107 protein-coding genes and 9 tRNA genes (1 of these 116 running past the window's edge) are annotated in these 115,343 nt (G+C 35.8%); 48 read left to right on the top strand and 68 right to left on the bottom strand.

What is annotated here, in order from left to right; translation table 11 throughout:
• From PFY10_17500 to PFY10_17480, 5 genes are all read right to left on the bottom strand, one after another.
• Positions 1-696: the 5' end (the start) of a glutamate synthase-related protein gene (locus PFY10_17500; GenBank protein WBV56000.1), read on the bottom strand. 822 nt of this gene lie to the left of the window's left edge; the window shows 696 of its 1,518 coding nt (coding positions 1-696); it begins with the start codon at positions 694-696; its stop codon lies beyond the left edge, outside the window.
• A gap of 287 nt (positions 697-983) precedes the next feature.
• Complete coding sequence (gene mtaB, locus PFY10_17495; protein WBV55999.1) at positions 984-2,330, bottom strand: tRNA (N(6)-L-threonylcarbamoyladenosine(37)-C(2))-methylthiotransferase MtaB; 1,347 nt, start codon at positions 2,328-2,330, stop codon at positions 984-986.
• Positions 2,331-2,398: 68 nt separating this feature from the next.
• Positions 2,399-2,989 (bottom strand): DUF1572 domain-containing protein, encoded by a 591-nt coding sequence (locus PFY10_17490; protein WBV55998.1) that lies wholly within the window; start codon positions 2,987-2,989, stop codon positions 2,399-2,401.
• Positions 2,990-3,059: 70 nt separating this feature from the next.
• A complete protein-coding gene (locus PFY10_17485; GenBank protein WBV55997.1) occupies positions 3,060-5,159 on the bottom strand; it encodes a gliding motility-associated C-terminal domain-containing protein in 2,100 nt (699 codons plus the stop codon).
• A 162-nt stretch (positions 5,160-5,321) separates the two neighbouring features.
• Complete coding sequence (locus PFY10_17480; GenBank protein ID WBV55996.1) at positions 5,322-6,119, bottom strand: hypothetical protein; 798 nt, start codon at positions 6,117-6,119, stop codon at positions 5,322-5,324.
• Between the two features lie 200 nt (positions 6,120-6,319).
• Here PFY10_17480 and glgP point away from each other — a divergent pair, with 200 nt between their 5' ends.
• Complete coding sequence (gene glgP / locus PFY10_17475) at positions 6,320-7,978, top strand: alpha-glucan family phosphorylase (protein WBV55995.1); 1,659 nt, start codon at positions 6,320-6,322, stop codon at positions 7,976-7,978.
• Between the two features lie 109 nt (positions 7,979-8,087).
• Here glgP and PFY10_17470 read toward each other — a convergent pair whose 3' ends face one another.
• Positions 8,088-8,273 (bottom strand): DUF6496 domain-containing protein, encoded by a 186-nt coding sequence (locus PFY10_17470; protein WBV55994.1) that lies wholly within the window; start codon positions 8,271-8,273, stop codon positions 8,088-8,090.
• Positions 8,274-8,285: 12 nt separating this feature from the next.
• The gene (locus PFY10_17465) at positions 8,286-8,759 is read right to left on the bottom strand and encodes a hypothetical protein (protein ID WBV55993.1); all 474 of its coding nucleotides are present in this window, start codon (positions 8,757-8,759) and stop codon (positions 8,286-8,288) included.
• A gap of 120 nt (positions 8,760-8,879) precedes the next feature.
• Between PFY10_17465 and PFY10_17460 the strand changes: the two genes are divergently transcribed.
• From PFY10_17460 to recG, 6 genes are all read left to right on the top strand, one after another.
• Positions 8,880-11,009: a S9 family peptidase gene (locus tag PFY10_17460; protein ID WBV55992.1), complete on the top strand. Its 2,130-nt coding sequence runs from the start codon at positions 8,880-8,882 to the stop codon at positions 11,007-11,009.
• A gap of 146 nt (positions 11,010-11,155) precedes the next feature.
• Positions 11,156-12,811 (top strand): peptide MFS transporter, encoded by a 1,656-nt coding sequence (locus PFY10_17455; protein ID WBV55991.1) that lies wholly within the window; start codon positions 11,156-11,158, stop codon positions 12,809-12,811.
• A 133-nt stretch (positions 12,812-12,944) separates the two neighbouring features.
• Entirely contained in the window at positions 12,945-14,699 is a 1,755-nt protein-coding gene (locus tag PFY10_17450) for a peptide MFS transporter (GenBank protein WBV55990.1), read from the top strand.
• Between the two features lie 104 nt (positions 14,700-14,803).
• Complete coding sequence (locus PFY10_17445) at positions 14,804-16,276, top strand: peptide MFS transporter (protein WBV55989.1); 1,473 nt, start codon at positions 14,804-14,806, stop codon at positions 16,274-16,276.
• A gap of 45 nt (positions 16,277-16,321) precedes the next feature.
• Positions 16,322-16,855 (top strand): thioredoxin family protein, encoded by a 534-nt coding sequence (locus PFY10_17440; GenBank protein ID WBV55988.1) that lies wholly within the window; start codon positions 16,322-16,324, stop codon positions 16,853-16,855.
• A gap of 125 nt (positions 16,856-16,980) precedes the next feature.
• Positions 16,981-19,065, top strand: coding sequence for an ATP-dependent DNA helicase RecG (gene recG, locus PFY10_17435; GenBank protein ID WBV55987.1), 2,085 nt, complete (start codon positions 16,981-16,983; stop codon positions 19,063-19,065).
• 593 nt (positions 19,066-19,658) lie between these two features.
• Here recG and PFY10_17430 read toward each other — a convergent pair.
• From PFY10_17430 to dapA, 4 genes are all read right to left on the bottom strand, one after another.
• On the bottom strand, positions 19,659-20,105 hold the full coding sequence (locus tag PFY10_17430; GenBank protein ID WBV55986.1) for a response regulator: 447 nt from the start codon (positions 20,103-20,105) through the stop codon (positions 19,659-19,661).
• Positions 20,098-20,679 (bottom strand): helix-turn-helix transcriptional regulator, encoded by a 582-nt coding sequence (locus PFY10_17425; GenBank protein WBV55985.1) that lies wholly within the window; start codon positions 20,677-20,679, stop codon positions 20,098-20,100. The genes PFY10_17430 and PFY10_17425 overlap by 8 nt, the downstream gene beginning before the upstream one ends.
• Before the next feature lie 291 nt (positions 20,680-20,970).
• On the bottom strand, positions 20,971-21,477 hold the full coding sequence (locus PFY10_17420; protein ID WBV55984.1) for a GNAT family N-acetyltransferase: 507 nt from the start codon (positions 21,475-21,477) through the stop codon (positions 20,971-20,973).
• 106 nt (positions 21,478-21,583) lie between these two features.
• Positions 21,584-22,456: a 4-hydroxy-tetrahydrodipicolinate synthase gene (gene dapA / locus PFY10_17415; protein ID WBV55983.1), complete on the bottom strand. Its 873-nt coding sequence runs from the start codon at positions 22,454-22,456 to the stop codon at positions 21,584-21,586.
• Positions 22,457-22,563: 107 nt separating this feature from the next.
• Here dapA and PFY10_17410 point away from each other — a divergent pair, with 107 nt between their 5' ends.
• From PFY10_17410 to recO, 4 genes are read left to right on the top strand one after another with little or no spacing between them, the layout of a single operon-like run.
• Positions 22,564-23,319, top strand: coding sequence for a 5'-nucleotidase (locus PFY10_17410; GenBank protein ID WBV55982.1), 756 nt, complete (start codon positions 22,564-22,566; stop codon positions 23,317-23,319).
• The gene (locus tag PFY10_17405; GenBank protein ID WBV55981.1) at positions 23,319-24,269 is read left to right on the top strand and encodes a metallophosphatase; all 951 of its coding nucleotides are present in this window, start codon (positions 23,319-23,321) and stop codon (positions 24,267-24,269) included. The genes PFY10_17410 and PFY10_17405 overlap by 1 nt, the downstream gene beginning before the upstream one ends.
• Before the next feature lies 1 nt (position 24,270).
• On the top strand, positions 24,271-26,538 hold the full coding sequence (locus tag PFY10_17400; protein ID WBV55980.1) for a hypothetical protein: 2,268 nt from the start codon (positions 24,271-24,273) through the stop codon (positions 26,536-26,538).
• Positions 26,538-27,224 (top strand): DNA repair protein RecO, encoded by a 687-nt coding sequence (gene recO, locus PFY10_17395; GenBank protein WBV55979.1) that lies wholly within the window; start codon positions 26,538-26,540, stop codon positions 27,222-27,224. The genes PFY10_17400 and recO overlap by 1 nt, the downstream gene beginning before the upstream one ends.
• Before the next feature lie 136 nt (positions 27,225-27,360).
• Here the strand turns inward: recO and PFY10_17390 are convergent, their stop codons facing one another.
• The 4 genes from PFY10_17390 to PFY10_17375 all read right to left on the bottom strand — a co-directional run bounded on the left by PFY10_17390 (position 27,361) and on the right by PFY10_17375 (position 32,027).
• The gene (locus PFY10_17390) at positions 27,361-30,015 is read right to left on the bottom strand and encodes a glucosidase (protein WBV55978.1); all 2,655 of its coding nucleotides are present in this window, start codon (positions 30,013-30,015) and stop codon (positions 27,361-27,363) included.
• 36 nt (positions 30,016-30,051) lie between these two features.
• The gene (locus PFY10_17385; GenBank protein WBV55977.1) at positions 30,052-30,861 is read right to left on the bottom strand and encodes an SDR family oxidoreductase; all 810 of its coding nucleotides are present in this window, start codon (positions 30,859-30,861) and stop codon (positions 30,052-30,054) included.
• A 73-nt stretch (positions 30,862-30,934) separates the two neighbouring features.
• On the bottom strand, positions 30,935-31,408 hold the full coding sequence (locus tag PFY10_17380) for a GNAT family N-acetyltransferase (protein WBV55976.1): 474 nt from the start codon (positions 31,406-31,408) through the stop codon (positions 30,935-30,937).
• Between the two features lies 1 nt (position 31,409).
• A complete protein-coding gene (locus PFY10_17375) occupies positions 31,410-32,027 on the bottom strand; it encodes a DUF1684 domain-containing protein (protein ID WBV55975.1) in 618 nt (205 codons plus the stop codon).
• Positions 32,028-32,133: 106 nt separating this feature from the next.
• On the opposite strand from PFY10_17375, the gene PFY10_17370 reads away from it, so the two are divergent.
• Positions 32,134-33,714 carry a GMC family oxidoreductase N-terminal domain-containing protein gene (locus PFY10_17370; protein ID WBV55974.1) on the top strand — a complete coding sequence of 527 codons (1,581 nt, stop codon included), beginning with the start codon at positions 32,134-32,136 and terminating at the stop codon, positions 33,712-33,714.
• Here PFY10_17370 and PFY10_17365 read toward each other — a convergent pair.
• The 6 genes from PFY10_17365 to PFY10_17340 all read right to left on the bottom strand — a co-directional run bounded on the left by PFY10_17365 (position 33,711) and on the right by PFY10_17340 (position 40,388).
• Positions 33,711-34,577: an AadS family aminoglycoside 6-adenylyltransferase gene (locus PFY10_17365; GenBank protein WBV55973.1), complete on the bottom strand. Its 867-nt coding sequence runs from the start codon at positions 34,575-34,577 to the stop codon at positions 33,711-33,713. The two genes, PFY10_17370 and PFY10_17365, sit on opposite strands and share 4 nt — an antisense overlap.
• Positions 34,578-35,012 carry a hypothetical protein gene (locus PFY10_17360; GenBank protein ID WBV55972.1) on the bottom strand — a complete coding sequence of 145 codons (435 nt, stop codon included), beginning with the start codon at positions 35,010-35,012 and terminating at the stop codon, positions 34,578-34,580.
• Between the two features lie 286 nt (positions 35,013-35,298).
• Positions 35,299-36,804, bottom strand: coding sequence for a malate dehydrogenase (quinone) (mqo, locus tag PFY10_17355; protein WBV55971.1), 1,506 nt, complete (start codon positions 36,802-36,804; stop codon positions 35,299-35,301).
• Between the two features lie 192 nt (positions 36,805-36,996).
• Positions 36,997-38,085 carry an NAD(P)-binding domain-containing protein gene (locus tag PFY10_17350; protein ID WBV55970.1) on the bottom strand — a complete coding sequence of 363 codons (1,089 nt, stop codon included), beginning with the start codon at positions 38,083-38,085 and terminating at the stop codon, positions 36,997-36,999.
• A 9-nt stretch (positions 38,086-38,094) separates the two neighbouring features.
• A complete protein-coding gene (locus PFY10_17345) occupies positions 38,095-39,117 on the bottom strand; it encodes an LLM class flavin-dependent oxidoreductase (GenBank protein WBV55969.1) in 1,023 nt (340 codons plus the stop codon).
• A gap of 230 nt (positions 39,118-39,347) precedes the next feature.
• Positions 39,348-40,388, bottom strand: coding sequence for an NAD(P)-binding domain-containing protein (locus PFY10_17340; GenBank protein ID WBV55968.1), 1,041 nt, complete (start codon positions 40,386-40,388; stop codon positions 39,348-39,350).
• Positions 40,389-40,609: 221 nt separating this feature from the next.
• On the opposite strand from PFY10_17340, the gene PFY10_17335 reads away from it, so the two are divergent.
• Complete coding sequence (locus PFY10_17335) at positions 40,610-41,644, top strand: peptidoglycan DD-metalloendopeptidase family protein (GenBank protein ID WBV55967.1); 1,035 nt, start codon at positions 40,610-40,612, stop codon at positions 41,642-41,644.
• 250 nt (positions 41,645-41,894) lie between these two features.
• Here PFY10_17335 and PFY10_17330 read toward each other — a convergent pair whose 3' ends face one another.
• The 5 genes from PFY10_17330 to PFY10_17310 all read right to left on the bottom strand — a co-directional run bounded on the left by PFY10_17330 (position 41,895) and on the right by PFY10_17310 (position 45,823).
• Positions 41,895-43,070: an MBL fold metallo-hydrolase gene (locus PFY10_17330; protein ID WBV55966.1), complete on the bottom strand. Its 1,176-nt coding sequence runs from the start codon at positions 43,068-43,070 to the stop codon at positions 41,895-41,897.
• Between the two features lie 15 nt (positions 43,071-43,085).
• On the bottom strand, positions 43,086-43,739 hold the full coding sequence (locus PFY10_17325; GenBank protein ID WBV55965.1) for an NAD(P)H-binding protein: 654 nt from the start codon (positions 43,737-43,739) through the stop codon (positions 43,086-43,088).
• A 58-nt stretch (positions 43,740-43,797) separates the two neighbouring features.
• Positions 43,798-44,208 carry an Rrf2 family transcriptional regulator gene (locus PFY10_17320; GenBank protein ID WBV55964.1) on the bottom strand — a complete coding sequence of 137 codons (411 nt, stop codon included), beginning with the start codon at positions 44,206-44,208 and terminating at the stop codon, positions 43,798-43,800.
• A 66-nt stretch (positions 44,209-44,274) separates the two neighbouring features.
• Positions 44,275-45,225 (bottom strand): hypothetical protein, encoded by a 951-nt coding sequence (locus tag PFY10_17315; GenBank protein WBV55963.1) that lies wholly within the window; start codon positions 45,223-45,225, stop codon positions 44,275-44,277.
• 163 nt (positions 45,226-45,388) lie between these two features.
• The gene (locus PFY10_17310) at positions 45,389-45,823 is read right to left on the bottom strand and encodes an FKBP-type peptidyl-prolyl cis-trans isomerase (GenBank protein ID WBV55962.1); all 435 of its coding nucleotides are present in this window, start codon (positions 45,821-45,823) and stop codon (positions 45,389-45,391) included.
• A gap of 131 nt (positions 45,824-45,954) precedes the next feature.
• Between PFY10_17310 and PFY10_17305 the strand changes: the two genes are divergently transcribed.
• The gene (locus PFY10_17305) at positions 45,955-46,950 is read left to right on the top strand and encodes a catalase (GenBank protein WBV55961.1); all 996 of its coding nucleotides are present in this window, start codon (positions 45,955-45,957) and stop codon (positions 46,948-46,950) included.
• A 76-nt stretch (positions 46,951-47,026) separates the two neighbouring features.
• On the opposite strand, the gene PFY10_17300 is transcribed toward PFY10_17305, so the two are convergent.
• The 8 genes from PFY10_17300 to PFY10_17265 all read right to left on the bottom strand — a co-directional run bounded on the left by PFY10_17300 (position 47,027) and on the right by PFY10_17265 (position 55,023).
• A complete protein-coding gene (locus PFY10_17300; GenBank protein WBV58959.1) occupies positions 47,027-47,992 on the bottom strand; it encodes a TerC/Alx family metal homeostasis membrane protein in 966 nt (321 codons plus the stop codon).
• 266 nt (positions 47,993-48,258) lie between these two features.
• Positions 48,259-48,870 carry a TerD family protein gene (locus PFY10_17295; protein WBV55960.1) on the bottom strand — a complete coding sequence of 204 codons (612 nt, stop codon included), beginning with the start codon at positions 48,868-48,870 and terminating at the stop codon, positions 48,259-48,261.
• Positions 48,871-49,094: 224 nt separating this feature from the next.
• Positions 49,095-50,039 (bottom strand): hypothetical protein, encoded by a 945-nt coding sequence (locus PFY10_17290; GenBank protein WBV55959.1) that lies wholly within the window; start codon positions 50,037-50,039, stop codon positions 49,095-49,097.
• A 15-nt stretch (positions 50,040-50,054) separates the two neighbouring features.
• Positions 50,055-51,215, bottom strand: coding sequence for a toxic anion resistance protein (locus tag PFY10_17285; GenBank protein WBV55958.1), 1,161 nt, complete (start codon positions 51,213-51,215; stop codon positions 50,055-50,057).
• 6 nt (positions 51,216-51,221) lie between these two features.
• Positions 51,222-51,776 (bottom strand): TerD family protein, encoded by a 555-nt coding sequence (locus PFY10_17280; GenBank protein ID WBV55957.1) that lies wholly within the window; start codon positions 51,774-51,776, stop codon positions 51,222-51,224.
• Complete coding sequence (locus PFY10_17275; protein ID WBV55956.1) at positions 51,766-52,590, bottom strand: hypothetical protein; 825 nt, start codon at positions 52,588-52,590, stop codon at positions 51,766-51,768. The genes PFY10_17280 and PFY10_17275 overlap by 11 nt, the downstream gene beginning before the upstream one ends.
• A 5-nt stretch (positions 52,591-52,595) precedes the next feature.
• Positions 52,596-53,270, bottom strand: a complete 675-nt coding sequence (locus PFY10_17270) for an HAD family hydrolase (GenBank protein WBV55955.1) — start codon at positions 53,268-53,270, stop codon at positions 52,596-52,598.
• A gap of 214 nt (positions 53,271-53,484) precedes the next feature.
• Positions 53,485-55,023 (bottom strand): SulP family inorganic anion transporter, encoded by a 1,539-nt coding sequence (locus tag PFY10_17265; protein ID WBV55954.1) that lies wholly within the window; start codon positions 55,021-55,023, stop codon positions 53,485-53,487.
• A 676-nt stretch (positions 55,024-55,699) separates the two neighbouring features.
• On the opposite strand from PFY10_17265, the gene PFY10_17260 reads away from it, so the two are divergent.
• The 4 genes from PFY10_17260 to PFY10_17245 all read left to right on the top strand — a co-directional run bounded on the left by PFY10_17260 (position 55,700) and on the right by PFY10_17245 (position 58,044).
• Entirely contained in the window at positions 55,700-56,128 is a 429-nt protein-coding gene (locus PFY10_17260) for a helix-turn-helix domain-containing protein (GenBank protein ID WBV55953.1), read from the top strand.
• 6 nt (positions 56,129-56,134) lie between these two features.
• A complete protein-coding gene (locus PFY10_17255) occupies positions 56,135-56,461 on the top strand; it encodes a helix-turn-helix domain-containing protein (GenBank protein WBV55952.1) in 327 nt (108 codons plus the stop codon).
• Between the two features lie 154 nt (positions 56,462-56,615).
• Positions 56,616-57,500, top strand: coding sequence for a helix-turn-helix domain-containing protein (locus tag PFY10_17250; protein ID WBV55951.1), 885 nt, complete (start codon positions 56,616-56,618; stop codon positions 57,498-57,500).
• Between the two features lie 85 nt (positions 57,501-57,585).
• Complete coding sequence (locus PFY10_17245; protein ID WBV55950.1) at positions 57,586-58,044, top strand: VOC family protein; 459 nt, start codon at positions 57,586-57,588, stop codon at positions 58,042-58,044.
• Between the two features lie 75 nt (positions 58,045-58,119).
• On the opposite strand, the gene PFY10_17240 is transcribed toward PFY10_17245, so the two are convergent.
• The 3 genes from PFY10_17240 to PFY10_17230 form a co-directional block, all read right to left on the bottom strand.
• On the bottom strand, positions 58,120-58,962 hold the full coding sequence (locus tag PFY10_17240; GenBank protein ID WBV55949.1) for an alpha/beta hydrolase: 843 nt from the start codon (positions 58,960-58,962) through the stop codon (positions 58,120-58,122).
• A 101-nt stretch (positions 58,963-59,063) separates the two neighbouring features.
• Entirely contained in the window at positions 59,064-60,164 is a 1,101-nt protein-coding gene (locus PFY10_17235) for a slipin family protein (protein WBV55948.1), read from the bottom strand.
• 402 nt (positions 60,165-60,566) lie between these two features.
• A tRNA-OTHER gene (locus PFY10_17230) sits at positions 60,567-60,631 on the bottom strand.
• Between the two features lie 442 nt (positions 60,632-61,073).
• Between PFY10_17230 and PFY10_17225 the strand changes: the two genes are divergently transcribed.
• Genes PFY10_17225 through PFY10_17210 form a run of 4 tightly spaced genes read left to right on the top strand, consistent with a single transcriptional unit; the run spans position 61,074 to position 63,207 of the window.
• Positions 61,074-61,499: a MarR family transcriptional regulator gene (locus PFY10_17225; protein ID WBV55947.1), complete on the top strand. Its 426-nt coding sequence runs from the start codon at positions 61,074-61,076 to the stop codon at positions 61,497-61,499.
• A gap of 20 nt (positions 61,500-61,519) precedes the next feature.
• Positions 61,520-61,864: a GIY-YIG nuclease family protein gene (locus PFY10_17220; GenBank protein ID WBV55946.1), complete on the top strand. Its 345-nt coding sequence runs from the start codon at positions 61,520-61,522 to the stop codon at positions 61,862-61,864.
• Positions 61,865-61,874: 10 nt separating this feature from the next.
• Entirely contained in the window at positions 61,875-62,333 is a 459-nt protein-coding gene (locus tag PFY10_17215; protein WBV55945.1) for a DUF1330 domain-containing protein, read from the top strand.
• Positions 62,314-63,207, top strand: coding sequence for an alpha/beta hydrolase (locus tag PFY10_17210; protein ID WBV55944.1), 894 nt, complete (start codon positions 62,314-62,316; stop codon positions 63,205-63,207). The genes PFY10_17215 and PFY10_17210 overlap by 20 nt, the downstream gene beginning before the upstream one ends.
• A 33-nt stretch (positions 63,208-63,240) precedes the next feature.
• Here the strand turns inward: PFY10_17210 and PFY10_17205 are convergent, their stop codons facing one another.
• The 16 genes from PFY10_17205 to PFY10_17130 form a co-directional block, all read right to left on the bottom strand.
• Complete coding sequence (locus PFY10_17205) at positions 63,241-63,792, bottom strand: exonuclease domain-containing protein (GenBank protein WBV55943.1); 552 nt, start codon at positions 63,790-63,792, stop codon at positions 63,241-63,243.
• Between the two features lie 86 nt (positions 63,793-63,878).
• Positions 63,879-64,253, bottom strand: coding sequence for a hypothetical protein (locus PFY10_17200; protein ID WBV55942.1), 375 nt, complete (start codon positions 64,251-64,253; stop codon positions 63,879-63,881).
• A gap of 20 nt (positions 64,254-64,273) precedes the next feature.
• A complete protein-coding gene (locus PFY10_17195) occupies positions 64,274-64,759 on the bottom strand; it encodes a hypothetical protein (GenBank protein ID WBV55941.1) in 486 nt (161 codons plus the stop codon).
• A gap of 71 nt (positions 64,760-64,830) precedes the next feature.
• Positions 64,831-64,902, bottom strand: a tRNA-Gln gene (locus PFY10_17190).
• A gap of 153 nt (positions 64,903-65,055) precedes the next feature.
• Positions 65,056-65,129: transfer RNA gene (locus PFY10_17185), tRNA-Leu, on the bottom strand.
• Between the two features lie 371 nt (positions 65,130-65,500).
• Positions 65,501-65,587 (bottom strand) — tRNA-Tyr (locus PFY10_17180).
• Positions 65,588-65,764: 177 nt separating this feature from the next.
• Positions 65,765-65,846 (bottom strand) — tRNA-Cys (locus PFY10_17175).
• 79 nt (positions 65,847-65,925) lie between these two features.
• Positions 65,926-65,997, bottom strand: a tRNA-Pro gene (locus tag PFY10_17170).
• Positions 65,998-66,064: 67 nt separating this feature from the next.
• Positions 66,065-66,136: transfer RNA gene (locus PFY10_17165), tRNA-Asp, on the bottom strand.
• Between the two features lie 176 nt (positions 66,137-66,312).
• Positions 66,313-66,385, bottom strand: a tRNA-His gene (locus PFY10_17160).
• 826 nt (positions 66,386-67,211) lie between these two features.
• Complete coding sequence (locus PFY10_17155; protein ID WBV55940.1) at positions 67,212-68,231, bottom strand: hypothetical protein; 1,020 nt, start codon at positions 68,229-68,231, stop codon at positions 67,212-67,214.
• Positions 68,224-69,885: an APC family permease gene (locus tag PFY10_17150; protein WBV55939.1), complete on the bottom strand. Its 1,662-nt coding sequence runs from the start codon at positions 69,883-69,885 to the stop codon at positions 68,224-68,226. The genes PFY10_17155 and PFY10_17150 overlap by 8 nt, the downstream gene beginning before the upstream one ends.
• Complete coding sequence (locus PFY10_17145; protein ID WBV55938.1) at positions 69,875-72,259, bottom strand: hypothetical protein; 2,385 nt, start codon at positions 72,257-72,259, stop codon at positions 69,875-69,877. Before PFY10_17145 ends, PFY10_17150 begins: the two co-directional genes overlap by 11 nt.
• Entirely contained in the window at positions 72,250-72,993 is a 744-nt protein-coding gene (locus PFY10_17140; GenBank protein ID WBV55937.1) for a hypothetical protein, read from the bottom strand. Before PFY10_17140 ends, PFY10_17145 begins: the two co-directional genes overlap by 10 nt.
• Positions 72,966-74,099 (bottom strand): AAA family ATPase, encoded by a 1,134-nt coding sequence (locus PFY10_17135; protein ID WBV55936.1) that lies wholly within the window; start codon positions 74,097-74,099, stop codon positions 72,966-72,968. The genes PFY10_17140 and PFY10_17135 overlap by 28 nt, the downstream gene beginning before the upstream one ends.
• On the bottom strand, positions 74,096-74,749 hold the full coding sequence (locus PFY10_17130) for a hypothetical protein (GenBank protein ID WBV55935.1): 654 nt from the start codon (positions 74,747-74,749) through the stop codon (positions 74,096-74,098). Before PFY10_17130 ends, PFY10_17135 begins: the two co-directional genes overlap by 4 nt.
• Before the next feature lie 313 nt (positions 74,750-75,062).
• Between PFY10_17130 and deoD the strand changes: the two genes are divergently transcribed.
• A complete protein-coding gene (gene deoD, locus PFY10_17125) occupies positions 75,063-75,773 on the top strand; it encodes a purine-nucleoside phosphorylase (GenBank protein WBV55934.1) in 711 nt (236 codons plus the stop codon).
• A gap of 98 nt (positions 75,774-75,871) precedes the next feature.
• Here the strand turns inward: deoD and PFY10_17120 are convergent, their stop codons facing one another.
• From PFY10_17120 to PFY10_17095, 6 genes are all read right to left on the bottom strand, one after another.
• The gene (locus PFY10_17120) at positions 75,872-76,660 is read right to left on the bottom strand and encodes a TatD family hydrolase (GenBank protein ID WBV55933.1); all 789 of its coding nucleotides are present in this window, start codon (positions 76,658-76,660) and stop codon (positions 75,872-75,874) included.
• Positions 76,657-76,980, bottom strand: a complete 324-nt coding sequence (locus PFY10_17115) for a hypothetical protein (protein ID WBV55932.1) — start codon at positions 76,978-76,980, stop codon at positions 76,657-76,659. Before PFY10_17115 ends, PFY10_17120 begins: the two co-directional genes overlap by 4 nt.
• A 57-nt stretch (positions 76,981-77,037) precedes the next feature.
• Positions 77,038-77,688, bottom strand: coding sequence for a hypothetical protein (locus tag PFY10_17110; protein ID WBV55931.1), 651 nt, complete (start codon positions 77,686-77,688; stop codon positions 77,038-77,040).
• Positions 77,689-77,851: 163 nt separating this feature from the next.
• The gene (locus PFY10_17105) at positions 77,852-78,274 is read right to left on the bottom strand and encodes an ester cyclase (GenBank protein ID WBV55930.1); all 423 of its coding nucleotides are present in this window, start codon (positions 78,272-78,274) and stop codon (positions 77,852-77,854) included.
• A 48-nt stretch (positions 78,275-78,322) separates the two neighbouring features.
• Complete coding sequence (locus PFY10_17100) at positions 78,323-78,973, bottom strand: HD domain-containing protein (protein ID WBV55929.1); 651 nt, start codon at positions 78,971-78,973, stop codon at positions 78,323-78,325.
• Positions 78,974-79,042: 69 nt separating this feature from the next.
• Positions 79,043-79,948, bottom strand: a complete 906-nt coding sequence (locus PFY10_17095; protein WBV55928.1) for an AraC family transcriptional regulator — start codon at positions 79,946-79,948, stop codon at positions 79,043-79,045.
• Between the two features lie 132 nt (positions 79,949-80,080).
• Here PFY10_17095 and PFY10_17090 point away from each other — a divergent pair, with 132 nt between their 5' ends.
• Complete coding sequence (locus PFY10_17090) at positions 80,081-80,566, top strand: DUF4822 domain-containing protein (GenBank protein ID WBV55927.1); 486 nt, start codon at positions 80,081-80,083, stop codon at positions 80,564-80,566.
• A 197-nt stretch (positions 80,567-80,763) separates the two neighbouring features.
• The gene (locus tag PFY10_17085) at positions 80,764-82,944 is read left to right on the top strand and encodes an outer membrane beta-barrel protein (protein ID WBV55926.1); all 2,181 of its coding nucleotides are present in this window, start codon (positions 80,764-80,766) and stop codon (positions 82,942-82,944) included.
• An 89-nt stretch (positions 82,945-83,033) separates the two neighbouring features.
• Here the strand turns inward: PFY10_17085 and map are convergent, their stop codons facing one another.
• The 8 genes from map to mce all read right to left on the bottom strand — a co-directional run bounded on the left by map (position 83,034) and on the right by mce (position 92,001).
• Positions 83,034-83,798, bottom strand: a complete 765-nt coding sequence (gene map, locus PFY10_17080; GenBank protein ID WBV55925.1) for a type I methionyl aminopeptidase — start codon at positions 83,796-83,798, stop codon at positions 83,034-83,036.
• 460 nt (positions 83,799-84,258) lie between these two features.
• On the bottom strand, positions 84,259-85,239 hold the full coding sequence (locus tag PFY10_17075) for a hypothetical protein (GenBank protein ID WBV55924.1): 981 nt from the start codon (positions 85,237-85,239) through the stop codon (positions 84,259-84,261).
• Between the two features lie 265 nt (positions 85,240-85,504).
• Positions 85,505-85,885, bottom strand: a complete 381-nt coding sequence (locus PFY10_17070; protein WBV55923.1) for a hypothetical protein — start codon at positions 85,883-85,885, stop codon at positions 85,505-85,507.
• 38 nt (positions 85,886-85,923) lie between these two features.
• Positions 85,924-86,274 (bottom strand): hypothetical protein, encoded by a 351-nt coding sequence (locus PFY10_17065; GenBank protein ID WBV55922.1) that lies wholly within the window; start codon positions 86,272-86,274, stop codon positions 85,924-85,926.
• 61 nt (positions 86,275-86,335) lie between these two features.
• On the bottom strand, positions 86,336-90,622 hold the full coding sequence (locus tag PFY10_17060; GenBank protein ID WBV55921.1) for a hypothetical protein: 4,287 nt from the start codon (positions 90,620-90,622) through the stop codon (positions 86,336-86,338).
• On the bottom strand, positions 90,609-91,160 hold the full coding sequence (locus tag PFY10_17055) for a hypothetical protein (GenBank protein WBV55920.1): 552 nt from the start codon (positions 91,158-91,160) through the stop codon (positions 90,609-90,611). The genes PFY10_17060 and PFY10_17055 overlap by 14 nt, the downstream gene beginning before the upstream one ends.
• Positions 91,161-91,466: 306 nt before the next feature.
• Positions 91,467-91,540 (bottom strand) — tRNA-Ile (locus PFY10_17050).
• A 62-nt stretch (positions 91,541-91,602) separates the two neighbouring features.
• Positions 91,603-92,001: a methylmalonyl-CoA epimerase gene (gene mce / locus PFY10_17045; protein ID WBV55919.1), complete on the bottom strand. Its 399-nt coding sequence runs from the start codon at positions 91,999-92,001 to the stop codon at positions 91,603-91,605.
• Between the two features lie 91 nt (positions 92,002-92,092).
• On the opposite strand from mce, the gene rbfA reads away from it, so the two are divergent.
• The 7 genes from rbfA to PFY10_17010 all read left to right on the top strand — a co-directional run bounded on the left by rbfA (position 92,093) and on the right by PFY10_17010 (position 99,964).
• Positions 92,093-92,452, top strand: coding sequence for a 30S ribosome-binding factor RbfA (gene rbfA / locus PFY10_17040; GenBank protein WBV55918.1), 360 nt, complete (start codon positions 92,093-92,095; stop codon positions 92,450-92,452).
• Positions 92,453-92,455: 3 nt separating this feature from the next.
• A complete protein-coding gene (locus PFY10_17035) occupies positions 92,456-93,661 on the top strand; it encodes an ABC transporter permease (protein WBV55917.1) in 1,206 nt (401 codons plus the stop codon).
• A 49-nt stretch (positions 93,662-93,710) separates the two neighbouring features.
• Entirely contained in the window at positions 93,711-95,498 is a 1,788-nt protein-coding gene (locus PFY10_17030; GenBank protein WBV55916.1) for an endonuclease, read from the top strand.
• 61 nt (positions 95,499-95,559) lie between these two features.
• Positions 95,560-96,297, top strand: coding sequence for a shikimate dehydrogenase (locus PFY10_17025; GenBank protein ID WBV55915.1), 738 nt, complete (start codon positions 95,560-95,562; stop codon positions 96,295-96,297).
• Between the two features lie 75 nt (positions 96,298-96,372).
• Entirely contained in the window at positions 96,373-98,175 is a 1,803-nt protein-coding gene (locus tag PFY10_17020) for a DUF349 domain-containing protein (protein WBV55914.1), read from the top strand.
• A gap of 60 nt (positions 98,176-98,235) precedes the next feature.
• Positions 98,236-99,264 carry a bifunctional diaminohydroxyphosphoribosylaminopyrimidine deaminase/5-amino-6-(5-phosphoribosylamino)uracil reductase RibD gene (ribD, locus tag PFY10_17015; GenBank protein ID WBV55913.1) on the top strand — a complete coding sequence of 343 codons (1,029 nt, stop codon included), beginning with the start codon at positions 98,236-98,238 and terminating at the stop codon, positions 99,262-99,264.
• A gap of 97 nt (positions 99,265-99,361) precedes the next feature.
• Positions 99,362-99,964, top strand: a complete 603-nt coding sequence (locus PFY10_17010) for a YigZ family protein (GenBank protein ID WBV58958.1) — start codon at positions 99,362-99,364, stop codon at positions 99,962-99,964.
• Here PFY10_17010 and PFY10_17005 read toward each other — a convergent pair.
• A complete protein-coding gene (locus tag PFY10_17005) occupies positions 99,961-100,671 on the bottom strand; it encodes a zinc metallopeptidase (GenBank protein WBV55912.1) in 711 nt (236 codons plus the stop codon). The genes PFY10_17010 and PFY10_17005 overlap by 4 nt on opposite strands.
• Before the next feature lie 107 nt (positions 100,672-100,778).
• Here PFY10_17005 and PFY10_17000 point away from each other — a divergent pair, with 107 nt between their 5' ends.
• The 16 genes from PFY10_17000 (at position 100,779) to PFY10_16925 (ending at position 115,235) form a co-directional block, all read left to right on the top strand.
• Positions 100,779-101,909, top strand: coding sequence for a GNAT family N-acetyltransferase (locus tag PFY10_17000; GenBank protein WBV55911.1), 1,131 nt, complete (start codon positions 100,779-100,781; stop codon positions 101,907-101,909).
• A gap of 184 nt (positions 101,910-102,093) precedes the next feature.
• Complete coding sequence (locus tag PFY10_16995; GenBank protein ID WBV55910.1) at positions 102,094-102,270, top strand: hypothetical protein; 177 nt, start codon at positions 102,094-102,096, stop codon at positions 102,268-102,270.
• 121 nt (positions 102,271-102,391) lie between these two features.
• Positions 102,392-102,763 (top strand): NADH-quinone oxidoreductase subunit A, encoded by a 372-nt coding sequence (locus tag PFY10_16990; protein ID WBV55909.1) that lies wholly within the window; start codon positions 102,392-102,394, stop codon positions 102,761-102,763.
• Positions 102,764-102,857: 94 nt separating this feature from the next.
• Entirely contained in the window at positions 102,858-103,418 is a 561-nt protein-coding gene (locus PFY10_16985) for an NADH-quinone oxidoreductase subunit B (GenBank protein ID WBV55908.1), read from the top strand.
• 6 nt (positions 103,419-103,424) lie between these two features.
• A complete protein-coding gene (locus tag PFY10_16980) occupies positions 103,425-103,919 on the top strand; it encodes an NADH-quinone oxidoreductase subunit C (GenBank protein WBV55907.1) in 495 nt (164 codons plus the stop codon).
• Between the two features lie 71 nt (positions 103,920-103,990).
• Positions 103,991-105,214 carry an NADH dehydrogenase (quinone) subunit D gene (nuoD, locus tag PFY10_16975; GenBank protein WBV55906.1) on the top strand — a complete coding sequence of 408 codons (1,224 nt, stop codon included), beginning with the start codon at positions 103,991-103,993 and terminating at the stop codon, positions 105,212-105,214.
• A gap of 123 nt (positions 105,215-105,337) precedes the next feature.
• Positions 105,338-105,847, top strand: coding sequence for an NAD(P)H-dependent oxidoreductase subunit E (locus tag PFY10_16970; protein WBV55905.1), 510 nt, complete (start codon positions 105,338-105,340; stop codon positions 105,845-105,847).
• A gap of 12 nt (positions 105,848-105,859) precedes the next feature.
• The gene (gene nuoF, locus PFY10_16965) at positions 105,860-107,218 is read left to right on the top strand and encodes an NADH-quinone oxidoreductase subunit NuoF (protein ID WBV55904.1); all 1,359 of its coding nucleotides are present in this window, start codon (positions 105,860-105,862) and stop codon (positions 107,216-107,218) included.
• On the top strand, positions 107,219-108,100 hold the full coding sequence (locus PFY10_16960) for a hypothetical protein (GenBank protein WBV55903.1): 882 nt from the start codon (positions 107,219-107,221) through the stop codon (positions 108,098-108,100).
• Positions 108,101-108,141: 41 nt separating this feature from the next.
• Positions 108,142-109,140 carry a 2Fe-2S iron-sulfur cluster-binding protein gene (locus PFY10_16955; protein ID WBV55902.1) on the top strand — a complete coding sequence of 333 codons (999 nt, stop codon included), beginning with the start codon at positions 108,142-108,144 and terminating at the stop codon, positions 109,138-109,140.
• A 93-nt stretch (positions 109,141-109,233) separates the two neighbouring features.
• Positions 109,234-110,295 carry an NADH-quinone oxidoreductase subunit NuoH gene (gene nuoH, locus PFY10_16950; GenBank protein ID WBV55901.1) on the top strand — a complete coding sequence of 354 codons (1,062 nt, stop codon included), beginning with the start codon at positions 109,234-109,236 and terminating at the stop codon, positions 110,293-110,295.
• Between the two features lie 138 nt (positions 110,296-110,433).
• The gene (locus tag PFY10_16945; protein ID WBV55900.1) at positions 110,434-110,991 is read left to right on the top strand and encodes an NADH-quinone oxidoreductase subunit I; all 558 of its coding nucleotides are present in this window, start codon (positions 110,434-110,436) and stop codon (positions 110,989-110,991) included.
• A complete protein-coding gene (locus PFY10_16940) occupies positions 110,991-111,488 on the top strand; it encodes an NADH-quinone oxidoreductase subunit J (GenBank protein ID WBV55899.1) in 498 nt (165 codons plus the stop codon). The genes PFY10_16945 and PFY10_16940 overlap by 1 nt, the downstream gene beginning before the upstream one ends.
• 4 nt (positions 111,489-111,492) lie before the next feature.
• Positions 111,493-111,822 carry an NADH-quinone oxidoreductase subunit NuoK gene (nuoK, locus tag PFY10_16935; GenBank protein WBV55898.1) on the top strand — a complete coding sequence of 110 codons (330 nt, stop codon included), beginning with the start codon at positions 111,493-111,495 and terminating at the stop codon, positions 111,820-111,822.
• A 3-nt stretch (positions 111,823-111,825) separates the two neighbouring features.
• Positions 111,826-113,739, top strand: a complete 1,914-nt coding sequence (gene nuoL, locus PFY10_16930; GenBank protein WBV55897.1) for an NADH-quinone oxidoreductase subunit L — start codon at positions 111,826-111,828, stop codon at positions 113,737-113,739.
• A 2-nt stretch (positions 113,740-113,741) separates the two neighbouring features.
• The gene (locus tag PFY10_16925) at positions 113,742-115,235 is read left to right on the top strand and encodes an NADH-quinone oxidoreductase subunit M (protein WBV55896.1); all 1,494 of its coding nucleotides are present in this window, start codon (positions 113,742-113,744) and stop codon (positions 115,233-115,235) included.
• Positions 115,236-115,343: the final 108 nt, after the last annotated feature.

Raw genomic sequence — 115,343 nt, 5'->3', positions numbered from 1 at the left:
TTTCACATTAGGCAATGTAGAATACTTTATAAAGAGATCCGGATTAAACTTTCCTTCTTCATCCCGGCATCCAAAATATCCTGTCCCTATTTGCCAGCATAAATCACCTCCTTCCAGGTGATGTGGGGAAATACCTCCTTCCCCTGTATTATGATAAAAATTACCTTTTTTCGCACCCCTGTTCAGTGAAATCTGTGCCCTGTCACTTAATGCTCCAAAACTCATCGCTGAAATATTAAATAACGACGCATGGTAAGGTTGTGTACACTGTTCCCCTCCTACCCATACTCTTGGTAATTCTTCGGATGGCGATTTAGCATATATAGAATGCTTAATCCCTTCATATTTTCTGTGATTAACCTCCAGTTGTGTTCCGAATGCCACGGTGTCGCTAAGGTTTTTTGCACGCCGGTAAACAGCTGAACGCTGATTTCTGGGAAAAGGCTTCCCATCTGTTTCCCTCTCAATAAAATATTGTTGCATCTCAGGAGAAATGCTTTCAAAAAAGTATCTGAAATATCCTAAAACAGGAAAGTTTCTTAAAATTGCATGCTTTGATTGTGTAACATTATAAACTCCAACAGCATAAATAATAGTAAGTAAAATAGGAATCCACCAATCCGCTTTTATCAAGAAAGCGATAGCCCAGGCTACAACTAAAATTATAGCGCCCCAAAGCAAAAATTTATCTCTCATATCGTTTTTGAATTTTATCAAAGTTAAAAAAATACAGAATACTTTCCCGCATTCAGCTCCATTAAAAACGGTTCAATTTATTGTATTTTTTGTTTTTTTCAGTTTTCAACAGAAGCATGAAATTTATATCTTAAGACAAATCAGCAAAATCGTGCCGTCCTATGCACTTTCGGAATCTATAAGGTAAGAAAATCTCTCTGAATTTGGGTAATGGCAATTTGCTTTCTATTTTCATCAATAATGATGAAAAGTCTGTAATAATATGAATAAGAAAGGAGATAAAAAGGCTATACCTTTTCTAAAAAGCTCTCAAAAGAATTAAGTACTGAAACCGTACCGTCAGCTTCTATTTTTTCAAGTTTTAAAAATTCAATCTGGTTAATCGATGCCTGGTCAAAATCTTTTTGGACTCTTACGTAGTTTTCAGTGAAACCATACATCTTGCCATCTTTATTTTCATGCTCCCAAAGGACCGGAAGTGTTTTTCCTAGCTGAGTTTGATAAAATGACATTTTTTTCTTTTCCGAAAGGATCCGCAACATTTTGTTGCGTTTTTTTCTTTCAGGGATGGGAACAACCCCTTCCATATCTGCTGCTTCGGTATTTTCTCTTTCAGAATAAGTGAAAACATGAAGATAACTGATGGGAAGATCATTAAGGAAGTTATAGGTTTCCATGAACTTTTCTTCAGTTTCTCCAGGAAATCCAACAATCACATCAACACCAATAGCCGCATGAGGCATAACTTCACGAATTTTATTCACCCTATCCCGGTAAAGCTTTGTTAAATAACGTCGCTTCATTTTTTTCAACAGATCATCGCATCCGGATTGTAAAGGAATATGAAAATGAGGAACAAAGCTCCTGCTTCTGGAAACCAGTTCAATGCTCTCATCCTTCAGAAGATTAGGTTCAATAGACGAAATACGTATTCTCTCGATCCCATCTACCTGATCAAGCTCAGAAATCAGATCCAGAAAAGTATGCTCATGTCTTTTATTCCCGAATTCACCTTTTCCATAATCTCCAATATTCACTCCGGTAAGGACAATTTCTTTGATATCTTTTGCTGCAATTTCTTTAGCATTATTAAGAACACTATCGATCGTATCTGATCTTGAAATCCCTCTTGCTAAAGGAATGGTACAATAGGTACATTTATAATCGCAACCGTCCTGAACTTTCAAAAAGGCTCTTGTTCTGTCACCGATTGAGTAGCTTCCTATAAAAAAGTCGGTTTCTTCAATCTCACAGGAATGAACAATTCCCTCACTTTCAGATTTTTCTAAATCGTCAAGATAACTCAGGATATTGAACTTTTCTTTGGCTCCTAATACCAAATCAACTCCATTAATCTGTGAAATTTCTTCAGGCTTGAGCTGAGCATAGCAACCAACAATAACAACCAGTCCTTCTGGATTCGCTTTCATTGCTCTTTTTACATGAAGTTTACACTCACGATCTGCATTTTCAGTAACGGAACAGGTATTGATCACATAAACATCAGCCTTATCATCAAAACCTACCTTATCATATCCGGCATCTGTTAATTGACGAGCAATAGTAGATGTTTCCGCAAAATTTAATTTGCAGCCTAGGGTATGAAATGCGGCGGTTTTATGAAAATTTGACATTTTTATCAGTCCTGAATTTTATGAGTGCAAAGATAGTAATTTAAATAAAGACTCTAAATTGATTCGGTCTATTGTTTGTAATCGTCTCTGACTTCCGGATTATTTTCAAAACAAACAGGTGAGGAATTACCTTTAAATTCAGTATCATTCCATTTATTTTTCATTTCCATGTTGAACTCCTGAGATTTATTTCTTGGAATCGAAAGCGTTTTCCAATCATCATTTTTTATCATTTTAGCAATATAAACGATCTGCCCGATATGATAGGGATAATGGGCCAGCTGACGAAAAACAGCATCTAAAACCGTGTGCCCTTCTCCTCTAATATAAATCGTAGCATACAGGTTTTCATCAGTGATCTGATCTAATGCATTCAATAAACAACTCCAGCCTTTTTCCCAGAAATTGATAACCTCCTCCTTTGTTTTGAATGTATTGACAAATTCTTCATCGCGGTTTCTATATTCCTTTTCCCCATCTTCTGTTAAAAAATTCGTCCATCGTGAAATCATATTTCCTGCAACATGCTTTACAATTACTGCAATAGAATTGCTCTCGTTATTAAACTGCCAGAATAGCTGCTCTTCTGACAGTTGTTCAAAAACCCTGTCTCCAAGAGATTTATAATAACTGAATCGTTTGATAAATAATTCTTTCATTCATTAAATTTAAAAATATTGAAAGAAAAAACCATCTTTTTAGGATGGTTTTTTTTATGATTATCAAATATTAATCCCTGTTTTTCACCAGTATCCAGCTTGAGAATTTAACCGGTGTATTTTTCTTATCATTTTCGTTCCAGGTCACAGAGTACCAATACGTTCCTGTCGGAACCTTTTTACTGCCATTAGTAGTACCATCCCATTTATATCCATTTGTTTTGTCGGCCTGGTGAACCTTATTACCATACCTGTCGAAGATACTCAATATTAAATTTTGTTTGTTAGCCAGCGCTGAATAATCAATTACATCATTAATTCCATCATTATTCGGTGTAATTACATTGATCAGGTTCGGTACCAACACTGTAATATCAATTGGATCACAGTCATAAGAATCCTTTACATAAACCTGGCTATCTCCTCTCGGTACATTGCTAAATACATTAGAAGTCTGCCAGTTGATATTATCTAATGAATATTGATAAGGAGGTGTTCCTCCGTTAACCGCAACTGTAATAGTGTTAGTCGAAATATCAATATTGGATATTACAGGCTGCTCACTTGCATACACTTTTACCTCCTGAGTTGTGATGCATTCTCCAGTTTTTAGTTTTACCCAATAAGTCCCTACGCTTACATTTGTGATCGCCTGGGTTGTAGCTCCTGTACTCCAGAGGTATGAATCGAAACCGGGACCGGCATCCAATGTCGTAGTATCCTCCATACAGATGGTTTTATCAGTAAGGACTGCCGATTTTACCGGCGGCAGCACAGCTAGAGTAACTTTCGCGACGGCAAAACAATTATTTGAATTGAATACTTTTATGTATGCCACACCATTAGAAGCGATGTACGCAGACGGTGTTGCGATTTCATTTGTTCCATTCACCGCGTCAGTAAGTGAAGGATAATATTTCTTGGTTACGGGTGCCTGTGTAGTAACCGATGCGGCGGTAAGATTAAAAGACGCTGTAGAGGAGGCACCTTCAATGAAACATGATCTCAAAATAGCATCATTTACAACCACCACAGGATAAAACTTAAGATAAATCATTCCTGTTCCAATACATCCCAGCTGGGAAATTATTTTTACATATACTGTTGCTTCGGCAGATACATATGCAGAAGGATTCAGAATTTCATTAGTACCTGCATTAAGATCGTTTAAAGACGGATAATATTTTTTAACTGCTGTAGGATCACCAAAAACAGCAGCGGTTGTAAGATCAAATGTTGCCGTACCCGCATTATTATTGTTACAGGCAAATAAAGAAACGTTATTCCCTGTTATATTTCCCAGCTTAAATTTAAAGGCACCCACCTGCCTGCATGAATTGATTGGATTGTTGGGATTTGCAGGATCCTGATAATGTATACTGAAATAATAAGTTGTTGTTGTATTAACGGTAATAGGAGTTAAAATCGGGCTTGCACCGGAAAGGGCATCATTTTGTGAAGTATGGTACGTTATCTGGAAATTAGGGTTCGCATTAAGAATGCCTGCCGTCAAAGTACTGAAATCAAAAACAGCCGGACTATTACATATAATAACTTCGCGTGGGTCAGCAGGATTAGCCGCAGGAACCCCCGGTGGGACAAATGGATGTGGCTGTATCGCAGGATCAGTGAAAGGAGACGCCAAAGCAGCAGTACCTCCCCATGTCAAAGAAAACGGAGCCATTGTAGTACTGGCAGCACCCACCCAGTTATCTATATATAAATAATAAGTCTGACCTGGCAAAACATCTAAATATTTACAATAAGGAGTCAGTGATCCTCCGGGAGCGTCTACAATCGTACTTGTCATATTTAATCCTGTAGACGGACCTACACCAATCACAGTTGCAGCATTACAGCGTATAGGAGATCCTAAACTTCCGCAAGCTACATTAGGACCATAAATAGCCCAATCATAATCCGCATCCGGATCATTGGGCACCAAATCAAAAGTAAGCGTTCCGCCAGTGGCAATAGTAAGTTTATACCAAATTGAATTGTGCTCGCCTGTTATTAAGCACCCTCCTAAATTTTCATTTACAGCTCCAATTCCTGTGGGAGAATATGTAATGCTTGAATTTCCACAAACCGATAATGCAGATGAACAATCTGCCTGGGAAAAGAGGATTTGTGAGATCAATAAAAAAATAATAAGTAAATTTTTCCTCATGAATACATGCTTTTGTTAGAAATTAATCAATAATTAAATCAATACACAACACATATATCAAATATACTTATTATTTCATTAAAATTCATAAAATAGCAAAAATCATTAACAATACATATTAAAAATATGTAATTATTAAACAAAAACACATCTATTAAAGAATTATTTTATACTTGTCAAATTCCCACATAAATTCTCAAGATGGAAAATTTTGTGAAAAGGACTTTTGACTTCATTCAGATGTTCTTTATCCTGAATAAAGGTATATCGCGATGCAATAGAATTCATATCTGAAACGATCACAAGCCAGCATTCGTCTACTGAAGTGTCGTAATAAGGAAATTTTTCATTCTTTTTCTCAATCAGTTCAAGTATTTTATCCGAGCATAATTCATCAAATAAATTCATACTGTATTCATGTGTAATAAATACATTTCTACGATGAAAAGACTTCCTGATTTTTTTAACGCAGCCTACCGGTTTGTTTTTCTTTATGCTCTTACAGATGGCAAGAATACTTTCCTGCTGTTCCTCGGGATTATCAAACCTGAAATCCGAATGAAATTCTAAAAAATAAACACCACGATATTTCGTAGTGTCTTCTTGTTCTAATAATATTTCAGCCTGACGGAAAATCTTGTTAAGATTACTTTCTATCTTCTTCATTTCCAAATGATTGATAACCTCAGTGAGTTCTATTCCAATTTTTTTATCATTTAAATTAGCGATAAAGTCGGGACTTTCACAGGTAAGGTTTTCAAATTTAACATCAGGAAAATGATGCATAAAAGAATTTAACAGTAAAATTTCTGATTTTTTCTTATACTTTTCGCGGTCATGAAGCTGAGATTCGTCTATTTTACGATGATACTTTTCTATCGGCTTTTTTTTCAAATGTCGATTCAGGTAATATAAGCTTAGATTCTTGATTAAATCTTCATCGGAAAACACCTTTTTCATGACTGCCTTTTTATTAATGGTTAATAAAACATGGAACCTAAAGTTTCATCTGAGAAGTTTTTGATTATCAAAAAATTACACTTAAAGGTAAGCAAAAAAACTATTCAACAGATATTTTTAAAAATAAATTGTCAAATAATTAATGTATAGTTTACTTTCATATTCAATACCTTTGGCTTTTAAATACAAAATTGTGATACATGGATTTTAAAAACTTTAAAATACCTTTTAATACCAATCCCCAATATTCAAAAAAAGTTGCCTATTTTTCAATGGAATTTGCCATTGAACAGGTTTTAAAAATATATTCCGGAGGACTTGGCTTTTTAGCCGGTTCACACATGAGAAGCGCCTATAATTTAAAGCAGGATTTTATAGGAATAGGAATACTCTGGAAATTCGGATACTATGATCAGGCAAGAAACCACGATCAGACACTACAGCCGGTATGGACAAAAAAAATGTATAGTTTTTTGGAAGATACCGGAATAAAATTCCAAATTGAAATCCACAGCGCTCCTGTTTGGGTGAAAGTATGGTATCTGGATCCTGAAATTTTCCATACCGCCCCTATGTTTTTTCTATCAACAGATGTACCGGAAAATGACCACGTTTCAAAAACAATCTGTCATAAACTATATGATGCCAATGAATCGACAAAGCTGGCTCAATATATTTTATTGGGAAAAGGAGGTGCCCAATTACTGGACGAAATGAATCTGGAAAGAGATATTTATCATCTGAATGAAGCACATGCCCTACCCGCTGCATTTTATTTATTAAGAAAATACAATGGAGATTTAAGCAAAGTAAAAGAGAAACTTGTTTTCACAACGCACACTCCTGAAGAAGCGGGAAATGAAAAACATAATCTGAAATTATGTTATGACATGTCTTATTTTTCAGGCTTTAGTATGGAAGAAGCCAAAAGCATAGAAGGAGTAGATGATGAACGTTTCAATCATTCTCTTTGTGCATTAAAAATGGCTAAAGTTGCCAATGGTGTTTCACAACTTCACGGTGTGGTTTCCAGAGCAATGTGGAGTAAATATCCCGGAATTTGCGAAATCAAATCAATCACCAATGCACAGGAATTTAAATACTGGGCAGATAAGCGCCTCTACAACTCCAAAGATGAAAGAGACGATCAGGCATTTGATTACCGTAAAAAATATTTAAAAAAGAGACTCTTTAAAATCGTTGCCGATCAAACAGGAAATCTTTTCAATCCAAACATTTTTACTATAGTCTGGGCAAGGAGATTTGCCGGTTATAAACGTGCTGATCTGCTTTTGCACGATAAGGACAGATTTTACAAGTTATTGAATAATCCTGAACATCCTGTTCAGATAATTTGGGCAGGGAAACCCTATCCAATGGATTATTCTGCCATTTCTACATTCAATACACTGGTAGAAGAAAGTAAAAATCATAAAAACATGGCTGTCCTTACAGGTTATGAACTTTCTTTAAGCAAATCACTAAAACAGGGTTCGGACCTATGGCTGAATAATCCCAGGGTTCCAAGAGAAGCTTCAGGAACTTCCGGAATGACTGCTGCTATGAATGGTTCTGTAAATCTTTCGACAGATGACGGCTGGATTCCTGAATTTGCAAGACACGGACAAAACTCTTTTGTCGTTCAAAAAGCAGATTACCTGAATATGAGCATTTATGAACAGGATAATTATGATTTAAACCAGTTATATGAAATCCTGGAAAACCAGATCCTTCCAACCTACTACGACAATGCAGATAGCTGGAGGAAAATACAGTACAATGCCATGGATGATGTTAAGCATCAGTTTAACAGCGATAGAATGGCTGATGAATACTATAGCATGCTGTATAATTATTAGGGTGAAATTGCTGAATTGAGAAATTTAAAAAATTGAGAACCTTATAATTTTTAGGTCAATATTATAAATAAAAGCTGCCGGAGAATTCTCCGGCAGCTTTTATTTTAAGTTAGTCTTTTTTCTTTTTAGGGACTTTCAAGCCTTTCTCTCTTGCCTCAGAAATTCCGATTGCAACAGCTTGTTTCTTACTTGTCACTTTTTTTCCAGAAGAAGATTTTAATTTACCCTCTTTGAATTCGTGCATTACTTTTCCTACTTTTTCCTGAGCTTTATCTGAATATTTTGTCTTGCTCATGATGCTATTTTTTTAAGATTTTGGCAGGGATACCCCTATTTCATAAACTTCAGCGTGTTTCAAATATTTTGAACGCTCTCTTGAAGTAACCGATTCCAAACGATCATTTTTGATCACAATAATCGGATCTTCTGCATTTTCAATTTCAAAATTGGCTAAATATCTTTCGTCAGGAGCATCCTGACGCATCTTAGCTTTTATTTTCTGCAGATCGTCTGCGTATTTTCTGAATCCCGGATCTGAGGAATGGATAAATTTATATTCATCACCTGCATATACATAATAATGTAATTTTTTTTCAATAAGCCCTGCTTCATCTGAAATCTGCGGATTATCATTTCCATCTTTAAAGCTTACTTCCACTAAAGTTCCGCCCTTTTTCTGTGCACATGCTTCAGCATCTTTAAAGCTCGAAAAACCCGTATACACTATTTGATCATTCAAAACGTAACGATTTAATTTCTGATTGAATGCATTCGTTTCCATAATTATTATTTTAGCTTGATTTGTAATAATACATTCAATTTTTTTGCCAAAGCCTTATATTAAAAAGCTTTTTTGTGCGTTTGATAAAATTATTATCTTTGAATCTGTTTAAAATTAGAAATGAAAAAAATCCTATTAAGTCTTGGTGTTGCCATAGCTCTTCAAAATCTATCTGCACAAGAAATCACATTAGATAAAATATATTCAGGATATTACCGTGGGAAAGGCATTGCCGGAATTACTTCCATGAAAAACGGAGAAAACTACTTGGTTATTGAGCAAGGCGGTATCGCAAAATATTCTTATAAAAATTCTCAAAAAGAAGGTAATATAGTAGACGGGCAGTTTGAAAGCTATGAGTTTTCCGATGATGAATCCAAAATTCTTTTGCTTAAAGAAAGACAGCCTATTTATAGACATTCGTTTTTAGGGAAATTTGAAGTTAAAGACCTTAAATCAGGGAAAATCATTTCTGTTAATGAAGGGAAACCCGTTCAGGAGCCCAGGTTTTCACCGGATGCATCTAAACTGGCATTTATTGCAGACAATAACCTGTTTTTTCAGGATCTGAATTCCGGAAAAATCACTCAGATAACGACGGACGGAAAGAAAAACTCAATTATCAATGGACTTGCTGACTGGGTATATGAAGAAGAATTCGGACATGCAAGACAGTATGAATGGACCAAAAATTCGGATGCCATTGTTTTCATAAAATCAGATGAAAGCCAGGTTCCGGAAATTTATATTCCTATTTATGGTAAAACTCTTTATCCGACAGAAATGCGTTATAAATATCCAAAAGCCGGAGAAAAGAATTCTGTTGTATCAGCTCAATTATACCGTCTTGATTCAGGAAAAACAATGCCCCTAAATCTTGGATCCTTCAAGAATTATTATATCCCCAATGTATTTCAGACAGCAAAACCTGACGAAATGGTTTTGATTACTTCAGAAAGAATACAAAACGCTTCTGATGTTTTAAAAGTTAATACAAAAACCGGTGCTGTTCAAAAATTATTTACAGAAACAGATGATAAGTGGATTGATACGGACAGTCCAACATTGGAATTCCTGGAGGATGATTCTTTCCTTTGGGGATCAGAAAGAGACGGGCACCGTCACCTATATTGGTATGACAAAGATGGTAAACTGAAGAAGCAGGTTACAAAAGGAAACTGGGAGGTAACTGATTATTATGGCTACAATCCAAAATCTAAAGAAATCTATGTTCAGACCACTGAAAAAGGAAGTATTAACAAGGTAGTATCCAAAATCAATATTGAGAATGGGAAATCACAGCTGATCTCCAATACAGAAGGAAATAACTCTGCTAATTTCAGCAAAAACTATAATTATTTCATTGAAACCTCCTCCTCTGTTTCAAAGCCTTATACTTTTGTACTTAAGGACGGTAATGGTAAAACAGTAAAAGAACTTCAGAACAATAACGACCAGCTTCAAAAATTACAAGCAGATAATTTTGCCGTGAAGGAATTCATTACCATTCCAAATAATGCAGGTGATCAGATGAATGCATGGATCATAAAACCTAAAAACTTTGATCCGAATAAAAAATATCCTTTATTTATGTTCCAATACTCCGGGCCCGGTTCTCAGCAGGTTTCTAATTCTTGGGATCAAGGAAATACCTTGTGGTTCAATCATTTGGTTCAGAAAGGATATATTGTAGCGTGTGTAGACGGACGTGGTACTGGTTACAAGGGAGCTCAATATAAAAAGGTAACATATATGAACCTCGGAAAATATGAAATTGAAGACCAGATTACCGCTGCGAAATGGTTTGGAAATCAATCTTATATTGATAAAAGCAGAATCGGAATGTTCGGATGGAGCTTTGGTGGATATATGACAAGTTTAGCTATGACAAAAGGAGCCGACGTCTTCAAAGCAGGAATTGCTGTTGCTCCGGTTACCAACTGGAGGTATTATGATTCTGTTTATACGGAAAGATTCATGAGAACTCCACAGGAAAATGCTGACGGTTATGATAAAAATTCTCCAACAGAATACTCTAAACTGCTCAAAGGTAAATTTCTACTAATCCATGGTACTGCCGATGATAATGTACATTTTCAGAATTCTATGGAATTCTCGGAGGCCTTGATCCAAAACAAAAAGCAATTTGATTTCATGGCATATCCTGATAAAAACCACGGAATTAGTGGCGGACAAACAAGACCTCAGCTCTATCAAAAAATGACGGATTTCATCCTTAATAATTTATAATCCATCGTTAAAAATATTTATTAAACCTTCTGATTTACGTTAGAAGGTTTTTTAATATTCATTTCATTTATCGTTTTTCTAAAGAGTAATTTATTTTATCAATTAAAATTAAAAACTTATTTTTGGGAAATTTGAAATTTGTATAGATGAAGACTAAACATCCTAAAGGCCTGCCTTTTCTATTTTTTACCGAAATGTGGGAAAGGTTCGGGTACTACTTGATTCTCGGAATTTTTGTTTTGTATGTTATTGAACCTACCGGTTTAAAAGGAGGTCTGGGATTACCGGACAAAACCGCTGACGATATTTTCGGGACCTATATTGCACTTACCTATCTAACCCCGTTTATTGGAGGTTTCTTGGCAGACAGGGTTTTGGGATATATCAAATCTATTTATCTGGGAGGAATTCTGATGGCTGCTGGATATATAGGAATGGGTGTTTTCAAGGATCTCCCTTTATTCTACACTTCTCTGGCACTTATTATCATAGGAAACGGTTTTTTTAAACCAACCATTTCTACCCTTCTCGGAAATCTGTATTCTGAAGAACCTTATAAAGCCAATAAGGACTCTGGTTACAATATTTTCTATATGGGGATCAACATAGGAGCATTTATCTGCAATATTATTGCTGCTTTCATGCGTAACAAATTTGGTTGGGGTGAAGCTTTCATTACGGCCGGAGTAGGAATGCTTATCGGTATGGTTATTTTTACCATTGGGAGGAAGCACTATATCCACGCAGCTCAGATGAAACCTGTTCAGGAAGGAGATACTAAGCTTTCGGAAATCTTAATTAAGGTTTTTTTACCGGCTATTATTGCCGGAGCCATCGGATGGTTTATTCCGGGTAATATATTTGGAAGCGATAGCACCGATGCATTTATTTTTGCATGTATTCCTGTCATCTATTTTTATGGATCACTTTATTTTAAAGCAAAACCGGAAGAAAAAACGGCTATCGGAGCATTATTATCTGTTTTTATGATCAGTATGTTTTTCTGGGCAGTTTTTAAACAGAACGGAACCGCTTTAACAAGATGGGCGAATTATTATACCGATCGAAGTGTTCCCGCAGCCATAGAAAAACCTTTAGAGAATATCTATATGGTAGATGGTAAAAGTTATGAGGACAAAGAAGTTCCTGTTTATGACAATCAATTCCAGTCACAGAAAGATAAAGACGGAAATACAATTAAAGTGCAGGGGAAAGATGTTTATTTTAAAAATATATCTTCTGAACAACGTGCAGAATTAGAGAAAAATCCAAATAATAAGGTTTATTTATACAACACTGAATTATTTCAATCCATAAACCCTTTCTGGGTTATTGCTTTAACCCCTCTGATCGTAGGCTTTTGGGCAATATTACGAAGAAAAGGAAAAGAGCCGCTTACTCCTACAAAAATTGTTTTAGGCTTATTCATCTCCGCATTATCCTGCCTGGTAATGGTATTGGCAGTAATGGCCGGAGATAACGGAGCTGTAAAAGTTTCTCCATGGTGGCTTGTTGCCGGTTATGGAGTGATTACAGTAGGAGAACTCTGCCTTTCCCCAATGGGACTTTCTTTTGTTTCAAAGCTTTCTCCTGCAAGAATTACAGCATTGATGATGGGTGGTTTTTTCCTTGCCAACTCAGTAGGAAATAAGTTATCAGGAATATTGGCAAGTACGTGGTACAGCTATGATAACAAGATGAATTATTTCCTGGTTAACTTTGCTTTATTGATTTTTGCTACGCTTTTAGGGCTTTCAATGCTTAAAAGATTAAACAGGATCATGAAAGAAAAAGGGCATTAATTAACCCTTTTTAATAAATAATAAAAGCTGTAGAATTGATCTACAGCTTTTTTATTTAAATATAAAATTAAAATCTTGCCAAAAACTCAAAAAAAACTATATTTGCTAGTCTTAACAAAAATTAACAATAAGAATGGATAATATTGAAGCATTAAGTCCGAAACCGGATGAACTTGTAGAGAATAAGAGCTCCAGACATCCCAAAGGATTATGGGTTCTTTTCGGAACAGAAATGTGGGAGCGTTTCAACTTTTATGGGATGAGAGCACTTTTAACGCTCTTTATGGTAAACTCCCTATTGATAAAAGAAGCTGATGCAGCGATCATTTACGGTGGATTTTTAGCTTTGTGTTATTTAACACCTCTTTTAGGAGGATTTATTGCTGATAAATATATTGGTAACAGATACGCCATTATTATTGGTGGATCCTTAATGGCCATTGGTCAGTTTTTACTGTTCATAAGTGCCTCCACTTTTTCTGCTGATATCGGAAGTGCCAAGCTTATCATGTGGCTTGCCTTGTTCATTATCATTTTTGGTAACGGTTTCTTTAAACCGAATATCTCCTCAATGGTTGGAAGCCTTTATCCCAAGCAGGAAAAATCAAAGCTGGACTCTGCCTTTACTATTTTCTACATGGGAATCAATATCGGAGCATTCCTTGGGCAATTTATCTGTCCATACGTTGGGGATGTTAAAGATGCAGCAACAGGGGTAAGAGATATTTTCGCCTTCAAATGGGGATTCCTTGCAGCTTCTATTGCCATGATTATCGGAACTGTAACATTCTTCATCCTTAAAAACAAATATGTGGTGACTCCGGAAGGAAGACCTATCGGAGGATTACCAAAACATAATACAAGTGCAGATTTTGAAGAAGGGGAAACCCAAACGGCTAAATTCTCAGGTCCGTCATTAGGAATAACGGGGCTTATATTTGTCGTTTTATTTTTTGCTTTCAGATATCTTCTTGTAGGAGAATTTGGATTCAATTCAGTAGAGATGGGACAACTTATCAAAGGAATTATCTATCCTTTCATCTATGCGGCAGGTATCGCTTTAGCATTCCTGATTATGACTTCTGCTGAAAATAAAGTGGAAAGACAGAGAATCTGGGTAATTTATATCGTATCATTTTTTATTATTTTCTTCTGGGCCGCTTTTGAGCAGGCAGGTTCTTCCCTGACGTTCATTGCGGATAACCAGACAGACAGGAATATTTTAGGCTGGAATATGCCTCCTTCCATGGTTCAGATCTTCAACGGGATCTTTGTTGTTATACTTGCCGTTCCGTTCAGTTTGATCTGGGACAAATTAAGAGCCAAAGGAAAAGAACCTGTATCTCCGTTCAAGCAAGCTATGGGATTGGCATTAATTGCGCTTTCTTATTTCATTATTGCCCACAATGTAAAAGATCTTGGAAGCTCAGGTTTGTTAGCAATCAAATGGTTGATGCTATTGTATTTCATCCAGACATGCGGTGAGCTTTGCCTTTCTCCTATTGGTTTATCACTAGTAGGTAAGTTAGCTCCAAAAAGATTCGCTTCATTACTATACGGGGTTTTCTTTATCTCCAATGCAGCAGGTTATGCTTTAGCAGGTTCGTTAGGAGCTCTTATTCCTGCAACAGGTGATAAATTTAAAAAAGCGGAGGAAATCGGAGTAAACCTTCAGGATGTTTTAGATAAAAAAGTAACTTTAACAGCTGATCAAATAGCTGCTTTTGATAAAGCCCAGCTCCCATTACACAATCCTACATTTGCCGGATTTGAAATTCACAACCTGTTTCAATTCTTCATGGTATTCGTAGTACTTTGCGGTATTGCTGCGGTAATTTTAGGTTTAATTTCACCTATTTTAAAGAAAATGATGCACGGTGTAAAGTAGTTGCATTAATAAAATACTATAAAACCTCTGCTTTGTCAGAGGTTTTTTTATAAATTAGCACGCCGTTTCAAAATGAAACCGCTTTTCGTTTATTTTCATTTACTATGTATACATTAGAAGAAATACAAGATTTTAAAGGCAAGTATCCTAAACAGCTTTGGACGCTATTCACAGTAGAAATGTGGGAGCGTTTTTGTTTTTACGGGATGCGCGGAGTTCTTACCATTTTTATGGTGGACCAATTGGGCTTATTGGAAGATAAAGCCAATTTACAATATGGAGCAATACAGGCCTTCATTTATGCATTCACCTTTATCGGGGGAATTTTTGCAGACAAGATCCTGGGATTTAAAAGATCATTGGTTTTTGGCGGACTTATCATGTCCATTGGTAATCTTATTATTGCCTTTTCGCCCCATGATTTCTTTTATTTCGGAATTACCTGTTCAATCATTGGTACCGGTTTTTTCAAACCTAATATTTCTTCGATGGTAGGAGAACTTTACAAGGAGGATGACCCAAGAAGGGATGCAGGATATGGATTATTTTATGCAGGTATTAATATTGGTGGGTTACTTGGGGGTGGCTTATGTGTTTATCTGGGGAAATATTATTCATGGTCATGGTGTTTCCTTGCAGCTGCCGTTGTAATGATTTTAGGCTTGATTACATTTTTTGCGACAAAGAAAACCTTAGGCCCTATCGGAGATTCTCCATTACAGGCTCTTCCACAATCCAAAAGAACGACTCGTGAAGTGTTGGTTTATATCGGAGCGTTGCTAAGTATGCCGCTTATTTTTATCATGGTCAAGAATACTGATTATACCGATTATTTTATGTACCTGATAGGAATTGTTGCGGTCGGATATTTTATCATAGAAACATTAAAACAAACCACACCTTATCAGAAAAAGCTTGTTGCCGCATTCATATTCATCTTCATGTACTTTGTCTTCAACTCTATTTATGAGCAAAGCGGAGGTTCTTTATCTTTATTTGCAAAAGATAATCTTGTACATAAGCTTTTAGGCTTTGGTATGGATCCTAATGTTATTAATAATAGTGCCAATTCATTTTTCATTATCATTTTCAGTCCATTGATCGGGCTGGCATGGATTGGTTTAAATAAAAGAAAATTAGAGCCTAATACCATCAACAAATTCGGGATTGGATTTTTATTCCTTGCAGCCGGATTCTTTTTATTTTATAGTTTAAGATATTTTGCGGGTGCTGATGGAAAATCTTCACTTAATCTGTTTACCTTTACCTGGCTGGTCATTACTTTCGGAGAATTATGTTTGGGGCCGATCGGAATGTCTATTATCACAAAACTATCACCAAAGAAAATGTTCGGAATGATGATGGGATTGTGGTTTCTGGCAAGTGCATTCGGACAGTTTGCAGCCGGTAAAATCGGAGCAAGTTTTTCGGAGGCCAATACCGGCAATACCAACATGAGTAAACTTATTGCTTATACCGACGGATATAAAACTCTGGGAATCTATGCATTGATAGCTGGTGTGGTATTAATTTTGATGTCCAAGCTTGTGAGAAAATTAATGCAAGACGTAAAATAAAATATAAGCTTATTATGCTTAATTTTATTAATAATTTAAAATTATATGAAAAAAATTCTAAGCATAATAAGTTTGTTTTTGTTTACCCTGAGCTTCGCACAAGTCAAATGGATGACTATTGAAGAAGCCCTGAAGGCTCAGAAACAAAATCCTAAAAAAATTCTTATTGATTTTTATGCCGACTGGTGTGGTCCATGCAAAATTATGGACAAAAAGACATTTGGTCATCCAGTAATTGAGCAGATCCTGAATGAAAACTATTATCCGGTGAAGTTCAATGCAGAAGAGAAAAAAGATATTGAAATTTTCGGGAGAACATTTTCCAATCACACCGTTGAACATAAAAAAGGAAAAAATTCACTCCATGAATTCACACAATATATGAACGTTGCGGCAGTTCCCAGCACTGTTTTTCTGGATGAGAAAGGAGGACCCATCACTATTCTTCAGGGTGAACTTTCAGCTATAGAGCTTGAGCCTTACCTGGAATTTATTTCAAAGGATATGTATAAAAAAATCAAAACTCGGGAACAGTGGGAAGATTACCAGAAAAAGTTTAAATCCAAAATAAAAAACTAGTTTGGGATTTCCAAATTAATAATTAAGGCTTCCAATTTTTTGGAAGTTTTTTTTATTTTACCGAAATTCGGACTTTTATTTTTTCATTTACTATCGCGGATCAGAAACCTGTATCCAAGCTAAAATTGAATCTAGAAACCTCTATAGAATACGTTAAAGGAATCGGTCCTGAAAAAGCTAAACTCATTAAAAGTGTGTTGGGAATTTCTACTGTGGAAGATTTGCTTAACTTCTATCCTATCCGGTATCTGGATAAAAATAAAGTGTATAAAATTTCTCATCTTCAGGAAAACAATCTGGAGATTCAGCTAAAAGGAAAAATTACCCATGTTCAGGAAATTCAAACCGGAAAAACCAAAAGGCTCTCCGCCAAATTCAATGATGAAACCGGAACAATGGATCTTGTATGGTTCCAATATTCAAAATGGCTGAAAGAGCAGCTTCCCATCAACAGGGAAGTTTATATTTTCGGAAAGATCAATCTTTTTAACAGTCAGTTTTCAATGCCACATCCGGAAATTGAAATTGAAGAAAAAAGAGAAAATGATAATCGCCTGAGACCAATTTATCCAAGCTCTGAAAAGCTGACAAAACGTGGTTTAAACCAAAAATATTTTCAAACAATTCTCAGAAATATCTGCAAAGAGATCCCCAATCTTATTGAGGAAAACCTACCGGATTACCTGATAAAATCCTTTAAATTCTTATCAAGGCAACATACTTTTTTAAATATCCATTTTCCACAGAGTATGGAATATTTTGAAAAGGCCGATCAGCGGTTGAAATTTGAAGAATCATTTTTCTTTCAGCTAGGCTATGTTTTAAAGAAAATTCATCATAAAAGCCAGGCGTTCGGCAATCCATTTCCTATTGTGGGAGACTACTTTACCGGTTTTTATGAAAACCATCTTCCTTTTGAGCTTACCAATGCCCAAAAACGTGTTTTAAAAGAAATACGCTTAGATATGAAGAAACCGATACAGATGAACAGGCTTCTTCAGGGAGATGTAGGCTCAGGAAAAACGATGGTTGCTTTGCTTACTATGCTTATTGCAATGGATAACGGCTTTCAAAGTTGTATGATGGCACCTACTGAAATCCTTGCCCAACAGCATTATAACGGAATAAAAGAATTGCTGGAAAAAACAGATATTAATGTCCGGCTTTTAACCGGTTCCACAAAGGCTTCTGAAAGGAAAATCATTCATCAGGAGCTTGAAAACGGAGAGCTGTCTATTTTAGTAGGCACTCATGCCGTACTTGAGGATAAGGTTAAGTTTAAAAATCTCGGGCTTGCCATTATAGATGAGCAACATCGGTTTGGTGTTGCACAACGGGCAAAACTTTGGGCAAAAAACAAAATTCCGCCACACATTCTTGTTATGACAGCCACTCCTATTCCGAGAACCCTGGCTATGAGCTTTTACTCGGACTTGGATGTTTCTGTGATTGATGAAATGCCCGTAGGTAGAAAACCGATTATAACAGCTCATAGAAGAGAAAAAGACAGAACCTATGTTTATAATTTCTGTAGAGATGAAATAAAAAAAGGCAGGCAGGTCTATTTTGTATATCCGCTGATAGAAGAGTCTGAAACTTTAGATTATAAAAATTTAATGGAAGGTTTGGATCATGTTATGAACTCTTTTCCGGATTATAATGTGAGTATGCTTCATGGAAGGATGAAGCCGGATGAAAAAGACGCAGCCATGAATTATTTTGCATCCGGGAAAACAGAAATTATGGTTGCAACGACAGTAATTGAAGTGGGTGTGAACGTTCCCAATGCCTCAGTAATGGTTATAGAGAGCGCTGAGAGGTTTGGTTTGTCGCAGCTCCATCAGCTAAGAGGACGCGTGGGCCGCGGAGCGGAACAAAGCTATTGCATTCTCATGACTTCAGATAAACTATCAACTGAAAGCAGAACCCGCATCAGGACAATGACAGAAACCAATGATGGATTTAAAATCTCAGAAGTAGATATGCAATTACGCGGACCCGGTGATATTTTAGGTACTCAGCAAAGTGGTGTTGTAGATTTTAAAAGACTTGAACTGGTAAAAGATTCCGGGATTATAAAAACAACAAAGAAAACAGTTGAAAAGATTCTTGAAAAAGATCCCCTGCTTGGTCTTGCGGAACATCAGATTATTAAAAACTACTATCTGAAATACTATAAAGGGAAAAATAAATGGAGCAAAATATCATAAAAAAACCGCAAAAAGAAAAAGATCTTTCCGCGGCCCCCTTATAAAACTGTTATTTAGAAGAAATTATTCTCGTGGTAAAAAATTTATTTAGTAGAATGCTTATTATTCTGTAATTTGATGTGGAGTGAAAATATTTATAGCATTTGCATTTTTATTTTAAGCCACTACTAAATAAATTTTGAAAAAACAAAATGAATTATGTTTCCAACTTACTTATTATAAAAACTAACTGTGTTTGTCGAAAGGATTTTAAAAGAAACGACTATAATATCCCCCGACGCTTGAGTTTTCATGATTGTACCGTTTTGTTTAAAGATCTTCTACGCTTAACATTGGAACTGAATAATCCATTTTGTTTTACTAACATCGTGATTAACATTTTTTACTTTCAAGATTTGAAAAATAATTATTTATATTAATTACTTTTATGATTAATTTGTGTTAGCACGTTTCTTGTACAAATTTCATCAATTGTTATTAATAACTATTTATATTATTATATTTAATAGTTATAAAATTTTCACCTATTGGTGAGTATTATATAATATGTCTTTTTTTATTCCTGAATTAAAATCCAGAAACATCAATGTTTATCATACTTTCAGGATAAGATTATCCTTATTGAGTCCTGATGTGTGGTATTGCCAATTTAGAGTCACTACCTCGGAAATTACCCTTTTCAGGTCTTTATAATTATCTGGTTTTTTTATATAAATATTTGCACCTTTTACAAAAATCCTTTCGACTTCTTCTTCTGACAATGTATCACAATATACCCCTGTGACCATACTGTTCAACCTCACATCTTTTTTAATCTCTTCCAGACATTCCAGCATCCCTTTTTTTGGAATGGTGTAGTTCATCAGCAGCACTTCCGGAATAAGAGCCTCCGCATTATTTAAATATTTCATCAAATCCTCACCATTGGAAAACGACTGCACCTTTACTGTTATTTTAAGATCTTTAAGTATACTTTTAAATAGAATAATATTGCCTTCGTCATTATCAACAAGTATGGTATTTAAATATTCTTTATTCATAAAGCATTTTATTAGTAACAGCCACAGTCTGCTCTTTTCTCCTTTTGATAATAATTTTCTGAAACTGGGAAGGAGTAATACCCGTTGTATTTTTAAATTGTGTACTGAGATGAGCAACACTGGAGTAGTTCAGCTTATGTGCAATCTCCGTAAGGTTAAGTTTATTTGTAATAATCAGCTCCTTGGCATATTCTATCTTCTGTAGAATAATAAAGTTTTCTATAGATGTATATGCGACTTCTGAAAAAAGATTGGAAAGATATCCGTAGCTATGATTCAATTTTTCAGCAATGTAAATAGACGCTTTAACAGCAACAATATCTTTTGAGAAAACCAATTCTACGATTGCATCTTTTATTTTCTGGAGTAATGCAATCTTCTGGCTCTCGATAATTTCGATGCCATAATCTTCAAGATTCTTTTTGAAATTATTGTGCTGTTCCTGAGTAAATGCTTCATAAAATTCAACTTCCCCAAAATTCAGCAAACGGTATTTCAAACCCTGTTCTTTAAGCTTTTCATCCAACACTTTTTTACAAAGAGCATTGAAATCAAATTTCACATACATTTTCATCCTAGTACAAGTGTGTTAATTATTTTGTAAATATAAACTTTTATTTCATATAAATGTGAAATAGGTTAATAAAGTTAAAATAATTTTCATAAACGCAAAAAACTCCTGCATTAAAGAATACAGGAATTTAAACACTAAGGATGAAAAAAATATACTGATAAAAGCCAATACAGCTTAAAACCAAGTATATGAACGTATTATTTTTGAAGTGATTTGGTTCTTTGCAAATATCACAATTATAACCAAGTCACCCGTTATAGAATTATCAGATATTGTTACACAATTATAAGTCTATTGTTCGTGAATTATAAATTCCATGAGATAATCGTCCATCACGAAACCATTCCCAATATCAAATACTCCTTCATCGTAAATTTTGTATCCCTGAGATTCGTAAAATTGTCTTGCGGCATTAAATTTATTTACATTTAAGATTATTCTGCTATCTCCAGCTTCAAGTGTTTTGTCTGCCAAAAAAGCGAGTGCTTTTTTCCCAAATCCTTTTCCTTTACTCTCGGGAACCAAATAAATCCTGTGGAGTTTTGTTGTTTGATCTCCGTAGGCATTTTCGTAGCCTATAAATCCTTCAAAAGAGTTACTTTCTCCATCTTTAATAAGATAATAATGATAATGAGGGTGCTGCAAATGCCCTGCAATCTCTTCTGTAGAATACATTGTACCCAACATATACTCCATCTGTTCAGCCGAAAGTATTTCTGCATAGGCATTTTCCCATGATCTTCTGGCTAAATCCTGAATTAAAGGAATGTCATTTTCTGTTGCTTTTACTAATTCCATAATTTTATCATTAAAAAAAGTGAAAGGCACGAACCTTTCACTTTATGTTATTTAATTTATTGACAGATAACGTAACCGCATATTTATTTTTAACGTCTTACGTATCTTAAATATTCGCCATTTCAGCTTTTATTTTCGCGTAAAGTCCTTCTGATGCTGCTACGAGAGGAAGTCTTAAATAATTTTTAATAATTCCTTTTTCTGTCAAAATCACTTTAATTCCACATGGATTTCCTTCGGCAAAAATCAATCTTGTGATTTCCACAAGTTTGTTATGAATTTCATAAGCTTCTTTTACTTTTCCATCCAAAGCTAACTGAATCATAGTAGAAAACTCTTTTGGATATGCTTGTCCTATAACGGAAATAACTCCTTCACCCCCTGCCAAAGTTACAGGCAATGCATATTCATCATCTCCCGATACTAATGCAAAACCTTCAGGCTTCTTTCTTAAAATATCGAAATATTGAAGAATGTTTGGAGCGGCTTCCTTAATTAAGAATAAATTAGGAAATTCTTTAGCCAATCGAATCGTAGTATCTGCCTCTATATTTTGTCCTGTTCGGGAAGGCACGTTATAGATAATGATCTTTTTTCCTGTAGAAGCCAGAGCTTTATAGTGCTGATAAAGCCCCTCCTGATTAGGTTTATTATAATAAGGAGAAACTGATAAAACTGCTTCAAATGATGAAAGATCCGTTTCTTCAATTTGTTTTTTTACCTCAAGAGTATTGTTCCCTCCAATTCCCAGAACCAAAGGAAGGCGTTTACTATTTACCTTAATGATATGATCTGTAACCTGTTTCTTCTCCTCTGCAGAAAGTGTTGCAGCTTCCGCTGTAGTTCCTAAAACAACTAAATAACTGGTTCCGTTTTCAATGTTATATTCAACAAGTTTTGTTAAACTATCAAAATCAACGGATAAATCTTCATTAAAGGGTGTTACCAAAGCCACACCTACTCCTTTTAAAATGCTCATCTGTTAGAATTATTTTTGTCAAATTTAATAATTTCGACTAAGAATTTATAATAAATAATAATGTTTTATTCTACATATAATTATATTTGCATATACTAAAAGAAATTATGAAAAATAAATTCTTATTGCTGGGAATTGCCTTGGTTTCGCTTACTTCTTGTAAAACAATTCCTTTACAGGTAGCAAATGTGGAAACACAAAAGAATATTTCCATTAATAAAGATCTGAAGAATGATGAGGCTTTTGTAAAAGTTATTGAACCTTATAAACAAAAACTGGATCGGGAAATGAATCAAAAAATTTCCCATACGAACACAGATCTTACCAAACAAGGTGATAACAGCAATCTGGGAAATCTTTTAGCTGATTATACTTTTGAAGGAGCCAATGAATGGGCAAAGTCACACCTGCAAAAGAATGTTGACGCTGCCCTCATCAATATAGGAGGTATTCGCACTTCCATTGGCAAGGGTGATATTTTACTCAAAAATGTATACGAAGTGATGCCATTCGAAAATGAAGTGGTCATTGTTAAAATGAAGGGATGCGACTTGCAGGGTTTGTTCGAATACTATGCAAAAAATGAGGTCAATAATCCGGTTTCTCACTTGTATATAGAAACTCAAAACGGCAAACCATCCAAAACTTTAATTGACGGAAAAACCATTAATTCAAGTCAGGATTATTATATTGCAACTTCTGATTATTTGGCATTAGGAGGTGATAACATGAATTTCTTTGCAAAAGGGGAATCAATTTCTACGGGAATTAAAATGAGAGATCTTTTTATTGATTGTTTTAAGAAAAACCCGCAGATTGTTCCCAATACAGATGTTCGTTTAAATTTTATCGGTAAGAAATAATGGATAGAAAAAGATTTATAAAAACAATTGGTGGCGGGACTATGGCAATGGCTTTAGCTCCCAATATGATGATGGCTGAAGATTTCGGACTGAGTACCTTATCTTCAACAAATAAACTTACTATTCTTCATACCAATGATCAGCACAGCAGAATAGAACCTTTTGATGAAAGTTATACAAAAAATCCTAATCAGGGAGGTTTTGCAAGAAGAGCAAGTTTAATACAGCAAATCAGAAGTAAAGAAAACAATGTATTGCTTCTTGACTCGGGAGATATATTCCAGGGAACACCATACTTTAATTTCTTTGGCGGCGAACTTGAATTCAAATTAATGTCCATGATGAAATATGATGCTTCTACCATGGGGAATCATGATTTTGATAATGGATTACAGGGGTTTCTGAATGTTTTGCCTAATGCACAGTTTCCATTCATCTGCTCGAATTATGATTTTAAAAATACAGTTTTAGATGGTAAAACATCTCCCTATAAAATCTTCAATAAAAACGGAATCAAAGTAGGGATTTTCGGATTAGGCATTCAATTGGAGGGGCTAGTGGGTAAAAAACAATATCAGGAAACCGTATATTCGAATCCGATTGAAGTTGCACAACATTATTCAAACTTTTTGAAAAATGAACAAAAATGTGATCTTGTAATTTGCTTATCACATATTGGCTACGATTACAAAGGAGAGCCCGATAAGGTAAGTGATAAGATACTGGCTGCAAGTACAGAAAATATCGATCTGATTTTAGGAGGACATACCCATACATTTTTACCGGAACCCCAAACCTTTAAAAACCGTCAAGGAAAAAATGTCCTGGTAAATCAGGTGGGATGGGCAGGACTTCTTTTAGGCAGAATAGATTTCCATTTTGACAATAACAAAAACGTACAACATATCTCCTGGAATAATCAGGTAATAGATAGCAGTATAATAGCATAATATGAAAAAACTCTCCATAATTTCCCTTGGTATTTTAGCATGCTTTCAAATGGCTAATGCTCAGGTTATCTCTTCAAAAAAATGGGCGGATATATTCTCCTACAACAATGTTATCTCCATGAAAGAAGATAATGGGAAAATAATTGCAGCTGCAGAAAACGGGCTATTCTATTATACCATCTCGACAGGTGAAATTACGAAGTTATCCAAAGCAAACGGCCTTCATGAAGTAGGTATTTCCGCTTTTGATTACAATGCTCAAACCAAGATCGGACTTATTGGTTATCAAAACGGCTCCTTGGATATTGTTACTCCGGAAGGTGTTACTTATGTTGTAGATATCCCCATTGCTACAGGATACAACGGAAGCAAAAAAATCAATCATATATCAATTACAGGAGATAAGGCTGTTATTTCAGTTGGCTATGGACTCTCTATTTTTGATCTCAGAAAAAAAGAGTTTAACGATTCTGCTTTTTTTCTTTCAGGAGGTGTATACGAAGCGAGTAATGAAGCAACTATCGTAGATAATAAGGTATATTCTGTAACGAATACTGGTTTAAAGAGCCATGAAATGAATACGACTTTTCCGGTATTTTCTACCTGGACAACTGATGTTCCGGGAACATTTACCCAAATCGATTCTGATCCTGTTATTAGCTTTTCTTCTGCAACTACAGCATACATCTTTAATAATGGTGTCTCTACTCCACTATCACAGACTTTTGGAAAAGTACAGGATATCGTAGTAAGTTCAAATGGCATTATTGTTACCGATCAGAGTAGGATTTACACTTTCAATACCAACGGAAACTATGTTGGGACAGCGAGTGTAGGAGAAGAATGTAATACCGCCATAAGGACAGGTTCGAAGATATATGGAGGAACTATTCTTTCGGGAATTAAAGATGAAACCAATAATGCATTTAAACCGGATGGTCCCTATTTCAACTATGCTTATAAACTTAATTTATATGGTGAAAACCGAATTTTAGTTTCAACCGGAGGTAGAGAAGCAAGATTCAACACTCCTATAAGTAATCCTAGAAACCCCGGTTTCTACTACTTTAACGGAATGCAATGGATATATTCATCTTATTTTATAGGACAAACACAGTCATTTAATATTTTAGATGCTGTAGCCGATCCGAGCAATTTGGATGAAGTCTATTTCACCAATTATGTATATGGAGGACAGGGTATTTACAAAATGAAATACAACAGCACGAATAAAGATTTTGATTTTACAAAATATTACAGCTTATCACCACCTAATAACTTTGCCTATAGACCTGTAGGCTTAACTTATGATGATCAAAATAACTTATTTGCTACTGTAGGTTTTATGGATAATGGATCTATGGCTATAGTTCCGTATGATAAAACTGCTGACAATTTTATTATAAAGGAAGTAGCAGGTCTGAGCCACGGTGTGCAGAAAGCTCTATATTATGAAAATCTTTTATGGGTACCGATCCCAAGGACGAACAACTTTTTAGTATATGATTATAAAAAGACTCCAACAAACGTATCTGATGACACCGCTTATATCCTGACTCAAGCCAGCGGATTTCCAACCAATTCAGGAGGAACGGTTTCTGTCGCCATTGATAAAGCCGGAGATGCGTGGATAGGTTCTGACACAGGGTTACGAGTTTTATCCAATGCGGTAACAGCCATTAAAGAACCCAATCCTACTGTAAACCCTATTATCATTGAGCAGAATAATCTAGGTGAGGAGCTTTTCCGTGATTCTCAAATTCTACAAATAGAAGTAGATGCAGGAGATTATAAATGGATTTCAGTAGATGGTGGAGGAGTATATTATCTGTCTTCAGATGGACAAAGAACCATAAAGCATTTTACAAAGGAAAATTCACCATTGCCTACGAACAGCATCACTGATATTAAAGTAGACAGAAAAACAGGAAAGGTATATTTTGCTTCTTACAACGGAATTGTAACCTACCAGGGAGATGTAGCAGATGTAACTTCGGGCTTCGGAAATGTAGTGGTGTATCCAAACCCTGTGGTATACTCTAATTTCAAAGGAAAAGTTACAATCAAAGGTCTGGCGGAAAAAACAAACATAAGAATAACTGATGTTGCAGGAAACGTCATTCACTCGGCAGTAGCAAGAGGTGGTTATTATGAATGGGACCTTAATAATCAGCGAGGAACCAGAGTAGCATCAGGTATCTATTTTGTCTTAATGACCAATGAAGATGGTTCTGATAAAGCGACCGCCAAAATAGCTGTGGTTAATTAATGAATTCACAAAAAGGATTTTTACTTTCATTTATCAAATACGGGGAAAATGATGCGGTTCTTCATTGCTTTACAGAAGAGGAAGGCTTTCAGACTTTTTTCCTGAAGGGTATTTACTCCAAAAGAAATAAGAAAAAAGCATTATTGCTTCCGTTAAACCAACTTAATTTTTCCATTCCTGTAGGAAAAAGTAGCGGAATACCGTCCGTTACCAGATTCGAGTTGGTAAAAAACAACGATATGTATACCGATATAAAGATCAATACTGTAGTTTTCTTTATTTCAGATTTTCTTAATCAGATCCTGAGAAATGAACATAAAAATTCCAATCTTTATTTTTCCATTGACGAGTTTGTTGATGAACTCTCTCTAAAGAATTATCAATCCCATTTGATTTTTTTAATTAAAATTTTAAAAATCCAGGGTGTAGCACCCCTACTCGACAATCACCAGTATCTGGATCCGGAAACAGGAACTTTTTCACCTCAACCGGCTCATCAATTATTCAGCCATGAGATCTCAGCCGCTTGGAAATCTATTATTTCTTCACAGAATCCTTATGAATTAAAAATTCATTCAGCATTAAGAAAGGATCTCCTGGATAGTATATTGGTTTATTACCATTACCATATTACAGACTTTAAGATTCCAACTTCCCTGGAAGTGATCCAGCAGATATTTGAGTAAATAAATTACACAATCATGAGTTCATTCTTATTATGGTTGTCATCGGTTTATGTTGTAAGGTAGCTGAATTGTGAAATTGTATTTAATACATTATTATTCTGCTCGCTTGCTTTTTAGCCAATTGCTCCCAGCTCAACTATTTCGTTTCTTCCGGCATTTCCGTTTGAGATTCCGCTATTTCCTTTTTGGAGAATTTTGGTTGAAGAATTTTAGATATCAGTCCGGTCCATCCTGTCTGATGAGAAGCTCCTACTCCACGCCCTGTATCACCGTGGAAATATTCATAAAAAAGAATGTAATCCTTAAAATCAGGATCTGTCTGAAACCTTGGATACTGTGAATTGACGGGCCGATTTCCATTTTCATCTTTAAGGAATATTTTTGCGAGTCTTTTACTTAGAGCATCTGCAATCTCCTCAAGATTAGAATAATTTCCACTGCCAGTAGGATATTCTACCATAAAATCAGGACTATAATAAAAGAAAAAACTTTGAAGACTCTCAATAATCAGAAAATTAATAGGAAACCAGATAGGACCTCTCCAGTTACTATTTCCACCAAAAAGCCCACTATCACTTTCTGCAGGTGTATATTTTACAGAATAATCAACCCCATTGAGATTAATTGTATAAGGATTTTTTTCATATACTTTGGATAGGGCGCGCACACCATAATCACTTAAAAACTCGTTTGGATCCAGCATCCTGTTGAGGAGCCTCTTTAAGCGATGTCCTCTCAGCAGGGAAAGCAAATGCTTTGAATCCTGTCCCTTCACTTCCCAGTGCGAAACAAGAGCTGCCAGTTCGGGTTTGTTTTCCAATACCCAATGCATCCTCTTTTTAAAATTAGGAAGTTTTTCAATCACCTCATCGTCAATTACCTCAACCGCAAACATAGGAATGAGTCCCACTATTGTCCTTAATTTAAGATACATATGATTTCCATCACTGGAAGAAATAGCATCATAAAAGAACTCATCTTCTTCGTCCCAGAGGCCAAAGTTTTCGTCACCCATATTATCAAGAGAATGGGCGATAGAAAGGAAATGTTCAAAGAATTTCATTGCCATCTCTTCATAAACCCTGTTATAGAGAGCCAGTTCTAAGGCAATTCTCATCATATTGAGTGCGAACATCGCCATCCAACTGGTTCCATCCGCCTGTTCCAGCTGTTCTCCATTCGGGAGCGTACTGTTTCTGTCGAAAACGCCTATATTATCAAGTCCTAAAAATCCGCCTTCAAAAATATTATTCCCGTTGTTATCCTTTTTATTTACCCACCATGTAAAGTTCATCAATAGCTTCTGGAAAGCACTTTCCAGAAATTCAAGATCAGGCTTATCCTTCAGATATTCATCGATTTTAAAAACTTTAAAAACCGCCCAGGCATGAACGGGTGGGTTTACATCACCGAAATCCCACTCATAGGCAGGTAACTGCCCGTTAGGATGCATATACCATTCGAACAGGAACAACTTTAACTGATATTTAGCAAAATCGGGATCAATCAATGAAAAACTTATGGCATGAAATGCCAGATCCCAGGTTGCATACCATGGATATTCCCATTTATCAGGCATCGAAATGATATGTTCATTATTCAGGTGTTTCCAATCGTAATTTCTTATTCTCCCACGGGATTTAGGTGGAGGCATTTCTGCAGGATCACCTTTCAGCCACTTTTCAACATTATAATGATAATACATTTTATTCCACAACAAGCCTGCAAATGCCTGCCTCTGAATCAGCTTTTCATCATCAGACCGGATTCCTTTCTGGATGTCATTATAAAAATCATCAGATTCTTTTTTTCTTGAATTGAAAATTTCTTCAAAATCCTGAAATGGTTCTGATAATTCTTTATCGGAGAGCCGAAACTCAAAGGTCTTTGTTTCTCCTGCTTTAAAATCATCTTCAATATAAAAAGAGGCTTTTGTTCCCTTATTCTCCGAATTTATGGCCGATAAATTCTGATTAATGATAAAGTCATTAATTCCGTCCTTACAGTATTTTGATTTATTAGCCGAACGATATATCCGTTCATTATTGGTCTCATTATCACAAAACAATGTTTTCCGGGATTGTTTGGAATAGATATTTCTGACCTCAAGATCCTTATGCTCAATTTTAATCTTTGAAAATTCTTTTGAGCTTAGCAGAGGCTTATAATCATCATATCCCCAACTCCAGGTATTCCTAAACCAAAGTGTTGGTAAGATGATAAGCGGAGCTTCATTTTCAGATTTATTGGTAACCGTTACTAATATTAAAATGTCATTTGCCCCTTCTTTAGCATATTCAATGAAGATATCGAAGTATTCGTTTCTTTCAAAAATACCGGTATCTATCAATTCATATTCATCTTCATTTTTACTTCTTCCTGCATTGATGTTTAGCAGATCTTCATATGGAAAAGCATTCTGAGGATATTTATAAAGCATTTTCATGTAGGAATGGGTAGGTGTGGAATCGAGGTAATAGAAATATTCTTTAACATCTTCACCGTGATTTCCCTGGCCGTTTGAAAGACCAAAGAAACGCTCCTTTATCATCTTATCTTTTTTATTCCAGAACCCTATGGAAAACACCAATTTCTGCCAGTCATCACAAATCCCGCAAATTCCTTCTTCTCCCCAACGATATGCCTTCGCTTCAGCAATATCATGATTGGTATAATTCCAGGCATCTCCATTCGCACTATAATCTTCACGTACCAATCCCCATTCCCTATTGCTTACATAAGGACCCCATTTTTTCCATTGTATATCAGAAAGTCTCTGCTTTTCTGTCATATATGTAGTTTTAGTAAATTAAAGGCAGATCATTATTTATCCGCCTGTGGAAAAGCTTTCAAAAGTCGTCATTCCTCCATCTACAAAAATGCTGGTTCCTGTTATATAATCTGCAAGATCACTCGCCAGAAAAGCGGCCAGGTTTCCGATATCTTCCGGTTGTCCGATTCTATTGTATGGAATTAGGTTAAGAAGACTGTTGAGTGCCTCCGGAGTATCCCAGGCATTTTTATTTATTGGTGTCTGGATAGCCCCAGGACAAATAGAATTAACTCTAATTTTTTGTGCTCCATACTCTTGTGCCAGGGTTTGCATCAGCATACGGATAGCCCCTTTACTTGATGCATAATTGGCATGGCCTCCCCATGGAATAATTTCGTGTACAGAACTGATATGAATGATTTTTCCACAAGCCTTAGAACGAGAAAGGTCTATTCCCCTGCGAAGAAACTCCTTAATGGCTTCTCTGGCACAAAGAAATTGTCCGGTAAGATTAACTCCAATTACAGCATTCCACTGATCCATGGTCATTTCGGTGAATTTAGCATCTTTCTGAATCCCGGCGTTATTAACAAGAATATCCACAGTTCCGAATCGGGAAATCACTTCCTGAAACATAGCGATCACCTGATCTTCTTTCGAAACATCACACTGATAGGTGATTCCTTTTCCTCCAGCATCCGTTATTTCTTTTAAGACAGCTTTGGCTTCCTCAACGGATCTTTCTGAAGAATGATTAACAATGACCGTGGCACCTGCTGAAGCTAAGGATTTAGCGATTCCTGTACCTATTCCACTTGATGCTCCCGTAACGACAGCCACCTGATTATGAAGGGATATTTCCATATTTTTTATTTGATGTTACTCAAAGTTAGTGGAAAGATCGCGCCAAGCAGAATTTTTTTACTTTAAAATTTTCTTAAAGTTTTTTATACATCAGCCGTTGCGGACCACTGCGTCCCATTCTGGTTTTCCCCTCGAATATGTAGCCTACTTTTATGTACAGCTCATATGCAGAAATATTGTTTTCGTTGACAGCAAGAACGATTTCATCACAATCTTTAAAATGATTCTTTACAAAATCGTCTACAAGGCTCATAGCAGCTTTTCCAATGCCTCTCCCCTGAAAATCGGGATTAATAGACAATGATCTTAATAAAACAGATTTCGTATTATGGGTAAGATCCAGTTTATCATCACCGAAATCCAAGGCAAAATAGCCTGCAGGATTCTCATTTTCAAAAATCGTCACGGAAAATCCTTTACCATCATTTCTTTCTCTGATTCTCTCTATAGCAAATTCGGCAGTTGATGTATACTGCGATTGAACGTCATCCAATGTATAGTTAACTCCGGAAAAATCTTCGGGCTTGTAAAATTCTAAATGAATCATATTAATGGTGGTAAATATCGTTATACATTACTCCGGCACGGATCTCCACAGGTAGTTTATTTTCTTCGGGAACAACCGGACAGTTATAATCATAAGCGTTATATGCACAATACGGTTGATAAGACTGGTTAAAATCCAGAATAAGAGTGTTTCCTTTCGGAATTTTAAGGTCCATATATTTTCCGCCACCATAAGTTTCTTTTCCATTGGTGAGGTCCCGGAAAGGAAGGAAAAGATAGTCTTTATATTTTTCTTGTTTTAAAAGATCCAGACTTTGATATAAAGTAAGCGTATACTCCTGCCCTTCCAACGTAAAGCTAGCCTTACCATATTCTTTATATTGTTTAGTCTTTCCTGATGAAGTAGGAATTTTAAACGGTTCAGCATTAGCTGTTCGTACCAACTTAGCTTCTACTCTGTATTTTAGATCCACAGGAAAAAAAGGATGTGCTTTAAAATTTGTAAAATTATCTCCCCTTAAAGGAGTTTCTTTAGGATTTAAATACTCTGCATTAAGGTTCTTCTGGAATTTTTTGATTTCAGCCTTCTCCTTAAGGATTGATTTCTGTGAAAAAACGAAACAAGGAAACAGCAGCAATAGTAACAGGTATCTTTTCATTATTCATCTATTAAAGGTTAAAATTACAATAAAAAGTCCCATTAATTTTAATTAAAAATTATAATTTTTTGTGTTTTTCTAGCATAGTTTTTGGAAAATAACGAACATGAATAGAAAAGAGTTCATTAAAACAGGTATCATTGGAATATCTGGCTTTTACTTTTTAGGTACGCATCTTTTATATGGTTCCGCTCCAAAATGTCCTGAAAAAACAGAAATTTTGGATGCCCCTGTCATTATTATCGGTTCCGGATACGGAGGCGCCGTAGCAGCTTTGCGTTTATGTGAGGCGGGAAAAAAAGTATTAATGCTTGAAATGGGACTGAATTGGGAAAAATCCGGGATTCCTTTTTCCAACTTATTAAAACCCCGAGAAAGTGCTGCATGGCTGAAAAAGAAGACCATTGCACCTTTTATGAACCTGTTCTCTTTAAAACCTTTTACAGGTGCATTGGACCGACTGGATTTTGAACATATCAATATCTGGATGGGAAGAGGTGTTGGTGGAGGATCTATCGTAAATGGCGGAATGGCTGTAACCCCTAAAGAAAGTTATTTTAAAGAAGTTTTTCCACAGCTCGATGCCGAAATGTTTTATGACTACTATTTTCCTCTCGCCAGAAAAGAGCTGAAGGTCAATGTGATTGACGAACAGTTTTTGCATGATTGTCCTTATTATAAATTTACAAGAGTAGGTGAAGAAGAGGCTCATAAAGCAGGCTTTAAAACCATCCGCGTTCCGAATGTGTATGATTTCAAATACATGGAGAGAGAATATAAAAATGAAGTTCCGAGATCTGCGCTTAATACAGAAGTGATCTATGGAAATAATCACGGTAAAAACAGTCTTGATAAAACGTATTTAAAAAAAGCATCAGATACGGGAAATCTTGAAATACTGGATCTCCATTCAGTTACTGCCATCAAATTAAATGATGAAAAAAGTTATACACTGGATGTTACACAGATCAATACCTCTGGAGAAGTAATCAAAGAGAAAATTTTTCATTGTAAAAAGCTGATTGTATCTGCAGGAACTATGGGAACTTTAGAGCTTCTTTTAAAATCCCATGCGAAAAACCAGCTTCCACTCAACAGTAATGTAGGGGAAAATTGGGGTAATAACGGAAACTTTATGACCGGTAGAAACTGGGTCAGACCTCTGTCCGGAGGTACAGGAGTTCAGCAATCCACTATTCCTGTAGGTGGAGTTGATAACTGGGAAGATAAAGAACATCCTTTTTTCACGGAGATTGCACCATTGCCAATGGGTATGGATGTGGCTACTGCACTATATCTGCTAATCAACAGGGTTGATAAAAAGGGAAAGGTATCTTTTGATACCACAACTCAAAGACTCCATATTGACTGGAATGAAAGTCATACAAAAAAGATGAGAGAGAATGCAGATTATTTTATCCGGAAAATGAACCGGGCTAATGGAGGTACCAGAAGTCATTTTCTTTTTAAAAATGGTTTTGGGCCTAATATATGTTATCATCCATTAGGAGGTTGCGTATTAGGTGAAGCCACCAATCAATATGGTAAATTAAAAGATCATGAAAATCTTTTCATCCTGGACGGATCTTTAATTCCGGGAACCATTGGCGTAAATCCTTTTGTAACGATTGTTGCAATTACTGAATACTGCATTGAAAACTTAATCAGGCAAAATGAATTCGACTAATCCTGAGTCTTTATCATCGTAAGGTACTTTCGTATTTTACTTTCATGCTCTTCAGGATATGAAGTTTCGAGCTTTCTGGCTAGGTCAGTTCCTATTTCATGAAAAAGATCTGCATATGCCAATAAAGCATTCCAGTTTTCTTCAATACTACTTCCGGAAAAAGTAGCTTCAATCCTTTTCCATAGATCTGGAGACAAATACTTTTTGAAAAGTCTTCCGTGTTTATTCGTCGTTATATTGTTCCATCCGTTTTCACTGGCAATATACCATTCCAACAAAGGAACAAGATAATCAGTTCTGATTACATCCTCACTCATAAATTTAGCATAAAAAATATCTTCACGCTTAAGGCATTTTGCCACATAAGTTGTGTCCCACCAGAAATCATTCATCAGTTGCTGAAACCTTTCCGTTGTGGGTTTTTTAATCATCACAGACTGATAAGTCGGGTCCTTGAGATTCTTTGTCAACTCATCTTTATCGATCAGAACTTTATAGCCTACGTCCCAATCTTCAGGAAGCTCATCTTTTTTTATTTCTTTTATAAATTCAGATTTTTCATAGAGTTTGAAGTCCACTTTCACAAGATCTTCATACAAAACCATTTTCATTGCATGGACTCCGTCAAAAAATGTTTCATTTTCTTCTACCATTGAAATGGGCGCCCCAAAAAGTTCCAACCATGACTTATCAGATTCATATGGTTTCATTTTTTCAAAGACAAGTTCAATATCCAGATCACTAAAATCATCAACAGGAGCATAAGGATTTACTAATGAGCTGGTTAACAAAACAGCACGAATATCCGGATTCGTTTTCGCCCAGTCAATGATCTGTTGTAATTTTTTTTCTCTGGTTTTCATTTAATAAGATTCTGATATTTTCACTCTGTATACATCCATTGCATTTCTCTTAATGGATTGTACAAAAAATCCACCTTCTTCAGGAATGACTTCTTTAAGATCAAAACTTTTACAATCTTTTGGCAATCCTGAAAATATGAGTGTAAACCAAAAATCCCGCATAAAAGGAACCGTAGTCCAGTCCGGAAATATTGTAATATTTTCAGCGTGGATCAGCTTACTTTGATGCTCCGAACTGTTATCAAAAAGATACGTGGTATTCCATATCCGGATAAGGTTGCCCAAAAAAGGAGAGGCCGGGAAGCAGCAGTGCACAATAACCTGCTTCTCCTCTTCCACTTTTGTCTTAAGGGATTCAAGAAGTTCTCTGGCAATAATAGGCTTTACAACAATTTCTTCCACGGCTTTATATGAATTGCAAATAATATCCTGCAAATTTATTTAAATTTCAATTGAAATGTATATTTTGAATGGATTATGATTGTGTTAAGGAATTTTTATTGGAAAAGTACTTTACAATATAAAAGCCGATTCATTGGAATCGGCTTTATTACTATTATTGATATTAATTTATTCTTTGATATAAATAATGCTTCAGAGAAAATATCGCATCAAAATTTCAGCACTTCCCATCAATTTCACTACGGACATTTTTTAATTCAAGAAGCTTATCTCTAATATCTTTTATCTTTTATCTTTTATCTTTTATCTTTTATCTATACTAATAATGCAGCTCCAGCTTCTCTTTCGTATAAGCTCTCACTTTATCTGTAAGTTCAGGATTATCTGCAAGTTTTTGTCCGTAAGAAGGGATCATTTCCACTAATTTGTCTTTCCACTCCCCGTGAAGTTTTTCACCGAAGCACTTCTCAAGAACATTAAGCATAGCATAAACAGCAGTAGAAGCACCCGGTGAAGCTCCCAGTAAAGAGGCAATGGTTCCACTCTTATTAACAACCACTTCGGTTCCGAATTCCAGTTTTCCGCCTTCCTTTTCATCTTTTTTAATAACCTGAACTCTTTGTCCGGCTACCTTTAATTCCCAATCTGCTTCATTGGCATCTTTAACAAACTCTCTTAAATGCTGCATCCTCTGGGCTTTCGTCATGGCTACCTGCTGAATAAGATATTTTGTCAAAGGAATATTATGCCACCAGGCCCCAAAAAGGGATCGTATGTTTTTTGTATTCACACTTTCAGGAAGGTCAAGATAACTACCCTCTTTTAAAAACTTGGTTGAAAAGCCGGCGAAAGGTCCAAACAGGAGTGCTTTTTTACCGTCAATAATTCTAAGGTCAAGGTGAGGAACAGACATTGGCGGAGCATCTACTGTAGCCTGTGTGTATACTTTAGCCTGATGTTTTTCTACCAGCTCAGGATTATGCGTTACCAGCCATTCACCCGAAACAGGAAAACCTCCATACCCTTCACTTTCCTTAATATCTGAACTATCAAGTAACGGAAGCGCATAACCTCCGGCACCGATGAATACAAAATCTGCAACTACTTCTTGTTTGTGATTGTGAATCCTGTCTTTAACCTTCATTTCCCATTGTCCATTTTCTCTGGGATCAATATCTTTTACTTCATGATATAAAAAAACCTCCACATTGGAATCTTCTAATAAATGCCTTCCCATTTTTCGGGTAAGGGAACCAAAATTAACATCCGTTCCCAGATCCATTTTGGTTGCTGCCATTACTTCAGAAGCATTTCTCTTGCTCATCACTAATGGAATCCATTCCCGCAGTTTTTCATGATCCATAGAATACTCCATTCCTTTAAATAAAACGGATTCCACCATCTTATCATGGCGCTTTCTCAGGTATTCTGCGTCCTTATCTCCAAATACCAGACTCATGTGAGGACATGAATTGATAAAATCTTTTGGATCTTTGATATATCCCTTTTGAAGTAAATAGGACCAAAATTGTTTGGAAATTTCAAATTGTTCTGCAATACTTTCTGCCTTTGAAATATCAATGGTCCCATCTTCTTTTTCCGGAGTATAATTCAATTCGCAAAATGCTGAATGCCCTGTTCCGGCATTATTCCAGGCTGCTGTACTTTCTTTGGCAAACCTGCCAAGCCTTTCAAAAATTGCGATCTCCAGATCGGGATCAAATTCGTGGAGTAATGTGGCTAAAGTGGCACTCATGATACCACCCCCAATGAGTACAACGTCATATTTTGGTTTTGGCGTTCTGCTTATAAGCGAATGTGACATAACATAAAATTTACTACTAATTTCGTGAAAAGTTTTAAAAAGAAGATTGCGTTTAAGGATTTTAACACAAAAGTTATTAAGAATATCTAACCTGTATCTGCACTAGAAAAATTACAAAATTTTAGGTTAAATTTTGTACACCATTCAGGTTATGGATTGATGAATACTAAATGCTTCTAATTAGACATCAATTTACTTCTCAATTCCCAGAGTCTTAACCAATTCCCTTGCCGCAGCACTTCCAGCTCTGTTTGCTCCGATAGTGGAAGCTGAAGGCCCATAACCCACCAAATGAATTCTCGGCTCTTTTGAAACTTCAGTGGCAAGTCTGCCGGACATGATGATACCTCCACCTTCTTCCTTAGGCAAAACAGCATCTAAATGAGACAGAGACCAGCGGAAACCCGTATTCCAAAGAATGACATCAGCTTTTTCCTGTCTTCCGTCTTCCCATTTAACACCTTCTTCCGTAATCTCACTGAACATAGGAAACCGTTTGAGAACACCTCTTTTTTCCATATTTTTAATTTCATCAGTAACTGGTAATCCCGTTACCGAAACAACAGATGTTGGCAATAATCCGCTTCTCACTCTTTTATCAACCATCGCAACGGCTAAACTCCCGGCCATATCATCAAACGGTCCTTCACGAAACTCCGGAGGCCTTCGTGTAACCCATGTAGTGGTGGTTACTTTTGAAATCTGATCCAGCAATTGAATTGCAGAAATACCACCTCCGACAATGATCACGTGTTTTCCCCTGAAGTATTCAGCATTTTTAAAATTCCGAGTATGCAGCTGTTCGCCCTTAAAAAGCTTAGCACCCGGATATTCCGGGATGTATGGATTTTCCCAGGTTCCCGTAGCATTAATGATGCCTAATGCAGAAAAGGAAACAGACGATGTATCAATGTAAAACCGTTCTCCGTTCAGGCTCACTTTTTCAACCTTTACGGGCCGATAGACCTGTAATCCAAACTCTTTCTCATACAAATCATAATAATGCGGAACGGCAATATTAGCACGGACTTCCTTTTCATCTCCCTGAATAGTTTCTTCAAATGACATTCCCGGCAGATCATGAATGCGGTTTACTGTACTCAAGGTCAGGGAGTCCCAACGGGATTGCCATGCACCTCCAGCTGAAGGTGCAGCATCTAAAATAATAAAATCCCGACCGATTTCCAGTCCCATTTTTTTGAGGTGATATGCTGTAGAAAGTCCGGCTTGCCCGGCTCCAATAACTGCAATTTTTGTTTTATACCAAATTTTTCCCGCCATTTCAGATTTTTAACGCCAGCCCAATTCAGGAGCCACATATTTCAAAATGGATTCAAGTACATGTACATTGTAATCCACACCCAATGTATTGGGAATTGTCAATAATAAAGTATCTGCTTCCTGAATGGCTTCATCCTGAGCCAACTCCTTAATGAGCTGTTCCGGTTCAGCAGCATAACTTCTTCCGAAAATAGCACGTTGGTTCCCCTCTAAAACACCTATTTTATCTGTTCTGTCGGCTTCATGCCCGAAATAATATCTATCCTGATCGTTGACGATTGCGAAAATAGACCGGCTCACAGAAACTCTCGGGGTCCGTGTATGTCCTGCTTTTTTATAAGCCTCTCTATACAAACGAATTTGTTCAGCCTGCTGAATGTGAAAAGGTTTTCCACTTTCATCAAACTTCAAAGTAGAGCTTTGCAGATTCATACCGGTTTCTCCCGCCCAAACTGCAGTGGCATCCGAAGCAGAGCCCCACCAAATGCGATCACGTAATCCTTCAGAATGGGGTTCTATCCGCAATAATCCTGGAGGATTAGGAAACATCGGATTAGGGTTAGGTTGAGCAAACCCTTCTCCTCTCAACAAATCAAAAAACTCCAAACCTTTACGACGTCCCATATCGACATCTGATTGTCCATCTTCCAAATCATATCCGAAGTATCGCCAACCATCAATGACCTGTTCTGGCGAACCTCTACTGATGCCTAATTGTAACCGGCCTCCAGAAATCAAATCTGCTGCGCCGGCATCTTCTACCATATACAATGGGTTTTCATACCGCATATCGATGACACCCGTTCCGATTTCAATTTTTTTGGTTTTGGCACCAATAGCCGCTAACAAAGGAAACGGCGACGCCAACTGGTTAGCGAAATGATGTACTCGAAAGTACGCTCCGTCAATCCCAATTTCTTCTGCAGCTACAGCCAGATCTATGGATTGCAACAGAGTGTCACCTGCTGTTTTGGTATCATATGAAGGATGATTTCCCCAATGTCCAAACGATAAAAATCCTATCTTTTTCATGTATCTAATTTACAAAATGTAATCTCTTGAAATATTATCATATGGTAAGTTCGGAATAGAACAAGTCCTTACTATTTACCAATACATTTCAGATACAAGACAGATTGCATTCCGTTTTTATAAACACTGGACTGGATCAAAGATCTGTGCCCCGATAAAAATAGTCTCCAATAAAAAAACATCAGCAAATTGCTGATGTTTATATTCTGTCCTGTAACTTTCAAGTCGTTTTAGTTCAATTTTGCGGTCAGCTTTTTAAACTGTTTTTCTGCATTTTTACCTTCATACAGAATTCCATAAATGGTATCAACAATCGGAAGTTTCAGATTTTTTTGTTTAGCCGTTTTATAAATAGAGTTAGCAGCGTAGTATCCTTCTGCTACCATGTTCATGGACTGGATAGCAGATTTTACAGTGTATCCTTTTCCTATCAGATTCCCTAAACTTCTGTTTCTGGAAAACAATGAATAGGCCGTCACCAATAAGTCTCCCAGATAGGCACTTTCATTAACATCTCTCGGTGCCTCATATATGGCTTCAAGGAATGTTTCCATTTCTCTGATCGCATTCGACACAAATACGGCCGTGAAGTTGTCTCCATAACCCAAGCCACTTGCTATTCCTGCACCAATGGCGAAAATATTTTTAAGGATTGCACTGTATTCGTTTCCTAAGATATCTTTACTTGAGTGGACTTTTATAAAATCGGAATTAAAGATATTCAACAGTTTTTCGGAAACTTCATCCTCTACAGTGGCTACGGTAAGATAAGAAAGACGTTCCATCGCTACTTCTTCAGCATGACAAGGTCCGGCAATTACCGCCTGATTCCGGAATCCGATCTGAAATTCATCTCTCAGATAATGAGCAACCACATCGTTTACTTTAGGAATAATCCCTTTAATTGCAGAAACAAAAATTTTATCTTTATAATCGCAGGTCATCTTATCCAATGTATCTGAAAGATAAATAGAAGGAGTTGCCAGTACAATAATATCACAGGCTGTAACAAGCTCATTGATATCAGTTGTCAGTTTTAAATTTTTAAGATTAAAGTTAACTGCAGTTAAATAAGTAGGATTGTGCCCGCGAAGCTCAATAGCTCCTTTTACAAATTCACTTCGTACACACCAATGTACTACTTTACAGTTTTCAACAAGCATTTTTACAATCGCAGTTGCAAAACTTCCACTTCCTACCACTCCTACGGAAACTTCACTTTTATTCTTTTTCGGATTTGAAGATTCTGAAATAGTTTTCTTTTTCGCCATAATTGAAATGTGAACTGCAAAGATATTAAAACAAAAAATTAAGAACTCTTTCGGAGCGTGATAAAACCTAATTTTTTGAAAACATTAACACTTTCACACAATTAAACCTTTAAATCCACGTTAAATACAGAAATAAGTAAATTTTAATTAAAAATAATTCATAAAACTGTTTTTTAATTAAATTTGCAGGCTAATACTGTTTTAATACTAACTGAAGAAATATGAATAAATTTCTAAGCAGCAAAAAGAAGGTAAATATACTCCTGGGAGGACTTTTACTGGTAGTTTTTGCTCAAGGCATCTTTATAGCTAAGTTATCTTCCGAAAAGGATGATAAAACATACGAAGTAAACCTTGTGAAAATAAACACTGAAAAAGACAGTGTAGATTACTTAAAAATGAAAACAGATCTTACTTTAGTAGATCAAACCGTAGCACAGCTTAACTCATTCCTGAAGTCTAAAGATCTCCCGAGTGAAAAGCTGATGTTTCTGAGTAAAGACAGTATTTCAAACTCTGTCTATCTGGCCAAACAAGCCAACCGTTACAGTCAATATTTAATGGATTTACAAAAAAAACTGATGCAGGTTCCATTGGGAATGCCAACTGACGGATATATTTCCTCCAATTTTGGAGTCAGAAAAAATCCTATTCCATTTAAGACCGTCTATGCTTCCGTAAGGACAAGTGCGGTTGCAGATTCTAAACCAGCAGTTGCCGCAGCTCCAAAACTGGAAGTGAAAGCCGAACCTGTTGAAAAGATCATTGAATTGACAGACAGTTACGGAAATAAAAGAGAGGTAAAAGTAATGGTTACTCCAAAAGCAACCAATGCTGCTACTCCATCCGCTGCATCAACCTCTACAAAAACCTTAGCCGCCAATCCGTCATCTTCCAAAACAGCACCAACAGAAAAAAATAATCCACCTGCCGAAGCAGATCAGATGCAATTTCATAAAGGTCTGGACATTGCTGTTGCTTATGGTTCTGATGTAAGAGCAGCCGCAGCCGGAACCATTATTTTCTCAGGACAGAAGGGAGGTTATGGGAATTGCGTAATTGTTTCCCATGGAAATGGCTTGGCAACTTTATACGGCCATTTATCCGAATTGATCGCAAAAGTAAACGATAAGGTAAAAGTAGGTCAGGTGATTGCCAAATCCGGAAATTCAGGACGTTCCACAGGTCCTCATCTTCATTATGAAGTGCACAAAAACAATACTCCGGTGAATCCGAAATTATTTATGAATTTATAATATAAAAACGGCTGTCTTTTGACAGCCGTTTTTGTTATTTTATTAGAAATTTATACTTGAAAAAGAGACTGTGTAATCCGTTATATCTTAGAGAGTTTTACACACAAAGATTCTATCGTTTTAATTATAATCAATCAAGAATCCGCTAAGGTTGCCGGCTACGTTATGTCATTTAATTCAAATACCTAAATGAATTATTGGATTAAAAAAACTCGGCTGCCTGACGGCAGCCGAGTTTTTACCTATTATTTTATTTCAAGATTTTAAACGGTACTTTAAAATGATCGAACGATCCGTTTTTTCCAGCAATATTCGTATAAATTATGTTTTTATTATAATCCTGAATATGGGTAACATTTTCACCGGTTTTAGGTTCATGCCAATACACCATGAATATATTTTTTGCAATCTCAGTTGCCGTATACTCAACAGTATCTGAAATACCTTTAAAAGCTTCTGTACCACTAAAAGACATCGTTTTATTATCTTTATAATCCAATACAAATTTTCCTTTTCCAAAATCCACTTCAATCTTTCTTCCGATTGCCGGATATGGCGATTTCAGATCCCAGTTCATCTCTCCTAAAAATACCTTAACGCCCATCCCCAACTCATCTTTTCCAGGAAGATCCGGATATTGATTCACCATATATTTCACTACAGCATCTGAACTTTTGTTCTCATGAACGGCTTTTTTATAGTTTTCTAAATACTTTTTAACAAAGTCCAGAGATTGTGGAGACAAATTTAGTTTCGCAAAATGAGACGGAACAACTTGTTGTGGTTGCAAAGCCTTCATTGCGTCAATCTGTGCAATCCATTTATCAATAGCTTCATTGTTTTGAGTATCTGCCATCCAGATATGAGAATCTACAGAAACGGAAATACCTCCAACAATTGTTTTTAACGAAGGAATCCACAGAAAACTATGGGCAGGATCGTCAGGGTTCTGTCTGATCTCAATTTTATTTCCTTCCAAATCGGGAATTGAGTCTACAGCCTGAGGAACATAAACCTCTGAGGGAGCATCCGCTTTCAACTGAGGATTCCATACTGCCAGCTTATCATCTTTAGAAGCCGAAATAAGGTAAGCTGTCTGCGCTGTGGAAATGATCCTTACGTTAGGAAATGCTTTTTTAATAACATCAAGCCCAAAATAAAAGTCAGGGTCGCTGTGCGAAATAAAAACGGTTTTCAGATTTTTGCCTGTCGCCTTTATTTCCTTTACCAACTCTTCCGCATATTGTTTTTGGAATTGTGCATCAATCAGTATGGCATCTTTATCTCCGTATACAAGAGTAGAGGTAATCGGAAAAATAGCTTTTGCCCCCGGATTATATACTTTTATTTTCAGGTTTCCAGCCCATGCACTCCCTACAAAAACTAAGACAGCGAGTAATGATAATAATTTTTTTCTCAGCATCATAAAATGTTGTTTTGATTAGTAAGCAGCTGTAAAACGTTCACGGATATGATTGTTCTGTTCCAATTCATCAACCAGAACAACTGCTACATCTTCTACTGACAGAATACTTCTTCCCTCTTCATTCAATACCGGAGTTTCTAAAGAAGTTCTGTATTTTCCTGTTCTTGTTCCTACGTTAGCCTGGTTCATTTCAATTGCAGGGCTAAAGAAGGTCCAGTCAAGCGTATTATTTTCTTTGATCTTATTCAAATAATCTCTGGCAGCGGTAGCTCCAGGTTTATATGCTTCGGGAAAATCCGGCGTGTCTACAATTTGTACATGATCCGGTGTATAAAGACTTCCTGCACCTCCTACTACTATAAGTCTTTTTACTCCTGATTTCTCAACTGCTTTTTCAATGTTTTCAGAACCGGTAAGAAAGTCATTGTATAGATTCGGATTTGTCCATCCGGCGTTATAAGTACTGATTACAGCATCAATTCCCTTTAAATTTTCGGCTAGCTGTTCTACATTGTTTACATCAACACTTTTAGCCTTTACTTTGTCATTTTGCTCTACTTTAGAAGCATCTCTTACGATCGCCTCTACTTCATAACCTCTGTTTTCCAATTCTTTCACTACATGTGAACCTACAAATCCTGTTGCACCAATTACTGCTACTTTTTTCATAATGTTTATTTTTAAATTAAATTGTAATAAATTTTGTTACATTTAAGGGTAAAAAATTTTAATTGAATTGATCACAAAACTCCTGTAATGTTTTATCCCCTAAAAACTGAATCACTAACTTTTCTGTTTCGCTGAATAATGTGTTTAAATGATTATTAATCTCTTTTCCAACATTACAAGCCGGATTAGGATTTAGATTTTTTTTACCCAGAACTTCAGTGTTTTTTACTGCTGAGTAGATATCAGAAATACGGATTTCGCTCGCATTCCTTGAAAGCTGGCTTCCTCCTTCTTTACCTTGTCTGCTTGCAACCAGACCAGCGTTTCTTAAAACCCCTAACTCCTTACGAACAACAACAGGATTAATATTGATACTCCCAGCCATCCACTCAGAAGTTAACCACTCCTCCGGACTATCTGCCAATAAGGTCATAATATGTACTGCCGTAGCAAATCTTGTATTGTTCATTTTAATTACAGGACAAAGGTAAAACATTTTTTAATTGTAACAAAATTTATTACAGTTAAATTTTTCTTAAAGTACCAATTTATCCAAATCCAAAAGCAGATAGTTGATGTTCTGATTGATCGTCCTTGTTGCTGATTGCATCTGATTAAGCATTGCTGCACGGTTTTGCAGGTCATCAGCACGATAAAATCCTCCGTCACTAAAAATAACCGAACTGTCTGCAGCTTTCCTATCATCATCGAACTGATAATGAAGCCATCTCTGTTTCATACTCTGGATGATGGAACTTGATTCTTTATTGGAAAACTTCTTCTCGGTATACATGTACCAGATAAATGGTGGAAAATTAGGAGATTCAAGTCTTTCGTTCCATATATCCCTGAGAAGATTTCTTTGATGGATAAACTCTACCTTCTTCCCCTTCGGGTTCAGGGTAGCCAATCCGAATCCGGCTCCCAAAGCACCCCCACCAATATCTATTGCACTGCTCCATCCCTCATCTTTTACAATTCCTCCCGCAATGGATGCCGCAGCTCCTGCCACAATGGAATATAAAATAAGTTTATTATTCCTGGAAGCATTGAGATTATCTACATAACTTCCAATCTGAGCCACCCGCTCTCCTTCGCAATCAAATTCAGCCGCTACAGCATCCAGCTCTGTGAGTGCAATCGTAATTTTACTGTTAATTTTAGTTTTAAGTTGTAAAACTTTAACCTGAGCACTTAGTGAGGTATCTTTTTTAAGTTCCATAATCTGATGCACTTCGTCCAGATTATCCAGAGCATTCAGGATAAGGATACTCTGATCGGAAAACATTCCTTTAAGCTCCTTGTTCGCAGCCAGAATAGAGTCAGAATTATAGGAAGGAAGCTTTTTGCTGTAATTGTATTGGAACGGCGCTTTGCAGTAGCTATCTTTTAAAGTAAGAATATTCTGCTTTATGGCCTGATTTTTTTTGGAAACACATGAAGTTATTAAGCTAAAAATAGCAAAAAGGTAAAGCAGCTTTTTCATTCAATCTATTTTTGTGTAGTCAGCTGTTGAAGGAGATTGCATGCATTATTAAAAATAATCTATCACCTATTTAAACAACTTAAAATCTAAAATACGAATTTAAAGTAAATAAAAAAATTTACCCAGAAATCGGGTAAATTTTAAGCTTTATTTAATCAGTAAATTATTTAATTCCCAATAGTTCAACTTCAAAAATAAGGGTACTGTTCGGGCCAATTTCTTTGCTGATCTGTTCCTCACCATAAGCCAGGTTAGGAGGAAGGAATAATCTCCATTTACTTCCTACTGGCATTAGCTGAAGAGCTTCTGTCCATCCGGATATTACTCTGTTCAAAGGAAATGACGCCGGAGTTCCTCTTTTTACAGAGCTATCAAAAACCTCTCCTTTGATTGTGGTTCCGTGGTAGTGACATTTTACCGTATCTTTTGCTTTAGGCTGAGCTCCATTACCTTCTGTAATGATCTCATACTGCAATCCGCTTGGCAACGTTACAACACCATCCTTTTTGGCATTTTCTTCCATGAAGGCTTTTCCCTCATTAAGATTTTTTTCTGCCAGTTCTTTTTTGCGTTTAAATAACATATCTGCTACTCCCATTATTTAATTTTTTACAAAGATAAACTTTCTGAAAAACACTGAAAACCGAATGTTAAGCAGATAAAACACTAAAATAACATTATCTTAACATGCAATTCGAAACTTGGTGTTATAATTGGATTTAAAAATTAATGCCAAGCCCAATATTATATAATAAGAAATTCAATGAACTGACGGAGGAGGAAAAAGAACTTCTTACGATCAACAAAAAAAGTATTTCAGATTTTGTTGAACAGTCATCCATTATCAGCGATGTAGATTATGCGACGCGAAATGCTCATGCTACAACATATGCGGTTCTAAAGGGAGAGTTCAAAGTAAATACAAATCTACCCGATAATCTGCAACCCTTTTTTGATAAGGAAAAATATGATCTTATCATCAGGTTTTCCAATGCACATCTGAAAATTACAAAATCGAAAAAAGAAATACCAGCCTATGGTTTTTCAGTAAAAATAAAAGACGAAACCGGCGATGTTCTGGCCAATTATCCATTGGTTAATTTCCCTTTGTTCCCGGTTAACTCAGTAAGTACATTTTTGAAGCTTTTTACCTCAATAAACCAATTTTTTATAAAAAAATGGAACCATGTATTTCCTCTTGCTTACCAGATAATAAAAATAATCCCATCAGTATTCACCTTTTCATTTTTAAAGCATCTGTTCAGGTTGATCAGCCGGCGTAACAATTTCTTCCTTTCATTTGATTTTCACTCTATCGGAGCCTACCGATTAGGCGAATATATGATCAAAATACAGCTAAAACCTCAATCTCCGGAGAAGAATTTTGGAAAAAAAACAGGTACCCGTGAAGCTATTGAAAATTACTTTTCATCCAATGAGTATGTAGCGGATGTATTGGTTCAGCTGTGTTGTGATTTAAAGGATCAGCCCATTAATATTTTAAATCGTGAATGGAAGAATGCTCCCCTTATTAAAATAGGTGAAGTACTAATCAAAAAGGATGGTATACTGGAGCGATCGTGTGAACATGAACTCCTGTCTTTTAATCCTTTTGAAAGCAAGACTATTTTCCAGCCTGTTGGTAAAATCCAGAAACTCCGGGATGAAGCGTATAAGGTATCTGTACAGACCCGGCGTAAGATCAATAAACTGTTGCATGGATAGCCTTGAAAACAATTGACACGAAATAAAAAAACTAGGTTCAATAAAAAAGCCTTACTTTTCAGTAAGGCTTTATGATTTATTTTTCTTCAAGCTTTTCTTTTGCTTCGTCCTCTTTTTCAGGGAACATGATTGATAAAATAACTGAAATCACCAGTACTCCACCCACGACCCCTAATGAGATTGGTGATGAAATATGAATCCATGGTGCAATTAACATCTTAACTCCAATGAAAGATAGGATGATAGCTAATCCGTAAGGTAATTTACTGAACATATGAATAAAATTCGCTAATAGGAAATACAATGATCTAAGTCCTAGAATTGCAAAAATATTCGAAGTATAAAGAATGAACGGATCATCTGAAATCGCAAAAATAGCAGGAATTGAGTCTACAGCGAAAAGAACATCCGTAAATTCTATTACCCCTACAACAACCAAAAGTGGGGTCGCCATTCTGATCCCGTTTTTAACGGTAAAGAACTTATCTCCATCATAGTTATCGGCAACTTTCCAGAAGCTCTTGATAAGCTTGGCCCCGGCAGTATTACTGAAATCTTCATCCTCATCATCGCCTCCGTCACCCCAGGATTTAATACCAGCGTAAATAAGGAAAATACCAAAGAGTGCCATTACAATATTAATCTTAACAGCTTCACCAAAAATGTGCATTTCAGGTAAATAAGTTAAATTGATCAGTTCGACTCCGGCAAAAATAAATATCGCCCTGAAAATCAACGCGCCTATAATTCCCCAGAACAAAACTTTATGATGTAAATATTTCGGAACTTTAAAAAATCCGAAAACAAGGATAAATACAAACAGGTTATCCACTGAAAGGGCTTTTTCTATCCAGTAAGCAGCCTGGTACTGGGTAAACTTTTCTACAGCAAGATGATGCCCATCAGCCTGATTGAACACCCAATATACCACTCCTGAAAAGATCATGGACAATGAAATCCATACTACAGACCAGATCGTTGCTTCTTTAGATGAAACCTCGTGACTTTTTTTGTTGAAAACTCCCAAATCGAGAAGCAACATGATAACAACCGTTACCGCAAATCCCCACACCAATCCAGGATGCAGTTCTAAAATACTTTGATGTTTTTCCACTTTACTATGTGTTTATTATATACGATAAAAGCAATAGCTGTACAGAGTACAATTATTGCCATTTATTTCAATTCGCGTAAATATAACCAATTTCAGCATAACTAAGCCTGACAAAAGTCTTGTTTAATAAATTTACAATCAACAATAATCAGCTCACTACGCCTGTAAATCAGTCTATGTGCTATATTTTTTTCTTATAAATACTTTTGCTGTACGGTCTGGATTGTCTGCTCCAGTTTTCTGTCTGCGGTAGGATCTCCGATTGCGTTGAATTTCCATTCCCCGTTTCTTCTGTAAAAAACTCCCATTACCATCGCAACATGCCCGCTGAATGATTTGTCGTTAGCAATATCATATTTAGCGAAAACTTCTTTTACATTAGTCGGTGTTCCCTCATAAATACGAATGGACGCAAACGGAATGGTTCCGAAATCCTGACCTCTGTAGCTGTTCAAAACCAGAGCAACATGCTCAACACCGGGATCCAGCTGATTGAAATCCACCGTAATAACCTCATTATCCAAACCGTCATCTCCGTCTACATCTCCTGTAAGATCATCCCCACTGTGCTTCACAGATCCGTTTTTAGACTTTAGGTTTCCGAAGTAGATTACTTCCGTTGCATTTTTATTGGAATCATATAAAATACAGCTCGCATCTAAGTCTACTGCTTCTTTTTTACTTCCCCCGAAAAAGCTCTTTTTCTCAATCGCCCCCCAGTTAATTCCCACACAGGCTTGCGTAAGAGTAGTTCCGTTTTCTTTGGTAAGATTAATTCTTTGACCTTTCTGTAAGTTAATAGCCATTTTTTTATGTTTAATTATTTTTTTAGTGAATTGCGAAACCGCTGAATCGCAAAATTACTTTTATCCTACCTTTTTTGAAGGTAGTTTCTTTTTTAAGTTAATCCGTTAAACTGAATAATTGTGAAATTGCTTCCTTTTTATCTTATAGTAACTATTTTACAGTTTCTACAAATAATGCAATTTGGCCTTTTTACAATTCAGCAAATTTGCATTTTCCCTCCTTCCTAATTATTCAAATTCAAATTAAGCATTGCACGCAGAATATTTGTTTCTTCATTGACATCAAATATTTTGCTCATCATATCAACGTTTTCTAAGTTTCGAAGATAGTCCTTTAAAACAGACTCTACATCTTCAGGTAGTGTACGTTTTCTTTCACCGATTGATTCCTCCAGCTCCTGATTTTTCCTCTTTAGCTGGTTGATAATAACAATCTGGTTCGATTCATTTTCCGCAGTATTTAAGTACGCAAGCTCATCATCGATCAGGTATAATCTCTTCTCTTCAATGTTGAAGATAAAGTGTTCATCCGATTGAAAGATCCGAAATAACTCATATTCATTTCTGTCGATTCTGTAACCACACATAAAGCGTACTTTAAAGTTTTGTATATTAAGCTTACCTAATAATTTCCTTTCAATAAAATAATCATTGTACTGGTAAGAAGGAACCGGATGAGGCTTAAGTTTTGATTCATCTGCCTCCGTTCTGTAAAATTCCGTTGCATATTTTTTATGAAAATATAAAACATCATTCCAGTTCAGGGTGAATTTATCTTCTGTAAGATCTTTATACAAATTTTTCAAATGCGTAGAAAATATACCGCTGTACATTTTCCTGTCTATTTCAAAACTATCAACTTTCCCTTCTTCAAAAGCTGAAATATATTGATTATTAATATCAATTTCATTAATAACCGCCAGCAGATCGTTTTCCTTTTTCTTCTTTATCTTGGTCAACAATTCTATCAGGCTGTCCGTATACTGAAGGTGAAAAAGCTCAAGCTTCTGAAAATCCAGTGTCTTATTTTCATTGAATAGATTATGTATAATATCTGTTTTAATGTAAATGGATATTATATTAACATTTTCAAAGAAGTTGGCAAGAAGTTTAAGTTTCGTTAATCTTCTTTTACTCTGAGACAGTATGGTTACAGCTTCATCATTCACCGGTGTATCGTATTATTAACCTCTGATATTTGCTTTTAGTTCGCTTTCTAATGTTTGCAGGTCCTGATCCAGCTTTCTTCTGTTTTCTGTTCCTTGCTTTTGGATCTGCTTTACTTCATTCAGGGTATTGATCAACATGGCTGTTGTTTCTTTCAAGGTTTCAGCGGATACAATGGTCTGCTCGTTTGCCTTCGCAACGTTTCTTGAGTTTTGCCCCAGACGTTCTGCATTTTTCCTTAAAATTTCTTCTGTAGTGGAAGATACCTTTTGCTGAATTTCAATATTCTGTTGCTGTCTGTGCATGGCAACAGCTAAAGAAAGCTGATTCTTCCATACCGGCAATGTTGTGGTAAGGATAGTCTGTGCTTTTTCAGCTATGGAAACATTATTGTTCTGTACCAATCTGATTTGCGGAAGGGACTGCATCATGATCAGACGAACAACTTTGAGATCAGCCAATCTTCTGTCCAGCCTGTTAATGAAGTCTCTTTTATCTGCAATCTGATAATCAGCATAATTCTGGATATTCGCTTCCATTTCTGCAAGTTCTCTTCCCGCTCTCTCCATTCTTAGATTCCCTGCAATTACAAGATCTTCTATTTGTTTAATCGAGTTCACATTGCTGTCAAAGATCGTTTGCAATACTGCATTATCCTTTGTAGAAGTAATGATCCCTGCATTTACTTTATAAGAGATCTGATCAATATTATTGATAATCTTATCGTACTTCGCAAATAAGTTCTCAACCTGGGTAATTACTTTTTTCATGAATGGCAAACGGCTTAAAAAGCTTTTCGCTTTATTTCCGCCATTGATTTCATCTACATCCACGTAATTAAGCTCAACCAATAAATTATTGATCAGCTCTCCTACTTCACCAGAATTGGACCTCCTAACGTTATTCAGAAAGCTGTCACTCTGGTTTGCAAGCGTCTTCTGCAGTTCAGAACCAAAATTTACGATAGAACCGGGATTAGTTTCATCTATGGCATTCGCTGCATTTTCATATTTTTGCAGATCATCATTTTTGATCTGGCTTAAATTCACATTTCCATCGCGGTCTACCAGAACCCCAGGAGTTCCCTGGTTGGATTGAACAGGCTGTGCCGGCTCAAATGTTTTAAGAGGTTCAATTGACTGAAGTGGGTCGATAGGTTGATTGGGTTCGTTATCCATGATAAATTATTGATAAAGTGATACAAATTTTTCAAGCCCTTCTCTCTGTCCGCTTCCTACCGCTTCAAACTTCCACTCTCCGTTTCTGTTATAGATTCTTCCGAATTCTACCGCCGTTTCGATGGAGAAGTCCTCATCCAGTTCATATTTTAGAATTTCTTCGTTGGTATCGGTATTGAAAATTCTGATAAAAGAGTTTCTTACCTGTCCGAAATTTTGTTTTCTTGCTTCAGCTTCGTGAATGGTAACAACCACTGTTATTTCCTTTACAGCAGAATCGATTTTGGTAAGATCAATTTTAATTTGCTCATCGTCGCCATCTCCATCTCCTGTCAAATTATCTCCCGTATGGATTACTGCTTTATCCGGAGATTCCAGGTTGTTGTAAAAAATAAAGTGATTATCTGAAACCAATTTTTTATTTTCTCCCAATAAAAATAAAGAAGCATCTAAATCGAAAGAACCTCCCGTTGATGTATTATTGATGTCCCATCCTAAACCTACGGTAAATTTAGGTGCGTTTATATTTTCTCTTTGTCCTTTTTGTAAGTTAATAGCCATAATATAATTCTGTTTGTGTTAAAGCATTTATGTTATTTTCGTATTCTTCTATTAAATGATAGTTATTGCTGATTGCCAGTTCAAGCAAGCTATCGATCTGTTCCTTTTTTACTTTAGACGTAAGATACTCAAAATTACTTGAATCCAACCCTAAAATATATTTCACAATTCTCGTATTAAACTGAAAACCAGATCTCGCCATCACTTCAACAATGTGATCTACATTTTTTACTGCATAGTAATTGAAGTAGTTTTCAATTTTCGGGTCAATATTAAAATTCATTAACTCCGCATAATATAAGAATATGAAATCAGCTTGTACGTCATATTCATTCAATATTTTGTTTACAGTATGCTCATGGCTTCCTGTAATTTTGATATCATCTATAAAAATACAAAGTTTTCCTCTTAGAAAATCCTTGTCAATATAATACGTATCATTAGCAATCAGATTTTTCCGATCCTCGAAATTAAGATTTCCATAATCTGTTGTATAGGTATGATTACGGTTGATCTTTGATAAAATACTTGACTTCTTTCCTTTTTGAAAAAGATAGAAATCAAGGCACTTTTTAAAATAAAAGCATAAAAAGTTTGAAGCAGTGGGAATTGCCATATAAGGACTCGGTAAAATCACGATTTCTTTATCGGCATCGAAAAGCCCTTCATAATGTCTAATAAATCCTTCGAATAATTCTTTAGCAAACTTCTCGGCATAAGATTTATCTCCATATTTAAAATAACTGTATTCTGCCGGAGAAAAGCTAAACTCTTCCGCAGAATGAATATGATGTAAACTGTACCTCGTGTTCATAGTTATTATATTGAATGTTTAAGTAAATGTGCATTGAAACCAAAGCTTTTCGCTCCATTAAAATCGGCAACCGCATTATCACCGATATGCAAAATCTGACGAAGTTCCAGCTCCTGGTTTTTGATTTTACTTTTCACTTCCTGAAAAGCAATCGGATTGGGTTTTGAACAATTGATCTCATCTGAATAGATATGGAAATCGATATAATCGTCCAGATTCTCTTCTATTAAAAACTTTCTAAGCGTTTTCCCTTTTATAAAGCCGGTATTACTTAAAATATTGATGGTCTTCCCCTGGTTTTTGATCTCGTCGAAAAGCTGGTGTATATTGTCAAAAATAATAACCGGTTTGTACTCCAGGAACAATTCTTCGCTTTTTATATAAAATGCATTGAGATCATCCGTATTGATTTCTTTTATATCAACCTGTAAAGCGCTTAATATAAGAAGATAAATTTCAAATGTATCCACATTCCCTCCTGTTACTTCATTCATCGTATTACACAAATCATCATAATATTTTACTGTTTTTGTAACAGTTTCTATGGGTTGATTAATGGTAAAAAACGAGGTGAACAGCTCAACTCTTTTTGCTTTAAATTCAGGGTGAGATTTTATCAAAGTAAGCCACAAATCAAAAGAGAAATGATAGTGGTTGTGGATGTCAATATCTGTTTTCAAAATGGTACGTATTACAATTTACACAGAGCATTGCTAAAAATTACTCCATATAATTTCATTTTTTCGTCGTTAGTTTTTAGTTTGAATCTATTCAATTCCTCCCAAAGATAATTTTTTAAAATTAAAGTCTGTTTTTTTTATAACTTTTTAAGATTTATGATTAATAATTAAGAAAAAAAACGACAACTCATCATGGCACGTACCTACCATCTGTCTATTTCTCGGGCATTACCTTATAAGTGGGATCATCTTCTATGCTAACATCAATTACCGCTTCCGCTGTTTTTAAAATTTTCCTGCAGTCTTCGCTTAAATGGCGTAGGTGTAAGGTTTTATTGAGCTCATGATACCGTCTGGACAGCTTATCCAAAGCATCAATTGCACTCATATCAACAATTCTGCTTTCTTTAAAATCCACAACAACTTTATCCGGATCGGCTGCCGGATCAAATTTCTCTGCAAATGCGGTTACAGATCCGAAAAATAAAGGGCCGGATATTTCATAATGTTTTACTCCGTCCTCATCAACGTACTTTCTTGCTCTGATCCTTTTTGCATTATCCCAGGCAAATACCAACGACGCAATGATGACTCCTACAAGAACAGCTAAGGCCAGATTATGCAAAACTATTGTTATCATCGCGACGATCACCCCAACAAATATGTCAGACTTTGGCATCTTATTGACAATCCTTATCGAAACCCACTGAAAGGTACTGATGGCTACCATCATCATTACTCCTACCAAAGCAGCCATTGGAATTTTTTCAATAAATGGTGCTCCTACCAGAATAATAATCAAAATCGTTATTGATGCAATGATTCCTGAAAGCCTGGCTCGAGATCCTGCATTGAGATTAACTAACGTCTGAGCTACCATGGCACAACCGCCCATTCCGGCAAAAAAACCATTGGTAATATTAGCAAGTCCCTGAGCCACAGATTCACGGTTAGCATTTCCTTTGGAATTGGTGATCTCATCAACCATCGAAAGAGTTAAAAGAGATTCTATAAGGCCTACACCAGCCATGATTAATGCGTAAGGAAATATAATTTTCAGGGTTTCCAATGAAAATGGTACGGCAGGAATATGAAATGCAGGAAAACTTCCGCTGATGTGTGCAATATCCGCGACAGTCTTTGTATGGATATTTAATCCCAGGACAAGTCCAAAAACAATAATAATGGCAACCAATGAGGCAGGAACCACTTTGGTCAGTTTAGGAAAAAAATAAACAATGGCTATTGTAAAAGCCGTAAGTCCGGCCATAATATATAAAGAACTTCCCTGAAGCCAATGAACGGCTCCGTTGCCATCTACAAATTTAAACTGTTCTACCTGAGCCATAAAAATAATGACCGCTAAACCATTCAAAAACCCATACATAACGGGCTGAGGAATGAGGCGAACAAATTTCCCCAGTTTAAAAATACCAACCAATATCTGGAAAACTCCTGCTAAAGCAACGGTTGCGAACAGATATTCTACTCCATGCGATTTAGCCAAAGCAATCAATACCACGACTGTAGCACCTGCTCCTCCGGACACCATTCCCGGCCTCCCTCCAAAAACAGCCGTGATCAATCCCATTAAAAAAGCGGCATACAAGCCCGTAAGCGGAGAAAGTCCCGCAAGAATCGCAAATGAAAGAGACTCCGGGATCATGGTCATTGCGACAGTAAATCCCGCAAGTAATTCATTTTTATAATTAATTTTTTTAGGAAAATCGAAGATATTAGTGAATGCATCCATAGTTAATCACAAAGGTAAATACTTGAAATATTATACACAATAAACGAATTCTCAAAATAGCATAAACGAATAAGCATTATTTCAAATAATTCACACATAAATTTATATTATTAAAAATATAAAAATTTAAAACCTTAATTTTTCCGTTAATGTCATTTTTTAACATTATTTATTACTTATATTTTTTGCATCAATTTTAAATTTTTCTATATTTGAAAATCAAGAAGTTGATTTTTTATTATATAACTTTAAATTAAAATAAGATTTTTCTTATTTAACTTTTATAAAAAAAATTAATCTACGAGTAAACAATATAAAGAAAAAATTGAATGAAAGGGCTTTAGATAATATATTATTGCTACTGCAGTCATAAAATCTGATATCTATAGTATTTTATTAGACGAGACAAAAGATAAATAATCGCTAAAAGCATCGATGGAGGTTAGAAGGATACTCAAGTCATTCTTTACATACTAAAAAATTCAGCAAATAATAGCCATGCTATTCCAGAAGTTTTGCTTTTTACCATCTTCGCTGCTCACAAGGGCAATTGATTACCTATTTTGTAACATATTCTATTATTTCTATACGTATCACATATTCAGAATACAGTTGATATACTATTTTATCTAATCTATCTAAGCAAACACTAATTATAAAATATTATCTAATAAAAATGTTATACAAAGAAATACATATCGGGCAATTCGTGAAAGAGCGGGTTGACGATAAAGGAATTACAATGGAAAGAATTTGTAATTTCTTAAACAAGGATGAAGAATTTGTTGAAAAGATGTACAACAGCAAATCGATAGATACAGAAGTTCTGCTACGATGCAGCAAATTACTGGAGTACGATTTTTTCAGATTATATAGTTCTCACCTTATTTTATACGCTCCACCGGCAGCTGTAAACAAGAATACGGAGAAATCAGACAAAATCCCTTATTTCAGAAAAAACATTTACACACAGGAAATAAAAGAATTCATCATTAAAAGAATTCAATCAGGAGAGATGACTCTGAATGAGGTCATTAAAGAATATTCTATTCCTAAAAGTACCCTTCACCGTTGGCTGCAAAAAATAAACACACCCATTAAATAAGATATAATGCGACCAAATTACAGCAAGATTTACCACGATATGCTCAGACTGGAGCATCCGGATAAATTAGAAGAACCCAAAATTAAAGAATTACTGAAAAGACTTAACACTTCTGATGATGTTTTAAAATTCAATGAAAGAATTTTTGAACAATCAAAAGAAAGCTCAAAAAACAATCAAAAACTAAAGACCTACGACAAAAAAACAATGCTTAAACTGCTGCAATATCAAAAAAAGCATGGCTTTTCGACAAGTTATATGTCTAAAAAGTACAAGATAAGCAGAACTACCATTGCAAAATGGAAAAAGAACTTTGAAGAAGAAATCAGTTAAAAAAAATAATAAAAAGCCGGCGAATGATTATTTGCCGGCTTTTTATTTAAGCTAGATAGGTCTGTACATTCGAATCATAATGCCTATCATAGCTTTTCTATAAAGAAATAAAATATTGATTTTTTTAATCAACAGATTGATAACTTTGTTCATCATGAAAGAAGAGCACGAGCTGAATATTGTATCATTTGTCGGTCGTTATTTCAATTACATCCTTCCCGAAAAGGAAATGGACATTGTATGCCTGTCCGTCAGTGGCAAAGAGATAATACCTCTTGAGGGTAACCGCATTCATTTTTATATGATTATTATAGGAGTGAAGGGTAAAACCAGAATCAAAGCAGGCTCGCATCAATTTTTAATCATGCCCAATAGTGTTTCTGTGATTCCGGCAGAATCATGGGTAGCATTAGAAAAGCCCCAGAAAACATTTGATGCAAAATTCATCTTTTTTGAACCTTCATTTTTAAAAAAAGGCTGGGCTTATAACCATGTGCTGAATGATCTCATGTTCATTAATCCCAACTATCCTCCGACATTTCCTCTGAAAGGAAAACAACAAAAAGATTTCCTGTACAAATTCAATAAAATTTCACAGGAAATAGACACAGAAGCTCCCTTCGGAATGGAAATGATACGACTTTATCTTGTACAGATTTTATTTGAATACAATAGGATTTGCGAAATCTGCCTGCTGAATTCCGATACTTCGATCAACCGGAAATTTCAGATTATGCACCGCTTCCGGCAGCTTGTTGACATGCAATTCAAAGAAAATAAAACCGTGGCATCTTATGCGGACCAAATGAACATAACCCCTAAATACCTCAGCGAGTGTGTAGCTGAACATTTAGGATATCCGGCTTTAAAAGTTATTCAAAACAGAATCTTGCGGGAAGCTGAAGTACTTCTGAAATATACTGATAAAAGTATTAAAGAGATCAGTAATGAGCTGCAATTTGACTCACCAACGCATTTTTCCCGCTTCATACAACATCAGAAAGGCAAAACTCCCACAGAACTTAGACAGCAACCGTAAAATTGGTCACTTAAGCCGAAATCCGGCTCTCCTATTTTCCTGTCTTTATGTATAGCTTTGTATCATCACATTAAACAAAAAAATCATGATCAAAGGATTATATGAAACCCATATCCAAGTGAGTAACCTGGAGAATGCCATTCAATTTTACACCCAAGTATTAGGCCTCACACTGGCTCATCGTGACGAAACGAGACCTATTGCATTTTTATGGATTGGTAAAGGAAAGGACTTTATGCTGGGTTTATGGGAGCAAAAAGAAAATTTACAACCACGGCATTTTGCTTTTTCAAGTGATAAGGAAGACATCCTGAACTATTCTGTTGACTATTTACAAAACAGAAATCTGAAACCTTATAATTTCTTAAAAGACGGGATAGACAAGCCTATGGTTTTTGCATGGATGCCGGCTTTAGCTATTTATTTTAATGATCCCGACGGAAATCAACTGGAATTCATCTCTGTTTTAGAAGGTGAAGGCAGACCTGAATGGGGTGTAATTTCTTATGAAGAGTGGGTCAGTAAAAATAACGAGGGGAAATAAATTCATCCGCTCAAAATCTTTTGAATTAAAAATTCTGGCCCGTTTGCGGACCAGAATTTTCAAATTGGCATACCATCAATTCTGAAGAAAATTAACAATTTCTTCAGACGTGTCCACGAGTACATGTCCCTTATTTTCATCAATAATTGTTTTCAAGTCCGGCAATATACCTCCAAGACGTTTTGAAATCTGTTCTGTAGACCGGATTACATCTCTTCTTCCTCCAATGAACAAAACCGGCATGGTAAGGTTCTCCAACTCCTCATCCTGAAAGATATACTCCTTATCCATCCTTGCATTGACATGATCCTGCATTAGATCCATAAACTCTATAACCTTTGGATCAACGGACTGTTCTCCCAATATAATTTCGTTGATTTTTTTCCTGCCCGCTTTTCCAAACAGCGAGTAGAATATCGCCTTAAATATAAAACTCCCTGCAGTTCTTACAATACCGGCTGGTGAAAGCAAAACCATTTTGTATACCCTTTCAGGAAAACACCCTGCAAAACGCACTGCCAGCCATCCTCCCTGGGACAACCCTACAATATGTGCTTTTTTTATCTGCATTGCATCAAACACCTCTTGTAACCACAGGGCATAATCCATGGTTTCATAGGAAAGCCGCGTCTCCGCACTTTTCCCGGGTTCACCGATAATATCAACGGCTATTACTTTATACTTTTGAGCATAAACATGGAAATCTGAGATCCATGACGTCGAATTGGATGACGCGCCATGTAAAAGCACAAGAATGTCTTCATTTTCCTCACCGGCTTCTACCATATATGTATCTCCAAAACTTGTTTTACATACTCTTTGCTTAATTCCCACACCACAACCCAGCAGCGCAGCATCATACATTGTCAAGATCTTTTGTCTTCCCTGATCATTCTTAAAAACGGTATTTTTTCTCATTACCTATAATTTTTAAAATTTCCTTTTACTTATTCAGATGGTACTAAAAAAGCAGATTTCTTTACAGAAACCTGCTCATATATAATAATTGGGGCAGTTTTCTATTTTGCGAAAATCTCTTTAAGCTGGGAAACAATATTGCTGTTTCCGGATACGGTAATATCTCCGATTTTATCCGCGATCCTTTCCATATATTCCATTTCTTTCAGTTTCCACAACACTTCATTTTCTTCCATCAATTTTGCGGTATTCAGCAAGCTCCTTGTAGAAGCTGTTTCCTCCCGACGCATGATGCTATTAGCCTGAGCCTTTTTCTCGGCAATCAAAACCTGATTCATGATCTCCTTCATTTCTCCGGTAAGAATAACGTCACGGATCCCCGCATCCGTAGTTCTCAGTCCAAGATCTTCACCCTTTTTATCCATATTAGCAAGAATCTCCTGTCCTACATTATCTTTTTTCACCAGCAATTCATCCAGTGTTAAAGCCCCAACAAATTCACGCAAAGCCAATTGCATGATAATGTATAGTTGCTTATCATACTCCTTATTATCCATCAATGCTTTCACCACATTTTCAACCTGGTAACGGACATAAAAATTGATACGAAGCATTGTTTTATCTTTTGTTAAAAGTTCCTGACCTGCCATCTCCATTTGTTGCATGCGGGTATCTACACTTTTTACTTCAACAGAAATTTCATTCATCCAGAAATAATAAGTCCCTGCTTCCAGCACTTTTGTCAGCTTTCCATCAATAATGAGCAAACCTTTGTATTGACTGGTTACCACAAATTTTCTCACCAGGTTTTTCAATTTTGGATTTTCCAGAATCGTTTTGGAAATTTTTTCGGTAATATCAACTTTCGTCATATCAATCTTTTGAAAGGTCCTGTTTACAACATCTTTCCAGGCAGCATACTGCCCTACATGCAGAACTTCTTTAAAGATTCCGTTTTCATAGACTAAAACAAGTTCTCCGTCTTTTACCTCAACCAATTCAAGCATAGCGCTTAACTCCTGATGTTTTAGTAGAAGCAGCAGGTCATCATTTATCTGCAAAAGTGTTTTCATTTCATAGGTATCCACAGATTTATTTCCAAAAATCCAGTGATGGCCTTCTCGTAAGATCTCAATAAGATTCCGGTTTTTAAATACCAGACCTACCTGATATGCATTAATTTGTACATTTCTAAACATCATATTATATTTTAAGGTTATTTTATACTTTATAAAAGGAAAAAAACTGAGGATTTTTCTTCTGAAAACAGCGGAAATAAGCATTTCTGAAAGAATCATTTCAAGACATACATGACAATACTACTTTTTGGGTACACGAGCTTTTGAGCGTATTCACTGTCACTGCTACACAAAAAAAACTTCATTTACACCATCCAGCTTTTTATCATGATCCGTCAGGTTATTTTTTCACAAAAAACTTTTTTACAGGCTTCTCCAAAATATTGACTGAACAACTGAAAAAGCTCAGACTTTTTCCATACATACATTTTTTGAAGAGAAATATTAAACTCTGCAAAATAGATTTTGAGTCTATTTTAACCTACGTTAAAAGCGTAGTGCTCTGACCAACTGAGCTATCTCATCCGAAATGAGAGTGGGAATCGAACCCACGCATAAAGCTATTACTCTACCAAACTGAGTTATATTTCCATAAGGAAACAGAAGGATTCGAACCTTCGACCCATAGCACATGGTAGAAGTTTTTGGAAAACTCCTCAAACCTTCAGATCAAGTTGAACAGAATAAGATCATGTTTCTCAACAATCCTTCTGCAATGGTGATATACCGAAACACTCAACAAGACCTGTCTGATATCTTCATTAAGGTTTGTTTTTTCCAAACCTTATTATTATTTCATTTTGATAATGCAAAGTAATAATAGAAATACGCAATCATTTTGCGTAATAAATTATTTATACAGGAAATCGATTTTCATACTCTAAAAGACTTGTTTTTTAATTACCTATTTGGGCTATTCAGTCATTCATATTTTAAATCAATTAAATAATAAAATTAACTAACATAATACGTAATTAATTAAAATGTTTATATTTGCACAATAAAAATACTTGACAACTCAAATATAATTCAATGATAAGTACAGATTTACTACTACTTATGAACATTACAAAAGTACAGGCCATTATTTCAAGAAAATTTGATGCATTGAGTGTGCATGGACTTAGCTTCAGTGATTTTACGATCCTGTATATTCTTATAGGGTCTTCAGAACATAAGATCCGCAGGATAGATCTGGCTGAGAAAACAGGTTTAACAGCTTCAGGGATTACACGCCTTTTGAATCCCCTTGAAAAAATAGGTCTTGTATCCAGAGAAGCCAATGAGAGAGATGCAAGGGTCAGCTATGTTGTAATCACTGATACCGGGAAAAAAGTCTTTGAAGAAGCAAAAAAAACAGCAGAAAATATTACAGCAGAAGTATTATCATTTAAGAAGAACAAATCTCTTAAAGCTACTTCAGAATTCCTATTTGAGCTGGGAGGATCGATACAATAATGAACAGACAATGAATTTAAATGAAAAATACAATTAAACAGCAACTTAGAGAAAAAGCTAAAAATCATCCTGTAACAATGGGAGTTCTTTCTATTAAAAATACCATAAACGGAAAGCAGTTTATCCAAGGCTCCCTTAATGTGGAAGCATTGGAGAATAAAATAAAATTCTCACTCAATATTGGCCAGTACACGCATCGGCAATTGCAGTCTGACTGGAATGAGTACGGTGAAAATGCATTTATATTCGAATGTATTGCGGTAGTGGAGCCTCAGAACAATCCTTATATCCATTACCGTCAGGAAGTTTTAAAGGCAGAAAAGAATTGTATCGAAGATATTGAGCTCCCGGAAAATCTTTATTAGTTATAAAAAAATGACAACATCTTATCTATATCCTACCTTCGAGGCAGGAAAACATTTATTCAGTAAAAATATAAAAGGTTCTATCGTTAATCTGAATCTTATTAAATTAAAAAAAGAAGCCGATTATTCATCTCATCCGGAACTGAATTCTCCGGGGATCACAAGTGGCTGGGATGCATATTGCCGATACATACAGGAAACAGAACCCTTTCTCACAGCCAGTGGAGGTGAAATTCTTTTTATTGGAAAAGGGGATCATTTTTTAATAGGGCCTGAAAAAGAGTATTGGGACATTTGCATGCTCATCCGTCAAAAAAGTGTAGGTGACTTTTTAAATTTTGAACAAAACGAAGAATACATGAAAATCGCAGGCCACCGCACCGCAGCTATTGAAGATTCTCGACTGTTACCACTGGAAGAGATTCTGCTTCAATCGATAAAACCCAACAATGGAAACAGCAATCATTAACAATGTAGATTTATGCTACGAGATCTTTGGAGAAAATAATAGTACTTCTATAATTTTAATCTCAGGATTAGGCAGCCAGATGATCCGATGGGATAATTCTTTCTGCGAGCAGCTTTCTTCACAAGGCTTCAAAGTCATCCGTTTTGATAACAGGGATTCCGGGGCTTCTGTTTTTACTACGGAAAAAGAAATCCAATTCGGAGGAAATATCGAGCAAACCTTTTCAGAGATCAGAAAAGAAGACATTCCCTATTCACTGATGGATATGGCAAAAGACGTTATAGGGCTTATGGATCATCTACACATTAAAAAGGCTCATATTATTGGCAGATCCATGGGTGGGGTGATTGCACAATTGCTGGGCTCTTACTTTCCCGAAAGAGTATCATCGATCACCATTATTATGTCTACCTCGCTCAATCCTCAGCTGCCTTCTGCACATCCGGAGGTTATGGCAATGATGACCCAACCACCTGTTGATTATCTTACCAACAAAGAAGCTTATATTAAAGAAAAAATAATTTTTGCCAAAAGGATATCAGGCAATTTCCCTTTGAACGAAATGCAGGAAAGAAGTTTAATAGAACAAGAATTAATCCGTTCTAAAACAAAAAATGGTATGTTCAGGCAAATGTTGGCTATGGGCTCCTGGATATACAACCCCAATGACCTGCAACAAATTTTAGCACCTGTTCTTATCATTCACGGAACAGATGACCCTATTTTTCATCCTGAATCTGCCAGAGATCTTTACCGGACTATTCCGAATTCAGAGCTTATGATGATCGAAGGAATGGGACATTCCATCCCGGAAGAGCTTTATATCCCGATGTGCAAAAAGATTATACAAACTGTAAATTTATCGGAAAAATAAAACTCCCTTCTTAGAAAGGGAGCTTTACCGTAATTAGTTATTTTGCAGGCACCAATGTAAAATCTTGGCAATATTTTTAGCATCGTCCACACCGCGGTGATGGATTCCTTCCAGCTTAAGATTAAGTTCCCCTAAAGCCCTGCTCATTCCTACACTTTTCCTGATCGAAGGATGAACACACCCGAATAATGTCTTGACATTAATATGACTATCACTTAAGGGATAATCAAGATTAAATCTTCTGGCCTGGTTTTGAAGCATGTTCAAGTCATAATTGCCATAACTTGCCCAGGTAAGATGTTCTGAATGATATTCTGCCCGGAGTATATCTAAGGCATCATCAAATAAAACACCTTCTTCATCCAGCATCTTTTGGGTGATGGTAGTCAGCTCCGTACAGAATGGGCTCACCTTTGAATATTGAGGTCTTACCAAAATCCCTTCGTTTCTTGAGATCTCGCCGGTCTTTGCATCCATAACGCAAACCCCGATTTCAATGATCTCACTTTCTTGTCCTCTTGGCGGCCGGCTGTCCCAACATGTTGCTTCGAGGTCTATAATAAGTATATGATCTGTTGTTTTCATAGTTTTTGTCGTACATGTATAAAATGTACTTTGTTATTAATAATTGGTCAACTTCAAATGAGCTCTGGTTCCTATGTCAGATTAACCTAAAAGAGCTCATTCTGTCTTCTAAAATTTTCAAGCAGGTTAACAATATTCTTTTTACCCACCGGATTCATGGAATGACAGTAAAATTGAGGTAAATCCACATGATGATCCATACAATATTCAATCAGCCATTTTGCACAGTCATATCCAGTTTTTTCGGAATCCCAGTTACCGGTGTGCTCTCCATCAGCAAGGTCGTGATCAAAAGAGATCATTTCCGGAAGTCCATTTTCTGAAATCCAATGGATAAACTGCTTATAATTCCGAACGATGATCCAGTCTTTCAATAAGAAAAAATCCTGTTTTGTATAGCGATAGGCTTCTTCCGGACACCTGATATCATCAAGAAACAAAAGCTTTTGTATCATTTTCATAAAATCATCAAGATTTATTATTAAACCATCATATCTGCACAATTGGAGCTCGCAAAAGCATAAGGTTTAGCTTTGAATACATATCCCATTCCCAAAATATACCCCATGGCATCTTTCAAGGCTACATTGGATTTAAAATCAGGATCTGTATTGATATCAGCATGAACCTCCATTTCAACCCCATATTTATCTAAAACAGGACAGATGGTATAAGCAATTTCTACAGATTTATTCACCTCATTAAGCATCCGCTCTTTGATGCTGATTGTTTGAATTTCTTTTTGTTTTCTGATAAAAGTAAACGCACCTTTTCCTTCACGAATAAATACCACTGCCGTAGCATAGCTAATAGTATCTCCATACACATGAGAATCTGATCCCACACAAACTTTCAGTCGGTATCCATTAGCTTCTTCGCGGATGATGGCTTCTTCTATCAACTGCGTGATAGGCTTGTGGAAAAATTTCCCACTCATATTCTGCCATATTTCTTGTTGCGTTTCCATTTTTTTACATTTTTTAAAATTCTACATATTGTTCTTTATAATTGATAAGCGATGATTGAGTAAAGATTTTGTTGATTCATCAGGACTCGAACCTGAACAACAAGAGTCAAAGTCTTGTGTGCTGCCGATTACACCATGAATCATTCTGCAGTACTGAGTTACATATAAGTTTTGTCCGCAATTACAGAACAGACAGGATCGAACCTGTACCTTCGTAATTATCATTGATTATAGATAAATAAAAATTCATTATAAAAACCAAATGGTTATTTATCTTTATATGAATTAACATTTTGTACAGGAAAAGGGAGTCGAACCCTCAATATCTTGAGTCTAAGTCAAGTGCGTCTGCCAGTTCCGCCATTCCCGTATTTTTTTACAAATTATAAATGATGAGATATTATAACAGATAAATTATAATAGCTGCAATCATTGATCTATGATCAATCATCACTTTTAGTTAAGGTTAGAGAAAGTTTGTCGGTGTAAACTTTTGCTTGTTAGTGTTTGTAAAGATCTTCTGCGCTTGACAAACCCTTCTCTTTCCCCTTTCGTTATATGATTGATCAATGATGATTAATCATTGATTGATAAGATATTAGTCTTAAGATTTATGAATCATCTTTTATCTTTTATCTTTTATCTTTTATCTTTAATTAATAATAATCGACTGATTAGGAATCGAACCTAAGCGACAAGAGTACAGTTCCTGCATGCTGCCATTACATTATCAGTTGATTGTGGTGGAAGTGGTAGGATTCGAACCTACTCAGCAATAAAGCAACAGATTTACAGTCTGCCCCGGCTCTCCAACTCCGGCGCACTTCCCGATTTGTATAAGGATCAGTGATAAAAGATGAATAGAGGTTTTGATTTCATCATAATTTATGATCATTATAATGGAGTAAGAAAAAGGCCTGTCTTAATTTTTTGTTTGATATAAGAACTTCTGCGCCCGACATCCTTTTAACTTTTCTCCGGAACTAATCTCATTTTAGTTATTTGAGATGGTTATGGGATTCAAACCCACTCAGCTTACGCAACGGTTTTGCAGACCGCCCCGACTCTTCCACTTCGGCGAACCATCAGGTTTTATTCATTATAATTGATCGTTCATTAGTGATAATTGACCTGCATTTCAACTTTTCGCGTTCAATTAAAAATAGTCTGGAAAGCAAGATTCGAACTTGCGACCTCCCGCGTCCAAGGCGGGTAAACAACCACCGTTATCTTTCCAGTTATAAGGTTCAGCTTCCTATTTCTTTTCCGAGAGACAGTCGGAGCCGAAATATTCCGTGAACCTTGCGGTCTATGCGAGAATCGAACTCGCAGTGCCCAAGAGACAGTCGGGCAGGTTAGCCATTACCTCAATAGACCTTTTTGCGGAGAGCAAAGGAATTGAACCTTCACGACTATCGTAGAACTTATGAGCATTAAGCCGCAACCAACCCCTATTTATCTACTCTCCTTTTAATCCCAGAGAAATTAAACCTCCGCTTTTTCCGGTTTTAAAAGACCGGTGGTCGGTTCATTAAGCTAAGGAATTGTACTTTGGGTTTCTCCGGGGATCGAACCCTATTCTCCGGTGCCACAAACCGACGCTTTACCAAATAAGCTAAAGAAACCATAAAAAAAGCACCTCTTTTCGGGAGGTGCTGTATATATTTTGACGTGTCAGATCAATAGCTGACCCACATATATAAGCACCTTTTATCCACAAATTCACTATCCTGAAGACATGGGTAACCTTTCGGCTCCTCTGCTTGTAGTCTTGAATACGGATTAAATATGTAATGCAATTGTTTCATTATATTTTTTGTTTTAAACACTTTTTGAAATTCTGAAAACCTGTTGCTTTCAATTTTCGATTGCAAAGTAAATATGATTTTTTTTAACTCGCAAATAAATTTCAGACACAATAACTTAAAAATCAATAAGTTACATCAATAAAAAAGAAATAGAAATTCCTGTCCGCAAATTATTGCAGATACTTTAATTACCTAAATGACTGTCTCTCACCGGTTTATTTATCACTCTATTTTATTGTATTAAAATTTCATTGCTAATTAAAAATTTTCACTTTTTTGGTTATTTTTTTTCATTCTAAATAATTTCTGTTCTAAAAACACAAAAAACGCCCCGGGAATCGAGGCGTTTTTGCAATATTTTGATTAAATCTTTACGAGTTTACAGTAAATAATTTACAAAGTCAGCACATTTTACCTCATTCCATATCATGCATTCATATCCAAACGAATCCTTTAGTACAGGGCTATCGCATAGATTTAAACTGATATGTGCTGTTTGTATTGTCATAATTTTATGTCCGCAAAGATAATATTTTTCCTGATAAAATGGTGGTTTTGAAAGCTTCAGCCATTATGTTTGTTAGGAATTTATAAAGATTACTATGGAATTCTTAAGTCTTTTAATCTTTTAATTCAAACATCAATTAATTCCTGAACATCTTATTCCTTCCAGTCTTATACCTTGAAATATCTTTTAAAATAAGCGAATCATCAGGATTAAAATATTTTAGCTCATTTACAATTTCGGAATGGGTTTCTACCTTTTCGGAAATGATCTCATAAGCAATATTTCTCGCGACAGTCTGAAGGGAAGAGTTCTTTTTAAATTCATACTTCATAGCCTCCAGATAAATCAGCTTTTTATCTGCTGGCGTTTCTTCATACAAATGCTGAATTTCCCTTTCTAATGTTGTAGAATCAAAAATATTTGCAAAATAATTGTTCAGGCAATTGAAGGCATCTTTATTTTCTTTCCATCCTGTTAATAGGATTTTCTGTGCTTCATCAGGCATTTCCATCTTTTTTCTGTAGATCAGCGAGGCTTTTACCATCTGGCTGTTATCCACGAAATCATCTGCCAACATCTGATAATAGACATGTGCATTTTTTATATCATTCATCTCTTTATAAAGATCACCTACTTTTTCTTTCTGATCGAGTTCTTTATAAAGATCAATTGCTTTTTTGTATTGTTTTGCTTTTTCATAGCAAACCGCAGCATCGGATTTATTATGCAGTCTTTTCAGATAAATAACCGCTGCCTCATTATAAAATTCACCATTTTCCAGTGTTTTTGCTGCCCTGTAATTATCCTGGAGAAGGTTCATATAAACTTTTGTGGCTTTTTTGTAATCTCCTTCTGTAATATATTTTTCTGCCAGCTCTTCATATTTACTACGGATTCTGTCAAAAAGAGAATTTTCAAGGTAAAAGTTTCCTCCCGAATTTCCTCGCCTTCCGGAACGTTGATCATTTTTTTCTTTATCCTTCAGGCTGATCATTACCACAAAAATTATGATAGCCACCGCGATAAAAATACCCAAGGTGCCCAATACACTCCAGAAACTCTGATGAAAAAGTTGCGCTACAAGCCCCAGCACTTTAAGAAGTACCAGTATTAAAAATGCTCTGATAAATTTATCTATAAACTTCTGCTTATTCATCTTTATCGGATTTTAAAATGGTTTTGTCCTCGCTGAATAAACGATATACCAATAAGATGACACAAATAACCAGGAACCATACAAACCAGTTATACCCGTACATCCCGATCAACGGATAAAAAAGATAAATCAGCATTCCTATCAAAATAAGAACCAGGAATATTTTAATACCACCGGGTACATTATCGCCTCCGATATTCAAGGTTTTCTTCCGGAAGAAATAAGAATAAAGTCCTACACTTCCGATAATCAGAATGATCAGCCAAACAATCTCGGAGAATGAAATGTCTTTCGATGGTGTGCTTTCATCACCCAAACTTCCTTTTGTATCTGCATTTTGACCGGATGAAAAATGGGGTTCCGCACTTTCTAAAGTTCCATAAAGCCTTCCAAGAGAATCTTCCATTAACACCTGCTTTTTTCTCCAGATACTTTTTACAATTCCCTGATCAACAGGTTTATCATGATTTTTATTTTTAATGGAATCGGAAATTTTACGCTGGTAATCCCTGGATTTGTCTGCAATATGTTTTGCTATTTTCCTGTTGTAAATTTTCTTTAGAAAATCCCGCGTGTTACTTTCTTTTGCCCTGTAATTTTCAAGCTTCTTTTCCACCTTATTCATTTCCTTCGCGTCGGATCCTTTGGAAGCTGCGGCATAGTCTTTCATTAATTCCTTTCTTTCATTATGATACAGGGAATCAATCTTCATATCTATCTCGGTGAGACCGGATTCAAAGGCTAACTTGCCGGGATTCTGATTTTTCAAAGCCTCCTTTGAGAATACATTTCCTGAGGAAACAGGGCTTTCTGTTGTTCCCTCTTCTTTAGTAAAGCCTATCATAATTCTCCCGACAATAATTATGATCCATAATGCAAGGAGAACCCACCGGTAATCCCTTTGTTTGCCATTTGCCCCGTTTCCTCCCCATAACCGGCTCAGCCAATTGTTATTAAATCTGAACTTTCCGGAGCCATCTCCTCGGGAAGTTCCCATAATATCCAGAGGCACGCCCAAATCTACAGCCCGATCAGGATATTTTTCTATATACTTTAGATATTTTTCGATTTCTTTTTTGTTTCCCGCCATCACTTTTTTCAGATCAAAAGGCAGGTTTTTCATCCATTCTTCTTCCGTTGTTGAGGTCTGCAGAGATTCCATCATTTTTTCATCATCAATTTCCACTGCAAAACTTTTGATTTCTTTTGGAATATAAACTCCGTTTAATGGTTTGCTGACAGAAGATCCATTCTTTTGTGGTTGTTCAAGCAATGCGGTCCAATCTATTTCTTCTCTTAATTTTACCATTCCGAATTCGGGATGGATAATCAGAAACTGAGAATCAATATGGAGCCAGTCTTCAGGAGTGACCTTAGGATAAAATGTAGTGTATTCAGGGATAAATAAGACCTCATCTATACATTGAAAATAAGAATTCCTGCCAACTTCCCGGGGTGCCTCATTATTAAAAACAATAAAACAGCCATAGAGAATATTAGGTTCATTGGAAGGAATCGCAAATGTCATTACCTGGTCTAGGTCAATTCCTAAAGCATCCATTTCACTGAGCCATACGGATGGTGAAGAACTCCTGATCAGAAGTCCCTTCCGGGGATAATCATTCTTTGGAAAAGGTTTTATTCTAAGTTCCATATTCCAGAATTTGATTGATAAAAGTCTCCAGATAATCTGAACACATATCCCCCATTGTTCTCATCTTAAGCAAGGTGGTTTCAGGAAGGTAATATTCAGCTCCTCCAAATTCGGTATGGGTTGCCAGAGACAAAAAGCCATGTTCCGTAGAAGGGATATAAAATACCGGAATATTTTTATTACTGCTTTTGAAAGTTAATATCCCACGGGAATCCGTGATAATCTCACTTCCGTCTGAAAAAGTAAATTTATTTTTGTATTGATTCGCAATTATTTTTATCCTGTGATTATTTCGGTATAATGTCAGAGAATTGTCATAAACTTTCGCCAGCCTGTTATTTGATATGACGAGGCTGTTTTCAGTGTTGATTCCGATATTATTAAAGTTATTTAAAATCTTTATTCCGCCATTCGCCAGCTTTTTCATTTCAGTTTCTACTTTTGAATGATTCCGGGCTATCTCTTTATCATTCTTCACCGATTCAAATGAAATATTTCCATCAATATTAATATGATAGATCCAGGAGGATTCCGCATGATGCAGATAAAAACTTTTGTTAAAATAAATCAGCCGATAATCATTGGGTATGTTTTTCCCGGTTAGATTGAGCTCAGAATATTCTTTGGTATTAAGGTTAAGTTTTGAAATAATATGCTTATCAGGCTGGTACTGGCAAAGGATAAATTGTTGTTGCTTATTTTTAGCCAGAGCAAACTGCCCACGGGGTCTTACCGAAATATTTTCAATTAAAACCTCACAGCCCCTATGTATTCTGTATCGGTCATAATAATCCTTATTATAATAATTATCAGACAAATAGGTTTTAAGCAGCTGCTTTTTATTGCTCAAGATAAAGAACTCCCCTTCATACAAAAAGGAAGCTATTTTGTTCATGGGTGTAGGAAAAAGAATAGGATAGTTCTTCGGAACATCCGTTTTTTTGCCATTCCCAGAATCCTGATCAGCTTTCTGTTTTCGTTGTGGTGGATTAGCCCATAAGTCTTTTAAAGGAAGTACAATTTTCTGGATGTGTTTCCTTGTTCCTTTATGATGTTTGAAGAAGTTAACCTCTCCATCAGCAGATGTGGTTACTATAAACTTAAGCCTATCCCTGTTTTCATGAATTACTTTTTGCAAGCTTTCATTCATAAGATTTTCCTGGTTGGTGATAAAAAATACTTCAAGATCTTTTTCCGTGTGCTCATCCTGGAAAAACTTAGCCAGAGCCTGGGAAACATCCAAAGCTGAGCTTACCTGGTTTAGATGATCCACAACATTTTCCACGCTATCAAGAGAAACAGGAACACTTGTTTGCCCCAGAACGAAAACTTTACATTCCGAATGAGCCTTCGGATGCTTAATGACCGCAATTGCGGATGCATAGGCCAATACTTTCGGTGTTCCCCAGTTTTTCAGAGAGGTATCTATTAAAATTATTCTTTCAAAAACATTTTCTTCAGGAGGTATCTCCCTTTGAATATAAAGGGTTTCGCTGTTGGCTATTCTGCTCATAAAAACCTCATCTTCATTTGCGAATTCCGACAAAAGCATTCTGTGAAGCTCACCCTTATTGGTCATATCAGAAATTCCTCCTATCGTCTGCTTACCGGGAGAAAGATGACGCATGGGAATTTTGAGGCCACTCCAGATTCTTTTGATCAGGCTTCCTACCTGAAATGTTTTTGGCTCTTCTATTAAATCCTGGATAAAATCATTATTGGATTCTACGGTTATCTCCTCTTCTGCAACCTCATCATCCAGCTCCGGCTCAGTGCCAAAGCCTTTCATCGCATAAATAATTGACTCTACCGAAGGAAATTTTTCATTGAGCCACACAAGAACTCTGGTATCCTTTACCAGAGATGAGGATGTTACGGGTATTTTTTCAGCACTTTTGGCCAGAGCATAAGGATTTTTTGCAAACTTTTTCAGAAGCAATGAACCCAATGGTGCAGAGATCCTGTTATGGGCATTGTGAAATAATGTTTGCAGCAAAAGAATTCTGTTCTGCCCTTTTTTATAAGATTTACCCAATTTATTCAGGTTCCCCAGAAAATTGATAATGCAATCCACATCAATATTTACTTTGGCTTCCCTTTCAAGCTTTTTTAAATAATACGAAACGGCATTGAAATTAAGATAGCCTTCCTGGGTTGCATAAAGTACTAACAATAAAGCTCCAAAGGGAGGGATTCCCTGCAGATGTAATTCTTTCAGGACTTCAATTATGTAAGGCCGGTATGCAATGGCTCCCACATTCGGAATGGATACAAGGTTATTTTCGTGATAACCTGTCCCATCACGCACATCTTCATCTGTATTCCATTCCCAAAAATATCCTTCGTAGGACTGGAAGTATTCATTTAGCTCCATTCTTTCGCTTTTTGAGTGAGCCGGTATGAGCTTATGGAAAGCTTTTTCAGATCTTTCTTAGCAATGGACAGATAACTTCCGTCTTCATTCCATAAAAGCCAATAGCTCATGTTCTCATTATATTTTCTTTGAAGTAAAGCACTTACATTCTTAAATTCAAAATCAAATCCGGTGGGTAAAAGATGTCCTTCTTTCTCCCAATAGGTTTTTCCCGGTAGCCCCAGTAAAGGTGTACCCAGGAATAGCGCCCTGTCTCCAATGATAATCCATTCGTTTCTTTCAAGTTTGAATGTAGGTAATGTCGGAATAACCGCTCCAATCTCCGACATAGGACTTAATAAAGCGATGGCAGGCTGTTCTGTAGTTTCAGGTTTTAGCCTTATCCTGATTTTTTCATTAATTCCAAAAAAATTCTGATTGGATGGCGGCAGAACCAGACGCAATGCCTGGTCAATAGGAGACCATAATAATGCAGTTCTTACTTTCCGGGTAGGAACTAAGGCTTTCTTTTTAAATAATAAACCATTACGGAGCTCATATAAAATGAAATTGGGCAATTGTTGTACCTCCGGAGAAGCAGCCTGCTCTTCAGTAAATCCTTTAAGCCAGATCGTCTCATCCTCCAAAGCAATCTGAAGATTTTTCCAGTTCCGGATCGAACCTAAAAAATCTTCATCAGCACGAGGCAATTCCGCCCAAAAATCAATTACATGCTCTGTAAGATCCTCTGCCATAAGCCTTCTATTTCCTGTTGAATATATTGTTTCTGTTCAGGATTTTTAATCCAGTCACAGCGGGTTTGTAGATATCTCAGTTTATCTTTAATCACATTTTGTTCTTCAAATGTTGCAGATCCGCTATCCCATTTTTCCTGTAAGATCTTCACATCCTTCATTACCTCTTCAGGATTCGGCATTTTATTGTGCAATGCCTGAGGATGGCTTTGCGGGTTTTCATCCTTTTCGATGGTCCTGTTAATGATCCCTTCCAGAATTTCAATCTGCTCTTCCGTATCCCAGATATGTTTCAATACCCAAAGGTCAGAAAGTATTGCTTCACTTCTCCCGCAAATCAAAGCACTTGCAGCAATAAGGTTCTGAAGCTTTACCGCTCTACGGTCGGAAATTGCAATTCCGGTATTCCGGAGACTAATTACGGTATTAAGGTAAACTTCATAAATAGGTTTCAGATCCACTGTTTTACAAAGGTTCTGAAGCTCTCTTATTTCCTCGGCCCTAATTTCAGGAATATCCCTTTCCTCTGCATTTTCTAATCTTCTGCCTGCTAAAAGAACCTGTTGAAGCAGCTCAGGATTCACATAATCTACATTGATCCTGATAAGAAAACGGTCGAATAAAGCATTTAAAGCTTCATCTTCAGGTAAAACATTGCTTGCTCCCACAAACATGAGTGCAGGCAGATGCTTGGTTTCCTTTCCCCTCTTAAAGATCTTTTCATTCAAAGCCATCAAAAGCGAATTGAGGATCGCTGAATTGGCATTAAAAATCTCATCCAGAAAAACCATTGAAGCCTCGGGCATCATCCCTTCTGTATTGGTAAGAAGTTCGCCTTCTTTTAATTTCCTGATATCAAAAGGACCGAAAATTTCATTCGGTTCCGTGAAGCGGGTCAGCAAATACTCAAAATTCTTCCCATCTTTAACCGTTTGGGACAAGGTTCTTACAATAGCTGATTTTGCAGTTCCCGGCGGACCATATAAAAATGCATTTTCTCTGGCCAGAAGGCAGATCCCCAGCAGATCGACCACATCGTTTTTACCTACAAAAGTGTCTTTTACGTAATTGAGTACTGCATTAAGCTTTGAAATATTCGGAATCATTTATTTTCTTCTTCGTTTATAATTTTTAATTCTCGCCAGAACCCGTCTTTATGTAAGCCAAATTCAGCAACCAACAACTTATTAATATAGGGTATTTCAGCCAACCTTTGAGCTCTTTTTTCAACAATCCTTTCAAGATATAGCTTCCGGTATGTCGGCTCTTTCAACTCTTCCTGCCAATTCATATTTTCGAGATCAAGATCATACCCTACACCCGAGTAATGGAATTGCAGCAAAATACTTTCCAATTTTTTTATCAAAGGATCGTCGGGGTCCAAATTCTGAAGAACTGTAATTATCTGTGGTAAAAATCTCAGCGAAAGATCTGCTGATAAAAGTGCTCCGGAATTTTTCATTCCTCTAAATTCAGGGATGAACTGATCCAGGTCTTTTGCCGTGTTTTCCCTTATTAAATACAATTGAGCAGCATAATAAAGGACCTTAGCAGCCCAGACTGCAGTCTCTTTATCATACGCCAAATGATCCGTCAAAAACTCCAGTCTTTCTTTTTCAAATTCTGATTCAAAATAATCCGCGGCATCCTGTTCTTCTTTCTCTGAAATTTTTTGAATATTTGAAAAAACGGTGATACATTCTTCTTTACGGAGAAGAAATAAAGTATCCAGGAAAGGAGATGTATTTTCGGTCATATAACAAAAGTAAAATTATTTTTTTGAGAATAAAACTTTAATATCATTATGATTAAGAATTAATTAATGCCTCTGTCTTCGGTCAGCCACGGGAATACAAAGGCCTAAGAACAAGTTTTTTTAGAGGATACAAAGATTTTTAAAACCGACGAAGTTGATAATAAAGTATTTTTGTTCATAAACATTTGAAAATCTTAGATTTTCCAGTGCTCTGAAAACATAAAATAATAAAATAACCTTTGCGTTTTTGCGATTAACTTAAAAAGCAATAAAAGTAAAAGTTGCTATCTTTGCCGTCATTCAAAATAACATTATGAGTATTCACATTAGTGCAAAAAAAGGAGAAATAGCAAAAGTAATATTGCAGCCGGGGGATCCGCTTCGTGCACAATATATTGCCGAAAACTTTTTAGAAAATGCAAAACTGGTAAGCAAAACCAGAGGTATTTTGTATTATACCGGACTTTATAAAGGAAAAGAAATCAGCGTAGGAGCAAGTGGAATGGGTTTTCCAAGCATCGGTATTTACTCCTATGAATTGTACACCGAATATGATGTAGATACAATCATCCGTATCGGTACCTGTGGAGCTTACACCACAGATCTGAAAGTATTTGATATTCTAAATGTTGAACATGCGGCAAGTGAAAGTACCTATGCAAAATATGCATGGGAAATAGAAGGAGATATTATTTCTCATCAGGGAAATATTTTTGATGTGATCAATGCAACGGCAGAAGAATCTTCTTTGAAAACCAAGGCTGTTACTATTCACAGCAGCGATATTTTCTATCGAAAGGATTTAACCGTTCCTGAGATTGCAACAAGATACAATTGTCCGGCTGTGGAAATGGAAGCCTTTGGATTATTCGCCAATGCTAAACATTTAGGAAAAAATGCCGCCACAATTCTTACGGTAACGGATATCATTCCGACGCACGAAAAAATTTCAGCAGACCAAAGAGAGACAGCTTTGAAACCGATGATTGAGCTGGCTTTGGAATCGGCATTGAAAGTTATTTAAAACCTTATATCACCCTAATTATAGAAAGCAATATTGCGATTCGCAATTTGCTTTTCAACCATAAAAAAAGAGCTTCACTTATTCAGTAGAGCTCTTTTTTATATCCTGAAAAATTTCCTGGCGACCGCTGTTGTTTCTTCTGCTACATCCGTCAAACTTATTTTCTTGATCTGAGCAATGGTTTGCGCCACATAAGGTAGAAAGGCAGGTTCATTTCTCCGGTTCTGACTTCGCGCTGAGATATTTTTCGGAAGCATAAACGGAGCATCCGTTTCAATCATCATTCTTTCTAATGGAACATACCTGATCACTTCCTCAAGGTGTTTAAATCTTTTTTCATCACTGATTGCTCCTGTAAATCCTAAATAAAACCCTTTATCCAAATAGCTTTTTGCTTCTTCTAAAGTCCCGGTGAAACAATGAACGACTGATTCCGGAAGTTGAGAAAGGTAATCCTCTGTAATTTCGGTAAATCTTTTAAATGCAGATCTCTCATGAAGAAATAAAGGTTTATTGATTTGAATTGCCAGTTCAAGTTGTGCACGATAACACTTCTCTTGTAGAGGCCTTGGTGAAAAATCACGGTCAAAATCCAATCCGCACTCTCCCACTGAAACCACATGGTCCTGTTTTAGAAGGTTCCTGAGTTCGCCGATACTTTGATCATTAAATGATTTAGCATCATGAGGGTGAATGCCCGCCGTTGAAAATAAAATATCCGGATAATCCTGCGCTATATCTGCAGATTCTTTACTTCCTCGCACACTTGTCCCCGTAAGGATCATATAGTCTACGCCATTGTCCAGAGCACGGTTAATCACTTCGTCTTGTTCATTATAGAACTGTTTATTGATCAGATTAATGCCAATATCAATGTAGGTATTCATTTTTCTTTTTTTGTTTTGTTATTGATATGAAAATATCTTATTATATGGGGACTGGTTACGGCACTTCTAAAAGATCTTTCACTATGGAATTTCTTGTACCTGGAATATTTTGTTCCATTAATTTCTTTGATTATTTTCACCCAGACAAGCTTTTGTTTTTGTCTTCTTACTTTCCGGAATGGTATGGATTCAGATAATTGGTCATCTATATCGGATTGCTCAGTTCTCCGCCACTTTTTGTTCCCATACTTTTTCAGGTAAGGTCCTATTTTCCCATATTCAAAAGCCCGAAAAGCTCCTTTGTTATAGATATTTTTCATTCAAATGAGTTTTTGGCAAAATAAAGCATTTGCTACGTAATCTTTTTACGCAATATATTATTCATTGATAAAAGTTTCCAGAAAACCAATAAGCTGTGTTCCTCCACTTGCCCAACGAATGCCGTGTCCTTCTTTTTCCCTTATTTCGTAGACAACCCCATGCTTATAATGAAAGAATACATTCCACCAGGTTTTATTCTCGATGATATAATAGATTTTAGCCATTACCTTTTCCTGTTTTTGAAAATTACTGCCTTTTACCTCACCCCAGAACTGGTCGTCCGTTCTTCCCACATGTTTTTCCCATGCCCTCTGTGCAATGGTGATTTCTTTATTAAAATAGACCTGACAACTACCAATCAAAGCATCTTTTAGAGGTGGAATGGCTTGTTCATCACGAACGCTTGCTGAAGTAAGTCTCTGCCCCAGAACATCAAGCCAGTATTCAAAGGGGATCTCTTCCAATTGTCTTGCTTTTTCTTCATTTTGATCCTTAGTTTCCAGAATATGGATAAAGTGCCCGAAACTTTGCTTCCGGTCAATCAGAATTTCTTCGTTAAAATAAGGAAGATGCCAATCTAAAGTTCCATCTTTAAATCTTTGAATGTTTTGATCGATAGTCCGAAGATGTTCTTCCGAAACAATGGCTTCATATTTTTCTTTCCAGGAGCCCGAAAAAAACAAAGAACATGGCTGAATTCCGCTCATTTAAAAATTTTTAACCAAAATAGCAGATTTTTTTCAGCAATAAAAGTACACTCTACATTATTGTTGACGTAAAAATGAAAAATTTAAAATACATTAAATAATCTTTGTTCATTAAAAAATCCCCATCAGTGACAGGGATTTTATAATTTATTATTTTGATGGGTTACTCATTGCTTTTAAGCTGTGCCAGGACTACCGATAAATTGTTAATTCCCCAATGCTCAAAATATTTCCCATTTTTAAGACGGACAATATCAATGACATCAATACTTATTCTTTTCCCTGAAGGTGCAATTCCCATAAAATTTCCGGTGTGAGTTCCGGATATATTTTTTCTGGTCGTAACGAGATCTCCTTCCGCAACCTGCTGAAGAATAGTCACCTGGATATCTGGCATGGCAGGTCTTAATATTCCATTGAAAGTATTGATCATTCCCTGTTTTCCATTATCAGCACCTTGTGGGGCAGAGTGGTTGATGAAGTTTTCATCCATGAGTTCTTCAAAGGTTTCAACGTTCCCCTTTTCAATAACTTCTATATTAAAGCGTTTTACTATTTCTTTGTTTTTTTCCTGTTGCAAATCCATATCTTATTATTGATTTTTTTCTTAGATACGTAAATTTAGGATAAAACATTATTCGCTCCAAGGAGAATGCAGAATACAGTTGCAGAAATTTTTCCTTTCAAAATTTGGAATCATAAATGCACAGACATCTGCTTTTATATTTCCGAAAGTGGTTTCGGTTTTATGTTTAAAACCATCAAAAAACGTTGGAATAATTTTATTCTTAAAATCATTCCGGGGGAATGCATCTATAATCTCATTCCGGTGTGGATCACTCAGATACTCATACCCTTCTCCCATTACATCCAATCCTACTCCGGAGTACATCAAAGCTACTTCATTCTCTTTATGTTCTGCAATCCCAATGGTTGTATGCAATGCTATCGTATCCCAAACCAGCTGCAATTGATCTTTCGGAAGACCGTGGCTTTTCAGAAAATCCCTTGCTGCATTAGCTCCGTCTACTTCAAATCTCAAATCGGGACTGCTGTAATGGGGCACTAAACCCAGATCATGAAAAACTGAGCTTATATACAAAAGTTCTGCATCATACTCCATATTTTTTCGTTTTCCGTTAAGTGAAGAAAAAAGGAAAACCCGTAATGAGTGGTTATAAATAAATTCCGTTCCATGCTCTAACAGCAATTCAGTGGCTTCTGTAGCAATTTTACTGTCCGGAATTATAATTCCGGCAACACTTTTTAATCTTTGGACTGACATATTTTTTATATTTTAATCAATACAAAAATAGGCCTGTCCTTCTTGCTCCGGAATGTCAGAATATACCTATTACCTGCCAATATTTACAAACATCCTACGGTATTCCAATGGTGAGATATCTGTGTGTTTTTTGAAAAAATGACTGAATTGTTCAGGCGTACTGAATGCAAGGTGATAAGCAATTTCTTTTATTGTTTTAGCAGAAAATTGCAATAATCTTTTTGATTCGGCGATCACTTGTACCGCAATGACCTCTTTAGCTCCTTTACCGCTTTTCTTTTTTGATATATCGGATAATTTACGGGGTGAAACGGATAGGTGTTCTGCATAGTACAATACATCATGCATCTTGTTATATTGCTGACTGAGTAATTCAAGAAACCTGCGATAGATCTGATTGTCGAAATCGTCAATTCCATCCTGAAATGAAGGCATCGCATTGGCCAGCTTAATCATCAGAATTTTTAAATAGGCTGCCATAGCATCTAATTTATTGGGATAATCGGCACTTTCATATTCTTTAAAAAGAATCTCACAAACCCCAATCAGTTCAGTGAAGTCCTTTTCCTGTAAAGGAAAATTCTGATGAAGGGCAGCATCATTAAAAAGCAGCAATTTACAATTGGAGGCACTTGAAGGTGCCTTTTCCCAAAAGCAATCTCCAAAGCTTATTTCATATCCGGACAACTGATTGGGATGGGATAAAGAAAATATTTGTCCTTTCGATATGACAAATACCTCCGGCCCCTGAATATTAAATTGTTTCCCATCAATAATGATGCTTCCGTTTCCTTCGTGAACAATGAGCACTCTGTTATAGGTAACACTGACTACATCCGTTTTTTCCAGAACCGAATGATCCAGTTTAACCACCTGAAAAGAATCCTTTATTTCCTTATCGAAGATGAGCACTTCATCATACATATTATATGCTTCTCTAATGGTTCCAAAAGTACGAATATCAAAAAAGTTCACAACAGATCTGCCATACTATTTCCGGAATCACAAAATAGCAACAATCAATGATGCTTTTTACAACAAAAGGAATGTTTTATACAATCTTTTGATTTTTATAAACGATAAGTTTGTCCTGTTTAAAACCTATTTATGATGAACATTTTAAAAAAGCTATTTTACGGACTGTATGTATTGATGATGATATCTGTAATCTCATGCTCCGACAATAATGACGAAACTACTGTTGGGGAAACCGTTCTCACCCCTTCACAGATACTTTCGTCTACTCCATGGGAAACAACCCATGCTAAAAACCAAAATGGACAGCCGGTTCCTTTAACGGACACTCATGTAACGAACTTTGTAGGCTTTGCTTATTTTAAAGCAGATGGTACATTTACGATGTATAATCTTGATGATTCTCCTAAAATGCATGGAGACTGGTCCGTTTCTGCAGACGGAGCAACCAGAACTATCATAGCAAAAGATGCGAACGGAAACGTACTTTTTACAAGAATAGTAAAAATTACAGTTTTAACGGAACAGGAATTTACTTACAGAATATTTCCTGATGTTAATGATCCATCTGTATATTATGATATCATCCATACTCCAACAACTCATCCCGAGCCTTAGGCTCTTTTTATAATAAGTGAAAGCCGGTTCAATGAGCCGGCTTTGTTTTTTACTCATTTCTCTTCCAAAATAGGGCAGCTCTGCTTTACATACTTTGGAATATATTTATTTTCTTGATTTTTTTTCATTTTTTTCCCAATATGGATGTAACATATGTCACCCTATGGTTGTCTTATCAATTGAAACGCCCCTTGAAAATGAAAATAATAACATGTACAATCGCCCTATTAACCGCTTCTTTAGCTTTGGCTCAGGCCAAAAAAGACACCGTTAAACTAAAAGACATAGAAGCAGTTACTTTAGTGGTAAGAAAACCGACAGTGGAATCCAAAGTTGACAGGACGGTTTTTAATGTAGCCAACAGCTCCATCCTGGCCGGAAATACCACCTGGGATGTACTGAGAATGACTCCTTTAGTAAGTATAGATAATAATGATGCTATTAAAGCAGAAGGCGAGAACGTTACGGTTTATATTAATGACAGAAAATCTGTTTTTACAGGAAAAGAACTAAAAGAATATCTGGCAACAATTCCCGCCGATAATCTCATGAAAATCGAGGTGATCACCAGTCCTTCTTCCCGTTATGAAACGACAGGGTCCGTCATTAATATCGTACTGAAAAAGCGGGATGATGAAGGAATGAAAGGAAGCATCACCCTGAATAACAGACAAAACAGAAAAAATTCGCAATACACCAACTTCAACCTGAATTACCATAAGAAAAAATTTACACAAACGGTTATTGGAAGTTATAGTGACAATACATGGGTACAAACCAATTCGATTGTTAATTCCCTGTATGAAAATAATGATATTACCACAATCAATACTTTAAACACAGATAAAAGTAAAAGTCCCTCCATTTCTTCCACTTCAGAATATGAGCTGAACGATAAAAACAACATCGGTTTTATTGTGGAATATTATCAAAGTAAAAGAACGTCTTCATCAGAAGCGGAGGCAAGCAATTATGCCAATGACCAGTTCAAGTATTCTTATGATCAGAGCCAAAACTTAGCGGGTATGAATCGTACTTTGGGAACCAATCTGTTTTACAAGTATTATGATAAAGAAAAAAACAGGATCTTGGATGTCAATTTAGGGACGAACTACGACTCTCAAAAAGATTCCAATGATTTCCTGAAAACATTTAGCAATAAACCGATTCCGGATCAAATAGGAGTTAATTCCAACAATCAGATGCGTAACTATTATATCAAAATTGATTATACGCAATCCATTGGAAAGTCGGGAGCCACATTTGAAGCCGGAGGAAAAATAGATTTCAATAATAATGTTGCTCCTTATTATTTGACGGGGAACAAGCTTGATCTGCTTCAAAAAACAGATAAATTCCATTATGAAGATAATATCAGTTCCCTTTATGCCAATTTTAGTAAAACCTTTTTTAAGAAGCTGGAAACCAGAGTCGGGATACGCTATGAATATATTGATTTCAAAGTAAGACAGGATATTGCAGGAACTTCAAGAAAAGACGGCTATGGTACTTTCCTTCCGAATCTATTGTTAAAATATTCTTTTTCAGATAAGTACGATCTAAGCCTTACCTACAACCGTAATATCTGGCGTCCGTGGTATGCCGAGTTCAACCCTTTCCTTCTACCTAATAATGATGGGATCTACTCCAGAGGAAATATCGACTTACAACCCAACCCAAGCGACAGGCTTTATCTGAAATTCGGAATCTTGAAAAAATATTTCCTTTCTGCCAGATACATGTTTACCAAACAAGATTACTGGACCACGTATAGTACTCAGGTAGTTAATACACCTGGAGATCCCGACAACCCTACAAAAGAAATAACAGTGACCTATCCCGGCAATTTTAGCGGAAAGGTTCAGAAATACTACCTGTTTGCCAATACCAACCAGACTTTTCTGAAGAATAAATTAAATGTAAATGTAGGCTTTGGCTGGTATTATATTGACAACAGTGATTTCAATCAAAGGAATGACCTGAAAGCAAGAGACTACATCAGCTATTGGGGAGGATCAACCAACCTTTCGTACACCAACCTGTTTAACAAGAATATTAATCTAAGTGCTTGGGTAGAAATATCCAATCAGAATAACGGGAACTCTTACGCCAATAAAACGAATGTATTCCACAATATTTCCATGACAAAAATATTCCCAAAAACACAGATGGAAGTCAGCCTTCAGCTGATGAATATTTTCCAGAGACCGAACTTTGATTCCACGACCTTCAGTCCTGTGGGAACTTTCAGAAATTCCACCCAATCCGATTGGTACGGAGTTTCCCTGTCTTTTGTGAAACGTTTCGGAAACCAGAAAGTAAAAACCAATACAAAGACCGATGTCGAAAAAGGCGGCGGTGGCGGCGGAGAAAAGTAAATACTATTTTAATTGTTACTAATAGAAAAGGACTTTTTGAAATTCAAAAAGTCCTTTCTTTATCCGTTCGGAACCGAACTCTTATAATCTTAATTAAGAATCCCGTTCATCTCTGTTAAAATTACCGGCTTCCCATCAGTCACGATGATTGTATGTTCATGCTGTGCCATGTACCCACCTTTATTTCCTACCATGGTCCATCCGTCATTCAGCTCAACGGCAAGGCTGGAAGTGGTTGAGATAAATGTTTCGATAGCAACAACCGAATTCTTTTTGAATCGTCTGGAATCATAACGGTTTTTATAATTCAGCAGATCATCCGGCTGTTCGTGCAGACTTCTTCCAATGCCATGCCCGGCAAGATTTTTAATCACTTTAAAACCTCTTTTCTTAGCCTCAGTCTCCATAAGCCATCCGATATCTGAAATTTTAACCCCACCTTTAATACTGTTAATTGCTTTTTCAAGAATATTTTTAGAAGCATCCACTAATTTCTGATGCTGATGAACATCTTCCCCAATAATAAACGAACCTCCATTATCCGCCCAGAATCCATTTAACTCTGCTGAAACATCGATATTAATTAAATCTCCTTCTTTCAGAACTCTTTCTTCCGTTGGAATACCATGGCAGAATTCATTATCTACGCTGATGCATGTCCAACCTGGAAATCCATAGGTCAGATAAGGAGCCGATTTAGCGCCAAAGTCAGAAAGTATTTTTGCTCCAAACTCATCAAGTTCTTTTGTCGTCATTCCAGGTTGAGCATAGTTGGTCATTTCCTTTAAGGTATAGGCAACTGCTTCACTTGCTTTTTGCATTCCTATTAATTCGGATTCGTTTGTTATTGACATTGTTATTTGTTTACGTAGGTTATTTTTGAATCGTTGTTCACAAAATTTACTGGAAACTACAAAGTTAGGCAATTAGAGCACAGGATGATGTGGCAGAAAAAAATTTCTTAGTGAAAATATTGTAGATAAATCTGAGTAATGTTTGATTAAAAATTCCTATCTACGCTTTTTGTTCGATGTTTAAAAACAAAATATTGATCGGTATAAAAAAACCGCTCACATTACTATAAGCTGTTTAATTTTCTGTGGTCCCACCTGTAATGTCCCCGGTGTATTTACTTGGAGTCAGATGGAGTTAGATTTACTTTATATCAGCTATTTATTAAAATATTGTAATTGTGTGAAGCGCTGTGGATGCAGATGGGTTTAAGCGTGTTTAGGCTTAAAAAAATACTTTCTGATACAGAAATTTCCTAGTCTTGACAATTTTACAAAGAATAGTATGAAATTGGCAATATAATTAATTTCCAACTTCTTCATCAAGATATGTGAATAAGTTGGGTTGATTTTTTTCATAATCCTTTTTTTGTCGATGGTTTTTTCCTTCTTTCGTTTCAATCGGTTTTTCGTTCTCAAAATAATGATTTACCCTTATAACATCATAACCAGTGATTTTAACTGCTCCATCATTATCAATTTTTTTCTTCACAATAAGTGCGCAATTTATTGAAGAGCCATTCTTAAATTCTATTTTGCCATTTTGGACTAATGTTTTAAACTCATTAGATTTCATATTAAAGTTAATAGGTTCACCGTTTAAATATCCTGTCCATTTGTAATGTCCTTTTTTCAAAACAGGGGAAATTATTTCTATTATTGCATCTTCAATTTCAATAGGATCTAAATCGTCACTAATCAAAATGAACTCTTTAAATTCATTCTTTTTAACAACTCTCTCATTTTGAATCCTACTTTTGTTTTCATCAGTCACCTCAAATGAAATCTTATCTACTTTTGGATATTTCTCTAAAGTTTCATAAAAGTTAGATTTACGCTTTTTTATCACTGGGTTTTCAAGAATATTAACTGAATTTTCTTTTTTTAATTTATCAATTTCTAACTTTAATTTCTCTTTTTGCAGATCACTCATTTCTGTATCTTCAAAAATTTTATCTATAAATTTTTCAGAGATTTTGGTTAACGGAACTATTAATATTACAGAAAGTAAGGCAGTGATAATTGCTGTGGATATAGTTGCTTTTTTATTTTCTTCTTTTGATATTACTTTTAACCATCTTTTTAATCCACCTTCCCCAAATGGCTCTGTCTCAATGGAAATATTTAAAGAATAAATCTTCGCAACTTCTTTAATTATTCCCAATACTTCATATTCACACCTATTCTGAACAATAGCATCCATTGTGTGTGTATTATCATTAAACCAATAGTGAATTTCAAGTCTACTTTGGCTTTCTATATATGATTCTAGTCTTTCAGTCATTATTTGTTAAAAGTCAAATATATATAATATTTCAATAGTGATTTTTGAAAATAATTAAGGAAATTTATTTCCTTAAAAAGTTCCGGAGAAATTTTATCATATAAAAAGTTATTCTTTAAATTTGAGTAATAATCTAAAAATATTAAAGTGAAGTATATTTTATAAAAACTTCTACAAATTATTTTCTCTAATGCTATTCTAAAATTTTATCAAAAAAATTGAGAACAGCCTAATCAGGCTGCTCTACTTGATTTTCTGACATTAACTAAACCTTTCGTTTTAATTTTGAAACTTTCTGCAATTTTTGAAAATAATTATTCCACATTTTTTCTTCATCACTTTTTGAAGCATGTCCACTTGAAGGATTTGTACCATCATTGTAAAGAAAAACTGTTTCAATTTTCCCATTAGAATCTCTCCTAACTCCTCTTTCTCCATCAAAAGAAAGCTCTAATAGTAATTTCTCAGTAAACCCATTATATTTTGTATAGATCGGGTTATCATTGTAGCTTTTCCCAACATGCTCTTTAAAACTCAGATCATTAAATCCAAGAGGCATATATTCTCTATTGAAAGCCATCCATTCATCTTTATCATTTCTTGCAATTCCGTAAGGTAGGTTTATTCTAAAAAAATTTGTTAGCATAATTATATATTATTTTAAGTTCTGTAATATTATATGATTTATAAATTCCAAGTATTAATAACTTTATTTACAGACTGTTTTTCAACTTTTCCTGTCAATAATTTCCCATTTTCTGAAATATAAATATTATGTTGACCTTTATACGGCTCAGTATCACTTTTGACAATATAAAGTCCAAAATCAAGACGCATTCTTTTTGAAATTATTGGAAATATAATTTTGGGGGATTCATTTTTACTATAAATTTCATAATGGTGATTAAAATATTTTAACCATGAAAAAATACCGATAACTTCATCCTCCGTAAAATCAAATGAAGTTTCGTCAACTATTTTAATATCTTCAGGAAGTCGTTTCTGAAATTCTTTTAAATACTTACTTTTTATCATTTTATATTAAATTTTATATTAAAATAATCAAATAGATTTAATTTATTTATATTTTTTTTATTCATATTGTTTTTAATGTAATATTAGGATTACCATACAAATGCATCGCTAATCTCCCTTCAGGCACATAAAATGAATCTGAAATTTCTTGTTGATAATCAGCTAAACTATTGTTTGCTAAATACACAGATTCACTTATTGTATATCCCTCTCTAAAGTTTTCTAAAAAAAATCTTAACCAAAAAGATGGGATAGTAGCTTCTAATGCCCAAAATGGAGCTATTACAGAACTATAACCATATTGAATTAATTCATAAATGAGAGATTGAACCTTATTTGAAAACAAGTCTTCATTAATAGACCCTGAATGACAAATAAATAATATTGCTATTTTTCCATAACCAAAAATTTTTTCTTTGTTAACAACAAATTTTTCTTCATTAACAGAAACCACCTTAAAACCAATTTCATCTAATTCTCCATGAGCAAAAAAGATATTAATATCCTTATCAAATGGCACCTCAGGAATGCTTTTAGTAAAAGTTTTTATTTTAAATTCGTCAAAAACAGGTTTTATTTTGTCATATCCTAGATTTAACGTAGGATCCCCATCTTCAATAGGTATCCAACAATTTATTAGTAAATTTTCTATTATTACCTCATCGCAATTTTCTATAAACCAATCGATTAATAAAACATTTGTAATAGGTTTATTTGAGCCAATAAAATCTCCATTATTTACAATTAGATTAAATGGAGTTTTAGAAACTTCTAAATTTGTGGTAATAAGTAGTTCTTCAAACTCCTCTTTTATATCTATTGAAGTATACTTTAATTCCTCTATCAACTCTGAATAATGTTCTTCTTGTTCTTCAATTCCATAATAATCAGCAGAATTAAAGTAAAATTTATTTTTACTCTTTAAAAAATTATAATTAGAGTGCCAAGTCATGGCATCTTTAATCATAATTTTTTTCTCATGATTAATCATAAGATAATAAACTTTATTTTTATGACTAAAAAAGTATACGAATAATTGTTTTGGCTTTAATGTTAGTTTATCTAAAATATTTTTCAAATATTGATCAAATATGTCACTATTTGAATTATTAATAATAAACCCTACTTCTTCACCACTAACATTATTGCTTTCTTTATAAATAAGGCGAATATCGTTAAGAACAATTCCAGTTAATAGTATGCTTTCAAAATCATTTTCCTTTATGGCATTTTCAATAATGACATTTGTATCCATTTCAAGATTGGTTATCTCAGATACAAAATCATAAACATAATACGTTGAAAATATCCTTTTTAAGTTCTTAATAAAATTTTCTTTTGTATCTGCATTATAAAAATGTCTACTTTTTATAGGTAAGACATCTTCTTCATTTAAAATATCTTCTATTGATTTAATAATATCATCCACATTTACAGTCTTAAATCCTTCATCATTTAGTCTTTTTACATTATAAAAATAATTCAACCAAGGTATTGCCCCCTTATCTCCATATTTAAAAATACGCTCTCTATTTTTACTGAAAAACACAATAGAATCATCTACTATTTTTTCTCTATCTTTTTGTTTTCTATTTGCTATAGATAAATAATATGTTAAATGAGCTTTCTGAAAATCATATTCTTCTAATTTTAAACTTATCATAAAATTAAATACATCATCTAGAACTTCAGGCAATTCTAAACTTCTAGCAAACTTTAAAATATTATAAAATACATCTATTGCTTCCGTATACGGTAATTTGTCAACTACAGATAATGAGTTAAGATAAAAGCAACTATAAATAAGGGAATTAAATTTATTACGTTGCTGATCAGAACACATAAATAATGTTCCCCAACCTTTGAATTCCTTTCCTTCTTTTATTGCAATTGCAAATATTTCTTCGGATAAATTTCTTGCTTGTTGATATAGGAAATTATGATTTAAAGCTGAAATTATATTGCTAGCACCCAAATAGAAATAATCATTCAAATTATACTTTGCTTTAAAATATCGAATGATGGCTAGCATTAATAAATAGTTTTCTATTTCTTCTGGTTCATATTTTTTGATTGTTAAAGTTGAAATCACATCTATCGCTAGAGAAATAATTTCCTTCTCCTCTTCTTTTGAATATTTATGTTCAAAATCTAATGTAGTAACGCTAAACTTATTATTTTTTTTAAAGTTTTTTTCTAAACTTTGAAAAACTTGATCGCTGTTATATTTTACCGATTTAAACTTTATAGTTTTTTTTAATTTGACGTTATTTAGATACCTCAATGAGATTCTGAAATAATGCAGTAAATGTATATAACCATTAACATTAATTTCAGAAAAGACATTAATTAATTGATGTCTGTATGAAGTTAATTTGTATTTGCTAAAAGTTATATAGTGAAATATATTTGTTATTCTAAATAATATAACTTTATTTGCCAAATGATTTAATTTACCTTCAGGATTAGTTAGATATTGACGTTTTAGCGTTTCAGATAAGAGAGTTAATTCATATTCAATATTTCCCTCTTCACTTTCATAATTATAATTGTCAAGATAAATCTGCATCTTTGCATCTGAAGGCAGTACAGGAGTTTCTAACCAGTATATTTTATTTTTGATTTCATATACAGGAACGGGATAATATAAAAAGTTTAAAAGATTGTTGTTAAAATCGTCTTCATCATCATAGTATGTGAAGCCACTTAGAATATCTTGTTTTATTTTGTTTTTATTCCTGATAATTTGTCCTTTTTGAAAAGCTCCTGTAACTAAATAATTATTTAATAAAATAATATCTAAGACAGGTATTTCATTTAATATTAAACCAGAATATTTATTATAATTAGTCAAAATAATTGGAATATATGGCTTTTCTCCAGTGTTATTTAAAACTTTTAATTTTTCCGTTATTTTTGAAATCTCAAGACTAATTTTGTCTAAATAGTCAAGATTTTCTTTTTTCTCAATTGGAAATTGTGTAATATAAAAAGTATTAATTGATAGATAGTAATCTTGGAGTTCTAAAAGAATCACATTTGAAATTTCCTCATCAATTATAATTTTACAATATTCAATATCTGTAAGTTCAGACAATATGTAATTTTTGAACCTCTGTTGTTTCCCAACTAAATCTATTGTCAAAGTTTCACAATAGCTCTCTAGCAACAAACTATAATTTGGTGCTTTAAGTAATGAAAATGATAAATATATTTTATTATCACTTTCAAATAAGGGTTTTCGCCAAAAATATGGAGAATCATTTTTGTCAGTAATAGAATTAATTACAGGAACTATTTTATCACTATCCAAGTTTGTGATAAAGCTAATTTTCTCAATCAATAAATCTTTATTAATAACAAAGGGTATATTCTTTATAGTATAGTTTTTACTAAAAACTTCTTGTGATACTTTTTTCACTAATTGAGAAATAGAACTAAATATTTTAATTAAATCAATTAAATCTAATCCCCCATAGTCATCCTTTGAAAATATATTTCCTGTTCTAAGAGATAAAACAGCATCACGAATAAATGATTCATTGGAGTTTTTATAACCTACATTTGGAAAAATTTCTCCCTTTTGAATTTTTATAGAATCAAAATACTTTTCTCTTCTTTTTTCTTTTAAAAAGCTTTTCAATCCATAAGAGTATTCACTATAGTTATTTAGACTTCTTACTTCCCCTATAACTTCTAAAGTGGTCAGTTTTATATTTTTCTCAGATTTTTTTATTTTAATTACCTTGGCATCTTCTTCAATAAATACATTTCCATTTTCATACTTCACAATTTCATAAAAAGAATTAAATGCATAGAGCTCTGAAGCTAAACTCCATAATTTCGTAGATGATTCTGCTAATAAAAAATCTGGGAAATCATCAATACATTTTTTTCCTATTAATTCTTTACCTAACAAAATGAAAAACTCTAAAAGAATAATAACAACATCACCTCCCTTTTCCATTCCTTGCCCTACAGGAATATTTAAACCATTTTCAAAATTAATCTTTTCAAAAACAGCTGATTCCAAATTAATTACATTACGTTCATCTCTAGTTGACTTTAATTGCTCGAAATAAAATTTTTGAATTTCGTTATAATGATAATTAACTACTACATATATAAATCTTATAGATTCTTCATAGGTAAGTTTGAGTGCCTCAAAAACTTCTATAAATCCCTTATAACAATTTCTGAATATTTGATGGCACAAAAATAAAAAGTCAATAATATCTTTGTTTTCATCCCCTAAATTCTCATCTTCAATTAATTCATTTAATTTCTCAATGTCAAATTCTAATGAAAAAGGATTTTCTTTTAATATGATTTCTCTATATAATTCCATGGTTATAAATAATTATAATAAAAATAACAAAATTGAGAAAGTCTTCTTTGAAGCTATTAAAACGTTCTTCATTTACATACAACGGAATACGGTCATATCTTTTTAAAGCATATTTTTTAACCTCTATTCCAATATTCTGTTTAACAGGTTCGATAAAGTCAAATTTAAAATACGCTTCTTTGCTTTTTTTGAAATGTATGTATTCTTTCTCCAAAAATTTTAGAATTTCACGATCTGTTATTATAGTGATAAGTTGGTCAGCATTAGAAATAATTTCTGCCAGATAATCTTTACTATCCTCAAAACCGTATAAATAATTGATTTCCTTTACCCAGTTAAATAAGAAACTCCCTTCATTGTACTCAAAATACTTTGAAGCATATTTGAACAGGAAAAATAATTCTTCTTCGGAAAACTTATTCAGATTACTTTCAAAGTATGCAGGATCAAGATTTTTCTTCTCTAAAAAGTAATTTAAAAATCTAAATATCTTTACCGAAGATTTGATCGGAATTTCTGTTAAATCATATTCAGTCATAAAACAGGGCTTTCGGAAGAACTAAGATAAAAATATTTGGTGGAATCTGAAGGGATATCGGAGATTGACGAAAATGGAAATTTTCTCAATCTCTTTAGGCAAAGGCAATACAGATATAAAGCAGGAGAATAACTTCTGTAATTTTGAAATCACAAAGTCATTTTAATTTTTATTTTAAAATAGAACCATATTCTTGAAAAGTCAATCCAGCAAGGCTTTTCCGAGAAAGTTTAAGCGTATATTTCAGCGTTGTGATTTTGGGAAATAAAAAAGCCCCATGAATAGGGGCTTGTCGAGTTTTTGTAGTGGTCCCACCTGGGCTCGAACCAGGGACCACCTGATTATGAGTCAGGTGCTCTAACCAACTGAGCTATAGGACCTCAAAACTTGGTTAAATTTTGTGCTTGCAAAAATAGTAAAATTTCTTTCACTACAAAACTTTTTATGACTTTTCTTGACAAAGTTCTACGAGCACTCCGTTGGTGGATTTAGGATGAAGGAATACAACTAATTTGTTATCAGCACCTTCTTTCGGCTCTTCGGAGATAAATTGAAAACCTTCTTTTTTTAATCTTTTTACTTCTTCGACGATATTTTCAACACCAAAAGCCAGGTGATGGATGCCCTCTCCCTTTTTATCGATGAATTTTGAGATCGGACTTTCAGGGTTGCTGGCTTCAAGAAGCTCGATTTTGCTTTCACCGGTTCCATAAAACGAGGTCACTACTCCTTCCCTTTCTACGGTTTCTTTTTTGTAGGAAGGTTTTCCTAAAAGCTTTTCAAAAAGTTCATCGGAAACCCCTAAAGATTTTACGGCAATGCCGATATGTTCTAACTTCATAAATAAAATACTATAATTAAATCGTAAATTTGAAATACCCATTACATTTCAAATGAGCAATTCAAACAAAAGTACTAAATTTGCATAAATTATGGAAAGTAACAGACAAAGAAAAGTAGCACAGATTATACAGGAAGATTTTGCAGAATTATTCCGCAAACAGGCAGCTGACAGCAAACAGAACATTTTGGTTTCTGTTTCAGATGTTAAAGTAACCGCAGACCTGGGAATAGCAAAGATCTACTTAAGTATTTTCCCTCAGGAATTCCGTTCAGATATTATGAAGGAGATTGAGGAGAACAAACCTCAGTACAGAAATTTCATTGGCCAGAAAATGGCTAAACAAGTTCGTATCATTCCACAGCTTAGTTTCTACCTTGACACTTCTCTTGATGATGTTGAAAAACTGGAAAAAGAATTAAGAGGCGAGGGAGACAATCCTGTATTATAAATTTTGAAAAACATTGCATTCTATATTGCTTCCCGATACCTTTTAGCAAAAAAAGGAAGCACTGCCGTTACCTTCATCACATGGTTATCCGTGGGAGCAATGATGGTTGCCGTTACTGCAATGTTTGTCATTATTTCAGTTTTCTCGGGTCTTGAGGATCTTAATAAGGACCTCATCTCTAATCTTCATGCGGATCTTACGATCAAGAGCTCTGCTGGCAAGACCTTAAAGAACCTGCCAAAAATTGAAGACCTTCTTAAAAAAAACAAAGATATTACCAGCTTTTCCCGTGTCATTGAGGAAAAAGTATACATTAATTATAACGGTAAAGGAGACATTGCCTATCTGAGAGGAGTGGATTCAGCTTACACCGTAGTCAATCCCATCAATAAAGACGTATTTTACGGCAGCTATCCAAGTTTCGATTATTCGAATGAGGTATTGATGGAAAATTCACTGGATAACAGGCTTTCGATTCCCGTGGCTTCTTCAAAGGATTATGCCACCATCTTTATGCCGAAACCAGGACTTGGGATCATCAATAAAGAGGATGATATTTATAATAAAAAAGACATTCTGGTGACCGGTATTTTTCCGGGAAAAGATCAGCTGGACAGTTACATCATTTCCCCGATAGAATTGACGGAGCAACTATTGAACCTGCCCAAAAATTCAGCCTACCAGATCGTCATCAAATTAAAAAATCCTGAAAATGCAGATATCGTTAAAGGTAAATTACTTTCTACTTTAGGCAAAGGGATTGATATCAAGACCAAAGAAGAAGAAAATGCCGCTTTCTGGAAAATGATCAATACAGAAAAGCTTTTCATCTATTTAATCTTCGCACTGGTTATTTTTATCACGACCTTTAACCTGGCAGGAGCCATTATCATTCTGCAACTGGATAAAAAAGAACAGGCCAGATCACTGATCTCGCTTGGATTCCCGTTAAGCCACCTGAGAAGAATTTACTTCTACACCGGGGTCCTTATTGTAATATCAGGGATTATTTCCGGGTTGATTCTGGGGACAGCATTATGCTATTTCCAATTGTTTACAGAATTTTTTAAAGCCAACGAAACTTTGCCGTTCCCGGTAAAGATCGTAGGTAAAAATTATATCATTGTAGCCGTTACGGCATCTCTATTCGGCTTCATTATTTCATGGGTATTTTCAAAAATAAGTAAGGAATATATTACTAAAAATTAATATACGTAAGATCGTATTTTCTTTACCTTTGCGACCCAATTTTTAAATAATGAAACGAATTTTATCTTCTTTTTTATTGGTATTAGCTTGTTTTTATACATTAGCACAAATACCTGCAGGCTATTATGATTCGGCTGTTGGATTAACCGGTCCTTCATTAAAAACCCAACTTAAGGAAATTATTTCTACCGGATATGTTCAACATACCTATAACGACCTTTGGGATGCTTATCAATCGACCGACAAAGACAATTTTTACGAGATGGATGGCACCGTTCTGGACATCTATTCCGAAAACCCTACGGGACCGGATAATTATAACTATACCTTTATAGTCAATCAATGCGGCAGCAACAATGGACCTGAAGGAACCTGCTACAACAGAGAGCATATTGTCCCTCAGAGTCTTTTCAGTGAAAACCTTCCCATGAAATCTGACATTCATTTTATACGCCCTACAGATTATAAGGTGAACGGCATGAGATCTAATTACCCTTTTGGAGTTGTAGACGTACCAACATTCGTTTCCCAAAACGGATCCAAGCTTGGAAGTTCTGCTTCCGCGGGATATACAGGTATTGTATTTGAACCTAACCATGCTTTTAAGGGCGATATAGCAAGAATGGTCCTTTATTTCGTAACAAGATATGAAGCCCAGCTTTCTACTTTCAGCACAGGGAATATTCTGGGAGGTTCTCCTTTCCCGGGGCTTCAATCTTGGGAACTTAATCAGTTGCTGGCATGGCATGCGGCAGATCCGGTGTCACCGGAGGAAATTGCAAGAAACAATGCATCTTATGCTTATCAAAACAACAGAAACCCTTATATCGATCACCCTGAATATGTGGCACTGATCTGGGGAACTCCGGTTATCGATACCCAGGCGCCAACAGCAGCGACCAACCTGATAGCCAACAACCCTACTTCTAACTCCATGTCATTGAGCTGGACGGCAGCAACAGACAATATAGGCGTAATTGGCTATGATATTTATGCAAACAATACATTCAAAACTTATGTAACAGGAACTACGGCTGTGGTTTCCGGATTATCTCCGTCTACTACGTATGATTTCTATGTAATTGCTAAGGATGCAGGCGGAAATTCATCTCCTCAAAGCAATATCGCACAAGGGACTACCTTGGCATCACCGGCAGGAGGAAGTTGTGGAACCGAAACTTTTGATGCCATACCAACCGCTCCTAATCCTAGTTCTTACATCGATAGAACATGGACGAGCAATGGAATTACATGGAATGCTACCTCTGCAAGAACGGATGAAACGATCAATGGAAAATCCATCACGATCAAAAACGGAGTCTTAACAAGCTCTACCATTTCAGGAGGTGTACAAAGCTTAACACTAACTACCCAGTTGAAGTATAGTGGAGCAGCCGGAACATTGAATGTTGAAATCAATGGAAATCTTGTCGGTACCATACCGTACAGCGCTTCCGTACAAACAACAACGATCAGCAATATTAATGTTACCGGAAATGCCGTGATCAAAATCATCACAACATCATCTGCAACAAACAGAATCGCTATGGATGATCTTAGCTGGACATGTAATTCAACATTAGCTACTGTTGATGCCACTAAAAATTCATCATCATTTGTGGTTTATCCTAATCCGGTTACAAATAATGAGCTTTATGTAAAAGGTGAACAGCTGAATAAAATTTCCAAAGCAGAGATTTATGATCTGTCGGGAAAACTGATCCGGGTGATTAACAATCCATTCAAAAATTCTAACAGAATTCATTTAAATGGTTTGACCAAAGGAAATTACATCCTAAAAACCGACAACATTTCTGCAAAATTCATTGTGGAATAATCTTAAAAATATTTTAATCTATAAAGACCGATTTGTTCGGTCTTTTTTTTATTTTTGATAGATGGATTCCAATAAAAAATTAGGCTTAATAGGAAGAAATATTTCTTATTCTTTTTCCAAAAAATTCTTTGAAGATAAATTCCAAAAACTAATGCTGAAAGGCATCTCCTATAGTATTTTTGATCTTCAGGAAATCGAAGAGGTTGAAAACCTGTTTTCAACACCTGGGCTCCTGGGCTTTAATGTGACCATCCCGTATAAAGAAAAGATCATCAATTATCTGGACAACTTGAGTGAAGAAGCTGAAAAAATAGGCGCTGTAAATTGTGTTTTAATTGAAGATGGAAAGAAAACAGGTTATAACACGGATGCTTTCGGATTTGAAAAAACCCTGCTTCTCCATAAAAAACCACACCATACTTCAGCATTGATTTTAGGTGATGGCGGAGCCGCCAAAGCGGTACAATATGTATTGGATAAAAATGGCATTTCTTCACAGACCGTTTCCAGAAAGTCTATATTAAATTTTGATAATCTGGATACAGAAACAGTAAACAACCACAAGCTGATCATCCAGACTACTCCCGTAGGTACATTTCCGAATGTTGAGGATTGCTTAAAATTCCCATTTGAGGGACTTTCCCGCGAACATTTGATCATCGATCTTATATACAATCCCAATTACACGAAGTTCATTATTAATGCTTCGGAAAAAGGAGCAAAGACTGTAAATGGCTATTATATGCTTGAACAGCAAGCAGAAAAAGCTTGGGAAATTTGGAATTTTCAAAAAAAATAACATAAATTAGTGCATTAATTGGCTTTTTAGCTACGTGCGACAGATAATAAACGCCATTCACATAAAAGATTTGCTATGACAACAGAAAATAACCTTTCTGAAAACGAAGAAAGTAAAAATTCTATCGAAGGATCAAATGAAGAAACTTCAGAAAACACTGTACCTCAGGAAGAAAACCAGCATGATGATGCTGAACATCTGGAAGAGGAAGCAGATACTGATATTTCTTTGGCTGATGCATTGAAGGAAATGGAAAAAATCATCAACGCTCCTAATGCGGGCGAGGATGTAAAAAAATTCAACCAGTTAAAAGAAAAAGCAAGTCATTACATCCATGATGAAGTGGAGGACAAAAAGCACGAATATGTAGAAGCCGGGAATGCTCCTGAAAATTTCAGCTATGAGCACCCTTCTCAATCCAAGCTTTCGGCTTTGGTTAACATCTTCAGAGAAAAGCATGACAATTTCCAGAAAGGACTGGAGGAAGAACAAAAAAAGAATCTGGAACACCGTCAGGGAATCATTGAAAGGCTTAAAAATCTTTACACCAATTCCGAACCCAATACCAATTTATTCAAATCGATCCGCGAGATCAAGGAAGACTGGTCTAACGCGGGACAGGTAGCAAAATCTGAATTTAAAATCCTTAACAATAATTATTTCCACCATCTGAATCAATTTTATCAAATGCTGGATTTAAATAAAGAATTTCTGGAGCAGGAATATGGTCATAATCTTGAAAAAAGACAGCATATTATTGCCCGTGCTAAAGAACTGGAAAATGAGCCTGTTATTCAAAAAGCGCTGAATGAGCTGCAATATCTTCATAAGCTTTGGAAAGAAGAGGCAGAACCTGTAGCAGAAGAATTCCGTGAAAAAACATGGGAAGAGTTCAAAGAAATTTCGAATAAGATACACGAAAGAAAATCTGAACTTTCCGCAGCCATAGAAACTGAACAGAATGATAATCTTGAAAAGAAGAACAAGATTATCGAAGAGATAAAGAAATTATCCGAACCTGCGGAAACTCCTAACCACAATTACTGGCAAAATGCCATCAGAAGAGTTGAGGATCTCCGTTCAGAGTTTTTGAAAACGGGAAGTGTTCCAAGAAAGTTATCCAACCAAAACTGGAATGATTTCAAAACCACTCTAAGGAATTTCAATACGACAAAGAACAATTATTATAAATCTTTGAAGGGTTCTCAGCAAACCAACCTGGAGGAAAAATTAAAACTGATCCAGACTGCCAAGGACAATATGAATAATGAAGAATGGGATATTGCCGTTCCATTATTTAAAAAACTTCAGGAAGACTGGAAAAAAATCGGCCATGTTCCAAAAAGCATGACCAACAAGATCTGGGATGAGTTCCGTGATGCCTGCAATACTTTCTTTAATAATTACAGAGAAAAAAGCAATGCATCTACAGATAACTGGAAGGAGAACTACAAACAGAAAAAAGAGCTTCTTGAAGAGCTGAAAACGATCTCTAACGATGAAGGAAGTATTGAAAAAATAGAGACGATAAAAACAGCATGGAATAATGTAGGAAAAGTTCCTAGAGATAAGATCTCTATCAACTCCGAATTCAACAAAACTTTAAGAGAAAAATTAAAGCTGAATAAGATCAATGAACTGGAGTTGAAAGAAGACGGTCTTTCTGAAAATCAATTAACCGATAAGGCAAGAAAAATGAAGAGCCAGATCTCTGACCTGGAATCAGAAATCGTTAAATTAGAGAACAACCTTTCATTCTTCAATAAACCTTCAAGGGACAATCCTCTTTTAGCAGATACGTTCAACACGATTGATGAGAAGAAAGCTCATCTAGAAACTTTAAAACAGAATCTTCACAACATTATTGTCGGAGAATAACAGATAAAAAAATAACACCCAAGGCGAAGCAAAGAAATTTGTCTTCGCCTTTTTTATATTATGCAGGACGAATTATACATAAAAAGATGTATCGAGCTCGCTCAAAAAGCTTTGGGCAGAACATATCCTAATCCTCTTGTAGGAAGTGTGATTGTACATAGCGGCGAAATTATTGGAGAAGGCTATCATCACAAAGCCGGAGAACCTCATGCAGAGATCAATGCAATCAATTCCGTAATCAATAAGGATCTGATTCCTGAATCTACCATTTACGTATCCCTTGAGCCCTGTGCTCATTACGGGAAAACTCCACCATGCGCATTAAAGATCAAAGAACTGGGATTCAAAAAAGTGGTGATCGGGGCGATGGACTCTCATGACAAAGTGAACGGGAAAGGCAAAAAGATCATTCAGGATGCCGGAATAGAAGTCATTTCAGGCATACTTGAAAAAGAGTCTGTTGAGCTGAACAAAAGATTCTCTACATACCATGAAAAGAAAAGACCTTATATCATTTTAAAATGGGCTGAGTCAAAAGACGGATTTTTGGATAAAGATTTTAAACCGACTTCAATTTCAAATTCGCTGGTCAATCAGTTTGTCCATCAACTACGAGCTGATGAACATGCCATTTTAGTAGGTACACAAACCGCACTTAACGATAATCCCGGCCTTACCGTAAGAAATGTTGAAGGAGTAAATCCTGTAAGAATTTTAATAGATCTCAACCTGAAAGTCCCTGATAATTTTAAGATTTTCAACAAAGAAGCCAAAACGTTGGTTCTTAATTCTGTCAAAGAAGGAAACGAAGAAAATATCCACTGGATCAAAATCAGAAAGGATGATTTCATTTCCGACCTGATGGACATCCTGTATCAGGAGCAGATCCAATCCGTTATAATAGAAGGAGGGCGTTTTACCCTTCAGCAATTCATTGACGCTAACCTTTGGGACGAAGCTATCGTTATCAAAAATGAAAATCTCATCCTTAAAAAGGGAACACAAGCCCCTGAATTCCATTCAGAACCTTTTAAAACCGAAACCGTGAGAGATAATACGATGGCTTTTCATACTTCCCGTATGGTGTAACCGTTTTAAACTGAACCCGTAGTTAAATTATAAAAGTCTATTGGGGTTTCAAACTAAAGCATTTTATACTTTTGTACTTTTAAAGCCGGCCATAATGATGCACGAATACAAAACCATTGATAAACCCATCGAAAACACTTTAATCAAGGAAAAGGGAAGCAAATTCATCGGATTTGCTTATCCCGTTGCGAACGAAAATGAACTTAAGGACGCGCTTGAAAAAGTAAGAAACGAGCATCCTAAAGCGACACACCATTGCTACGCTTTCAGAATGGGCCTTCATGGTGAAAATTACCGAGCAAATGATGACGGAGAGCCTTCGGGAAGTGCCGGGTTACCAATCTACAATCAACTATTAGCCCATGAAATTACCAATGTTCTCGTGATTGTAGTCCGCTATTATGGAGGAACTAAACTGGGCGTATCAGGTCTTGTGAAAGCATATAAAGAGTCTGCAAAGTTAACCCTTGAAGAAGCCAATATTATTACACGGGAACTGGAAACAGAAGTTGAAATCCGATTTAATTTTAATCAGCAAAATACCATTTTCACCCTGTTGTCAAAATTCGATGCAAAAGTCCTGAATTTTGATGCGAATGAAAACTGCATCCTTACCGCCTCTTTAAAAACGGCACAAAAAGAAAACATCTCAGATAAATTATCCGAGATGCAATATGTATCCTTTACATTTAAAGATTAATTTCTTCGGCCTCCCATCAGGATCGACAACCAGTAAAGAAGTTGTACCAGTGATCCGATAGCTGCAACTACATAGGTTCTGGCAGCCCATTTTAAGCTGTCCTGTACTCCTACATATTCTTCAGGAGTTACGGTTCCTGTATCTTTAAGCCATTTCATCGCCCTGTTACTTGCATCGTATTCTACAGGAAGGGTGATAAAAGCAAATAAAGTAGTCACGGCAAACAATGCTACGCCAATAGCCAGGACGGTTGTATTCCCATTAGGATTCTCAATTGTTCTGCTGGCAGCCATAATGGCAATACCTGCAAAAATGACAAACTGCATTAAATTAGAACTGATATTCACAATAGGAACTAATTTTGAACGCATCTGAAGCATGGAATACCCTACTGCATGCTGTACTGCATGGCCGCATTCATGAGCAGCCACTGCGGCTGCCGCTGCATTCCTCTGCATATACACCCCTTCCGAAAGGTTGACCGTTTTATCTGCTGGATTATAGTGATCTGTTAATTGTCCGGGAACCGAAATTACCTGAACATCATTAATTCCGTTATCTCTTAACATTTTTTCAGCCACTTCTTTTCCTGAAAGGCCATTTCGAAGGTGTACATTGGAATAATACTCAAATTTGGATTTCAACTTTGATGAAACATACCAACTCACCAACATTGTAATCCCAATAATTACATAATAACCAATCATTTTAATAAAATTTTATAGATATTTTTTAACCTGTAAGATGTAAAAACTGTGCCAAAGTATTACATTTTATTTATTTATATTTGCCTTTTAATTACCCCAGAAAAACCATGTCTAAAGTTTCAATTCTAGAAGTAAAAAACCAGAACGAATTAAAACAGTTTGTGATGTTCCCCATGGATTTGTATAAAAACAATCCTTACTATGTACCCTCATTTATCAAAGATGAAATGAAGATCTGGGACGCCAAAGAAAATCCAGCACTGAATTACTCGGAATCAAAACAGTACCTTGCCTATAAAGACAAAAAAGTAGTGGGACGTATTGCCGTGATGATCAATCACAAGGAGGAAAAGGAACTGGGCATAAAAAAAGTTCGTTTTGGGTGGATCGATTTTATCGATGACAAAGAGGTTTCTGAAGCATTGATTCAAAAAGCAATTGACTACGCAAAAGAGCATCATATAGACATGATCGAAGGTCCTATGGGATTTACCAACCTGGATAAAGCAGGAATGCTGACCATGGGGTTTGACAAACTGGCAACCATGATCGGAATTTACAATCATGATTACTATCCTAAACATCTTGAAAGCCTTGGCCTCACCAAGGAAAAGGAATGGGTGGAATTTGAAATGGAATTCCCTAAAGTCCTTCCTGAAAAAGTAGAAAAATTCAGTGGATTGATCGCTCAAAAATATAAACTGAAAGTCCTGAACTTCAAATCTAAAGAGGAAATTCTTCCGTATGTGGAACCTATGTTTAAGCTTTTGGATGAAACCTATAAGCACCTCTCCACGTATACTCCTATTTCCGACGAACAGATCAAAACATACAGAGAAAAATATTTCCCGTTTATCGATAAAAACTACGTGATCTGCGTTGTTGATGAAAATGATCAGCTGATTTCTTTTGCAATCACGATGCCCTCTTATTCGAAAGCGTTACAGAAATCAAAGGGTAAACTATTCCCGTTCGGGTGGTGGCATTTTTTACAGGCCGGTAAAAAGAATGACCGCGCTAATTTCTATCTTATCGGTATTCATCCGGAATACCAGAGAAGAGGAGTTACGGCTATTATTTTTAAGGAAATTTTCGTTCGTTTTACCAGTATGGGAATCAAATTTGCAGAAACCAATCCGGAACTGGAAGAAAACAAAAGTGTGCAACTGCTTTGGCAGGATTACAATCCGGTTAATCATAAAAGAAGGAGAACCTATTCACTGAAGATCAATAGCTGATAAGGTACGAGGTTTGTATTGCTGGATTTTCAATTCCGGTTATAAACATAACATAAGTTTCAATTTGATAATTTAAACCAATGATTTTCAATCCTGAACATCGACACATACATCCATAAATCGAATTTCACATCCTGTATCTCGTCGCTCACAATTAATTACTCAAACGTATAAATCCTCTCCTATGAAACCACATCTCATCGTCTTCGCTATTTTAATTGCCGGGTTTATTATTTACAACTTTTTTTTCCAAAACGGAGACGATAAAACAAACACGGTAATCAATATTATTTACGCCAGTATCCTTTTCGGTTATATTTCATTTATGGCTTACTCTTTACTCAAAAAAATGCAGAAATAACCGTTATTTTTATTAATTCTAAATTACCGGTTTTTCCCATTTTAACTCCACATTTAAGGTTATTAATTTCATGCTTTCTTGTTTATTCGCTAAATTTGCAAATTGAGATAATAATGCAAAAATGAATTTACCTGAAAGTTATATTCCGATCCTTATCCAAGCTGCCGTTGCCATTGGTTTTGTAGCTGTTTCATTGCTTGGAGCGCATTTCTTAGGACCTCGTCAGAAGAAAGGAAATTCTGTGAAAAATCAAAGTTGGGAGTGCGGTGTTCCTGTTGAAGGAAATGCCAGAACCCCTTTTTCGATCAAATATTTCCTTACAGCTGTCTTGTTCGTTCTATTCGATATCGAAATCGTATTTTTTTATCCATATGCCGTTAACTTCAGAGAATTCGGATTCGAAGGATTCCTTGCAGTCCTTACCTTCGTGGCTATTTTCTTCGTAGGTTTTATCTATGTATGGAAACGTGGCGCGCTAGATTGGGATAAATAAATTTTAACATTAAAAAGATTTAATTATTTGATGGATTTAAAGCTTTATCATGCTTTTAAACTTCTAAATTTTTAATCTTTAAATATTTAATAAAATGTCAGATAAAAAACCAGTAATAAGAACAGATGCACCTGCTCCCGAAGGATTTGAAGGAGAAGGATTTTTCGCAACGAAACTGAGCAGTGTAATCGGAATGGCAAGAAAGTTTTCTCTTTGGCCGTTACCATTTGCTACCTCTTGTTGTGGTATCGAGTTTATGGCGACTCTTAACCCAACATATGATGCTTCAAGATTTGGAATGGAAAGAAACTCTTTCTCTCCAAGACAGGCAGACATGTTGATGGTTTGTGGAACTATATCCAAGAAATTAGGCCCGGTCCTAAAAGAAGTGTACACTCAGATGGCTGAGCCGAAATGGGTGGTTGCTGTAGGAGCATGTGCTTCCAGCGGTGGTATTTTTGACACCTACTCTGTTTTACAGGGAATCGATAAGATTATTCCGGTTGACGTATACGTTCCGGGATGCCCGCCAAGACCGGAGCAGATCATTGAAGGAGTAATGCAGGTTCAGGCTCTTGCAGAAAGCGAAAGCATCAGAAGAAGAGATATGCCTGAATATCAGAATTTATTAGACTCTTACAACATAAGCAACTAAACGGAAATGACGAACGAATTTGTATTAGAAGCAATCACCAGGGAGTTTCCTGAAACTGTAATTTCCAGTTCAGAGCCTTATGGAATGCTTACCGTTGAAGTGAAGAAAGATGACATCAAAAAAGTGATTCATTACCTTAAGGATTCGTCTTTAGAAATTAATTTCCTTACAGATATTTGTGGAATTCATTATCCTGAATTTCCGGAGAAAGAAATCGGCGTAGTCTACCATTTACATAATATGATGACGAATTTCAGAATCCGTCTTAAAGTATTTATGTCCAGAGAGAATATTGAGGTAGACTCTCTTACAGATCTATATGCCGGAGCGAACTGGATGGAAAGGGAAACCTATGATTTCTTTGGAATCAAATTCAAGGGACATCCGGATCTGCGACCTATTTTAAATATGGAAGATCTTGGTTACCACCCGATGCTGAAGGAATATCGTCTTGAGGATGGTACAAGAACCGACAAGAACGATAGCATGTTCGGAAGATAAAATAAAAATATAATGATTGCTGATGATTGATTAATGATCAATTATCGCTTATCAATTATCAATTATATATTATGAAAGATAACTCATTATCTAATATACTTAACCAATACGAAAGTAAGGAGCAGATTGACGGTCAGTTGTACACCCTCAATTTAGGTCCGACTCACCCTGCTACTCACGGGATCTTCCAGAACGTTTTAACGATGGATGGGGAAAGAATTCTTCATGCTGAGCAAACCGTAGGTTACATCCATCGGGCATTTGAAAAAATTTCTGAAAGAAGAAATTATACCCAGATTACGACCCTTACCGACCGTATGAATTATTGTTCTGCTCCAATTAACAATCTGGGCTGGCATATGACGGTTGAGAAACTGATAGGAATTGAAGTTCCAAAACGTGTGGATTATATCCGGGTAATTCTTATGGAATTAGCAAGGATCGGGGATCACCTGATCTGTAACGGAGTAACTGGTATGGACTCTGGAGCAATTACCGGACTTACTTATATGTTCATCGAAAGAGAACGTATTTATGATATTTACGAACAGATCTGCGGTGCGAGAATGACAACCAATATGGGAAGAATCGGAGGTTTCGAAAGAGATCTTACACCGAAATGTCATGAACTGATCAAAGATTTCTTAAAAACTTTCCCTAAGAAGTTTGCTGAATTCTGCCAGCTTTTGGAAAGAAACAGAATATTCATGGACAGAACCATTGGTGCGGGAGCAATTTCAGCTGAAAGAGCTTTAAGCTATGGTTTTACAGGTCCTAATTTACGTGCTGCAGGTGTAGATTATGATGTTCGGGTAGCACAACCTTATTCTTCTTACCAGGACTTTGATTTTATCATTCCTGTAGGAACAGCTGGTGATACCTACGACCGTTTCATGGTTCGTCAACAGGAGATCTGGGAATCTATTAAAATTATCGAGCAGGCATATAACAATCTTCCGGAAGGGGATTTCCATGCTGATGTTCCTGATTTCTATCTTCCTGAAAAAGCTGACGTTTATAACAAAATGGAAGCCTTGATCTATCACTTCAAAATTGTAATGGGAGAAACCGAAATTCCGAAAGGAGAAGTATACCATGCTGTAGAGGGAGGAAACGGAGAATTAGGATTCTACTTAGTGAGTGACGGAGGAAGAAGTCCTTACAGACTACACTTCAGAAGACCATGTTTCATCTACTACCAGGCGTATCCGGAAATGATTACAGGCTCTGTAATTTCTGATGCCATTGTAACCATGTGTAGTATGAATATTATTGCGGGAGAATTAGACGCATAATAAGAAGTTAGAATAAAGATGAAAGAAAAAAGACTTTCATCAACCCAATAAAAACGAATTTAGAATATCGAACTTAAGAATCTTTTTTCTTTGTTCTTTACTCTTTAATCTAAGAGATAAAAAATGAGCGAAACAATAGCTTTTAAACCGGAAAGTTTAGAACAAGTACATAAAATTATCGCAAGATATCCTGAAGGAAGACAGAAGTCTGCCCTTCTTCCTGTTCTGCATTTAGCACAAAAAGAATTTGGAGGATGGCTGGATGTTCCGGTAATGGATTACGTTGCTGAATTATTGAGTATTACGCCAATTGAAGTATATGAAGTAGCTACTTTTTATACCATGTTCAATATGAAACCGGTTGGTAAATATGTTTTGGAAGTTTGCCGAACGGGACCTTGTATGGTTTGCGGAAGCGAAAAGATCCTGAATCACATCAGGACTAAACTGAACATTAAGGATGGTGAAACGACTGAAGATGGTATGTTCACTCTAAAACCTGCTGAATGTCTTGGTGCATGCGGATATGCACCGATGATGCAGTTGGGGAAATTCTTTCATGAAAATTTAACGATAGAAAAAGTAGATGAAATCCTTGATCTTTGCAGAGAGGGGCAAATCGCTTTGGATTAATTAAAATATACGATGAGTAAAAAACTTTTACTTAAAGATGCACATATAGAAGGTATTCGCTATTTCGAAACATACCGCAAACAGGGAGGTTACGAAGCTGCTGAAAAAGCCTTGAAGATGACACCCGATGAAATTTTGGAAGAAGTAAAAACTTCAGGACTTCGTGGTCGTGGTGGTGCAGGATTCCCTACGGGGATGAAATGGAGCTTTCTGGCAAAGCCTGAAGGAGTTCCAAGACACCTTGTAGTGAATGCAGATGAGTCTGAACCGGGAACTTTTAAAGACAGATATCTGATGGAATTTATTCCTCATTTATTGATTGAGGGAATGCTTATCTCCTCGTTCTGTTTAGGCTCAAATGTTTCTTATATCTACATCCGTGGAGAGTATTCATGGATCCCGGATATTTTGGAAGAAGCTATTGAAGAGGCTAAAGCAGCAGGATTTTTAGGTAAAAACATTTTGGGAACAGGTTTCGATCTTGAAATCTATGTTCAGAGAGGTGGTGGAGCTTATATCTGTGGTGAAGAAACAGCATTGCTTGAATCGCTGGAAGGAAAAAGAGGTAACCCGAGATTGAAACCACCATTCCCGGCTGTAAAAGGACTTTGGGAAAGACCTACGGTTGTTAACAACGTGGAATCAATTGCAGCTGTGGTACCGATCATTAATATTACCGGTGCTGAATTTGCAAAAATCGGAGTGGGAAGATCTACAGGTACGAAATTAATTTCTGCATGTGGAAATATCAATAAACCGGGAGTTTATGAAATTGATATGACGATCACTGTGGAAGAATTCATTTATTCTGATGAATATTGTGGAGGTATTCCAAACGGAAAAAGGTTAAAAGCCTGTATTCCTGGTGGTAGTTCGGTTCCTATTGTTCCAGCCAACCTATTGTTGAGAACAGTAAACGGAGAACCAAGATATATGAACTATGAATCCTTAGCAGATGGAGGATTTGCTACCGGAACCATGATGGGTTCAGGAGGTTTCATTGTTTTAGATGAAGATCAGTGCATCGTGGAACATACCATGACTTTAGCAAGATTCTATAATCACGAAAGTTGTGGACAATGTACACCTTGTCGTGAAGGGACAGGATGGATGTATAAGATATTGAAAAAGATTGAAAACGGACAAGGAAAGATGGAAGACATCGATTTGCTTTGGGATATCCAGAGAAAAATCGAAGGAAATACCATTTGTCCTTTAGGTGATGCCGCAGCCTGGCCGGTTGCAGCAGCAATACGCCATTTCAGAGATGAATTTGAATGGCATATCAAAAATCCAGAGTTATGTTTAACTCAAAATTATGGTCTGGCTAATTATGCTGATCCTATTCCGGCTGTTGAAAAAAATGTATAAATGAAGAAGTTGTTTGTGATCGGCGTAATGATGTCGAGTTTTGTTTTCGGACAAAAAGAAAAAGATACTTTAAGTGTGGAAAGAAATCTGGAAACATTTACAGGTGCAACTCCAAAAAAACAAAAACCAGACCCTCTATCCAAAAAAGGTCAGATGTTTGTTTTCTTTGGCTGGAACAGAGCTGCTTTCAGTAATTCTGATATCAATTTTTCAGGAAATGGTTATAATTTCCAGCTGAATAATGTATCCGCTCATGACAGACCTACAAAATTTGGAATTGTATATTTTGATCCTACGTGGTTTACAGTGGTTCAGTACAACTTCAGAGCTGGTTATTTCATAAAAGATAATTTAGCGCTTGTTCTTGGGATTGATCATATGAAGTATGTGATGGATCAGAACCAAACCGTTAATTTTAAGGGACATATTTCAGATCCTACATATGCAGGCATGGTTCAAAACGGGCAGGTAAACCTGGCAGATGAGAAGTTCCTTACTTTCGAACATACAGACGGACTTAACTATGAAAACTTAGGTCTTGAAAGATACCAGAGCCTTATCAATAAGAAAAATATTGACCTGGTATGGTCTTATGGAGCAGGAATTGGGGTAATGTTTCCCAAAAGTAACGTAAGACTTTTTGGGAATGAAAGGAGTGACCGTTTTCACGTTGCCGGTATGGGAACTGATGTAAGAACCAGCTTAAACCTTGTGTTCTGGAATCACTGGATGGCAAGACTGGAAGGAAAATTTGGATATATCAATATGTGGGATATTAAAACCACGTTGAATAATAAACCAGATAAAGCACGACAAGATTTCGTTTTTGGACAAGTCCTTGCCGGAATTGGATATACATTTAATACGAAAAAATATAATTAATAAAGCCTATTGCTTATTGCAGAAAGCTTAAAGCGTATAATATGAGCGAAGAAGTTAAAAAATTCAAAATAACGATAGACGGACAGACTACTGAAGTGTTGCCTGGGACTTCCATCCTGGAAGCAGCAAGACAAATCGGTGGAAAATCTGTACCTCCGGCAATGTGCTACTACAGCAAGTTGGAAACCAGTGGAGGAAGATGCAGAACTTGTTTAGTAGAAGTTTCTAAGGGATCTGAAGCGGACCCTCGTCCCATGCCAAAACTGGTGGCAAGCTGCAGAACCAATGTAATGGACGGAATGGAAGTGAAAAATCTTACTTCTGATAAAGCTCAAGAAGGTAGAAAAGCCGTTACTGAATTTTTATTGGTTAACCACCCGCTGGACTGCCCTATTTGTGATCAGGCTGGAGAATGTCATCTTCAGGATCTTGGATATGAACATGGTGTGGAAAATACCAGAACGGAGTTTGAAAGAAACACCTACGAAGCGGATGACCTGGGACCACATATCAAGCTGAATATGAACCGTTGTATTCTTTGTGCAAGATGTGTTCTTACAGCGAATCAACTTACTGAAACCAGAGAGCATGGTATTCTTTTCAGAGGAGATCACGCAGAAATCTCGACTTATTTAAATAAAGCTTTGGATAATGATTTCATTGGGAACGTTATCGACGTTTGTCCGGTAGGAGCTCTTACAGACAGAACCGCACGTTTTGCAAGCAGAGTTTGGTTTACCAACCCGATGAATGCTTCATGTAAATGTGACAAGTGTTCAGGAAAAGCAGTTGTATGGTTGAAAGGAGATGAAGTGGTAAGGGTTACAGCCAGAAAAGACCAGTGGGGAGAAGTTGAAGAATTTATCTGTGATACATGTCGTTTTGAAAGAAAAGAATTGAAAGACTGGAATATTGAAGGTCCAAGACATATCGACAGACATTCTGTGATTTCACTCAACCATTATGAAAAACCTAAGGATGAGCTAAGAGTTTTAGACAATCCTATGGCTAAAGAAATCAGTGAAAAAGACGAAAAATAACTTTAATAAGATTTCAGATATCAGACTACAGACATCAGATTAAAGATCTGAAATCTAGCATCTGACATCTCATATCTAACATCTATAATAAAAATGGATTTAATTACATTTAAATTGATACTTGTACTAGCACTTTTCTTGCTTTCGCTAACGATAGCGGCCTACTCTACCTGGGCAGAAAGAAAGGTTGCTTCTATCATGCAGGACAGAATCGGGCCTAACAGAGCCGGACCTTTCGGATTGCTGCAGCCTCTTGCTGATGGTGGAAAGTTTTTCTTTAAAGAAGACTTTACTCCTGCCAATGCAGAAAAATTCCTTTTCGTATTGGGACCTGCTTTGGTGATGTTTATTTCATTAATTACAGGAGCTGTTATTCCTTGGGGGAAAAGTTTAAATATCGGAGGAATGTCTTACGACCTTCAGGTGGCTAACATTGATGTCGGCGTACTTTTCATTATCGGAATGGCTTCCATTGGGGTTTATGGGATCATGATCGGAGGTTGGGCATCTAATAATAAATATTCATTATTGGGTGCTATCCGTGCTTCTTCTCAGATGATCTCTTATGAATTGGCAATGGGATTGGCGCTGCTTTCTATCATCATGATGACAGGAAGTTTAGATTTAAAAGTAATTACTGAAGCTCAAACAACAGGAAAACTGTGGGGACTTATCCACATTGACGGGATGAACTGGAATATTTTCTATCAACCGTTGGCTTTCCTTATTTTTATTGTTGCTGCACTAGCAGAAACGAACAGACACCCTTTCGATTTACCGGAGTGTGAATCCGAACTTGTGACAGGATATTCTACGGAATATTCCTCCATGAAATTAGGTTTATACATGTTCGGAGAATATGTAAATATGTTTATCTCCAACGCATTTATGGTTGTTCTTTTCTTTGGTGGTTATAACTATCCGGGAATTGAGTGGGTAACACAAAACTGGGGAGAAAATATTGCAGGAATATTAAGTATCGGAGCGTTTTTAGTTAAAACTATTATCGGAATTCTGATCTTTATGTGGATCAGATGGACACTACCGAGATTCAGATATGACCAGCTGATGCACTTAGGATGGAAAACTTTGATTCCATTGGCTGTTTTGAACCTGATTGTTACCGGAGCTTTGATTTTAGCATTCGGACATTAAAAAATTGAACATTTGAAATGAGCTGATTTGAAAGTGAAATCAAATTTTATCTTTACTTAAGCAGCTCTATTCAGACATAAAATATTAAAAATTAAGATAAAAGACAGAATTAGTCTACCATCTATAATCTATAATTAAATGAAACTTACTAACAGATCAAAAGTTGTTTCTAATAAAGAAATGACCCTTGCTGAGAAAATCTACTTACCGGCGATTTTCAAAGGTATGGGGATTACATTCAAGCATGCTGTAAGAACCGTTGTAAAAGGAGCTCCTGCAGTATACTCGTATCCAGAAGTACAGAAACCAAGAGCAGATATCTGGAGAGGTCAGCACGTTCTGAAAAGAGACGAGGAAGGCAGAGAAAGATGTACCGCTTGCGGACTTTGTGCGGTGGCATGTCCTGCAGAAGCAATTACCATGACTGCTGCTGAAAGAACTAAGGAAGAAAAACATCTTTACAGAGAAGAAAAATATGCATCAGTATATGAAATCAATATGCTGAGATGTATTTTCTGCGGAATGTGTGAAGAAGCATGTCCAAAATCAGCAATTTATTTAACCGATAGATTGGTAGATGTGGAAACCAACAGAGGTTCTTTTATCTATGGAAAAGATAAATTAGTTGAAAAGATAAACGAAAGGATTGACATCACGACAAGACAATCCGAGAAACAAAAAAATGCGGTAAAATAATGGATCAGTTTTTATTTTTCTTGGTGGCTTTTTTAGCAGTGGCAGGTGCAGTATACTTTGTATTTGCAAAAAATCCTTTGTATGCTATCTTATCATTAATTGTTACAATGTTTTCCATTGCAGGGATGTACATTCTTTTGAATGCGCAGTTCCTTGCTATTATTCAGATCATCGTATATGCAGGAGCGATTATGGTATTGTTCCTTTACATCCTGATGATGCTTAATCTTAATAAAGAAGACGAAAGTAAGAAGAACAATACTTTAAAATTTATTGGAGTCTTTACAGCCGGTCTATTATTGATTGGTATTTTAGGAGTATTCAGAGGAGTTCAGGACAACCATATTGTAGTGGAAAATGTAGACAGAGGTGTGGGTCTTACTAAAAATCTGGGTAAACTTTTGTTTAATGAATATGTTTTACCGTTTGAGCTTGCTTCCATCCTTATTTTGGCAGGTATTGTAGGTGCGGTATTAATCGGTAAAAAAGATTTATAAAATTATGGGAGAAGTAAATACATTTATACAAAGCGTCCCTTTAAATTATTTCATTATTCTTTCATCAGTATTGTTCTGTTTGGGAGTATTGGGAGTGTTATTGAGAAAAAACGCTATTGTAATTTTGGGTTGTGTAGAGCTTATGCTCAATTCTGCAAATCTTTTATTAGCTGCTTTTTCGGCGTATAAAGGAAACAGCGATGGACAACTTTTAGTTTTCTTCATTATGGTGGTTGCTGCTGCTGAAGTAGCAGTAGGTTTGGCAATTATTGCTATGCTATATAGAAATACCCGTTCTGTAGATGTTAGTATATTTAATAAATTAAGAGGATAAAGAATGGAAAATTTAGTGTATGCAATAGTACTTTTACCACTTTTAGGCTTTCTTATTAACGGTTTATTCGGGAAAAATCTTCCAAAAATAGTAGTAGGGGGATTGGCAACTGCAGCGGTTTTCGGATCTTTCTGTATCGCGGTAAGTATTTTCATGAATTTCAATTCTGAAAGCCAGCCGGTTATCGTAAAAGCTTTTGAATGGTTCAGAGTAAATGGAGTTCAGATTAACTTTGGTTTCCAGATCGATCAGTTATCTTTAATGATGATCATGATCATTACAGGTATCGGATCATTGATCCACTTATACTCTATCGGATATATGAGCCATGATAAAGGTTTCTATAAGTTCTTTACTTATCTGAATCTTTTCATCTTCTCTATGTTACTTTTAGTAATGGGAAGCAATTACCTGATCCTGTTTATCGGATGGGAAGGTGTAGGTTTGTGTTCATATCTATTGATCGGATTCTGGTTCACAAATGAAGAATATGGTAAAGCAGCAAGAAAAGCGTTTATCATGAACAGAATTGGGGACCTTGGTTTATTGATCGGTATTTTCATGATCGCTTCTCAGACCAATGCTATTGATTATCTTTCAGTATCTCAAAACGCTTCAAAATTTGAATTGGACGGAACTGTAATTATCTTTATTACGGCGAGTTTATTTATCGGTGCTACCGGTAAATCGGCACAGGTTCCTTTATATACATGGTTACCGGACGCAATGGCCGGACCAACTCCTGTTTCTGCATTAATTCACGCAGCAACAATGGTTACTGCGGGGATCTACCTGGTAGTAAGATCTAATTTCTTATTTACTTTGGCTCCAACTGTTCAGGGCGGAATTCTGTTGATCGGATTCTTAACTGCAGCTTTAGCAGGTTTCTATGCACTTCGTCAGAACGACATCAAAAAAGTATTGGCCTATTCTACTGTATCGCAGCTTGGATTTATGTTCATTGCTTTGGGATTAGGAGCTTATACTACAGCGATGTTCCATGTAATGACACACGCCTTCTTCAAAGCATTGTTATTCTTAGGAGCAGGATCTGTGATCCACGCTATGAGTAATGAGCAGGACATGCGTTTTATGGGCGGACTTAAGAAAGTAATTCCTGTTACGCACGCTACTTTCCTTATCGGAACACTGGCAATCTCTGGTTTCCCTTTACTTTCAGGGATGATTTCCAAAGATGAAATTCTGGTAGCGGCATTTGCAAAAAATCCAATCTACTGGGTAATGTTATTCATTCTGGCAGCTATTACGGCAACGTATATGTTCAGACTGTATTACCTTACATTCCACGGAGAGTTCAGAGGAACTGAGGAACAGAAACACCACTTGCATGAAAGCCCGATGAACATGACGTTACCGTTGATCGTATTGGCTATTCTTTCTGTTATCGGAGGTTTTATTAACCTTCCTCACTTTATCGGCCACGGTCATTATGCAAAATTAATGGAATGGCTGAAGCCGGTTCTTACTGAAGAAAGTTTCAAACAAATGGAAGCTACGCTTTCAGGAGTTGATTTTAATACTGAAATGATATTATTAGCAGCCACTGTTGTAATGTTCTTCGCGGTATGGTTCATCGTTAAAAACACGTATGTGAATAAGCAAAAGAGAGCCCTTCCGGAAGAAAGCTATACAGGCTGGGAAAAGCTGTCTGCTAAAAAATTATATATTGACGAACTTTACAATGCATTAATTGTAAAAACTGTTGAAGGATTAGGACGTGGAGGTAAAATGTTTGATAAGGGTGTTCTAGATCGTTTTGTAGACTTCGTAGGTGAAGGAGCTGAGGACAGCGGTAAATCTATGAAACGTATTCAAAACGGAAATGTTGAGACATACATTCTTATCATGTCTTTAGCTGTGGGAATTATACTGATTGTTAACTTTATATTACAATAATAATGTCTTGTTTATTATTAACATTATTGCTTTTACCTCTAGTAGGGTCGGGACTTGTTTTTGCCTGGAAAAATAAATCCAGCAAATATTTGGCACTAGGAATTGCATTGGTACAAATGCTTCTTACATTTTATATACTTTCGGATTTCGATTTTACTCCGACCGTAGATAGTGTATTGCAGCATGAGATCAATTATCCATGGTCACAATTTATTAAAAGCTCGCTTCATTTCGGTATTGACGGGATGAGTATGCTGCTTTTATTGCTGACCAATATCCTTTCGCCAATCATTATTTTATCTTCATTTAATGAGAACATCAATTACAGAAACTCATTCTATGGTCTTATCCTGTTGATGCAGTTTGGACTTGTAGGAGTTTTCACATCTCTGGATGGATTATTGTTCTACATTTTCTGGGAGGTAACACTGATTCCAATCTGGTTCATTGCCGGACTTTGGGGCCAGGAAAATAAAAGATTTGAATTCACCACGAAGTTCTTTGTATATACATTCGTAGGATCTTTATTCATGCTTGCCGGATTGATTTATGTGTATAATCACTCTGCATCATTTGCCTTAACAGATCTATACAATGCATCACTTAATGAAACTCAGCAGACGGTTGTATTTTGGTTTATATTCTTTGCATTTGCTGTGAAATTACCGATCTTCCCGTTCCACACATGGCAGCCTGATACCTATACCTACTCACCTACCCAGGGATCGATGTTATTATCAGGGATCATGCTTAAAATGGCTGTGTATGGTGTTATCCGTTATTTATTACCGATCACTCCTATTCCTATTATGGGAATTTCAGGGCAGATCGTTATTATCCTTGCGATAGTAGGAATCCTTCATGGAGCATTGATCGCAATTATCCAGGATGATATGAAGAGGATCATTGCCTATTCATCTTTCTCTCACGTTGGATTGATGGTAGCAGGTATTTTTGCATCTGCTGTTGTTACACTAAGAGGAACATTTACTACTGAAGGTGCTGAAGGTGCTTTGGTACAAACTTTTGCTCACGGTATTAATGTCGTAGGTTTATTCTATTGTGCAGACATTTTATATAAAAGATTTAAATCAAGAGACATCAGACAAATGGGTGGTTTAGCGAAAGTAGCTCCTAAATTTGCCGTATTGTTTTTACTGATCCTTTTAGGTTCAATGGGCGTTCCGTTGACTAATGGTTTTATCGGGGAATTCATTTTGATTAAATCAATCTTTGACTTTAATGTATTAGCTGCTATTATTGCAGGTTTAACTGTGATTCTTTCTGCTGTTTATCTATTGAGATTCTACGGAAAGGCAATGTTCGGAAAAGGAGATGAAGCCGTATTGAGTACAGCGAAAGATCTTTCAGGAGTGGAGTTTTCTGTTCTGGCCAGTTTAGCGGTTTTTGTGATCTTACTTGGTATTTTCCCTCAACCGGTAATCGAAATGGTGAGTAGTTCGCTGAAGTTTATCTATGCATCTTTGATTAATTAAAAGATTGAAAGATTCAAAAATTTAAAGATTAATTTAATAATTTAAAAAATTAAGAGAGTATGAAATTGAGAAGTCAGTGTTTTTATCTTGAATCTCGAATCTCGAATC

It is taken from the genome of Chryseobacterium daecheongense, from assembly GCA_027920525.1.
Lineage (GTDB): Bacteria > Bacteroidota > Bacteroidia > Flavobacteriales > Weeksellaceae > Chryseobacterium > Chryseobacterium proteolyticum.
Note: the sequence above shows the minus strand (reverse complement) of the source record. Positions and strands in the feature narration are given on the sequence as shown.

Bases quoted from the DNA above. Each gene is read 5' to 3' on its own strand.
- PFY10_17305 (WBV55961.1), top strand. From the start codon at position 45,955: ATGCCAAGCCCAATATTATATAATAAGAAATTCAATGAACTGACGGAG.
- map (WBV55925.1), bottom strand. From the start codon at position 83,798: ATGTCAATAACAAACGAATCCGAATTAATAGGAATGCAAAAAGCAAGT.
- PFY10_17280 (WBV55957.1), bottom strand. From the start codon at position 51,776: ATGGCTATTAACTTACAAAAAGGACAAAGAGAAAATATAAACGCACCT.
- PFY10_17445 (WBV55989.1), top strand. From the start codon at position 14,804: ATGTATACATTAGAAGAAATACAAGATTTTAAAGGCAAGTATCCTAAA.
- PFY10_17315 (WBV55963.1), bottom strand. From the start codon at position 45,225: ATGAAAAAGCTGCTTTACCTTTTTGCTATTTTTAGCTTAATAACTTCA.
- PFY10_17480 (WBV55996.1), bottom strand. From the start codon at position 6,119: ATGAAAAAGGTGTTTTCCGATGAAGATTTAATCAAGAATCTAAGCTTA.
- glgP (WBV55995.1), top strand. From the start codon at position 6,320: ATGGATTTTAAAAACTTTAAAATACCTTTTAATACCAATCCCCAATAT.
- PFY10_17210 (WBV55944.1), top strand. From the start codon at position 62,314: ATGGAAACAGCAATCATTAACAATGTAGATTTATGCTACGAGATCTTT.
- PFY10_16960 (WBV55903.1), top strand. From the start codon at position 107,219: ATGAAGAAGTTGTTTGTGATCGGCGTAATGATGTCGAGTTTTGTTTTC.
- PFY10_17070 (WBV55923.1), bottom strand. From the start codon at position 85,885: ATGCTAACAAATTTTTTTAGAATAAACCTACCTTACGGAATTGCAAGA.
- PFY10_17420 (WBV55984.1), bottom strand. From the start codon at position 21,477: ATGGAATTAGTAAAAGCAACAGAAAATGACATTCCTTTAATTCAGGAT.
- dapA (WBV55983.1), bottom strand. From the start codon at position 22,456: ATGAGCATTTTAAAAGGAGTAGGTGTGGCTTTGGTAACACCCTTTAAT.
- PFY10_17455 (WBV55991.1), top strand. From the start codon at position 11,156: ATGAAGACTAAACATCCTAAAGGCCTGCCTTTTCTATTTTTTACCGAA.
- PFY10_16940 (WBV55899.1), top strand. From the start codon at position 110,991: ATGGATCAGTTTTTATTTTTCTTGGTGGCTTTTTTAGCAGTGGCAGGT.
- PFY10_17380 (WBV55976.1), bottom strand. From the start codon at position 31,408: ATGATTCATTTAGAATTTTACAAGCCCGAAGATTTTTCCGGAGTTAAC.
- nuoH (WBV55901.1), top strand. From the start codon at position 109,234: ATGGATTTAATTACATTTAAATTGATACTTGTACTAGCACTTTTCTTG.
- PFY10_17390 (WBV55978.1), bottom strand. From the start codon at position 30,015: ATGACAGAAAAGCAGAGACTTTCTGATATACAATGGAAAAAATGGGGT.
- PFY10_16945 (WBV55900.1), top strand. From the start codon at position 110,434: ATGAAACTTACTAACAGATCAAAAGTTGTTTCTAATAAAGAAATGACC.
- PFY10_17460 (WBV55992.1), top strand. From the start codon at position 8,880: ATGAAAAAAATCCTATTAAGTCTTGGTGTTGCCATAGCTCTTCAAAAT.
- PFY10_17325 (WBV55965.1), bottom strand. From the start codon at position 43,739: ATGAAAAAAGTAGCAGTAATTGGTGCAACAGGATTTGTAGGTTCACAT.
- PFY10_17245 (WBV55950.1), top strand. From the start codon at position 57,586: ATGATCAAAGGATTATATGAAACCCATATCCAAGTGAGTAACCTGGAG.
- deoD (WBV55934.1), top strand. From the start codon at position 75,063: ATGAGTATTCACATTAGTGCAAAAAAAGGAGAAATAGCAAAAGTAATA.
- PFY10_17240 (WBV55949.1), bottom strand. From the start codon at position 58,962: ATGAGAAAAAATACCGTTTTTAAGAATGATCAGGGAAGACAAAAGATC.
- PFY10_17130 (WBV55935.1), bottom strand. From the start codon at position 74,749: ATGACCGAAAATACATCTCCTTTCCTGGATACTTTATTTCTTCTCCGT.
- PFY10_17065 (WBV55922.1), bottom strand. From the start codon at position 86,274: ATGATAAAAAGTAAGTATTTAAAAGAATTTCAGAAACGACTTCCTGAA.
- PFY10_17090 (WBV55927.1), top strand. From the start codon at position 80,081: ATGATGAACATTTTAAAAAAGCTATTTTACGGACTGTATGTATTGATG.
- PFY10_16990 (WBV55909.1), top strand. From the start codon at position 102,392: ATGAATTTACCTGAAAGTTATATTCCGATCCTTATCCAAGCTGCCGTT.
- nuoD (WBV55906.1), top strand. From the start codon at position 103,991: ATGAAAGATAACTCATTATCTAATATACTTAACCAATACGAAAGTAAG.
- ribD (WBV55913.1), top strand. From the start codon at position 98,236: ATGCAGGACGAATTATACATAAAAAGATGTATCGAGCTCGCTCAAAAA.
- PFY10_17340 (WBV55968.1), bottom strand. From the start codon at position 40,388: ATGGCGAAAAAGAAAACTATTTCAGAATCTTCAAATCCGAAAAAGAAT.
- PFY10_17100 (WBV55929.1), bottom strand. From the start codon at position 78,973: ATGTCAGTCCAAAGATTAAAAAGTGTTGCCGGAATTATAATTCCGGAC.
- PFY10_17135 (WBV55936.1), bottom strand. From the start codon at position 74,099: ATGATTCCGAATATTTCAAAGCTTAATGCAGTACTCAATTACGTAAAA.
- PFY10_17400 (WBV55980.1), top strand. From the start codon at position 24,271: ATGAAAAAACTCTCCATAATTTCCCTTGGTATTTTAGCATGCTTTCAA.
- mce (WBV55919.1), bottom strand. From the start codon at position 92,001: ATGAAGTTAGAACATATCGGCATTGCCGTAAAATCTTTAGGGGTTTCC.
- PFY10_17195 (WBV55941.1), bottom strand. From the start codon at position 64,759: ATGGAAACGCAACAAGAAATATGGCAGAATATGAGTGGGAAATTTTTC.
- mtaB (WBV55999.1), bottom strand. From the start codon at position 2,330: ATGTCAAATTTTCATAAAACCGCCGCATTTCATACCCTAGGCTGCAAA.
- PFY10_17265 (WBV55954.1), bottom strand. From the start codon at position 55,023: ATGGATGCATTCACTAATATCTTCGATTTTCCTAAAAAAATTAATTAT.
- nuoK (WBV55898.1), top strand. From the start codon at position 111,493: ATGGGAGAAGTAAATACATTTATACAAAGCGTCCCTTTAAATTATTTC.
- nuoL (WBV55897.1), top strand. From the start codon at position 111,826: ATGGAAAATTTAGTGTATGCAATAGTACTTTTACCACTTTTAGGCTTT.
- PFY10_16985 (WBV55908.1), top strand. From the start codon at position 102,858: ATGTCAGATAAAAAACCAGTAATAAGAACAGATGCACCTGCTCCCGAA.
- PFY10_17370 (WBV55974.1), top strand. From the start codon at position 32,134: ATGAATAGAAAAGAGTTCATTAAAACAGGTATCATTGGAATATCTGGC.
- PFY10_17345 (WBV55969.1), bottom strand. From the start codon at position 39,117: ATGAAAAAGATAGGATTTTTATCGTTTGGACATTGGGGAAATCATCCT.
- recO (WBV55979.1), top strand. From the start codon at position 26,538: ATGAATTCACAAAAAGGATTTTTACTTTCATTTATCAAATACGGGGAA.
- mqo (WBV55971.1), bottom strand. From the start codon at position 36,804: ATGTCACATTCGCTTATAAGCAGAACGCCAAAACCAAAATATGACGTT.
- PFY10_17375 (WBV55975.1), bottom strand. From the start codon at position 32,027: ATGAAAAGATACCTGTTACTATTGCTGCTGTTTCCTTGTTTCGTTTTT.
- PFY10_17110 (WBV55931.1), bottom strand. From the start codon at position 77,688: ATGAGCGGAATTCAGCCATGTTCTTTGTTTTTTTCGGGCTCCTGGAAA.
- PFY10_17365 (WBV55973.1), bottom strand. From the start codon at position 34,577: ATGAAAACCAGAGAAAAAAAATTACAACAGATCATTGACTGGGCGAAA.
- PFY10_17025 (WBV55915.1), top strand. From the start codon at position 95,560: ATGGATTCCAATAAAAAATTAGGCTTAATAGGAAGAAATATTTCTTAT.
- PFY10_17205 (WBV55943.1), bottom strand. From the start codon at position 63,792: ATGAAAACAACAGATCATATACTTATTATAGACCTCGAAGCAACATGT.
- PFY10_17250 (WBV55951.1), top strand. From the start codon at position 56,616: ATGAAAGAAGAGCACGAGCTGAATATTGTATCATTTGTCGGTCGTTAT.
- PFY10_17115 (WBV55932.1), bottom strand. From the start codon at position 76,980: ATGAAAAATATCTATAACAAAGGAGCTTTTCGGGCTTTTGAATATGGG.
- PFY10_17405 (WBV55981.1), top strand. From the start codon at position 23,319: ATGGATAGAAAAAGATTTATAAAAACAATTGGTGGCGGGACTATGGCA.
- PFY10_17055 (WBV55920.1), bottom strand. From the start codon at position 91,160: ATGACTGAATATGATTTAACAGAAATTCCGATCAAATCTTCGGTAAAG.
- PFY10_16925 (WBV55896.1), top strand. From the start codon at position 113,742: ATGTCTTGTTTATTATTAACATTATTGCTTTTACCTCTAGTAGGGTCG.
- PFY10_17145 (WBV55938.1), bottom strand. From the start codon at position 72,259: ATGGAGCTAAATGAATACTTCCAGTCCTACGAAGGATATTTTTGGGAA.
- PFY10_16970 (WBV55905.1), top strand. From the start codon at position 105,338: ATGAGCGAAACAATAGCTTTTAAACCGGAAAGTTTAGAACAAGTACAT.
- PFY10_17430 (WBV55986.1), bottom strand. From the start codon at position 20,105: ATGAATAAAGAATATTTAAATACCATACTTGTTGATAATGACGAAGGC.
- PFY10_17425 (WBV55985.1), bottom strand. From the start codon at position 20,679: ATGAAAATGTATGTGAAATTTGATTTCAATGCTCTTTGTAAAAAAGTG.
- PFY10_17300 (WBV58959.1), bottom strand. From the start codon at position 47,992: ATGTTGCTTCTCGATTTGGGAGTTTTCAACAAAAAAAGTCACGAGGTT.
- PFY10_17320 (WBV55964.1), bottom strand. From the start codon at position 44,208: ATGAACAATACAAGATTTGCTACGGCAGTACATATTATGACCTTATTG.
- PFY10_17155 (WBV55940.1), bottom strand. From the start codon at position 68,231: ATGAATAAGCAGAAGTTTATAGATAAATTTATCAGAGCATTTTTAATA.
- PFY10_17150 (WBV55939.1), bottom strand. From the start codon at position 69,885: ATGGAACTTAGAATAAAACCTTTTCCAAAGAATGATTATCCCCGGAAG.
- PFY10_17005 (WBV55912.1), bottom strand. From the start codon at position 100,671: ATGATTGGTTATTATGTAATTATTGGGATTACAATGTTGGTGAGTTGG.
- PFY10_17030 (WBV55916.1), top strand. From the start codon at position 93,711: ATGAAACGAATTTTATCTTCTTTTTTATTGGTATTAGCTTGTTTTTAT.
- PFY10_17220 (WBV55946.1), top strand. From the start codon at position 61,520: ATGAAAAATACAATTAAACAGCAACTTAGAGAAAAAGCTAAAAATCAT.
- PFY10_17120 (WBV55933.1), bottom strand. From the start codon at position 76,660: ATGAATACCTACATTGATATTGGCATTAATCTGATCAATAAACAGTTC.
- PFY10_17485 (WBV55997.1), bottom strand. From the start codon at position 5,159: ATGAGGAAAAATTTACTTATTATTTTTTTATTGATCTCACAAATCCTC.
- PFY10_17350 (WBV55970.1), bottom strand. From the start codon at position 38,085: ATGGCGGGAAAAATTTGGTATAAAACAAAAATTGCAGTTATTGGAGCC.
- PFY10_17440 (WBV55988.1), top strand. From the start codon at position 16,322: ATGAAAAAAATTCTAAGCATAATAAGTTTGTTTTTGTTTACCCTGAGC.
- PFY10_17235 (WBV55948.1), bottom strand. From the start codon at position 60,164: ATGATGTTTAGAAATGTACAAATTAATGCATATCAGGTAGGTCTGGTA.
- PFY10_17075 (WBV55924.1), bottom strand. From the start codon at position 85,239: ATGACTGAAAGACTAGAATCATATATAGAAAGCCAAAGTAGACTTGAA.
- rbfA (WBV55918.1), top strand. From the start codon at position 92,093: ATGGAAAGTAACAGACAAAGAAAAGTAGCACAGATTATACAGGAAGAT.
- PFY10_17470 (WBV55994.1), bottom strand. From the start codon at position 8,273: ATGAGCAAGACAAAATATTCAGATAAAGCTCAGGAAAAAGTAGGAAAA.
- PFY10_17285 (WBV55958.1), bottom strand. From the start codon at position 51,215: ATGGATAACGAACCCAATCAACCTATCGACCCACTTCAGTCAATTGAA.
- PFY10_17200 (WBV55942.1), bottom strand. From the start codon at position 64,253: ATGAAAATGATACAAAAGCTTTTGTTTCTTGATGATATCAGGTGTCCG.
- PFY10_17260 (WBV55953.1), top strand. From the start codon at position 55,700: ATGTTATACAAAGAAATACATATCGGGCAATTCGTGAAAGAGCGGGTT.
- PFY10_17140 (WBV55937.1), bottom strand. From the start codon at position 72,993: ATGGCAGAGGATCTTACAGAGCATGTAATTGATTTTTGGGCGGAATTG.
- PFY10_16995 (WBV55910.1), top strand. From the start codon at position 102,094: ATGAAACCACATCTCATCGTCTTCGCTATTTTAATTGCCGGGTTTATT.
- PFY10_17330 (WBV55966.1), bottom strand. From the start codon at position 43,070: ATGATGCTGAGAAAAAAATTATTATCATTACTCGCTGTCTTAGTTTTT.
- nuoF (WBV55904.1), top strand. From the start codon at position 105,860: ATGAGTAAAAAACTTTTACTTAAAGATGCACATATAGAAGGTATTCGC.
- PFY10_17335 (WBV55967.1), top strand. From the start codon at position 40,610: ATGAATAAATTTCTAAGCAGCAAAAAGAAGGTAAATATACTCCTGGGA.
- PFY10_17295 (WBV55960.1), bottom strand. From the start codon at position 48,870: ATGGCTATTAACTTACAGAAAGGTCAAAGAATTAATCTTACCAAAGAA.
- PFY10_16955 (WBV55902.1), top strand. From the start codon at position 108,142: ATGAGCGAAGAAGTTAAAAAATTCAAAATAACGATAGACGGACAGACT.
- PFY10_17225 (WBV55947.1), top strand. From the start codon at position 61,074: ATGATAAGTACAGATTTACTACTACTTATGAACATTACAAAAGTACAG.
- PFY10_17385 (WBV55977.1), bottom strand. From the start codon at position 30,861: ATGGAAATATCCCTTCATAATCAGGTGGCTGTCGTTACGGGAGCATCA.
- PFY10_17215 (WBV55945.1), top strand. From the start codon at position 61,875: ATGACAACATCTTATCTATATCCTACCTTCGAGGCAGGAAAACATTTA.
- PFY10_17060 (WBV55921.1), bottom strand. From the start codon at position 90,622: ATGGAATTATATAGAGAAATCATATTAAAAGAAAATCCTTTTTCATTA.
- PFY10_17465 (WBV55993.1), bottom strand. From the start codon at position 8,759: ATGGAAACGAATGCATTCAATCAGAAATTAAATCGTTACGTTTTGAAT.
- PFY10_17490 (WBV55998.1), bottom strand. From the start codon at position 2,989: ATGAAAGAATTATTTATCAAACGATTCAGTTATTATAAATCTCTTGGA.
- PFY10_17010 (WBV58958.1), top strand. From the start codon at position 99,362: ATGCACGAATACAAAACCATTGATAAACCCATCGAAAACACTTTAATC.
- PFY10_17275 (WBV55956.1), bottom strand. From the start codon at position 52,590: ATGAACACGAGGTACAGTTTACATCATATTCATTCTGCGGAAGAGTTT.
- PFY10_17410 (WBV55982.1), top strand. From the start codon at position 22,564: ATGAAAAATAAATTCTTATTGCTGGGAATTGCCTTGGTTTCGCTTACT.
- PFY10_17255 (WBV55952.1), top strand. From the start codon at position 56,135: ATGCGACCAAATTACAGCAAGATTTACCACGATATGCTCAGACTGGAG.
- PFY10_17450 (WBV55990.1), top strand. From the start codon at position 12,945: ATGGATAATATTGAAGCATTAAGTCCGAAACCGGATGAACTTGTAGAG.
- PFY10_17000 (WBV55911.1), top strand. From the start codon at position 100,779: ATGTCTAAAGTTTCAATTCTAGAAGTAAAAAACCAGAACGAATTAAAA.
- PFY10_16980 (WBV55907.1), top strand. From the start codon at position 103,425: ATGACGAACGAATTTGTATTAGAAGCAATCACCAGGGAGTTTCCTGAA.
- PFY10_17020 (WBV55914.1), top strand. From the start codon at position 96,373: ATGACAACAGAAAATAACCTTTCTGAAAACGAAGAAAGTAAAAATTCT.
- PFY10_17310 (WBV55962.1), bottom strand. From the start codon at position 45,823: ATGGGAGTAGCAGATATGTTATTTAAACGCAAAAAAGAACTGGCAGAA.
- PFY10_17105 (WBV55930.1), bottom strand. From the start codon at position 78,274: ATGGATTTGCAACAGGAAAAAAACAAAGAAATAGTAAAACGCTTTAAT.
- PFY10_17085 (WBV55926.1), top strand. From the start codon at position 80,764: ATGAAAATAATAACATGTACAATCGCCCTATTAACCGCTTCTTTAGCT.